The sequence below is a fragment of the Frigoribacterium sp. Leaf164 genome (assembly GCF_001423665.1).
GTDB lineage: Bacteria > Actinomycetota > Actinomycetes > Actinomycetales > Microbacteriaceae > Frigoribacterium > Frigoribacterium endophyticum.
Window position 1 is genome coordinate 125,875 of sequence record NZ_LMOX01000003.1, and the last position, 103,187, is coordinate 229,061.

Sequence of the window (103,187 nt, forward strand, 5' to 3'; positions counted from 1 at the left end):
ACCACCGACGACCAGGAGTCAGCATGAACATCGAACCCGTCGCCCCCACGACCAAGAACCCGCCCGAGCAGTTCGCCGGCGACGTCTGGCTCGACCCGATCGCGATGCCGCACGAGGACGGCCAGCACATGGTCGTCGCCACCGTGCGGTTCGCACCCGGCGCCCGCACCGCCTGGCACTCGCACGAGAAGGGCCAGTACCTCCGCGTCACCGCCGGCGTCGGCCGCTTCGGCACCCGCGACGGGCACGTCATCGACGTCCACCCCGGGCAGACGATCTACACCCCGCCCGGCCAGGAGCACTTCCACGCCGCCGCCCCCGGGGTCTTCATGGAGCACCTCGCCATGCTCGAGAACGGCGACGACCCCTCCGCCACCACCACGTGGCTCGAGCACGTCACCGACGCCCAGTTCGCCGGCAGCTAGGACGAGCGGTCTGCCGGCGAGCAGCCGCCGGCGACGGCGATCGGGGCGGGGCACGGGGCCCGTGCCGACGAGTGCCCTGTCCTGTGGGCGTCGAAGGTGACACGACCTTGTGATGATCTTTCCTCATGCGTGCGGATGACCTTCGACAACGAACGGGCAACGGCGTGCACTCGGACCCGGTGTGCCTCCTACGGTGGGGTTCACGGGCTCACGACGACATGGTCACCCCGGCTCGCGGGGTGAGCGGAGAAGCCGCCCCGACAACATCTCCGAGGGGAAGAACATGAAGAGATCCGTGCTCACCGCACTGGTTCTGCCGTCCGTGATCGCCGTGACGCTGGGCGGGACGGCGTTGTCGGCGCCGACGGCCTCCGCCGCACCCGCTGCGACCTCCACCGCCGCCGCGGCGACCGCCGACGAGAGCGTGGCGAGCGACCCGGCGGAGGCGCCCGACGCCGACGCGGGAGGCCCCTCGGCCGGACCCCCGTCGGTGGGGTCGGCACCTGTGGGGCCGGCAGTCGAGGCAGGGCCCACGGAGACCTCCGCGACCGAGGCCGAGGCCGAGGTCCCTGCTGCGGACGAGGCGTCCGAGCCGGGACCCGGGACGGACGAGGGCACGACGGCCCCGGCCCCCACCGACGAGACCGGGACCGGGACCGGGACCGGGACCGGGACCGAGGCCGACACGGGCGGGGAGGTGGGCACCGCGGCGGCCACCGAGCCCGGCACGGTGACCGTCTCCGGGGAGACTCGGCTCTCCGACACCCAGCGCGCCGTCACGGACGGCTGGCCCGCCGGCACCACGTTCACCTACCAGTGGACCCGCGACGGTGCTGACATCGACGGCGCCGTCGGTGAGACCTACGTCCTGGTGGGCGCCGACATGGGCCGCGTCGTCGAGGTGGCCGTCACCGGCACCGGGCCCGAGCCGGACGACGAACCGGCCACCGTCGTGAGCGACCGGCGCGTCGCGGCTGGCGTCGCCCCCACGTTCACCGCTCAGCCGGGCACCGACCTCACGGTCGTCGCCGGCGAGCCCTACTCCTTCACGTGGAAGGCCGCCGGGGACCCTACGCCCATGGTCGTCAGCGTCGCTGACCCTCGCACCCTGGTCTCTACGCTCCCCGCCGGAGCGACCGTCACCGAGACCCCTGGCGCCCTCACGATCTCCGGGACAAGCACCTACGCCGGCTCGTACTCGTTCGGCGTCTCGACCCTGAACATGGTCGGCATCGGAGAGCTCCTCGTCGTCGACCTCGAGGTGCAGGCCGCAGCGCCCGCGAGCATCTTCGCGACGGTGTACACCACCTCCGCCACGGGCCCCTGGGCCTTCGCCGGAGCCGTCGGCTCGTCCCCCGACGACGACGTCCTCGCCGTGAGCGTCGACGACGGACAGAGCGTCGTGCTCGCCGCCTACGCCGGAGACGAGTTCGGGAACGCCGTGCCGCGCGAGGCCCTCCCCGAGGGCTCGGACGAGCCCGTCTACAGGAGCAGCGGCCCAGGCGACGAGGCAGTCGTCCTGGACACCGGGTACCAGGGCTTCACGGTCCACGGAGCGGGAACGCGCGTCATGAGCGCTTCGCTCGCTGGTTTCACGCTCTCGTTCCCGGTCGAGGTGCGCAGCACCGCGGTCGTCGTCCCTGCCGGGTCCGGTGCGGCGCCCATCTCCAGCACTGGCAGCCTCGCGTACACGGGCAGCGAGCCCGCCCAGGGTCTCGTCGCGCTCGCCGCCGGCCTCCTCGCCGCCGGCACCGTCCTGACCGTCGTGCGCCTCCGCCGACGCGCCACGAGCTGACCCGCGGACGTCCCCGCCGCCCTCCTGTGGGGGCGGCGGGGACCTCCAGGTGGAGTGCTCCCCGTCCGCGATCGAGCCGCCGCGGACGAGGGACGAGGGTCTCCGGCTGCGAGGATGGACACCTCCTCGACCGTCACGGAAGGACGACCATGGGCTGGACCATCACGCGGACACCCTTCGACCACCCGGACGCCGAAGGACTCCGTCGAGCCCAGCGGGTCGAGCTCGACGCCCGCTACGGCAGCGACGACCACGAACCCGGCACGCCGCCGTCGGCGACCGACGTCCCGGTGTTCCTCGTCGCGCGGGCGGACGACGGTCGCCCGATCGCCTGCGGTGGGCTGCGGCCCCTGGCCGACACGGTGGTGGGACCAGCCACCGTCGAGGTGAAACGGATGTACGTCGTGCCCGACGCGCGGGGGTCGGGGGTGGCCTCCGGGCTCTTGCGGGCCCTCGAGGACGCCGCGCGCGAGCTGGGCACGCGACAGGTCGCACTCGAGACGGGCACGCTCCAGCCGGACGCGATCCGCTTCTACGAGCGAGAGGGATACTCGCGCATCCCCCTGTTCGGTCCCTACGTCGGATCACCCGAGTCCGTCTGCTTCGCGCGGGACCTCTGAACCGTCCACCGGGCCAGGTCAGGCCGGGGTCGACCTCAGCAGCCGGGTCACCGCGATCATCGCTCCGCCCACCACGGCGGGGATGCCGCCGCCGGGGTGCACCGACGCGCCGACCCGCCACAGCCAGGGCCGCCACGGGTCGTTGTACGACGGGCGGTGGAACGGACCGCTCAGCCACGGCGGGCGCGCGGCTCCGTAGAGCGCGCCGTGCGGCTCGCCGCCTGCGCCGTAGTACTGCGGGTCGAGCACCAGCTGCTCGTCGAGGAGGTCGGTGAGGGGCCCGTGGAGCCCCATCGCCGCGGAGACCCGGTCGACCTCGCGCCGCACGAAGGGGTGCTCGGCCGTGTAGCGACCGCCGTCGGCGGGCGCGGTGAGCAGGATGCCGACGGTGCTGCGCGGGTTCGGGTAGACCTCACCGGCGCGGTACTGGTTGACGAACACCATGGTGTCGGCGGGCTCGTCGCCCGCCTCGAGGCTGCGGTGGAGCGCCGCGGGCTTCGTCGGCAGCACCACGCCGTGCGTCGGGAAGTCCGCCGGCAGCTCCTCCCGCAGCACGCCGTACACCGCGACGGCGGAGCAGGAGAGGGCACGGGGGCGCAGACGGGGCAGCGTCGGCAGGCGGGACGGGCCGGTCAGCGTCGCGAGCCTGTCGGCGTCCAGGGCACTGACGACGAGGTCTGCCGCGTGGTGCCCGAGCTCGGTGGTGACGGATCCGCGCTCGATGCGGGTGACGGCCTCGCCGGTGCGCACCTCGACCCCGGCCGCCTCCGCCAGCCGGCCCAGCGCCAGGACGACCTCGTAGACGCCGCCTCGCGGCACCCAGGCCCCGGTCTCGGCCATGATCGCCGGCATGCTCGCGTACAGGGCGGGGGTGCGCGAGGGCGAGACGCCCGCGTTGAGGGTGTGGATCGCGATGATCTCGCGCAGCCCGTCCGGCAGCCACGGCAGGCCGTCGAGGTAGGCGCGGGTGGTGAGGCGCGAGCCGTAGACGGCCAGCAGCCGGCGCAGGGCCGGCAGGGCAGCCCGGTCGAGCGGGTCGGAGAGCAGCAGCTCGGTCACGTCGTCGGCGAGGGGCGCGTGCAGGTCCGAGAAGCGTCGCCAGGCGGGGTACCAGGGGTGCCCCGGCGCGACCGGCAACGAGGTCTCCTCGCCGTCGTAGTAGTAGCGCCCCACCTCGGGCATGCGCACGAGGTCGAGGTGCCCGTCGTCACGAGCACTGTCGGGAGCACGCCCGCCGTCGCCGAGCCGCCGCAGCAGCTCGTCCCACACGGCGGGGAAGGTCACCAGCGACGGGCCGGTGTCGATGCGGTCCTCCCCCAGCTGGATGCGACGGCTCTTGCCGCCGAGCTCGGCCGAGGCCTCGAGCAGGGTGACGCGGTGCCCCGCGTGGGCGAGCAGCGCGGCCGCGGTGAGCCCGCCGATCCCGCCGCCGACGACGACCACGCGGCTCACGGCCGGCCCACCAGCACGATGGAGACCAGCAGCAGCACCCCGGCGAACGACCCCGCGATGTACGGGAAGGCCACCGACAACCGGTAGAGGCGGTGGCCGGTCTCCGGCGACGGGTCGCGCAGCAGGCGCCCGACGAGGACGCCGGCGATCAGGAGGTTCAGGGCAGCCACCGGCACGCTCACCACGGCGAAGAGCGCCGTGGAGACGAGCCACCAGGCCCCGCTCCACAGGGCCGTCCCGCGGGCACCGAGCCGCACCGCGGTCGTGGTGATGCCGGCGTCGCGGTCCTCCACGATGTCCTGGACGGCGTCGAAGGCGTGCTTGGCCACGCTCCAGGCCATCAGGCCGAGGGCGGCGGGCCAGACCGGCGTCACCGAGAGGGCCGCGGGCACGATGACGAGCGGCAGCGCGTAGGCCGCGTTGCTCAGCGAGTCGACGAAGGGCCGCGCCTTGAAGCGCAGCGGCGGTGCGGAGTAGAAGACGAACACGCCGACGTACAGCAGGATCGCGGCGATCGCGAGCGGCGGCAGCGTGACGGCGAACAAGACGAGGAAGGGCACGTTGGTGACCGCGACGGCCCAGGCGATGAGCCGCACCTCGGACTGCTCGATCCTCGCGCCCTCGATCGAGCCCTTGCGGGGGTTGGCCGCGTCGGTGTCCTGGTCGTAGATGTCGTTGACGCCGTAGATGAGCAGGTTGAACGGCAGGGTGAGCCACAGGATGACCGGCAGCGCCCGCAGGTCGAAGAGCGCACCGGTGAGCCACACGGCGACGAGACCCGACCCGACGGTGTTGATCCACAGCACCGGGCGTGAGATCAGCACGAGGCGGCGCACGGTCGCAGCCCTCTCCGACGGCGCGACGCGCGACATCCGCTCAGCACCGTCAGTCACGAGACCGACCGTACGCCGCCCGCCGCGCTGCGGGCCCACGGCTCGCGGGCCCAGACTGGGCGGATGCGCATCATGCTGCTCACCGCCGGCACCCGGGGCGACGTCGAGCCCTTCGTCGCGCTGGCCCGACACGCCACGAGTCGCGGCCACGACGTCCGGCTGGCCCTGCCCGACGACGCGGGCGCGCCCGAGGGAGTGAGCACCGTGCCCCTCGGCCTGGACGCGCGGCGCGTGCTCTCCCCCGCCGGTCGTGCCCCGTGGGCCCTCCCGCGTCACGCCCTCGCCGAGGTGCGGCCCGCGATGCGGCGCATGCTCGCGGCCGCGGTGCGCGAGACGGTCGCGTTCGACCCCGACGTGGTGGTGCACCACCCACTCGTCCTGACCGCGCCGATGGTGGCGGACGCGCTGGGCGTGCCGCGCGTGCTCGTGGAGTTCGCGCCGGTGGCCACCCCCAGCGCGCGCTTCCCCGCCGCCGGCGGACCCACCGCCACCCGCGACCTCGGCGCCCACAACCGGTCCACCTACGCCGTGCCGCGCGCCGCCGCCCGCCTCTTCGACGGCGACGTGGCGCGCGCCGCCGCCGAGCTGCCGGGCGGGCGGCGCCCGTCCTGGCGCTCCCCGTCGCGCGCGACGCTGATGGCCGTGAGCCCGGTGCTGCTCCCGCGGCCGGACGACTGGCCGGAGCAGGTGCACCAGACGGGGGCCTGGCACGAGGAGGCGCCAGCCGCGTCGTGCGGACCGGTCGTCACCGACTTCCTGGCCGCCGGGCCCGTCGTCGTCGCCTCGTTCGGCTCCATGGCGACGGGCGACGCCTCGGCCCGCGGCGCGGCGGTCGTCGCGGCCGCCCGCTCCCACGGCCTGCGGGTGCTGCTCGTCACCGGGTGGGGCGGGCTCGCGCTGCCGCCGGAGCACCGCGGCCCCGACGTGCTGGCGGTGCCGTCGGTGCCCTTCGACGCCGTGCTGCCCCACGCCGTGCTCGCGGTGCACCACGGCGGGGCCGGCACCTCCCACGCCGTCGCGCGGGCCGGAGTGCCCGCCGTGGTCGTGCCGGTCACGGCCGACCAGCCGTTCTGGGCAGCCCAGCTGCACCGACAGGGGGTGGCGGCCGCGGCGGTCCCGCTGCGCCGACTGACGGCCGGTGCCCTCGCGCCCGCGATGGGCGACGCCCTGACCCGTCGGGGGCGGGCCGCCGAGGTGGGCCGCCTCATGCGTCGGGAGCACGGCGTGCAGCGGGCGCTCGACGTGCTCGAGTCCCTCTGACGCGAAGATCATCCGCCAGGAGGAATCGCCGTCCCCTCGTCGCTGGGAGAGTTCAGGCGGACTCCCGGGTCCGCTGCCGAGAGGAGACGTCGTCGTGACGACACTGAGACGAACGCCGGCCCCACGGTCGTGGGCACTGCCGCTCGGCGGGCTGAGCGTCTCCGGCCCGCTCGTGGTGGCCGCCGGCAACGCCCCGGCCTTGATCGGCGCACCGCTGCTGCCCTGGGTGAGCGACCTCCTGGACCTCTGGGCCGTCGCGTCGGTCGCTCTCGGCGTCGCCGCGATCGTCGTCGCGCGCGACGACCTGGCGTCGCCCCGCGACCTCCGGCCGCGCTCCGCCGCTGTCGGCCTGACGCTCGGCACCGTCGGACTCGTGCTCAGCGGGTGCCTGTTCGTCCTCTGGCTGCTGACTCCCCTGCCCTTCTGACACCGCGCCTCCCTGGACAGCGTCGCGGGACGCTCTCGCTGCGACCTCTGCGACCATGACGGTGTGAAGACCGCTGCTCCGATGAGCGTCCGCGTCGCGTCACTGGGGGTGGTCGTCGTCGGGCTGACGAGCCTCTCCGGGTGCTCGACGAACGACACCGACACGCAGCGGACGACTCAGGGCATGGTGGCGACCGCGGAGGTGCTGGACCGCTTCGACGGCTACCTCAGCGTCGGGCTCAGGGTCGAGAACAGCGACGAGGCCGTCCTCACGGTCACCTCGATCAACGGCGGCTCGGTCACCTTCTCGACGAGGTGAGGCCCCTCACGTCGGTCAGCCGATCCGCCGCCGTATGGTCATGCGCGGAGGCTCAGAGAACTCGCCCGCACTCGCTCGGCCGAGCACGGCTGGCCGTGACGGCGGGCCCCGCGGCGGCGATCGCTGCCACCATCGCGAGCAGACTCGTCAGGTACAGCGGGCGAGCCCACGGTGAGTGGTCGTAGCCGCTGATGCCGAAGCCGTCGGCGAGCTGCATGCCCGGCGCGAAGGCGACGAGAAGCAGCGACGGCGCTCCCCCGACCAGGACGAGCGCCTGTGCCAGGACGACCTGACCGAGGGTGAGGCGCGAGCGGCGGATCGTCGACACCGCCACGACGACCGCGGCGCCCACGCCGAGCACAGCCCAGGCGATCACCGGTGCGGGTGAGAACGACTGGCCCACGCGGTCGAGCTCGCTGTGGATCTCCGGCAGCGACAGGCGCGGGACCGCGGCGAGCGGGTTCCAGACGAGGACCTGGAGGGCACCCACCACGGCGTACGCCACGACGAGACCTGTTCCGACCGAGGCGGCGACGGCAGGAGGATCCGGACGGCTCATGCCGTCACCGTAGGAGAGGCCCGCCCGCGGGTCGTCCGCCCCGAGGAGGATCTCCAGCCGTCGAGGCCCCCCTGCCGGGCGAACGGTGGTGCAGGACGCTGGTGCGCCTTGCCACGCTGCTCCCGTGGACGTGATCGATGACGTGGAGCGTGGCAACTGGCTCGCCGGACGAGTGCACGGCCGGACGAGCGTGGGCTCCGTCGCGGGGCACGGTGCCGACGCCTACGTCCGGATCCTCCACCCCCGGGAGAGCGGGCACGTCGACGACCGTCGGGCGTGGGGCGTGCCGCCGTCCGACGACTGGACGGCTCGGCGCTGGTCCGACGTCGCAGCCGCCTCCGGGCGGACCATGCACTCCCTCGTCCAGTGGGGCCGCCTCCTCGGCGACCAGGACCCGAACGCACCGGGGACGTCCCTCGGTTCCCTGGACCCCGTCGTCCTCGCGGCGCTCGTCCCCCTCCTCGCCAGTGCGACGAGCACGCCGGACGACGTCTTCGCCGGCTTCTGGACCGGGCACGGAGGGATCGAGCTCACCAGCCGGAGACAGCTGGACTTGCCGGGCCGAAAGTACGTCCTGGCCAGCACGGCCCTCGACGAGCTCGCCGACCCCGACTGGGGGTTCTCCCTCGGACTCGGGTGGTTCTCCCACGTCAGGTCTCCGTCCCTCCAGCTGCTGTGGCCCGACGACCACGCCTGGGTCCTGGCGACCGAGATCGACTGGGACTCGACGATCGTCGGCGGCACTCGGGCTCTCGTCGACAGCATCGTCCTCGACGGCCGCTTCGAGGCGTTCGACGTCGGCCCCGACGACGACCTCTCCTGGGACGGGGACACCCTCAACGGCCCGGGCGGCGAGTCGACCGCGTGACGGCGTCCTGACTGTTGCTCGGCACGGCCGAACTGGGCTCAGCCGTCGGCGTCGGTCGATCAGCGAGCGCGACCAGCTCGACGACTCACCAGGACCAGGACGAGAGCGCCGAGGCCCAGGACGACGGTGCCCGCTGCGGCGATCCTGCCGACCAGCTGGGTGACGAGCACCGACTCGTACTGCTCCTTCGTCGTGACGATCTCCGTGCCCTCCGGCACGAACCAGAAGAAGACCGGGGCCAGCGCACCGGCACTGACCGTGCTGACCACGCAGACGACGAGGGCCACGACGGCCAGGCCGCAGAGGACGAACGTCCATCGGTCCACGAGCGATCGATCGGTCATGGGGTAACGGTAGCGGTGCCGGCGGGCCTTGCCGGTCGTCAGCGCGTCTCGACCGAGCGATTCCTGAAGCTCGGCGCCCAGAGCCTTCGACGTGGCTACGAGATCAGGGACATCCAGGACCGGAGCAACGAGCCCCCATCGTGCAGCTCCTGGGTCACTACGGTGAGTCAGTGCTCTCAACTCTCCTGGTGCAGGTGCCGTGGCTCCCCGTCGCCGTCCTGCTCCTCGCAGTCCTGACCGGCCCGTTCATCGCGGCCGCGATCGTGCCGCGGCCGCGACTGCTCCGGGCTCTCTTCATCGCCTCCCTCGTGATCCTCGCCGGCCTGACCCTCTACCCGGAGGGCGGGGTCGACCGAGACGTGACCTGCACCGTCGGGCTTCCCTACTTCGGGCTCCGAGCCGTCGAGACGGTGGCGAACGTGCTGCTGTTCATCCCCCCGGTCCTGCTCGCGGGCCTGCTCGTCCGGCGCCCCGTCCTGGCCGTCATGGGCGGCACTGCCACGTCAGCACTCATCGAGCTCGTCCAGGCGATCGTCCCGGCCATCGGACGCGCCTGCGACACCGGCGACTGGATCACGAACACCATCGGCGCCGTCCTCGGCGGACTCATCGCCCTCGCTGCGCTGAGCCTCGACCGTCGAGCCACAGCAGCACCGTAGGCCGATCGGCTAGCGGGCGGAGCTCGAGGCGACGGCCCGCCGGAAGTAGGCGTCGGTCGTGGCCCGGACCTCATCGGGGTGCTTCACGGCGGGATCCGTCTCGAAGTGGCTGGCACGCTGCAGCTCCACCTCGACGAACCGCGCGAGCTGCGGTGGCGGAGCCTGCGTGCCCATCTCCCGTGTTCGAGCCTTCGTGGCGATCAGCGTGTCAGCCGCGAGACGGACGTCGTTCGACACCTCGGCCTCGGCGAGCAGCGTCGGCAGGTCCATCGGGGGAACGGTCTCGTTCGGGTGGACGTGCAGCCACCGCAACGCAGTCGTCGTCCGGAGGACGTAGAAGAAGCGCTTGAGGGTGGGCTTGCCCGCCTGCTGTTTGTGAGCGACGTGGAGGTAGTGCCGCCCGACGGCCGCCCGCTCGACGACGTCGTCGGCCAGGGCGAGGAGCTCGTCCCGGAAGGACTCGTCGCCCGTGTAGACGATGGGCGAGCGCAGCCACTCGATCACGACGGCGTTGCCCTTGACGAGGAGGCGAACGGCTTTGGCGAGGTCCCACCCGTTCACGTCGAGGACGCTGTCGAGGGGAGTCTCGATGACGTCGCGCCCCGGCCACAGCGACAGGTAGGCCTCCGGCGCACGAACGTAGATGAACCGGCAGTCGTAGTCGCTGTCCGGCGACGGGAAACCCCACGCTCGACTGCCGCTCTCGATCGCCCAGGGCACACGGACGTCGTGGTCAGCCGCGACGCCCGCCAGACGACTGTCGATCTGTGTCACGACCGACGGATCGAGGCCATCCGGGAGTACGCGCATGTCCAGACCCTATCCAGCTACTCGATGCACCCAGACGAGACATCGGGTCAGTCTCGTCGTCGATCCTTCAGCGGGACGGTTGTGCCCTTCTCTCCCCGCAGCGACTCAGCGCGAGCCTCCTCTTCCTCCTCGTCACGGCCTCCCCGGCATGGCAGGGTCACGATCATGGAGATCACCGACGATGTGGAACGCTCGGCCTGGCTGGGGCGACGGATGTACCGGCAGGGCGGCTGGGCACGGGTCGGCTCGATCGCCGGGTACGACTTCGAGGCCTACGCGCGCATCCTGCATCCACGCCCCACCGGCAGCGGCGTCTGGGAACACCGCCGCTGGGCGGATGTCGCGGCCACCGCCGGGAAGGTGATGCACCCCCTCGTGCAGTGGGAGCGACTCCTCGACCACGACGAGCCACAGGGAGGAACGAGCGACGTCGGGCACCTCGACCCCCAGGTGCTCGCCGCCCTCGCACCACTGCTCGGCGACGCGACCACGACACCCGACGACGCCCTCGCGGCGTACTGGGTCGGCGGCAGCGGCCAAGACCTCATCGGCCGCTCTGCGACCGTCGATCGATACGACTACGTGCTCGCCCGGACCACCACCACGGAACTCGCCGAGCCAGGCTGGGGCGTCGACATCGGCTTCCGGACGGACGAGTCACCCCAGCTGCTCTGGCCCGAGGACCACGCCTGGGGGCTCGCCACCGAGATCGACTGGGACTCCACGATCGTCGCCAGCTCACAGGCGCTCATCCACGCGATCGTCACCGACGGCCGCTTCGAGGCTTTCCCCGTCGACGAGGACTCCGACCTCTCCTGGGACGGCGACACGATCAACCGGCCCGCGACCTGACGGCCTGGAGCGCGATCCCCTCCCGGGACGTCATCACTCGGCTGCGTCGAGCTCGGCGCACCTGCCCGCGTGTCGGGCCGCCAGGACGTAGCCACCGAGAGGCACCGGGCCCTCGGGCTCGGTCCCGTCCCAAGGAAGGACTCCGGCTGAGCGACGGGCCGCGGCGACCGCACGGTCTCGGTCAACACGCAGGTGAACGATCGGCTGAAGAGACGCCCCTAGTGTGTGGCCACCATTCAGAACTGCGCGGAGAAACCGCCGTCGGCACGTAGGAGCTGCCCGCTGATCCAACGTCCTTCCTCCGACAGCAGGAACGCAGTGATGCCAGCGATATCGCGGGGTGTCCCTGGCCGTCCCGATGGGTTGTACGTCGTCATCGCGTCCCGTGCTTCGTCATCCATCCATCCCGTGTCGATCGGTCCTGGGTTCACGACGTTCGCGGAGATGCCCTTCGGGCCGAGCTCGCGGGCGGCAGAGATGACGATGCGGTCGAGAGCGCCCTTGGAGGCGCCGTAGGCCAGGTTGCCGGTGGTGTGGTCGCTCGTGAACGCGACGACAGCTCCACCGCCGGCGTCGACGTGACGGGCGAACGCGGCGATCAGGAGCAGCGATGCGCGGGCGTTGACCGCGACGTGCTGGTCGAAGGCCTCCGCGGTGGTGTCCAGCACGCCGGACTCGACGCCGTGCGCATGGCTGAGAACGAGTCCGCCGATCGTTCCGCGCTCGCTCGTAACTTGCTCTATGAGAGCGATCGGGGCGGTCGGGCTCGAGAGGTCGCAGGGGTAATCACCCGTGTCGAGGTCGCTGGTGACGACCTCCCACCCATCGGCTTCGAGCCGAGGGACGATGCCCGCAGCGATGCTGTTCGAACGCGCGGCTCCGGTGACGAGAGCAAGAGGCATGCCCCGACCCTAGGGCAGCGGTCGATTCGTTGAGCAAAAGCCAGTCTGGATAGGACCCTCGACTCGCGTAGGCGTGTCCTACAGATGATCGGTCACCGATCAACGGTGGAGGCCAGCCACCTTCCCGCAGCTACCGGGCGCCAGCTGTCCCGATGGGTCAGTCCGAAACTGATCTCGGTGAACGATCCCCTATCGGGCGCTCCAAGCACGCGCTTCTACAGGGCTGAGCGTCGGCGCATGCTCGTGGTTGCATCAGGTTCGCGACCGCTTCGTGCAGCCGCATCAGTCGGCGGCCGCCGACTCCCTTTTCCGTTTCGACGAACGAGTGAGCAGGAGAAAGCATCATGAGCAACACCGTCATCCATGACTTGGTTTCCGAGATGCTGAGTCAGCTTCCGTCCGGTGGAGGCATCGTGGCTGTGGATGGCGATGCTGGCGAGCATCTCTCGGACATGGGCAGTCAGTTAGCTCGGGAGATCAGCGCGAGAGGCCTCACGTCGTCGGTCCGATCATTCACGGGCGCAGACTTCGAGTCTTCACCCGCCGGCACGGACGTGCTGTTGGTCGTCGGCGAAGGCGCGTTGCAGCCTGGCGTCCGGACGCGGTGGAACTGGACTCTGTGGGTCGAAGCCTCCGGGGTGCGTGATCCGGCGAGCAACGACCGCAGTGCGGTGGCGTTCGAGAGCTACCGGTCGCGTGACGAGCCCAAGGGCGCCGCCTCGGCCATCGTCGACGTCAGTGACCCCGAGGCCTATCGCCGTGACTGGAACGACGCCTGTTCGATCTGAGCCACTCCCCCACGCACCCTCGTCGTCCGCGGTCAGGGCAGGGGACGGGGAGGCGCGAGGAGCGTTCCGCGTATGACGCTGCCGTGGAAGGTGCGCACGGCGACCGTGACCCAGGCCCCGACGAGCCCGATGTAGAACACGACCGCCAGTACCTGCAGCGCGACGAGTCCCGTGTGCAGGGCCAGACCGTTCAGGCCTGTCACGCAGGTGCCGACGGGGAAGGTGAACGACCACCAGGTGAGTGAGAACGGGAGCCCCTGGCGGATGGTGCGGCGGGTGATGGCCGATGCCAGTGCCGCCCACATCAGGGCGAATCCCAGAGTGGGCACACCGTAGACGAGCCCGAAGACGAACAGGGCGTGCGAGGTTCCCTGGTCGACGGCGAGGTGGGCGTTGCCACCGAGCAGGTTGGCCGCGGTGATCGACTGCCCCAGGGGGCCGAGGACGATCCAGAGGGTCGGGACCATGCCGGCCGGGCCGATCTTGTGCTGGGCCAGGCGTGACCAGATCAGCGTGATGATCACGATCGACGCCAGCAACGACAACCCGAACATCGCGTAGCACCCCCAGAGCATGTTCTGCCTGGCCTGCCCCGCGGGCAGGAAGGGCAGCAGCAGCGCACCGGTCGAGGCAGACACCATCGGGGGAACCACGGGCATGAGCCAGCCGCCGAACGCACTGTCGGGGGCCGTGTCGTGCCGGGTGAACGTCAGGTACGGGACCGCGATCGCGCTGACGAGGCCGAGCACCGTACCGATGGTCCACAACACCCAGTCGATGCCGACCGCCAGGGGCGTACCGAGGACGTCTTTGCCCAAGAGCAGGGTGCCCGCGCCGACGGTCAGCAGCGCCATGGGCGGTGCCCCGTAGAAGTGCGCCATCACCGGATTGAGATGATGCCCCCGCGCGGTGGCTCGGTAACGCACCCAGTGCATGACGGTCGCTGTGCTGAGAGCGACCAACAACACGCTGGCCAGTGCCCAGACGATGGTCGCGGCAGGGCGCAGCCCCGGGAACTGCAACGGCAGGGTCGCCGCGGCGTTGGCGACGATGCCGGTCCCCATGATCGACGCGAACCAGTTCGGGGTCAGGTTCGACACGATCTGCCCGCGGTGCTCGAGCTGGCGGAACAGACCGTGCGTGCGGGGAGGGGCGACAGTCGGTGTGATCGCGGCAGGCATGCTTCGATCTTCGTACGTGCGTCCGGCTGCCGATACGGGCGGATGCTTGTGGTGTCACAATCGATCCTTGTGACCGGACTCCCTGTTGATCTCGAGACGCTCCGACTGCTGGAGGCGATCTCGAGATCGGGCAGTCTGGGCCGGGCCGCGACATCGGTGGGCATCAGCCAGCAGGCGGCGTCGTCTCGCATCACGGGCGCCGAGCGGCGGCTGGGTCGTACGTTGCTCGTCCGCTCTCGGGCGGGCTCGGCGCTGACCGAGCACGGACTCCTGGTGTGCGAGTGGGGCCGACCTGTGCTCGAGGCGGCGACCACCTTCGAACGATCGCTGCACACCCTGATGGCCGGCACCTCCGACGCTCTCCTCGTCGCGGCGAGTCAGACGGTGTCAGAGGCGCTGATGCCACGCTGGATGACAGCGGCAGCGGATCGTGTCCGGGTACGCCTGGAATCGGGCAACAGCGACTGGGTCGTCGACGAGGTCCGTTCGGGGCGCGCGCACCTCGGGTTCACGGAGACCCCTGATGAGGCCGACGGGCTCGCCACGACCGTCCTGGGTGTCGACGAACTGCTCGTCGTCGTCTCGCCGAGGCACGCATGGGCATCGAAGTCCGAACCCGTGACGGCAGCGGATCTCGCATCCACACCGCTCGTGTCTCGGGAGTCGGGCTCGGGCACCCGCCGGACCCTCGAGCTCGCCCTGGGGATCGACCCTGCCCTGATGGCAGAACCCGCTGCGCAGTTGTCGTCGACGGGCGCCATCCGGGCGGCCATCGCCGGCGGTGTGGGTCCGGGAGTCATCAGCTCGTTGCTGGTCGAGGACGACCTCCGTGCCGGGCGCCTCGTCACCGTCCCGGCAGCCGTCGACCTGAGGCGCCCGTTCCGCGCCGTGTGGTCGGCCGGTCTGAGCGCCGGGGCGCAGGATCTCCTGGCCGTGATCGCCGCGTCGCAGCACAGCCCCGACTCCTCGCCGAGATGATCAGAGAAGCGAAGCGTGCCGTAGGGCCGTGACGGCCCGCAGGTGCTTCTCGCCGGCGCGGGTGGCGTTCGCCGGCGACAGATGGGGTGCCGCGAGCACGGGCACGACCCTCGCACGCGGTTCCAGGGTGAAGTACCTCATCACGCCCGTCAGGGCCGGAGTGCCGAAGGTCACGATCGCCCGCAGCTGCGGCAGAGAAACGAGCAGCTGAGCCAGGGCAGGGCGTGCCTCGTCGAGATCGGTGACGGTCGGCGCCCGACCAAGGGCCCACGGGACGATGTTCCATCGCAGGTAGACGTTCCTGCCCAGACCCGACTCGATCCGTGCTCGCCTGAACGCAGACGCCGTCGGCCCCGGGTTGTCCTCACTGCTGATCGCGTCCTCGCCCTGCTTGATCGTGGCAGGACCGGGTGATTCCATCAGCACGAGAACTGTCGCCGCTGCTCCTCCACCTGATGGGTCGAAGCCCGGCACGAAGCGCGCACGTCCTGGTCCGGAGCTCCGCCATTCCGATACGAGCTGATCGAGGCCCCTGGGCTGCTGCATCCCTAGACGCTACGACGTTAGGGACCGTTTCCGCCCACGCTCACCGACGACACGGAACGACCACGACGGCGTCCTCTCCGAGTGCGCTCGCCCCACAGCAAGTGATCCAGTGGGGGATCCCCTATCGGGCACCGTCCACGAGTGCGTTCAAGCGATCAACCAGTTGCGCCATTCGGGGCGGTCCGAGTCGAAGGACGAGCGACTCCGAGAACCAGCGCATCCACACCGCCTCGACATCAAGGATCGTGACGGCATCGGCCCTGAGGAGAATGCGAACCAGGTCGACCGCCTCCATCTCGCACTCATCTGACGGAGCACCGTCCGGCTGACCAGGCTCGAGACCATACGGATCGACATCGCTGAGAACAGCCAAGACACCAGCGAGGGTCTTCCCGTAGGTCGCTGTCCCCGCTCTCATGCCCCTCATGATGCCTGGGGCTGCCTCAACCGGTGACCGATTGCTAGGCGGACGTTTTCAGCACGGGTCACATCCTCACCAGCAGGACTGCGGGAGCGACGTCGACCACGAGGCCGGCGACCGGTATCGCTGCCACCCCAGGTGGCGACCAAAATTCCGCTGCTTGTGGCTCCCCGAGCCATCCCGGGACTGCATTACCAAGACCGAGATTCTGGTGACCGTCTTGGGGCACGCTGGCCTGCGACGAGGACGGCTACTTGATTACCGCGAGGAGGTCTTCCATCGTGTCGATCTGGTCAGTCTGAGAGGAGACGATCGCTGTCGCCAGCTGGACCGCGTCCGGGTTCTGCCCACCCTCGATCTCGGTCTGCGCCATCTCGACAGCCCCCTCGTGGTGTGTCGTCATCTGTTCCAGGAACAGCCGCGCCGCGTCGGTTCCGTCAGCATTCTCGAGGGCGTCCATGTCGGAGTCGCTCATCATGCCGTCCATGGAGTGATCCATGGACGCCTCAGTGTCCTGCCCCCAAGCCTTGAGCCATGTCGTGAGCTGATCAATCTCCGGGGCCTGCTCGGCCTTGATCGTCTCGGCAAGGGTGATCACGTCCCCGTCGATACCGTCTTTCGCGAGGAGCATGTCGCTCATCTCGACGGCCTGGGTGTGGTGCGGGAGCATCATCTGGGCGAACATGACGTCTTGATCGTTGAAGGCAGCAGCCTGGGACGACGACGCGGACGACGTGTCGCCTGCGGACGACGACGCCTCGGCGCACCCCGCGAGGGCGAGGGCAGCAATGGTCGCAGTTGCGCTGATGAAGATGGTGGCGGTGCGGTTCATGGTCGTTCTTCCAGGATCAGAATCGAAAAAAAGATACCCCCCGGAGGTATCGTGCCGCGTACGGCTGATGAGAGCCTCTGAGCCGGCACCGGTGGTATCGGTGTAACGGTGAACGCGTCGAGGTTGCCGAGCGCAGCGCGCAGATGCGCCTCGGCCTGGTCGGCGGTCTGGGACGCCGTCAGGAGGTCTTCGGCGTCGACCTCGATGGTTGCGGAGCCGGTGAGACGGTGCCCGATCCACCGGAGATAAAGATCGTGGACGCCCCGCACGCCCAGGGCGTGTTCCAGGGCGTGTTCGGCTCGCTTGTGGAGGTCGGGGTCGATGCCGTCCATCAGCCGTCGGCCGATGGATTTCACCGTCCCCCAGGGCAGGACCATGATCGAGGCTGCGATGAGCAGGCCGATGATGGGGTCCCCGAGCGGGAACCCGGCGAGGACCCCGATGGCGCCCAGCACGACAGACAGGGACGTGAAGCCGTCCAGGCGGGCGTGGACCCCGTCAGCGACGAGGGCTGCCGATCCGATCCGTCGCCCGACGCGGATGCGGTAGATCGCGACGAGTTCGTTGTCTGCAAAGCCGATGAGCCCAGCGGCGACCAGCAGCCAGGGATTCGCGATCGGCCTGGGGTCGATGAGGCGGTTGATCGATTCCCAGCCCGCGACGGCTGCCGACGAGTGCAAGGCGCCTGGACCGGCCGGGGGCCGCCGGCATCCGTCTCGACGATCGCCCCGCGTCGAGAGGCGCACCCCGAGGAGTTGCATAGCACGCATGGACACCCTTCCCCTCTGGCTGTTAGCCGCCATCTTCGTCGCCGGCGCCGCCGTCATCTGGGTCGCCGGCATCCAGCTGTCGAAAAACGACCGACGTCCTCGACTCCCGACTCCACCTCGGTAGCGCGCTCGGCGGACTCATCGTCCTCGCGGTGGCGACCAACCTGCCCGAGATCGCCATCACGGTCAGCGCCGCCCTCTCGGGCTCGCTCGAGGTGGCCGCGGGCAACATCCTCGGCGGCATCGCCCTTCAGACGGTCGTCCTCGTCGTCCTGGACGCCCTCGGGAAACGCGGCAAGGGTGTCCACCCCCTCACCTATCGCGCGGCCTCCCTAGGGCTGCTGCTCGAGGCACTGGTCGTGGTGGCGGTCCTCGCCGTCGTCATCGCCGGAACCCAGCTGCCGTCCTCGCTCACAGTGGCGCGCCTGACGCCGGACGTCGTCCTCATCGCCGTCATCTGGCTCGTGGGCCTGTTCCTCGTCCGGCGTGCCGGCAAGGGCCTGCCGTGGCACGAGGCCGGAGCGGCACCTGACACGTCGACGCCGCGACCGCGCGGACACCGGACGCGCTCGAACCCGTCGCCGACGACCATGAGCACGAAGAAGGCCGCGGTCGTCTTCGGCCTGTCGGCCCTCGCCACGCTCGTCGCCGGCGTCGTGCTCGAACGCGCGGGCGACGCGGCCGCGTCGCAGATCGGCTTGTCGGGTGTGCTGTTCGGCGCGACAGTCCTGGCCCTGGCGACGAGCCTGCCCGAGATCTCGACCGGGTTGCAGGCCGTCAAGCAGGGCGACGACAACCTGGCCATGAGCGATATCTTCGGCGGCAACGCCTTCCTGCCCGTGCTCTTCCTCGTCGCCACGGTCATCTCCGGGCAGGCGATCCTGCCCCAGTCGAACACCAGCGACGTCTACCTGACCGCCCTCGCCGCGCTCCTCACGCTCGTCTACGCCGTCGGCCTGCTCTTTCGGCCGCGACGACGCATCGCGGGCATGGGCGTGGACTCGTTCGTCGTGCTCGTGCTCTACGCGGTCGGCATCGGTGGCCTCGTCGCCATCACGCTCGGCTGACAGGACCAGCCCGGCGACACTGGCGACCGTCAAGCCCAATGAGCCGTGGAAGTTGACCAAGGCGCCCATGCTGCTGTAGCCGCGGGCGTCCTTGTACTCGACCTGGCCGACGTCTGAGATCGCCGTAATCCGGTCCCGGGGGATGTTTCGAGACCAGATCACGTCGTGAACATGGATAGTCACGTCGTCCAGCAGGGCGTGACGCCGCAGCTGCGAACAGTGGCCCAGAGTGATGATGTGTGACAGCGGTGCCCTCGGTGCAGGGTTGCCACTCGCGTCTGCCACCCGTTTCGCCGGGAGTGAGGACGGCTGCCTGCGACCGCCAATCTTTTTCGGCCACGGATGAACTTCTGGATGAGCTGCATCGTGTTCGTAGTAAGCGGGCTACCTGGGCCGGCGTACCAGCAGGAGGAATCATGCACAAGCGAATGACCATCACCCTCACGACGGCCGTTTTGGCGGCGGCCGCTCTCTCCGGGTGCACCACATCTGCCGAATCATCCACGACGACCGACTCCACCGAGCCGGCCCCCGCCGAGACCACCGCGGCAGCGGCAGTCCTCGGCACCGCAACGTCTCCCCTGGGCGAGATCATCACCGACGACGCCGGGTACACGATCTACACGTTCAAGATGGACGAGCAGGACTCGGGCACCAGCAACTGCTACGACGAATGCGCCACGACCTGGCCGGCAGTTGAAGCCTCCGACACGTCCTCCCCAGAAGGCATCACGGGCGAGATCGGTTCCCTCACCCGCACGGACGGGACAACCCAGCTGACCGTCGACGGCTGGCCGGTGTACCGGTTCGCGAAGGACACCGAACCTGGACAGGTCAACGGACAGGGCGTGAAGGATGCCTGGTACGTCCTCCAGCCGGACGGCACGATCAACATGGAAGCAGCCACTGAGGGCGCAGCGACCCCAGCCTCCTGATCGCGCGCGTGCCTGCCGGACAGAACTCTCCGGGTTGCAGGCCCTCGCAGCTCCACAACCCCACCCGAGCAAAGGAGCCACAAGGCAGTGCTCATCGACATCAAGGCAGAGACAGTGGGTGCGAATACGTCGACTGCTTCCGCTCAGACGGTGAACCCATGTCCTGGCCTGGTCGATGGCATGAGGTTCGATCACTGGTGCGCATCGGCGTTCCTCGGTGCGCTCGATACAGGCACGACAAGAGGCGGTCCTGGATCAGGCACTAGCCGGACTTCACTGGCGCGAGGCGGTGAAGGTCATGGCCCGAGCCAGTGACGAGCTTTTGTCGACATTGTTCGAGTGCCACGGCGGGGCGCTTCGCCGTTACACACACAGCCTCACTCGGAACGCGGCGCTGACCGAGGACATCGTTCAAGAGACGATGCTGAGAGCATGGCAGCGTCCTAAGGTGCTGGAGCTCGACAAGGATGCGGCTCAAGCGTGGCTGTTCACGGTCGCTCGGCGCCTCGTCATCGACGACGCACGATCTGCCCGGAGTCGACGAGAAGTGGCAGCCCTTGGCGAGGTAGAAGGCACTGCTCTCGATCGCACTGATGCCGTCCTGGACAGCATCATCGTTGCGGACGCGCTGGCGTCGCTCTCCGACCACCACCGTCAGATCGTCATCGATGCGTACTTCGCTGGTCAGAGCATTCCTGAAATTTCGAGACGGCTTGGCATCCCAGAAGGAACCGCGAAATCGCGGCTCCACTACGGGTTACGCGGGCTGAGGCTAGCCCTCCAAGAAAGGGGCGTCACACGATGACTGAGCATCCCGATCTTCAAGCTAACGAGGACCGTTACCAAGACTGGGACGCGTCCTACGTCCTCGGAGCGCTCCCCACCGATGAACGTCGCGAATACGAGCAGCACCTCAGTACCTGCGCCAACTGCCGTGAAGCGGTGACGGAACTTGCGGGTCTCCCAGGCATCCTGAGCCGAATCTCGCCGGAAGAGGCCCTTGCCATCCATTCACCTCTGGGTATGGATGAAACTCAGGCGCCATCAGAAACGTTGTCGCTGATGGCCCACCGCTTCCGCAAGAGTCAACGCCGCCGCCGAGGAGTCATGGCTCTCGCAGTTGCCGCTGCTGTTGCTGCCGCCGTCTTCGGGGGGCTCGCCGTGGGCGCAAGAAACGACGTCGGCCCAGCGACGGCCCAAATGACGTTCCAGCCCATGGACCCCGGAACTGACTCCACCACCCTTACTGCCGGTCTGCAGATCGAGGAGAAATCTTGGGGCACGAGGCTCGATTGGAACTGCGACTACGGCGCGGATGCGCCAGACAACTCCCGATACGAGCTCGTGGTCACACAAACGGACAACACCACGCTTACCGTCGCGACGTGGGACGCAGCTGGCTCGCGTGCCGCAGATCTGTCTGCGTCGACGGCTATTCCCAGCCTGAAGATCACGAGTGTAGAAATCCGCTTGCAGGGATCCACGGTCGCGTTGGCTCGGCTAGACACCTGAGCACCTCCCGAACAAGCCGCCCGTTAGACGATCGATCACCGACCACCGACGGACGCTAGCCACTCCCCCGCAGCTACGGGGCGCCAGCTGTCTCGATAGGTCAGTCCGAAACTGATCTCGGTGAACGATCCCCTACCGGGCGCCGGCCCGACGTCGTCGATCAGTCTCTGGGACATGAGGTGGCGCTCTGCAGTTGTTCTACTGGGCGAATCCACCGCCGTCAGCCCAGGCTGCAATGTCAGCCGGGATGGCGCGACGCTGACGGCGATAGTAAGTCCGAAGGCTGTTGAGCCCGTTCTCGTTATCGATCCATCGGCCGTCGGCCAGATCAACGTATCCACTCCACGCGTTCCAACCGCGCCCGTCGCGGTAGCCGGCGTCCTTAGAAAACTGAATGTACTCATCTCGGCTCGCTCCTCGGTGCTCACGAGCATTCAGGGCTGCGAGCTTGGACCACAACAAAATCGAGACCCAGTCGCGTTGAGTTCGATCACCGTTGATGTCAGGACGTACGTCCGGCTCATCTTTTTCAGGATCGAAGACCGGCCACGACGACTCGTCATCGAGATTCTCCGTCCAGTCGCCCTTCTCCAGCAGGCGTTCCAGTCGATCCGCGAGGGCTCGGTGGTCAGCGACAACCTGTCTGAGGTCTTCTTGAGTGGACACAATGGCCTTTCATCTGCATAAGCAAGTGTTCGCTTAAGAATACACACAGATACGCAAATAGATCCACTGCGGTGCACACGACCTCTCAAGGAATCGACCATGAAGGTGTCTGAGTGGGGACTCTCTTGCGAAATTTCGATAGCCCCGCAATAGCTAGACACAGGAACCGACTTAGGTAGAGTTAGACCTATGAAGGTCACACATTCGCTTGCCCTGGTGGCGCTGGCCATGATTCAGATGAATCAAGAGGGGGATGGATATATCTGGGGGTACCAGCTGACAAAGCGATCAGGAGTCCGCTCAGGCGTTCTTTATCCCCAGCTCGATCGCATGCTCGCGGAGGGGTGGCTGGAGGACCATTGGGAGGAGCGAGCTGCAGATCAGAAGCGACCGGCGCGGCGCTACTACACCTTGACTGACGAGGGAAGAATTGAGCTCGGGGCCGTAGCTCATCGCGTGAACACAGAGCCGCGCTTTGCGTCGATGAAGGGGGTGTTCGCATGATTGCGGATCTCCTGACAGGACCTGGTGCTCTCAGCGCCTTCGGTGTCGCAGTGCTCCTCTTCGGCTTCGCGCCAGGGTTGGTCTTGGCTGCCATCGTCCGCCTCATCCCGGACATCGATCGCCGACAGGAGCTGCAGGCAGAACTCTATGAAGTGCCTCGATGGGAGCGCCCCTTCTGGGTTGCGCAGCAGTTCGAGGTGGCACTCCGGCTTGGGCTCTCGCCCAGAATTTCTTGGACCTGGGGCAGGTACGTGTGGCACCGGTCCAAGCTTGAGTCGGGGCTCAAACGCCATCAACAGTCCCCCGACACTTTCGAAATACCGGACGACGAATCTAAGGAACTCGTTGAGCCCGGCGACCTGGTAAAGCTGATGTGGTCAGTTGCGCGGCTCCCAGGTGAGCGAATGTGGGTTCGAGTGACTAGCCGCAATGGTCGAGAACTCGAGGGCGATCTCGACAACTGGCCCCTGTTCGTACACATGCACCCCGGCGAGCGAGTTCGCTTCGACATCGACGACATCATCGACTGCGAGCTGGTTGATGAAGAGCAGGACCGCGCGGCACTGTCTAGCTGATTGGTCGCAATGCCGCCCCAACCGATGACAATCAGCCTGGCATCGCACGTCGCCCCTGCGATCTAAACCTGGTCCGCTCTCTGAATGGCTCGGTAGACCGTCGATCGCGCCACGTCGAACAGCTCGGCAATCTCGCTCGTGGTGTGCTCGCCGGTGCGGTGCAGCTGCACGAGGTGCTTCTCCTGCGAGGCAGTGAGCTTGGGCTTGCGGCCGCGGAGCTTGCCGGCGGCCTTGGCGATCGCCATGCCTTCGCGAGTGCGGGCTCGGATGAGGTCGGCCTCGAACTCGGCAACCATGCCGAGGACGTTGAAGAGGAGCCGGCCGACGGGGTCGGTGGGGTCGTAGACCGCTCCCCCGAGGTTCAGGGCGACGCCCTTCTTCGTCAGCTCGTCCGCGATGTCCGTCGCGTCGCGCAAAGACCGGGCGAGACGGTCGAGCTTCGTCACTACGAGGACGTCGCCGGCGCGGCACGCAGCGAGAGCTTCGCGAAGGCCCGGCCGGGCTCGAGTCGTCCCCGACAAGCCGTGGTCAACATGCACGTGTTGATCGTCAACACCGAGCGCTGCAAGACCGTCGCGCTGTGCTGCAAGATCCTGCCCCGAGGTCGAGACGCGGGCGTATCCGATGAGCATTCAAGAACTGTAGCGTTTATACCCCGGTCACCGGGCATTTTTGCGGGACAGGCATACGCGAATCCACAGGCCAGACGCCACTTGACCTCCGTCGACCAGAACGGTCACCAGAAGGTGTCCCGATGAACGACCGCTCACCGCACACCCCGGCACGCCCCGCCAGCCTGCGATCATGACGACGTGCCCCACTCCGTCCCCGCCGCCCACCACGGCGTCGACGTCTGGCTGATGCGCCTCGACGACACGGCGGCGGGGCTCGCCCGGGCGCACGGGCTGACGCTGCCCGCCGGCTCGTCCGCGGCCGCGTGGCTCGACGCCGACGAGCGGGCCCGGGCTGCCCGGCTGCACGACGCGACCGACCGGCACCGCTGGCTGCTCTCGCACGTCGCCACGCGCCTCCTCGTGGGCCTCGCGCTCGACCGCCACCCGGCCGACGTGACCTGGCGCCGCGAGCCCTGCCGGCGCTGCGGCGGGCCGCACGGGCGCCCCGTCGTCGTCGACGGCGACGACCTGCACGTCAGCCTCAGCCGCTCCGGCGACACCGCCCTGCTGGCGCTGCGCCGCGGCCTCCCCGTCGGCGTCGACGTCGAACAGGTCACGACCGGCCCCGCGGCCACCCCGCACGACGACCTGCACCGCTGGGTCCGGGCGGAGGCGGTGCTCAAGTCCACCGGGGAGGGCCTGACCCGAGACCCCGCCGCGGTCGACGTGGGCGACCCGGCACGGGCGCGGTGGTCCGGCGAGGCCGAGGGGCTCGACCTCGACCTCGCCGCAGCCGCCGGCACGGCCCCCGGCACCGGGGACGACCCGCGCCTCCTCGCGGCCCTCGCGGGGCCCGCCCTGCACGGCTCGTCGCTCCGCGTTCACCTGCCGGTCACCGCGTCGACCTAGGTTCCGACCGACCCTGCGAGACCCTCGACGCCGAGGCCTCCCCCGCGCGCCCGCCGCGCGCCCGACCCGCGGAGACCCCATGCCCGACGCCGGCACGCCCCTCGACCCCTTCCTCCGCTCCGGCCGCGCCGCCGCCCCGCGCACCCTCGTCGACGTGCTCGAGGCGACCACCGCCGCCCACCCCGAGGCCTCCGCCCTCGAGGACGAGCGCGGCGCCCTCAGCTACCGCGAGCTGTCGGCCCAGGTCGCGGTCGCCGCGAGCGCCCTCGCCGCCGCCGGCGTCGGCCGCGGCGACCGGGTCGGCGTCCGCATGCCGTCGGGCGACCGGCGGCTCTACGTCGCGATCCTCGCCGTGCTGACCGCCGGCGCCGCCTACGTGCCGGTCGACGCCGACGACCCGGAGGAGCGCGCCGACCTCGTCTTCGGCGAGGCGCAGGTCGCGGGCGTCGTCGGCGCCGGCGGGGTGTTCCGCACCGCGGGGCAGGACGAGACCCAGGGGGTGCCGCTCTTCGGCGCCCGGGCCCCGCACGCCAGCACCGCCGACCGCCGCGGCCCCGGCGCCCCGGCCCGGCCGCCGCGCCCCGAGCCCGCCGACGACGCCTGGGTCATCTTCACCTCGGGGTCGACCGGGACCCCGAAGGGAGTCGCGGCGAGCCACCGCGCGGCCGCCGCATTCGCCGACGCGGAGGCCGCGCTCTTCCTCGCCGACGACCCGCTGGGCCCGCTCGGGCCGGGCGACCGCGTGCTCGCGGGCCTCTCGGTCGCCTTCGACGCCTCCTGCGAGGAGATGTGGCTGGCCTGGCGGAGCGGTGCCTGCCTCGTGCCCGCCCCGCGCAGCCTCGTGCGCACCGGCGCCGACCTCGGCCCCTGGCTCGTCACCCACGGCATCACCGTCGTCTCGACCGTGCCGACGCTCGCCGCCCTCTGGCCGGCCGAGGCGCTCGAGTCGGTGCGCCTGCTCGTCTTCGGCGGCGAGGCCTTCCCGCCCGAGCTGGTCGACCGCGTCTGCGGCGATGGCCGCGAGGTCTGGAACACCTACGGCCCGACCGAGTCGACGGTCGTCGCGACCGGGGCCCTCGTCGTGCCCGGCGAGACCGTCCGCATCGGCCTGCCCCTGCTCGGCTGGGACGTCGCCGTCGTCGACCCCTCGGGCGACCCGGTCGCCGAGGGCGAGGTCGGCGAGCTCATCATCGGCGGCGTCGGCCTCGCCCGGTACCTCGACCCCGCCAAGGACGCCGAGAAGTACGCCCCGCACCCGCAGCTCGGCTGGTCACGGGCGTACCGCAGCGGAGACCTCGTCGTGCTCGAGCGGGAGGGCCTCGTCTTCCGCGGCCGGGCCGACGACCAGGTGAAGGTCGGCGGGCGCCGCATCGAGCTCGGCGAGATCGAGTCGGCGCTCCAGGCGCTGCCCGGCGTCGCGGGGGCGGCGGCCGCCGTCCGCGAGACGTCGGCCGGCAACCGGGTCATCGTCGGCTACCTCGCCCTGCACGGCGGCGGCGCAGGTGCTGGCGCAGCCGCAGCTGCCGCCCCGACGCTCGACCGCGCCGCCGCCCTCGCCCGCCTCCGCGAGGCGCTGCCCGCCGCCCTCGTCCCCCTCCTCACCGTCGTCGACGGCGACCTCCCCACCAAGACCTCCGGCAAGATCGACCGCGACGCCCTCCCTTGGCCCCTCGCCGACCAGGCCATCGACGACGGCTCGGCGGGCACGGGCACGGGCAGCGGCGCGGGCCCGGGCGCCCTCGGGCCCGACGAGGCCGTGCTCGCGGCCGACTGGCAGGCCGTCCTGGGCCTCCCGGTCGGCGACGCCTCCGCCGACTTCTTCGACCTCGGCGGCGGCTCGCTCGCCGCGGCCCAGCTGGTGGCACGCATCCGCGAGCGCGACCCCGAGTACACCGTCGCCGACGTCTACTCGCACCCGCGCCTCGGCGCGATGGCCGACGACCTCGCCCAGCGACGGGCCGGAGTCGCGGGAGACCCGGCAGGTCCCTCCCGCACCGAGCACCACCGGTCGCTGCCCGTCCCCGCCCGCACCCAGTGGGTGCAGACGCTGCTCGGCCTGCCGCTGCACCTCCTCGCCGGCCTCCGCTGGCTGACGATCGCGCTCACCGCCTCCACCGTGCTGCGAGCAGCGGGCGGCTTCGACGTGCTGCCGCGGGTCGACGCCTGGCTGCTCGTCGTGGGGCTCGTCGTGTTCGTGACGCCGCCGGGGCGGATGGCGATCTCGGTGGCCGCGGCGCGACTCCTGCTGTCCGGGGTCGCCGCGGGCGACCACCCGCGCGGCGGCGGCGTCCACCTGCGGCTGTGGCTCGCCGAGCAGGTGCAGCTGCAGACCGCGGCGACCGGCCTCGCCGGGGCCCCGTGGATCAGCTACTACGCCCGCGCCCTCGGCGCGCGCATCGCCCCCGACGTCGACCTGCACACGCTGCCGCCCGTGACGGGCATGCTGCGCGTCGGCCGGGGCGCGTCGATCGAGCCCGAGGTCGACCTGTCGGGCTGGTGGGTCGACGGCGACGTGCTGCGCCTCGGCGCCGTCCGGATCGGGGCGGGCAGCACCGTCGGCATGCGCAGCACCCTGTTGCCCGGCACCCGCATCGGCAAGCACGCCACGGTCGCTCCGGGCTCCGCCGTCTTCGGCCGGGTGCCGGCGGGCCAGGCCTGGTCGGGCTCCCCCGCCGCCCGGGTCGGCAAGGCGCGCACCTGGTGGCCGGCCGAGCGGCCCGACCGTGCCCGACGGTGGCTGTGGGCCTACGGCGTCTCGTCGCTGCTGATCAGCCTGCTGCCGGTCGCCTCGCTCTCCGCCGGCGGCGCCGTCGTCGCCGCGGGCGTGCGGGGCTCGGCCACGCTCGGCGACGCCTGGTGGCGGGCCGTCGTCTGGGCGGTGCCCGGCACCCTGCTGGCCGGCGTCGTGGCGGCGCTCGTCGTCGTCGGGGCCGTCCGGCTGCTCGCCCTCGGCGTCCGCGAGGGCACCTGGGCCGTGCGCAGCCGCGTCGGCTGGCAGATCTGGAGCACCGAGCGCCTGCTCGACCTCGCCCGCACCTACCTCTTCCCGCTGTACTCGAGCCTCGCGACCCCGGTCTGGCTCCGCCTACTCGGGGCCCGCGTCGGCCGCGACGTCGAGGCCTCGACCGTGCTGCTGCTGCCGTGCATGACGACGATCCGCGACGGGGCCTTCCTCGCCGACGACACCCTCGTCGCCTCGTACGAGCTCGGCGGCGGCTGGCTGCGCGTCGCCCGGGCCGAGATCGGCCGCCGGGCCTTCCTCGGCAACTCGGGCATGGCCGGCCCCGGTCACAAGGTGCCGAAGGACGGCCTCGTCGCCGTGCTCTCGGCGGCCCCGCGCTCGTCGAAGGCCGGCTCGTCGTGGCTCGGCTCGCCGCCCGTCCGGCTGCGACGCACGGTCGCGGTCGCCGACGAGTCGCGCACCTTCCGCCCGCCGGCCCGGCTGCGCGCCGCCCGCGTCGCCTGGGAGCTCAGCCGGGTCGTGCCCGTCGTCGTCACCGTGCTGATCGGCCTCGGCCTCGTCTTCGGCCTGTGGGCGGTGACCGACGCGCTCGGCCTGCTCGCCGCCTCCCTGCTCAGCGCCGTGCTGCTGCTCGCCGCGGGGGCCGTCGCCGCGGCCGTCAGCACCGCCGCGAAGTGGCTGCTGATCGGCCGGGTGCGCGCCTCCGAGCAGCCGCTCTGGTCGTCGTTCGTCTGGCGCAGCGAGACCGCCGACGTGTTCGTCGAGATGTGCGCCGCGCCGTGGTTCGCCCGCGCCGCGAGCGGCACGCCTGCCCTGGTCTGGTGGCTGCGCAGCCTCGGCGCGCGGATCGGCCGCGGCGTCTGGACCGAGAGCTACTGGCTGCCCGAGGCCGACCTCGTCACGCTCGGCGACGGCAGCACGGTCAACCGGGGCTGCGTCGTGCAGACCCACCTGTTCCATGATCGAATCATGTCCATGGACTCCGTCACGCTCCGCGCCGGGGCGACCCTCGGGCCGCACGGCGTCGTGCTGCCCGCCGCCGTGCTCGGCGAGCACGCGACCGTCGGCCCCGCCTCGCTCGTGATGCGCGGCGAGGGCGTGCCCGCCGGCAGCCGCTGGAGCGGCAACCCGATCGGCCCGTGGCGCGAGGTCACGTTCGCCGACTACCACGCCGTCACCTCGTGACCTCGTACGCCCCCGGCAGCGGCGACGAGACCTGGTCGGCCGAGTCGTACGACCTCGAGCTGGCCTACCGCGTGGCCACCAACCGGCTCGACGGCACGGCGACCGTGACCGCGGTGGCCGCCACGCGCCTCCGGAGCCTGCAGCTCGACCTCGTCGGCCTGCGCGTCGAGAAGGTCAGGGTCGACGGGGCCCGCGCCCGCTCGCGCCACACGGCCGGCAAGCTCACGGTCACCCTGCCCGAGCCGGTGGAGGCGGGGGCCCGGCTGGTCGTGCGGGTGGACTACTCGGGCACGCCGGCGCCCCGGCAGAGCCCCTGGGGCGAGCTCGGCTGGGAGGAGCTCGACGACGGCGTCATCGTGGCCGCCCAGCCGACGGGCGCGCCGACCTGGTTCCCGTGCAACGACCGCCCGGCCGACAAGGCGAGCTACCGCATCAGCGTCTCGGCCGAGCACGGCTACACCGTCGTCTGCAACGGCGAGCTGACCGACCGCCGCACGACCGCCGGCAAGGTCACCTGGACGTACGTGCAGCCCGAGCCGACCTCGACCTACCTCGCGACCGTGCAGATCGGCCGCTACGAGACCGTGCCCGTCGCCCTCGGCACCGAGGCCGCCCCGGTCGCCGGCCTGATCGTCGCCCCGCCCGAGCTGCACGACCGCGCCGCGCACGACTTCGCGCCCCTCGACCGCATGGTGGGCTGCTTCGTCGACGCCTTCGGCCCCTACCCCTTCCCCGGGTACACCGTCGTCGTCACGGCCGACGAGCTGGAGATCCCGTTGGAGGCGCAGGGGGCCGCGGTCTTCGGCGCCAACCACGTCGACGGGAGGTCGGGCACCGAGCGGCTCATCGCGCACGAGCTCGCGCACCAGTGGTTCGGCAACAGCGTCGGCCTCGCCGACTGGCGCGACATCTGGCTCAACGAGGGCTTCGCCTGCTACGCCGAGTGGCTCTGGTCGGAGCACGACGGCGGCACCACCGCGCACGCGCACGCCCAGCGCACGCGGCTGCGGCTCGCCCTGCCGCCGCACGACATCGTCGTGGGCGACCCCGGGCCCGACGCGATGTTCGACGACCGCGTCTACAAGCGCGGAGCCCTCACGCTCCACGCGCTGCGGCTCACGATCGGCGACGACGCCTTCTTCACCGTGCTGCGCGAGTGGACGGCCCGCCACCGCCACGGCGTCGTCAGCACCGACGACTTCGTCGAGCTCTGCGACGAGGTCACCGACACGACCGACGACTCGCTGGCGCTGCTGTTCGCGGGCTGGCTCGACCAGACGGCGCTGCCGACGCTGCCGCGGCGGGGCGCCGGGGGCTGAGCCTCCTGGGCTGACCGTCGCGAGCTCGGCCTCCCGGGCCGGCCCCTCGGGGGGCTCGGGGTCCGGGCGGGGCGGTGCCCGCGGGAGGCGCGGGTCGGCTCAGCCCGCGGAGGCCCCGTCGTCGAGCCGGTCGCCCTCGGCCGCGGCGATCAGCCTCGTCATCGTGCGGTGCAGCACGACCAGCTCGTCACGCGTCACGCCCAGGCGACGCATCATGCGGCCCGGGATCGCCTCGGCCTCGCCCCGGAGCGCCTGCCCCGGCCCGGTCAGCTCGATGGCCAGCGTGCGCTCGTCGTCGACGTGACGGCGCCTCGTGAGCAGGCCCTGCGCCTCCAGCCGCTTCACCAGCGGGGAGAGGGTTCCGGGGTCGAGCCGGAGGAGGCGCGCGAGGTCGCGGATGGACAGCGGGCGGTCGTCCGGGCCGGGCGTGCCCCCCGGGCCCTCACCGCGCCTCCCCCGGTGCTCCCAGAGGGCGAGCATGACGAGGTACTGCGGGTGCGTGAGGCCGAGGGGCTCGAGCACGGGGCGGTAGGCGGCGACGACGCTGCGGGACGCGACCGAGAGGGCGAAGCAGATCTGGCTCTCGAGGGCGAGCGGGTCGACGGCGGTGGTGCCGGGTGCGCTCACGAGCCCGCGCCGGCCCGGGCGGCTCGGGGGGTGCCGGGGCAGTGCACCATCGTGCGGGGGCCGGAGCGGTCGACGACGTGCTCGTCCATGGGCGCGCCGCAGAGCGGGCAGGCCCCGCCGTGCGCCGGCGCCACCGGGGGCGCCTCGTTCTTGAGGCCGAGCTGCGCGCCGCCGATGTAGGGGCGCAGCCGGGCGTTCATCGCCTCGACGAGGTCGCCGAAGCGACTGCCGTGCGCGTGGGGGTCGCGGTCGCGGGGTGCTCGGGGTGCTCGGGCCATGACGTCGAGTGTACAGATCATTGGGGCACCAATGGAATTCCCGGACTGTGCAGGGGGCAGCCGTCACGGGCCGTCGAGCTCGACGTCGACCAGCGTCACGAGGTAGCCGCAGAACCACGCGGCACGCCCCCGGTCGTCCCAGTCGGCGGTGCCCAGCACCGAGGTGACGTTCCACGCCGCGGGTGCCGACGCCCGTCCCCCGGGGCGCTGCAGCACGACGGCGACGGGCGCCGACGCCCGTCCGATCGCCGCGACGGTGCCCGTGACCGTGCTGACCCGGTGCGTGGCGCCGTAGTGCTCGACGAGCAGATCCGGGTCGGCAGGGGCGTGCAGCCCGGCCAGCCGGTCGGCGCCGGGGGCGGGCACCGTGACGGGCCAGCTCACCACGTCGGCGACCCGGAAGACGTCGTGCCCCTGCACCAGCTGCCACGCGTCGACCCACACCGTCACGCTCGTCGCCACCCGCGCCTCCTCGCCGTCGCCCCGGCCTGCCTCGTCGTGCCCGCCCCGTCGCCTCCACCCTCGCCGCCCTCGACGCCCCGTGGTGCCCCCTTGACAGCCCCGTCGAGCACGTGGTGCGGAGGGGTACGGCACGGCGTCCCGGCAGGTGCGGGGCGTACGACGGAGGCATGACCAGCGACCAGTACACGTTCGACGACCCCCGCCACCGCTACCCCGTGATCAGCCCCGAGGTGCAGCAGCAGCCGGAGCCCGGCCTGCAGTCGGCCATGACCCCGGTGCCCGACCTCGGCGAGGCGACCTACCGCGGCACCGGCCGCCTCACGGGGCGGAAGGCCCTCATCACCGGGGCCGACTCCGGCATCGGCGCCGCGGTCGCGATCGCCTTCGCGCGGGAGGGCGCCGACGTGACCCTGTCGTACCTGCCCGAGGAGGAGGAGGACGCCCGGCACGTCGTGGAGCAGGTGGAGGCGGCGGGCCGGAAGGCCGTGGCCGTCCCCGGCGACCTGACCAGCGCCTCCTTCTGCCGGGAGCTCGTGGCGCGCGCCGTCGAGGGCATGGGCGGCCTCGACGCGATCGTCAACGTGGCGGGCAAGCAGGTCTGGCAGCCGACCATCGAGGAGATCAGCGACGAGCAGTTCGAGGAGACCTTCCGCACGAACGTCTTCGCGCCGTTCTTCATCGTCAAGGCCGCGCTGCCGCACCTCGCCCCCGGCTCGACCATCGTCAACACGGCGTCGCTCGAGGCGTACGTGCCCGCACCCGACCGTCTCGACTACGCGACCACGAAGGGCGCGATCAACAACTTCTCGAAGGGGCTCGCGCAGCAGCTCATCACGCGCGGCATCCGCGTCAACGTCGTCGCGCCCGGGCCCACCTGGACGGCCCTGCAGGTCACGCGCGGCGTCGACCCCGAGACGCTGCCCGAGTTCGGCTCGAGCGAGTCGCCGATGGGGCGGGCCGCGCAGCCGGCCGAGCAGGCTCCGGCGTACGTGTTCCTCACCAGCGCCGAGTCGAGCTTCGTCGCGGGCGAGACGCTGAACGTCAACGGCGGGATGGTCACGCCGTAGGGGCGTCTCGCGCAGACGACGGCGCCCGGCCCCTCGCGGGGTCGGGCGCCGTCGTGTCTGGTGCGGGTGCCCGTCTGGCTACGCGACCTTGCGTCCGGTCGCGAGCACCTGGTGCGCACGGGCGGCGAGCTCGCCGCGCACGAGCACCTCGTAGCGCCCCGCCTCCATCGTCTTCACGGAGGAGAAGTCGCGGCGGCCGCGCGTCGCCGCGTGGCCGATGGCGCCCCACAGGGCACCCCAGAGGGCTCCGGCGCCGACGGCCATGAGCAGGACGCCGATCAGGGCCACGTTGCTCGCGAAGAGGCCGAAGAGGAGGCCGAGCAGGAGGCCGAACCACGCGCCGCCGCCGGCGCCGCGCACGGCGGCCTTGCCGGTGGTGAGGCGGCCGGCGACGTTCTCGACGGTGCGGATGTCGTGGCCGACGATCGAGACGCTCTCGACGGGGAAGCCCTCGTCGCTGAGCAGGTCGACGGCGGCCTGCGCGTCTTCGTACTTCGTGAAGGTGGCGAGGGTCTGCGGGTGCCCGCCTCCGGCGAAGGCGCCGATGCCGGGGAGGCCCGGCGTCGCCTGGGGCGAGCTGCCGGCCGGGGCCTGGTAGCCCGGCTGCGGGGGCACGACGCCCGGGGCGGGTGCGGGAGCGGGGGCGCCCTGGGGAGCCTGGCCCTGCCCCGCGTCGGGGGCGGCGCCGCCCGCGGGGGTCGGGGCGTACTCGCCGTAGGCGGGGCGCGGTCGCGACTCGGGGGCGGGACCGCCGGAGGCGCGGGTCGCGTCGTCGTCGGGGGTCGGGCTCGGGACGGGCTGCTGGTCGGTCATGCCTGATGTCTACCCCGTCACGTCCCCGCATGGAGCCGATGCACAGCCCTCCCCCAGCAGCCCCCCGGCCCGCGCACGGGCACGCGCGCTCGCGCCGCGCCGCGCGTGGCAGCGCCACGACGAGGCGACCCGTCCTGGGCCCACACCCTCGCCCGGGCCCCACAACGCGTCACCTCGATGAGCGCCGCGTGAGCCGCGACGGCCACACCACGACGAGATGACCCGTCCTGGGCCCTCACCACGGGCCATCCCCCAGAACGCGACACCTCGATGAGCGCAGCGCCCGCGCAGCCTGCGCGGGGCCGACGAACCCCCGCCCGCCCCACGTCGCGCGCCGAGGCCACGTGAGGCTCCTGGGGTGGAGAGAGGACGGCGCGCAGCGCCGGGCCATCCATGGCCCCACCACGACGAGGTGACCCGTCCTGGGCCCACCCCCTCGCCCAGCCCCCAGAACGCGCCGCCTCGATGAGCGCGGCGCCCGGCCGCGACGGCCACACCACGACGAAGCGACCCGTCGTGGGCTCTCATCGACGCCAGGGCCCCAGGACGCGACACCTCGAGGGAGGCGCGCCCGGCCCCCCGCGGCGGGGCACACGCACCCCCAGAAACGAGAAGAGGCCCTCCCAGCGGGAGAGCCTCTTCGTACGGGTGGATCTGAGGGGACTCGAACCCCTGACCCCCTGCATGCCATGCAGGTGCGCTACCAGCTGCGCCACAGACCCATGTTCGGTTGTCGTTCCGTTGCCCCTTCCGAAGCAACTCGTCAACCTTACTACAGATTTCGAGGGCTCGAGTACACCCTGCCCCGACGGCCTCCCGGACGCACGGAGACCCGGCCGCAGCCGGGTCTCTGTCAGGTCGAACACCCCGCAGGGCGAGACGGGCTACGCCTCGGCAGGAGCCTCGGCCGGCTCAGCGGCCGCAGCCTCGGTCACGACGTCGAGCGGGATGGTCGGGCAGTCGCTCCACAGCCGCTCGAGCGAGTAGTACTGGCGGTCCTCGTCGTGGAAGACGTGGACGACGAGGTCGCCGAAGTCGAGCAGGACCCAGCGGCCCTCGGCCCGGCCCTCGCGGCGCAGCGTCTTGACGCCGTGCTCGAGCAGCTTGTCTTCGATCTCGCCGGCGATGGCGACGACGTTGCGCTCGCTGCGCCCGGAGGCGAGGAGGAACACGTCGGTGAGGGGCAGCGGCTCGGTGACGTCGAGCGCGACGAGGTCGTCGGCCTGCTTGTCGTCTGCGGCGCGGGCGGCGATCTGCAGGAGCTCGATGGCGCGAGGGGTGGCTGTCAAGGGATCCTCTGGGTAGGGACGGACGTGGTGGAGGCGGCCGTCAGGGACGGCCAGTGTGTTCAGGAGGCGGTGGTCGGGTCGAGCCCGCCACCACGCCGACCCGGTGGGGGTCGGAGGTCAGCCGCCCAGGACTCCGGTCGAGAAGCCGTAGACGATGACACCGATGATACCAAGGCCCACGCCGCCCCCGACGATCCCGAGCACGAGCGGCAACCGGTTGGCCGCCGGCTGGGCCGCGGCGAGCACGACCGAGCGGGTGGAGGTGTGCGTGCTGATCGCCTTGCTGGCCCGGACGGGCGCCGAGTCGGTGTCGGCCGACTCGGCGTCGCCGGCCTCCATCAGGCGGTCGATCTCGGAGTTGTCGATGCGGGCTTGCGACCCCGTGGCGCCGAGGCTGCGGGGCAGGTCGATGGAGCCGGTGATGATGATCTCGCCGGTGGCGTTCAGCGCCCCGGTGACGTCGGCGACCTGCTGGTCGGTGAGGATGAGCGCGTTCGTCTGGCCCGTGTGCGTGCCGAGCGCGCGACCGGGGGCGCTCTCGTCGTCGGGGGCGTCGACCTGCGTCGTCCAGTGCCCCACCGGCGGCACGAAGCCGGTCGGCTCGGGCACCGAGGCCGGGGCGGCCTCCACCACCGGGGTCGGGGCGACGGGGTCGAGCCCCGCCGGCCGGAGGGACGCGACGGGCTCGGACGGCGCCGACGACGGCCGCTCGCCGCTGAGGTCGAGCGGGAAGACCGTCGGGGTCGACGTGGGCGCGGGCGACGAGGCCGGGCGCACCTCGCCCGTGCGACGCGGCCCGGGGGCCGCACCGTCGTCGGCCGTCGAGTCGTCGTCGCGGGTCGGCAGCACCGACGGCGCGGAAGACACCAGCGGTCGCACCGACGCCGGGAGGTCGTCACCGGCGGGCGGAGCCGAGGCGGGCGCGGCAGAGGCCGGAGCGCCAGAGGCCGGAGCGGACGAAGCCGGACGTGAGCCCGTGGCCGCGCTCGTGCCCGCCGCGGAGCCCTCGCCGCCCTCGATCGGGGAGACGATCTGGTCGACCGTGTCGAGAGCCTCGGAGAGCGTGCGTCGCGGCTCGGGGCCGGGGGCCTGCAGCGGCACGGGGCCACGGGCTGCCTCGGCGTCGCGCAGGGCGCGCAGCTGGCGACGGGTCAGCTGGCCCGGCTCGGCGACGGAGGCGGGCGGGCCCGAGACCGACGACGGAGCCGAGAGGGAGGAGGGGGCAGGAGCGGACGCGGGGGTCGGTGCGGACGCGGCGACGGCCGGGCTCGACACCGGGGCCACCAGCGACGACGGAACGGGCCGCACGACCTCCTCGGTCACGGGCGCGGCCGAGACGGGCGAAGGGGCCGAGCCGGTCGGGGCCTCGGCGGCGGGCTGCTCGCCCGTGAGGGCGGCGGAGCCCTGTCGGGCTCGCTCGAGGTCGCGGACCTGTCGCCTGGTGAGCGGCGGCTGGCCGTCGGTCGAACTCATGAGTGGCTCCTGTACAGGTGGTGCTTGGAGATGTACTGGACGACTCCGTCGGGGACCAGGTACCACACCGGGTGATCGCGACCGACCCGGGCGCGGCAATCGGTCGACGAGATCGCCAAGGCGGGGACTTCGAGCAAGCTTACGTCGCTCTCCGGCAATCCACCAACGCTCAGGTCGTGCCCGGGCCGGGTCACGGCGACGAAGTGCGCGAGGGCCCAGAGCTCCTCGACGTCCTTCCAGTCGATGATCTGGGCGACGGCGTCGGCGCCCGTGATGAAGAAGAGCTCGGCGTCGGGGTGCTGCGAACGGATGTCGCGGAGGGTGTCGATCGTGTAGGTGGGGCCGCCGCGGTCGATGTCGACCCGGCTGACCGTGAACATCGGGTTGGAGGCGGTCGCGATGACCGTCATGAGGTAGCGGTGCTCGCTGTCGCTGGGCGCCGCCTTCATGTAGGGCTGGCCGGTCGGCACGAAGACGACCTCGTCGAGCGCGAACGACTGGGCTACCTCGCTGGCCGCGACCAGGTGACCGTGGTGGATCGGGTCGAACGTGCCGCCCATGATCCCGATGCGGGGTCGGCGGTGCTGCTCGTCGACGCCCTCGAGGGTCGCCGCCGGGGCGACCGCCACCACGCTCTCAGCCCGCCCGGTCAGTGCTGCTCGGGGTGGCCGAACTCGTCGACGGGGGCCTCGTGGTGCGCCTGCGTGGACGCCTTGCGCGGCGAGCGGTTGGCGACGTCGCGGTAGCTCCACACGACGTAGCCGAGGAACAGGAAGAACACGCCGAAGACCGCGGAGATGGCAGCGGGCGGCGCGATGAGCGGCGCCAGGTCTTCGTGGGCAGCGGCGAGGAGGGCGACGTCGAGCATGGGTTCTCCGTTCCGAGGGGTGATCCGGGCCAGTCTAGCCGCGCACCTGGCCGGTGCCGCGCACGAGCCACTTCGTGCTGGTCAGCTCGGGCAGCCCCATCGGCCCCCTCGCGTGCAGCTTCTGCGTCGAGATGCCCACCTCGGCCCCGAAGCCGAACTCGCCCCCGTCGGTGAACCGGGTCGACGCGTTGACCATGACGACGGCGCTGTCGACCTCGGCGAGGAACCTCTCCGCCGTCGCGTGGTCGGCCGTGACGATCGACTCGGTGTGCCGCGTCGACCAGCGCTCGATGTGCTCCATCGCCGCGTCGACGTCGGCGACGACGCGCACCGCCAGGTCGAGGCTCATGTACTCCGTCGCCCAGTCGTCGTCGGTGGCCGGCACCACGTCGGCGTCGACGGCGCGCACGCGCTCGTCGCCGTGGACGGTCACGCCGGAGGCGCGGAGGGCACCCAGCACCGCCGGCAGCAGGCGGTCGGCGGCCCGCTCGTGCACCAGGAGGGTCTCGAGGGCGTTGCAGACGCTCGGCCGCTGCACCTTGCTGTTCACGACCACGTCGACGGCGGTCGCCTCGTCGGCGCTCTCGTCGAGGAAGACGTGGACGACGCCCGCGCCCGTCTCGATCACCGGCACGGTCGACTCGCGGACGACGGTCTCGATGAAGGCGGCGCTCCCCCGCGGCACGAGCACGTCGACGAGGCCGCGCGCGCGCATCAGCTCGGCGGCGCCCTCGCGGCCGTGCTGGTCGATGGTCACGACGGCGTCGGCGGGCAGGCCGGAGGCGACCAGCGCCTCCCTGATGACGGCCACCAGGGCCGTGTTCGACCGACGGGCCGCGCTGCCGCCGCGGAGCACGGCCGCGTTGCCGCTCTTGAGCGCGAGGGCGGCGATGTCGACCGTGACGTTGGGCCGCGCCTCGTAGATGGCGCCGACCACGCCGAACGGCACGCGCACCTGGTCGAGGCGCAGCCCGTTGGGCAGCACCCGGCCGCGCACGTTCTCGCCGACGGGGTCGACGAGGGCGGCGACGAGCCGGGTGGCGGCCGCGAGCCCCTCGAGGCGCGCGAGGTCGAGGCGCAGGCGGTCGCGCAGGCCCGGGGCGACCCCGTCGCGCTCGGCCTGCTCGAGGTCGAGCGCGTTGGCGGCGAGCACGCGGTCGGCCTGGGCCACGACCGCGTCGGCGATCGCGTGCAGCGCGGCGTCCTTGCGGTCGCTGGTGAGCTGCGCCAGCACGCGCGACGCCGCCCGCGCCGCGACCAGCGAGTCGTGCACCGACGGCGAGCCGGCCGCGGGCGCGGGGCCGGCGGCCGACGAGGAGGCAGGGTCGACGGGCGTGGGCACGAGGGTCGTCATGCCGAGATCTTAAGCCCGCGGGCAGCCCTCAGGAGGCGCGGGGCACGGCCTCGAAGAAGGTCCCGACCGCGGCCCCCGACAGCGCGAGCGCCACGTTCGCCGTCGACGTGACGAGCACCGGCGTGCCCGCCGCGGCGGCGTGGCGGGCCGCGGCCACCTTGGTGCCGGCGCCGCCCGTGCCGACCCCGGCCGCGCCCGCGTCGCCGAACGTGACGCCGGCGAGGTCGTCGCCGACCGGGACGTCGACGAGCGCGACCGCGCCGGGCTCGTGCGGCGGCCGGGTGTAGAGAGCGTCCACGTCGCTGAGCAGCACGAGGGCGTCGGCGCCGATCAGCTCGGCGACCAGGGCGGCGAGCCTGTCGTTGTCGCCGAAGCGGATCTCGTGGGTCGCGACGGTGTCGTTCTCGTTGACGATCGGCAGGATCCGCAGCTCGAGCAGGCGGTCCATCGCGCGCTGGGCGTTGCTGCGCGGCGTCGGGTCGCGCATGTCGCCCGCCGTGAGCAGCACCTGCCCGGCGACGATGCCGTGCCGGCGGAGGCTCTGCTGGTAGCGGTAGATCAGGACGTTCTGGCCGACCGCCGCCGCCGCCTGCTGGGTCGCGAGATCGGTCGGGCGGGAGTCGAGCCGCAGGTGCGGCAGCCCGGTCGCGATGGCGCCCGAGGAGACGAGCACGACCTCGGCGCCGCGCGCGTAGGCGTCGGCGAGCGCGTCGACCAGGGGCTCGATCTGGCCGACGTTCTCCCCGCTGATCGACGACGAGCCGACCTTGACCACGATGCGGCGGGCCCGGGCGATGCCGGCCCGGTCGACCACGGGGCCGCCGTCGGGGCGCGCCGGGGTCACGAGGGGGCCCTCGGTGCTCATTCCCGCTCGTCGCCCTCCGTGACGAGGAAGCCCTCGTCATCGGTCCAGAGGCCGGCCGCGCGCTCGCGCTGGAGCTCGGCCCGCGCCTCCGCCTTCGCGTCCATGCGCTCGAAGTAGTCCTCGCGGCGCTGGTTGCGGGTGGGGCGGTCGTTCTTGATCAGGCGCGGGTCGGTGCCGCGGGCCGAGGTCATCAGCTCGGCGGTCGAGGTGAGCGTGGGCTCCCAGTCGAAGACGATGCCGCCCTCGGGGCCGATCAGGACGGTCGAGCCGGCCTGCGCGCCCGCCTTGAACAGGGCGTCCTCGATGCCGATCGCGTTGAGGCGGTCGGCGAGGTAGCCCACGGCCTCCTCGTTGTTGAAGTCGGTCTGCACGACCCAGCGCTCGGGCTTCTGGCCGAGGATGCGGTACACGTTGCCGTACGTGCCGCCCTCGACCCTGATGACGAACGGCTTCTCGTTGACGGCGCGGGGGCGCATGACGAGGCGGGGAGGCGCGGGTCGGCTGGCGATCTCGGCGCGGCTGGCCTCGACGACCTCGGCCAGGGCGAACGAGAGGTTGCGGAGGCCCTCGTGGCTGACGGCCGAGATCTCGAAGACGCGGTAGCCGCGGGCCTCGAGCTCGGGCGTGACGAAGTCGGCGAGCTCGCGGCCGTCAGGCACGTCGACCTTGTTGAGGGCGATCATCTGCGGGCGCTCGAGCAGCGGCAGCTGCCCCTCGGGCACCGGGTAGGCCTCGAGCTCGCGGAGGATGACGTCGAGGTCGGTCAGCGGGTCGCGGCCGGGCTCGAGCGTGGCGCAGTCGAGCACGTGCAGCAGGGCCGAGCAGCGCTCGACGTGGCGGAGGAACTCGAGCCCGAGGCCCTTGCCCTCGCTGGCGCCCTCGATCAGGCCGGGCACGTCGGCGACCGTGTAGCGGGTGTCGCCCGACTCGACGACGCCGAGGTTCGGGTGGAGGGTGGTGAAGGGGTAGTCGGCGATCTTCGGCTTGGCCGCGGAGAGCGCGGCGACGAGGCTCGACTTGCCGGCCGACGGGTAGCCGACGAGCGCGACGTCGGCGACGACCTTCAGCTCGAGCAGGACGTCGCCCTGCCAGCCCGGGGTGCCGAGCAGCGCGAAGCCGGGGGCCTTGCGCTTCGTCGACGACAGGGCCGCGTTGCCCAGGCCGCCGATGCCGGCCTCGGCCACGACGTAGCGCGTGCCGTGCTCGGTCATGTCGATCAGCTCGGTGCCGTCGGTCGACTTCACGACGGTGCCGAGCGGCACGGCGAGCTCGAGCTCGGTGCCCTGGGTGCCGCTGCGGTGGTCGCCCATGCCCGGGCCGCCGTTCTCGCTGGAGCGGTGGGGAGCGCGGTGGAACCCGAGCAGCGTGGTGACGCCGGCGTCGGCGACGAGCACGATGTCGCCGCCGTTGCCGCCGTTGCCGCCGTCGGGGCCGGCGAGGGGCTTGAACTTCTCGCGCTTGACGGAGACGCAGCCGTTGCCCCCGTTGCCTGCTCGGAGGTGGAGGGTCACGTGGTCGACGAAGGTGGCCATGGGTGTTCAGTCTCTTCTGGATCTGTGTGCCGGGGAAAGGTGCCCCGGGTCGAGCACGAGGGAGCGGGCTGTGCCCGCCGCTCGGTCGCGTCGCCGGACCGTCTGGACGGGCGACGCTGGTGCGGTGCGAGAGGACGTCGTGGGGCGGACGAGATCACGCCCGGGGATGCCGACACGACCGTGGGCCTGCGCGCACCGACCCTCCACGATACAGGGGGCCCTCGGCGGGCGTCAACGCGCGGGTAGCATCGGCGGCGTGACCATCCTGATCGACGAGGCCATCTGGCCCGCCCACGACACCCTCTGGGCGCACCTGGTCAGCGACGAGTCGTACGCCGAGCTGCACGCCTTCGCGGCGGCCCACGACGTGCCCCGCCGGGGCTTCGACCACGACCACTACGACGTGCCCGAGTCACGCCTCGCCGACCTCGTCGCGGCCGGCGCCGTGCCCGTCTCGGGCCTCGAGCTCGCCCGCCGCCTCGAGCGCAGCGGCCTGCGCGTCTCGCAGCGGGTCAAGCGCGGGCTGCCGGCCCGCCCGCGCCCCTAGCGCCACGGGCGCAGCGGTGCCGGGTCGACCGCCGCGCGGGTCGACCGCCGCCCGGGCGGCCGCCGGCCCCTCACCAGGAGGCGGCGTGGCCGAGGAAGCTCGCCACGACCGCGCCCGAGGCGAGGTCGACGACGGTGGTCGTCACCTCGGCCGGCGTCGGGTCGATCGTGTAGGTGTAGTCGGTCGGGCTCGTGGCCGTGGCGGTCTCGACCGCGAGGAACTGCCCGTTCGGCGACACGGAGAAGCCCTCGATCTCGCTGGAGCCGCTCGGCGGGCGGAAGACGACCCGCGCCTCCTGCTCGTCGTCCAGCACGATGAGGCTGCTGAAGCTCGTGCCGCCGTCGGTCGGCAGCGCCACCTGCTGCACGTACTCCGTCGCGCCGACGGCGACGAGCTCGCCGCGGAACGGCGTCTGCCCCTCCACCGCCGAGAACGGGATGGGGGTCTGCTCCCCCGTCGACAGGTCGACCCGGAAGGCCTGCAGCGCCGTCGCCGCGACGATGCCCCGCCCGTCGAGCGAGACCCCCTGCAGCGCGACGAAGGTGCCGAGGGGCCGGGGAGGCGCGGCGCCGCTGAGGTCGAAGAGGGTCACCTGCTCGTCGGTCGCCTGGGCCACCACGCTGTCGAGCCCGGGGACGAACTGCCAGTCGAGCACCGTGAGGGGCTCCCCCGCGATCGACGTCACGGGGGCGACGGCCCGCTGGCCCTGGAGCGGCAGCGTGTAGAGGGTCTCCTGTTCGGAGCCTTCGGGCTGCCACGAGAACGCCAGCGTGGTGGTCGCCCGGTCGGCGCCGAGCTGCGTGACGAGACCGGGCCCGTCGGGCAGGGGCAGGGTCTCGGCGGCGACCCCGTCGAGCGAGACGAGGCTGAGGGTCGACTGCTCGCCGTCGTCGGTGAGCACGGCGACCGCGCTGTCGAAGACCTCGTACGCCTGGATCCGCGGCGCGCTCCAGACCGTGCGCCGCTCGGCCCCGCCCTTCAGGTCGGCCTGCTCGAGGGAGTCCTCCGCACCGTCACGACCGTGCACGATGCGCCAGGTGACGGCCTGCTCGGTGCTGAACCGCGCCTCCAGGTCGGAGGTCTGCCGCTGGTAGATGCTCGACACCCCCGACACGCTCACCCGGTAGTCGGTGTCGTAGCGCAGCCGGTCGGTGAACTGCACCGAGACCACGTCGCCCGAGGTCTGCACGGTGAAGGGCGCCGCCGGGCTGACGACGACCTGGTCGGGGTCGACGTGCGCCAGGGCCTGGTTCGAGAACAGCCGCAGCTGCTGGCCCGATCGCTCGACGACGGCGCTCGCGTCGACCTGCACGTCGGTGAGCTTGGGCCCCTGCAGGTGGGTGAGCACGCCGAAGAGCCCGCAGACGACGGCGAGCACGGCGACGACCGCGACGAAGCGGCGACGTTGACGCAGGCGCAGGTCGGCCTCGTCGAGCGGGTCGCCGTCGCGCCCGCCCTCCGCCGACCACCGGTCAGTAGAGGTACGGGTCACTCGGCTGGCCGACCTTCTCGAGGCTGTCGGGGACGAGCGCGACCGGATCGGTCGACGCGCTGCTCTGGTTGGCCCGGAAGCCGCCGGAGACGTCGACCCACTCGTCGGGCTGGAGCTGGCTCTGCCAGTCGTCGAGCTGCACGGGCACGCCGACGGGCTGGGCGTCGACGGCGCAGCAGGTCACGACGAAGCGCGAGACGTAGAAGGTGTCGGGGTCGTCGCCGGCCGGCACCACGAAGCCGACGACGTCGGCGGTCTTGCCCTCGAAGAACGCGAGGTCGCTGGTCTGGCGCAGCAGCCCGGCCCAGTCGAGCACGCTGAACGACTTGTACGCGTCGGCGTCGCCCGCCTCGGCGTCGGCCACCGTGGTGCCGTTGAGCGAGGCCGTGGACGAGTTGACGTCGCGCTGCCCGGCCGTCGCGCTGGTCAGCGTGGCGGGCGGGAGCACGACGAGGGCGACGGCGATGCCGACCGTGACGAGGGCGCCGACCGAGACGGCGGCCCCGCGGAGGCCGGCCCGGCCCCGTCGGCGACGACGCGGCCTGCGGGAGCCGGCGGGCGCCTCCCCGGCGGCCTCGTGCTCGTGGTCGTGGTCGTCGCGGGCCGGCACGAGGGCGAGCACGCCGAGCGAGAGCACCATGCCGATCGCGATCATGATCACCGTGAACACGACGTAGCGCGGGTGGATGTAGAGGATGAGCTGGCCGGTCGCGGCGAGCCAGAGGGTCGAGACGCCCACGACGAGCGTGAGCAGCACCCCCTGCCACCGATCTGCGAGCGTGCTAAGCAAAGAAGTTCACCACCAGTCCGATCGCGGCGCTGGTCAGCGCCACCACGAGGGTCAGCTGCGCGAGCACCTTCGGCCGGTACGTCGTGCGCAGCAGGGCGAGCATCTTGACGTCGATGATCGGCCCGAAGACGAGGAAGGCGGCGATGCCGCCGGGCATGAAGGTCGTCGCGAACGGCAGCACGAAGAACGCGTCGACGTTCGAGCAGAGCGAGATGACGAACGCGAGCACCATCATCGCGAGCACCGACCAGACCGGGTTGCTGCCGAGCGTCACGAGCACCGAGCGCGGCACGGCCGTCTGGATGCCGCCGGCGATCGCGGCGCCGATGAACAGCGCGGGCATCATGGTCGACATCTCGCGGCGGAACAGCTCGACGCTCTCGCGGACGCGCCCGCCGCCGTGGGCGTGGTCGGTCGGCAGCGCGCACTCCGCGGCGAACGACTTCGTCAGCAGGCTCTCGGGGTCGGGGTGGCGGCTGTAGAGCCAGCCGATCAGGTTCGCGATCAGGAACCCGCCGAGGAGGCGCGCGACCAGGATCCCGTCGCTCCAGCCGAACGCCTGGTGCGTCGTGATGATCGTGATCGGGTTGAGGATCGGCGCGGCGAGGAGGAACGTCATCGACTCGGAGACCGTGAAGCCCTTGAGCACCAGGCCGCGGGCCAGCGGCACGTTGCCGCACTCGCAGACCGGCAGGAACATGCCGAGGAAGGAGATGACCGCGCGGCGCAGCAGCGGCTGGCGCGGCAGCCACGACGTGAAGAAGGCCTGCGGCAGCCACACCTGCACGATGATCGACAGCACGATGCCGAGGAGCACGAAGGGCATCGACTCGACGATGACGCTGATCGTCAGGGTGACGAAGTCCTGGGCCACGTCGGGCAGCAGGCCGGGGCCGAGGGCGGGCGACGCCAGGCGCACCACGAGCAGCAGGAGCGCCACCGCGCCGCCGACGACGAGCAGGGGCGTGCGGGAGGCGCGGCGCGGGCCTCGCCCGGGGCCCCGACCGGGCGCGACGACGCCGTGGTCGTGGTGGTCGTGCGACGGGTCGCGGTGCAGCAGGGGCGCGCTCACCGCTCGCCCTCACCGCGGTCGGCGGGCGGCGCGAAGCGCGACCAGTCGTCGCGCGCGGGGTCGGCGGCGCGACGGGAGCGTCGGGGGGCGTCGGGTGCGCGCGTCGCCTCGGGCTCGACGGCGGGCCGTGCGGGGGCGTCGTCGGCGTCGACGGGCGCGACGGCGGCCGGCCGGAAGGACGCGTGGTCGGCGGGGCCGGAGCGGGGCGCGCGCGACGGTCCGGAGACCCGGGCCGGTGCACCGGTCGCGTCGGCGTCGGCGTCCGCCTCGGCCTCGGCGTCCGACGACGTCGGTGTGGGGGGCACGACGACGGCCTCGGGCCGGGCGTCGGCCTCGGGGTCGGCCCCTGCCGGGTCGTCGCCCTCGCGACGCGCCCAGAGCCAGGCCAGGACGGCGCCCACCACGAGCAGGGCCGTGTCGACGACTCCCGCCGCCAGCGGGATGGTCGTGACGTAGAGGACGAGGTTGGCCCAGGTGCCGCCGCTCTGCGAGAGCAGCACGCCCGGCACGACGCCGACGACGGCGAGGGCCAGGGTGCCCGCGGCGCCGGCCACGAGGGCCCGGCGCAGCACGGTGGCGAGGGGGGCGGCCGTCTCGAGCGGCCGCACCACCAGCAGCACGACGAAGGCCACGACGTAGAACGGGAACGGGTAGAAGACGAAGCTGCCGAGGAACTGGCCGACCGGCGTCGCCGCGAACCCGCTCGGGAAGGCGGTGACGCTGAACCCGACGGCGGCCCCGACCATGGCGAGCAGGCCCAGCGCGAAGCGGGCCAGGAGCACGACGCCGACGGCCGTGGCGGCGGCGACCAGACGGTCGCGCCCCGAGGTGCCGCGCAGCGAGACGACGGCAGCCCGGACGGTCGACCCTGGGGTCGGCTGTCCGGGCTGCGTCGAGGTCACGCAGTCACCCTAGACGAGTCACAGTTCGTCGGAGCTGACGCCCACGCCCAGGATGAACGGACCCGCGTCGCCCTCGGTCGAGCGGCCCTCGGTCGACTCCGCGGCCGCGGGGGCGACCGGTGCGGAGGTCGTGCCCGAGCTCGAGGCACGGCGCGAGCGGCTGCGGCCCTGGCCGGGCTGCTTGGGCTCGGGCAGTGCCCCGAGGACGGAGTCGAGCAGCTGCTCGGCATCGTCCCGGCTGATCTTGCGGGGCTCGCGACGGGTCGTGGTGACCGGGATGTCGAGGATCGCCACGCTGGCCTCGGGGGTCGTCACGGTGACGCGCGACCGGCGGGACTCCGTGCTGCGCTCCGCGCGGGCGGGCACCGCCTCGGCCGCGGCGGCGGGAGCCGTCGGGGCCTGGACGGGCTCGGCCACGGCCTGCTCCGCGGGGGCGGTCGTCGGCACCGTCACGACGGCGGCCTCGGCCGCCGGCGCGTCGGCCTGGTCGGCCTCGGCGCGGCCCTGGCCCGTCTCGGTCGAGCTGTCATCGGTCGACGAGCCCTCGGTCGAGTCGGCGTCACGGCCGCCGCGCGAGCGACGGCTCTTGCGGGCGCCACGGCCCCGGCGGGGCTCGTCGCCCTGCTGCTCGGTCGGCGCCTCGGCCGAGCCGCCGACCGACGCCGCGGCGGCGTCGATGGCCGCCTCGACGGCGGCGGCGGCCTCGACGGCGGAGTCGGTGCTCCGGTCGCCGTCCTCGGCGTGCGCGATCGTCGACGCTGCGATCCGCGACAGGGCGTTCTTGACGTCCTCGGTGATCGCGTGGGTGCCCGTGGTGGGGTGCGCGGCCGAGGCGGGCTGCTGGCCCCCGCGACCGGCGCCCGCGGCACCGGACTGGCCCGCGCCTCCGGACTTGGCGGCCGCGCCGCCGCGGCGACGCTGCTCCTGGCCCTGGCCGTTCTGGCCGCCCTGGCCGTTCTGGCCGTTCTGGCCGCGACGCGGCTGCTGCTCCTGCACGCGGGCGGCGCTGCCGGCCTCGGCGAACGACTCGGCGAGCCCCAGGCCCAGCTTCTTGCGGGTCATCTGCACGAGGCCGAGCGAGGTGACCTCGGCGACCTGGTGCTTGGTGCGGTCGCGGCTGAGGCACTCGACGAGACGGCGCAGCACGAGGTCGCGGTTCGACTCGAGCACCATGTCGATGAAGTCGACGACGATGATGCCGCCGATGTCACGGAGGCGCAGCTGGCGGACGATCTCCTCCGCGGCCTCGAGGTTGTTCTTCGTGACGGTCTCCTCGAGGTTGCCGCCGGAGCCGACGAACTTGCCCGTGTTGACGTCGACGACCGTCATGGCCTCGGTGCGGTCGATGACGAGCGAGCCGCCCGAGGGCAGCCAGACCTTGCGGTCGAGGGCCTTCTCGATCTGCTCGTTGAGGCGGTACTCGTCGAACGCGTCGCGCTCGCCCTCGTAGCGCACGATGCGGTCGATGAGGTCGGGAGCGACGGCCGAGAGGTACGACTGCAGGGTCTCGTAGGCGTCCTCGCCGTCGACGACCATCTCGTGGAAGTCCTCGTTGAAGACGTCGCGCACGATCTTGATCAGCAGGTCGGGCTCGGAGTGCAGCTGGGCCGGGGCGGCGCCCGTCTCGACCTTGGCGCTGATGTCGGCCCACTGGTTCGTCAGGCGCTTGATGTCGAGGGTCAGCTGCTCCTCCGTCGCGCCCTCGGCCGCGGTGCGGACGATGACCCCGGCGTTCTCGGGCAGCGCCTCCTTCAGGATCTTCTTCAGGCGGGCGCGCTCGGTGTCGGGCAGCTTGCGGCTGATGCCGTTCATCGAGCCGTTGGGCACGTAGACGAGGTAGCGGCCGGGCAGCGAGATCTGGCTCGTCAGGCGGGCGCCCTTGTGGCCCACGGGGTCTTTCGTGACCTGCACGAGGACGCGGTCGCCGGGCTTGAGGGCCAGCTCGATGCGACGGGGCTGGTTGCCGTTCGACAGGCTGTCCCAGTCGACCTCGCCGGAGTAGAGCACGGCGTTGCGGCCGCGCCCGATGTCGACGAAGGCGGCCTCCATGCTCGGCAGCACGTTCTGCACGCGGCCGAGGTAGACGTTGCCGATCAACGAGACGTTCTGTGCCTTGGCGACGTAGTGCTCGGCGAGCGTGCCGTCCTCCATGACGCCGATCTCGATGCGGTCGCCCGACGAGCGGACGACCATCTTGCGGTCGACGCTCTCGCGGCGCGCGAGGAACTCGGCCTCCGTGATGACGGTGCGGCGGCGGCCGGCGTCACGGCCGTCGCGGCGGCGCTGCTTCTTGGCCTCGAGACGGGTCGAGCCCTTGATGCGCTGCGGCTCGGTGATCAGCTCGACCTGGCGCTGCGGGCGCTCGCGCGGGCCGCGGTCGCCCTGGCGGGCCTCGGAGTCGCGCTCCTCGCGGTCCTGCGAGCGGCCGCGCGAGCGGCGGCGCGAGGCGGGGCGCTGGGGCTCGTCGTCCCAGCCGCCGTCGTCGTAGCCCTCGTCGTCGCGCTCGTCGAGGTCGTCGCGCTGGTCGCGGTGGTCGTCGCGGTCGTCACGGCGACGGCCGGGGCGGGCCGGGAGCGGCGTGATGACCGGGGCGTGGAAGATCAGGCTCGTCGTCGTCAGGTGCGCCGGGATGGGCGACGCGGACGGGTCGGCGGCCGGCTCCGAGCCGGTCGCGGGCGCCTCGGCGGCGGGCTCGCCGTCGGCGATGTCGGCCTCGACGGCCTCGACGTCGACCGCGGGGGCGACGTCGGACGCGGCGGCCCGACCAGCGTCGGGCGTGGCCTGGGCCGGGGCGGCGCTGTCGTCGGCGGGGGTGCTCGGGGCCTGGCCCGCGGAGTCGGTGTCGTGGGTCACGGTCTGTGCCTCCTGGGCGTCGTCGATGGGATCGGTCGGAGAAGAGGGGCGCTGTGCGCCGCTGGTGCGCGCCGCGGGCGGTGCCGCCTGGCGGGCGAGCAGGGCCCCGAACAGGCCCCGCTTCTTCTTCGGTCGACCGTCGGTCGTGTCGTCGTTGTTGTCCAGCACTGCTGGTGTGCTCCTCGCCCTGCCGAGGACGTGCCGTCGGCAGGTGGTCTCGTGTCGTGGCCGAGCGGTGCCGTGCACCTGCCCCCGGACCACCGTGCCCTCTCACGGCACGCCATGTCGGTCACGCGGCGTTCGGTCACGAGGTGAGCCGGACCGTCTCTGCGGTCGTCGCCACCCCGTGTCGTTCGTCGACGTGCGGTTCTTCGTTGCTGTCGGAACTGGCCATCCGACCTGGAGCGCCTGCGCCCCGTGCCCGGCTTCACCTGCACCCGCGCGACGCCCCTCGGGGCCGGTGCCACGCGGGCCAGCACGGCCCGGAAAGTCATGATCTCGGGGCTCTCACCCCTCGACTGGGTCGATTATCGCACGCATCGCAGCCGACCACGATCCGACGGGTGCGATGATCGGGGGGTGACGCTCACCGACACCGCCCCGAGCACGACGCCCGTCGGCCCCTCCGCGGGCCTGCCCCGGGGCCGCACCCCGGTGGTCGCCGCCGTGCTGCTGATCGTGGTCGGGCTCGTGGGGCTGCTGGGGTCGTTCGCCCTCACCGTCGACAAGTTCCGCCTGCTCGAGAACCCGACCGAGTCGCTCGGCTGCGACGTGAACCCGTTCGTCGGCTGCTCGCCCGTCATCAACAGCTGGCAGGCGTCGCTCTTCGGGTTCCCGAACCCGATCATCGGCCTGGTCGGCTTCGCGGCGCCGGTCGCCGTGGGGCTCGGCCTGCTCGCCGGCGCCCGCTTCGCCCGGTGGTTCTGGGTCGCGTTCGCCTCGGGCGTGTCGCTGGCCTGGGTCTTCATCACGTGGCTCTTCACCCAGACGGTCTTCGTCATCGGCGCCCTCTGCCCCTGGTGCATGCTCGTGTGGTCGGTCACCATCCCGCTCTTCTGGGTCTTCCTGACCTGGGGCACGGCGCGCGGGGTCCTCGTGCGGCCCGGCCGGCTGCAGCGGGCCGCGGCGGCCTTCCTGCCGTACTCGTGGGTGCTGCCCGTGCTCAACTACATCGTCGTCGCGACGGTCATCGTGGTGCAGTTCCCGCTGCTGCTGCCGACGCTCCTCGGCTGACGGCACCGCGCCTCCCCCGCCCACACCGCGCCTCCCCGCAGCCTCGCGGTCCCAGGTTGTTCTTGGCCGGCGGCGCGACGCTGGCCGAGAGCGCCCGTCGGCGCCCCCCGACCCAGCGAGGACCGATGACCCCACCAGCCGTGCCCGGAGACACCAAGCGAGAGCGCCGCGAGGCCGCCCGCGAGAAGGCCCGCGTCGCCCGCGAGGCCGCCGCGAAGCGCCGTCGTCGCAAGAAGTGGGCGCTGCAGGGCGGCCTCGTGCTCGGCGTGCTGGCCGTCGCCGCCGTCGTCGTGCTCGTCGTGACGCGGTCGATGGCCCCGGGCGGCCCCGGGCCGCTGAACATGGCGAGCGACGGCATCGTGCTCTCGGGCGACGGCACCACGGTCTCGGCGACGACGACCGACGCGGTGCCGGCCGACGGCGAGCCGACGGCCTCGGCTCCCGGCACGGCCGAGAAGCCGAGCATCGTCGTCTACCTCGACTACATGTGCCCGTACTGCGGCCAGTTCGACACGGCCAACGCGGAGCAGCTGCAGACGTGGGTGAGCCAGGGGTCGGTCGACCTCGAGATCCACCCCCTGGGGTTCCTCGACAACGCCTCGCTCGGCACCAAGTACTCGACCCGCTCGGCGAACGCCCTGGCCTGCGTCGCGAACTACCAGCCGGACGCGGCCCTCGACGTCAACACGGCCCTCTTCGCGCAGCAGCCGGAGGAGAACACCAGCGGGCTGACGAACGACGAGCTGGTCAGCCTGGTGCAGGGAGCGGGCGCCGACGACGAACAGATCCCCGGGTGCGTCACGGGGGGCGAGTTCGACGACTGGGTGGCCTCGGCCACCGAGCGGGCGCTGAACGACCCGCTGCCGAACAGCGACCTCGAGAAGGTCACGGGCACCCCGACGGTGCTGGTCAACGGCCAGCAGTACCAGGGCTCGCTCACCGACCCGACGGTCTTCGCCCAGTTCGTCGCGGAGGTCGCGGGCGGAGCCCCCACCTCCGACACGAGCACGGGCACCGCCCCCGAGTCGTCCGCCACCCCCGCCCCCTAGGGCCGCCGGCGCAGAGCGCACCCCGGGGCAAGTCACGACCCCGGGGTGCGCCCCGGCCAGTCAGCCGCAGGGGCGGCGGCTGGCCCCCCGATGTCGGCGAAGGCGGCTGCGAAGCCGGCGCCTGGAGCGCCCCCCGGGGCCAGAACTCGACCCCGAGCTGCACGCCCCGGCCGTCAGCCGCAGGGGCGGCGGCTGGCACCCCGATGTCGGCGAAGGCGGCTGCGGAGCCGGCGCCTGGAGCGCCCCCCGGGGCCAGAACTCGACCCCGAGCGACAAACCCCGGCCAGTCAGCCGCAGGGGCGGCGGCTGGCCAGAAGACTCAGAACCAGAGAGCGAGCTCGCGCGCGGCGGACTCGGGGCTGTCGCTGCCGTGGACGAGGTTCTGCTGCACCTTGAGGCCCCAGTCGCGGCCGAGGTCGCCGCGGATGGTGCCGGGGGCGGCGGTGGTCGGGTCGGTGGTGCCGGCCAGCGAGCGGAAGCCCGCGACGACGCCGTTGCCGGCGATGCGGAGGGCGACGGTGGGGCCGCTCTCCATGAACTCGACGAGCGGCTCGTAGAACGGCTTGCCCACGTGCTCCTCGTAGTGCTTCGACAGGAGGTCACGGTCGGCCTGCAGCATGCGCAGGTCGACGAGCTCGTAGCCCTTGGCCTCGATGCGGCGCAGGATCTCGCCGGTGAGGCCGCGGGCGACGCCGTCGGGCTTGACGAGGACGAGGGTCTCTTGGAGGTCGGTCACTGTGGTGCTCCTTCTGGTGTGGTGGCGGGAGGGTCGGTGTGGTCGGGTCGGCCGGGCCGGCTCACGCCGCGTCGCCGGGCCCACCGTAGCGGGCGGCGTTGAGGCGGTCGAGCTGGGTGCCCTTGATCAGGCAGTAGGTCCAGATGGCGACGAAGAGAGCCGCGACGACGTACATGACGGGGTCGAGCAGCCCGCAGGCCACGAGGCCCGCCTGCACGACCCAGCCGAGCGCGATGCCCCAGGGCCAGCGCGTCGTGCGCGAGACGAGCATGACGACGACGATGGCGGCGAACCCGCCGCCGAACGCCACGGCCGTCGGCAGCAGGTCGCGGCCGTTGACGACGAGCATCACGAAGAACAGCGACAGCGCCTCGAGCACGAGCACGATCGAGAGCAGGCTCTCGGCCGCGCCGCGTCGGCGCCCGGGGCGTCGACCGCCCGGGCGGATGCCCGCCGGGGGGCCCTCGGGAGGCGGCGCCGCGGTCACGAGAGACCGCCCGGGGCCTGCGCCAGCGCGAGCACGTCGCCGACCAGCGTGATCGACCCGGTGACGACGACGCCGCCGGGCTCGTCGCCCTCGGTCTCCTCCGCGAGGTCGCGGGCCGTGCGGAGCGCCGCGACGAGGTCGGTCTCGACCACGACGCGGTCGGCGCCGACGACGCCCACCGCGATCGCGGCGAGCTCGTCGGCGTCGACGGCGCGCTCGGAGTCGCTGCTCGTCACGACGAACTGCTGCACCGTGCCGGAGAGCGCCCGGACGATGCCGGCGGCGTCCTTGTCGGCGAGCACCCCGAGCACGGCCACGACGCGCCCGAACTGGAAGTAGTCGTCGAGCGCCTTCGCGAGGGCCCGAGCCCCGTGGGGGTTGTGGGCCGCGTCGACGAGGATGGTCGGCTCGTTCGCCACGATCTGGAGGCGTCCGGGCGACGTCACCGCGGCCAGCCCCTCGGCCAGCACGTCGTGGTCGAGCGCCTGCGAGCCGCTGCCGAGGAACGACTCGACGGCGGCGATCGCGACCGCCGCGTTCTGCGCCTGGTGGTCGCCGAACAGGGGCAGCAGGAGGTCGTCGTAGCGGCCGGCGAGGCCGCGGACGGTGATCAGCTGCCCGCCGACCGCGACCGTGGTCGACTCGACGCCGAACGCGGTGCCCTCGACCGCGAGCGTGGACTCGGTGAGGTCGGTCGCCCGCTGCAGCTCGGCCAGCGCCTCCGGCTGCTGGGAGGCGCTGACGACCGAGGCCGACGGCTTGACGATGCCGGCCTTCGTCCGGGCGATCGCGTCGACCGTCGAGCCGAGCCGCTGGGTGTGGTCGAGGGCGATCGGCGTGAAGACGGCGACCTGGCCGTCGGCGACGTTCGTGCTGTCCCACTCGCCGCCCATGCCGACCTCGAGCACGACGACATCGGCGGGGGCGTCGGCGAAGCAGGCGAAGGCCAGCACGGTGAGCGCCTCGAAGAAGGTCAGGGGCTGCTCCCCCGCCGCCGTGAGCTCGCCGTCGGTCATCTGGAGGTAGGGCTGGATGTCGTCCCAGTTCGCCACGAGCAGCTCGTCGCTGATCGGTTCGCCGTCGACGACGATGCGCTCGTTGACGCGCGTCAGGTGCGGGCTCGTCATGAGGCCGGTGCGCAGGCCGTACGAGCGCAGCACGCTCTCGATCATGCGGCTCGTCGAGGTCTTGCCGTTCGTGCCCGTCACGTGGATCACCGGGTAGGCGCGCTGCGGGTCGCCGAGCAGCTCGGCGGCCCGACGCGTCGCCGCGAGCCGCGGCTGCGGGGCCTGCTCGCCGACGCGCGCGAGCAGCTCGTCGTAGACGCGGCGGGCGCCCTCGGCGAACTCGCCGCCGTCGGCCGCGCCCCCGCCCGTGCCCTCGGCGTCGCTCTTCTTCTTCTTCGGGCTCATGCTCGTCGGACCTCCACCGTCACGGCCGCGCCGGAACCGACGGCGACCCTCTCGTCGCGCGTCGCGACGTCGTCCTGCACGTCGACGACCAGCTCGGTCGTCAGGGTCTCGCCCGCGATCAGCGCGCGGTGCGCCTCGATCGCGGCGGCCGAGCCGGGCTCGACGACGAGGGTCGTGACGACCCGGTCGCCGACGTCGAGGCCGGCCGCCTTGCGGGCCTGCTGCACGGCCCGGACGACGTCGCGCGCGAGGCCCTCGGCCTCGAGCTCGGGCGTGGTCGCGGTGTCGAGCAGCACGAAGCCGCCGTCGCCGACGAACGCGATCGCCGCCGACGGGTCGGCGACGGCCAGCTCGAGCGTGAACTCGCCGGGCAGCAGCTCGACGCCGCCCACCACGACCGTCTCGCCCCGCGCCTCCCAGTTGCCCTTCTTCGCGGCGGGGATGACCTGCTGCACCTGCTTGCCGATGCGGGGGCCGGCCGCGCGGGCGTTGACCGTCAGCTTGCGGGTGACGCCCCACTCGCCGAGGCTCTCCTCCGTCAGCGCGGTGAGGACGACGTCCTTGACGTTGAGCTCGTCGCGGAGGATGGCGCGGAACGGCTCGAGGCCCGCGGTGTCGGGCGCGACCACCGTGAGGCGCGCGAGCGGCAGGCGGACCCGCAGGCCGGTCGCCTTGCGCAGCGCGAGACCGGACGACGCGATGGCGCGCACGGCGTCCATCGCATCGACGAGCGCGTCGTCGGCCGGGAAGGCGGAGGCGTCGGGCCAGTCGGCGAGGTGCACGCTGCGGCCGCCGGTGAGGCCCTTCCAGATCTCCTCCGTGACGAGCGGGGCGAGGGGCGCCGCGACGCGGGTGAGCGTCTCGAGCACCGTGAACAGGGTGTCGAAGGCGTCGTGGTCGGTGCCGGCCCAGAATCGGTCACGCGACCGGCGGACGTACCAGTTCGTCAGCACGTCGGCGAAGTCGCGGAGGGCCGCGGCCGCCAGGGGCGAGTCGAGCGCGTCGAGGTGGCCCTCGACCTCGGTGACGAGGCGGCGGGTCTTCGCGAGCAGGTAGCGGTCGAGCACGTCGGTCGAGTCGGTGCGCCACTGCGCGACGTAGCCGTCCGCGACGTGCCGACCCGCGCCTCCCGACCCGTCGGCCTCGGCCGCGTTCGCGTAGAGGGTGAAGAAGTAGTACGTGCTCCAGAGCGGCAGCAGGAACTGCCGGACGCCCTCGCGGATGCCCTCCTCGGTGACGACGAGGTTGCCGCCGCGGATCACCGAGCTCGACATCAGGAACCAGCGCATCGCGTCGGCCCCGTCACGGTCGAAGACCTCGCTCACGTCGGGGTAGTTGCGGAGGCTCTTCGACATCTTCTGCCCGTCGGAGCCGAGCACGATGCCGTGGCTGATGACGTTCGAGAACGCCGGGCGGTCGAACAGCGCGGTCGAGAGCGCGTGCATGACGTAGAACCAGCCGCGCGTCTGCCCGATGTACTCGACGATGAAGTCGGCAGGCGCGTGCGTCTCGAACCAGTCGCGGTTCTCGAACGGGAAGTGCACCTGCGCGAAGGGCATCGAGCCCGAGTCGAACCAGACGTCGAAGACGTCCTCGATGCGGCGCATCGTGCTCTGCCCGGTCGGGTCGTCGGGGTTCGGCCGCGTGAGGTCGTCGATGTACGGGCGGTGCAGGTCGGGCTCGCCCTGCTCGTTGAGCGGCAGGCGCCCGAAGTCGGCCTCGAGCTCGGCGAGCGAGCCGTAGACGTCCGTCCGCGGGTAGGCGGGGTCGTCGCTGCGCCACACGGGGATGGGCGAGCCCCAGTAGCGGTTGCGTGAGATCGACCAGTCGCGGGCGCCGGCGACCCACTTGCCGAACTGCCCCTCCTTGACGTTCTCGGGCACCCAGGTGATCTCCTGATTGAGCTCGCCCATCCGGTCGCGGAACTCCGTGACGCGGACGAACCAGCTCGAGACGGCCTTGTAGATGAGCGGGTTGCGGCAGCGCCAGCAGTGCGGGTAGCTGTGCTCGTAGCTCGCCAGGCGCACCAGGCGCCCGTCGGCGCGCAGGCGCTGCACCAGCGCCTTGTTGGCCTCGAACACCTGGAGGCCGGCGACGCCCAGCTCGTCGAACATCGGCAGGAAGCGCCCGGCCTCGTCGACGGACACGATCACGGGGATGCCCGCGGCGGCGCAGACCAGCTGGTCGTCCTCGCCGTAGGCGGGGGCCTGGTGCACGATGCCGGTGCCCTCGCCGGTGGCGACGTAGTCGGCGACGAGGAGGCGCCAGGCGTTCTCGGTGCCCCAGGTCTCGGTGTCGGCGTAGACGTCCCAGATGCGGTCGTACTCGACGTCCGCGAGCTCGGCGCCGGCGAAGTGCGCCGTGACGGCGGCCTCCGCCGCCTCGGCGGACTCGTAGCCGAGGTCGCGGGCGTAGGCGGCGAGGGTGTCGGCGGCGAGCAGGAAGACGCTGCCGGTCAGCAGCTCCTGGTCGCCGGTGCGCTCGCCCGGCAGCAGGGCGTGGGGCACGGTCACGTAGTCGATGGCCGGCCCCACGGCGAGCGCCATGTTCGTGGGCAGGGTCCAGGGCGTGGTCGTCCAGGCGAGGGCCTCGACGCCGGTGAGGCCGAGCGACTCGGCCTTGGCGCCGACGAGCGGGAAGGCGACCGTGACGGTCTGGTCCTGGCGCATCTTGTAGACGTCGTCGTCCATGCGCAGCTCGTGGTTCGACAGGGGGGTCTGGTCGTGCCAGCAGTAGGGCAGCACGCGGAAGCCCTCGTAGGCGAGCGACTTGTCGTGCAGCTGCTTGAACGCCCAGAGCACGCTCTCCATGTAGCTGACGTCGAGGGTCTTGTAGTCGTCCTCGAAGTCGACCCAGCGCGCCTGGCGCGTGACGTACTGCCGCCACTCGTCGGTGTAGCGCAGGACCGAGCCACGGGCCGCGGCGTTGAACTCGCCGATGCCCATCTCGTCGATCTGGTGCTTCTCGGTGATGCCGAGCTGGCGCATCGCCTCGAGCTCGGCGGGCAGCCCGTGGGTGTCCCAGCCGAAGCGGCGGTGCACCTGCTTGCCGCGCATCGTCTGGTACCGCGGGAAGACGTCCTTCGCGTAGCCCGTCAGCAGGTGGCCGTAGTGCGGCAGGCCGTTGGCGAACGGCGGGCCGTCGTAGAAGACCCACTCGTCGCGGCCCTCCCGGGCACGGATCGACTCGCGGAAGGTGTCGTCGCCCTTCCAGAAGGCGAGGACGCCCTGCTCGACGTCGGGGAACCGGGGTGACGCGGGTACCGGCTGGTAGGCCATGGGAACTCCAGGTGGTGCGGATGTCCGTCCACGGGGACGACCGCCGAGGGGCCTCGGAGGTCGCGGTACCACCCCGCTTGCCGGCCCTCACGGGCCGACCACTCGCTCTGCGGCTGTGACGGGCCTGCCCCGCTCGGTTCTACCGGCGGCTGCCGGCCCCGAGGGGCAGGTCTCCGCGTTCTTCCGAGTGCTCCCCGGTGATGGCCGGATCGATGCACGTCACATCGTACGCGTCGAGGAGGCGCGGCGCGATCGGTGCAGGGCGTGCATCATCGAGTCCATGACGACAGCACCCCCGACCACCGACCCGTCGCCGGGCCCCGGCTCCGCCCCGAAGCCGGAGAGCTCGCTCACGGTGGTCGTCGCGTTCCTCGCGAACCTGCTCGTGGCGGTCGCGAAGACGGTCGCGGCGTTCCTGACCGGGTCGGCCTCGATGGTGGCGGAGTCGGCGCACTCCTGGGCCGACACGGGCAACGAGGTCTTCCTCTTCGTCGCCGACAAGCGCGGCGAGAAGCAGAGGGACGCCGACCACCCCCTCGGCTACGGCAAGGAGACCTACGTCTGGTCGATGTTCGCCGCGTTCGGCCTCTTCACCGTCGGCGCGGTGGTCTCGATCCAGCACGGCATCTCGCAGCTCGGCGCCGCGGAGGAGGCCGAGGACTACCTCGTCAACTACGTCGTGCTGGCGGTCGCGTTCGTGCTCGAGGGCATCTCGTTCACCCAGGCCCTCCGCCAGGCCCGGGGCAGCGCCCGCGAGCGGCAGCTGCCGACCCTGCGCTTCGTGCTGCGCAGCTCGAACTCGACCCTGCGTGCGGTCTTCGCGGAGGACGCCGCGGCCCTGGTCGGCCTCGTCATCGCCTTCCTCGGCATCCTGCTGCACCAGCTGACCGGCTCGGCCGTCTACGACGCCGTCGGGTCCATCCTCGTCGGCGTGCTGCTCGGCGTCGTGGCCCTCGTGCTCGTCGACCGCAACCGGCGCTTCCTGGTCGGCGAGAGCCCGAGCGACGAGCTGGAGTCGACGGTGCTCGCCCGGCTGCTGGCCCGGCCCGAGATCGACCGCGTGACCTACCTGCACACGGAGTTCGTCGGGCCGGGCCGGCTCTACCTCGTCGCCGCCGTCGACATGCGCGGCGACGACACCGAGGAGCACGTCGCCGTCGCCCTCCGCCGCGTCGAGCGCGAGCTCGAGCAGCACGACGCGGTGGAGGAGGCGGTGCTGACGCTGGCTACGCCCGACGAGCCGAGCCTGCAGCCGCGTCGCTGACCGGAGCGGTCGAGGCCGGTGCTCCGGCGGACCCGCGACGGCGCCGGGTCAGCACCACCACAGCGGCTCCCGCCGCGGAGAGCAGCAGGCCCGCGGCGACGAGGGCACGGGCGGAGTCGTCGCCCGTGTGCGCGAGGCGGCGGTCACGACCGGCCGCCGAGGGCGCGGAGCCACGCCCCGTCGGGGCGCTCAGGGTCGGCGCCACCGACACGGCGGGCACGACGGCGGTCGGCACGGCCGGCGGCGCCGGGGCTGCCGGTGCCACCAGGGTGAAGGACCGCGCGACGGCGGGAGACAGCCTGGACAGCGGAGGGGCTCCGTCGCCCGGGGCGACGGGCGTGGGGTCGCCGGGGACGTACTGGGCGACGCTCGCGCTCCATCTCCCGGAGGGGAGCACGGTCCGCCAGGTCCAGGTGCCGTCGGCCCCGACCCGGCCGGGCTGGTCGTCCGAGCCCCATCCCTGCTGGTCGTCGAGCGCCTCGAACCGCACCGCGGGCTGCGAGCCGACGACGCCTCGGCCCGTCATCACGAACTCGACGGCACCACCGAGGTAGGGCGAGGCCGCGCCCACGACGACCTCCCCCTCCGCCGGCGCGACGACGGAGGGCGCAGGAGAGACCGGCACGTCGACCGTGAAGTCGACGGTCCGGCGCCCGACCTCGGCGCCACCGGCGTCGCTCAGCACGACGGTCGCCGACTGCTCGGCGACGGCGTCGTCGGCCAGGGTCACGCGGAGGCTGACCACGGGCCCCGAGACCCCGGACACGCCGTGGACCTCGACGCCGTCCCGGTCGAGGACCGCGAGCGACCCGCCGACGACGTCGGTCTCCACCACGACCTCGTACCCGAGGGAGGTCGTCGTGCTCCCCGACACGGGGCTGACGAGGCGGAAGGTGGTCGTCGGCGCCGCCGCGACGGAGGGTGCCGGGGCGACGATCGGCGCCGGGGCGACAGGCGCGGTCGTGCTCGCCTCCGCCTCGGCGTCCGGTGCCGGGGGCGCGGCGGTCTCGTCGACCGGCACCGCGCCTCCCACGATCTGCTCGACCTGCTCGACCTGCTCGACCTGCTCGACCTGCTCGATCTGCTCGATCTGCTCGACCTGCTCGACCTGCTCGATCTGCTCGACCGCAGCCGGTGCGGCGGACGCCGCCGGTGCTGCCGTCAGGAGCCCCCCCAGGGCGATGGCGACGAGAGTCGGCAGCGCCACGGCGGCCGACACGTTCTTCTTCATGGTCTTCTCTCTCGTGTGGGCCGAGCTCGACGCGGCACCCCCGACCCACCCCGGGCAGCGCGCTCCGGCCCCGCACGGGCCGCTCGACACGACCGTACCCATCAGAGACGAGCCGACCTCACCCCGTGACCGTTCCGTGGCCGGATGTCATCCGCTCGGCGGACGGGGGTCATCACGCCGGGCGAGCTCGTGCCTGCCCGGGGCGCCGTCGGGAGGACGTCCCTGCGCCTCCGGTCGCGACCCCCGCGCCAGGGGGACAGTCCCGGCTCGCTCTTAGCCCGAGCGGGTACCGTGCCCCTCGTGCACTCGTTGATCCGGCTCGTGAAGGCCAACCCCTCCGTCCTCCGCTTCCTGGTGGTCGGGGGCATCGGCTTCGTCATCACGATGGTCATCAACTACGGCCTCAAGCTCTTCGTGATCCCCCAGCACCCGGTCACCGCGCTCGCGGTGGGGACGATCGTCGCGACCGTCGTCTCGTACGTGCTGAACAAGAAGTGGTCGTTCGACGACCGCGGCGACCGCCACACCGCCTACGAGATGCTCCTGTTCGTCATCGTCAGCGTCATCGGCATCGGCCTCAACTCGGCGCCCCTCTACCTCTCCCGCTACGGGCTCGACCTGGAGGTGCCGAACGTGACGCGGACCCACCAGGAGATCGCCGACTTCGTCAGCGGCCCCGTGATCGGCACCATGATCGCGATGGTCTTCCGCTACTGGGCCATGAACAAGTTCGTCTTCCCGAAGCGCGCCGAGCTCGACGATGTCCTGTCGCCGACGTCGCCCTCCACGGCGTCCACCCCGACCCCCGCCCGCTAGCCCGCGCGACCGGCACCCGGTCAGGCCCCGCCGGTCGGCGGCAGACGGTCGTCCAGGCCGTCCGCGACGGGGCTGAGCGCCCGCTCCACGACGTCGCCGAGGGCCGGCCTGCCGACGCCGGAGCCCGCCCACGTCACGACCGAGGTGGCCGCCGCCGCGATCAGCACCGACGCGGCCACCTCGACGTCGAGGTCGTCCCGGGGGCGCCCGGCCGCCTCCGCCAGGTACGCCGCGACGACGGCCCTCAGCCGCACGCCCCGGACCGCCGCCGACGCCACCACCTCGTCGCCGAGGCCCATCGCGTCGGCCTGGGTCAGCGCCCAGGGCACCCGGTCGGCCGGGTGCTGCCGGGCGACGGCCACCAGCGCCGCCGCCACGGCCCGGACGGGAGAGAGCCCCGAGGAGGCGCGGAGCAGGTCGCCGAGACCGGCCGTGCTCGCGTCGAGGTCGACCCAGAAGAGGTCGGACTTCGCGTCGAACCAGTTGAAGAACGTGCCCCGGCTGACCCCGGCCCGCCGCGCGATCTGGTCGACGGTCGTGCCCGACCACCCGGCCTCGAGGAAGAGCTCGGCCGCGGCGTCGGCGAGCATCTCGGCCGACGACCGACGCGGGCGACCGAGGGGCCGTGCCGGGGCGTCGTCGGGGCGGCGGAGGGCGTCGTCGGACATGGCCCCATCATGCCGGTACACTCGGTGGCGGCCCGGTTGTACTGAGTACAACAATGCCGCCCCTCCCCCGGCCACCCGTGATCCTCCGGAGCACCATGCGCACGCGCCCCCTCCCCTTGCTCGCCCTCGCGACCGTCGGCGCCCTGGCGCTGGCCGGGTGCACCGCCGGGGCGGACGACGCCGGCGACTCCGCGACTCCCGTCGAGGGCGGCACCCTCACCTACGCGACCGGCGACGCCGAGCCCACGTGCCTCGACCCGCACGTCGGCGGCAACTACCCGCAGGCCCTCATCTCGACCCAGTACGCCGAGTCGCTCGTGTCGAAGGACGCCGACGGCGAGATCGTGCCCTGGCTCGCCGAGTCGTGGACGGAGGCGAGCGACGGCCTGAGCTGGACCTTCACCCTGAAGCCCGACGTGACGTTCACCGACGGCACCCCCTTCGACGCCGCCGCGGTCGCCGCGAACGTGGCCCACGTGCAGGACCCTTCCACGCTGTCGTCGACGGGCTACCTCGCCCTCGCGAAGGTGACCGGCGTCGAGGCCGTCGACGACCTGACGGCCCGCATCGACCTGAGCACGCCCGACAGCGCCCTGCTCGAGTCGCTCACGCAGCCGTGGCTCGCGATGGAGTCGCCCGAGGCGCTCCAGCGGCCCCAGGAGGTCAACTGCGAGTCGCCCGTCGGCACCGGCCCCTTCGTCGTCGACTCGTGGACGAAGCAGGAGCAGGTCGAGCTGTCGCGCAACGACGACTACTCGTCGCCGCCCGCCGACGCCGACCACACCGGCCCCGCCCACCTCGAGAGCGTCGTCTGGCGGTTCATCCCCGACTCCGCGGCGCGCTACGCGGCCCTCCAGGCCGGCCAGGTCGACGTGATCGACAACGCCCAGCCCGACACCCTCGTCGCCGCGGAGAAGGACGACGCGATCAGCGAGATCGACGCCCCGCGGCCCGGCGCCTCCAACCGTCTCGAGCTGAACTCGGGCAAGGCTCCCTTCGACGACGAGCGGGTGCGCGAGGCGTTCATCACGGGCGTCGACGTCGACGACGCGATCGACTCGCTCTTCTTCGGCACCGCCGAGCGCTCGTACAGCGCCCTGTCGAGCGTCGAGCCGCTCGCGTACTCCGACCCGTCGCTGTTCGAGGTCGATGCCGACGCCGCTGGCGACCTGCTCGACGAGGCCGGCTGGACGGGGCGCGACAGCGAGGGCTACCGCACCAAGGACGGCACGCGCCTGTCGCTGACCTTCCCGGTCAGCACGAACCAGTCGATCCCCGCCGAGCAGTCGCTCTTCGAGCAGATCCAGGCCGGGGCCAAGTCGCTCGGGTTCGAGGTCGTGCTGCAGCCCCTCGACCTCTCGAGCTGGTACGGCGCCCTCGCGACCGACGACTACGACCTGGTCAGCGCGCCGTACACGAAGGTCGGCCCCGACGTACTCCGCATCCTGTTCGACACGTCGGGCATCACCCCGGCACCGAGCGGCTACTTCGCCAACCACGCCCAGCTCTCCGACCCGGCCCTCGACGACCTGCTGACCCGCGCCTCCCAGACCTCCGACGCCGACGAGCGCGCCGACCTCTACCAGCAGGCCCAGCAGATCGTGCTCGAGAGCCGCACCGTGCTGCCCCTCTACGACCAGCAGAACCACTACCTCGTCCGCTCGTCGGTCACCGGCGTCCGCGCGCTGCCCCCGGTGCAGGCGGTCACCCTGTATGACGCCTCCGTCACCGGCTGAGGCCGGGGCCGGGGCCGGGGCCGGGGCCGGGGCCGGGGCCGGGGCCGGGGCCGGCTCGGTCGTCGCCCCTCCGTCGCCCCGACGGAGCGCGGTCGGCGGCCGGTCGGGCAGGAGTCGCGGGTCGGCCGAGCGGGCCCTGCGGTGGGTCGTCGGTCGCCTGGCCGGCGCGGTGCTGGTGCTCTGGGCCGTGGCGACCCTCATCTTCTTCGCGGTGCGGCTCGTGCCGGGCGACCCGGCCGAGGCGATCCTCGGCGGGCCGGGCTCGCAGGCGTCGGCCGAGGCCCTCGCCCTCGTGCGCGAGCAGTACGGCCTCGACCAGCCCCTCGTCGTGCAGTACCTCCAGCAGCTGGGGCGCCTCGTCACCGGCGACCTCGGCACGTCGTGGTCGCTCCGGGCCGACGTGGCCGGGCTGCTGCTCGAGCAGCTGCCCGGCACGCTCGCCCTCGCGCTCGCGTCGCTCGTCGTCGCCTGGCTGATCGCCCTCGGCACGGCCTGGTGGGCGACCCTCGGCGGGCGGGCGGCGTCCGCCGTCTCGTCGGCGCTCGAGGTCGTCGCCGCCGCGGTGCCGCACTTCTGGCTCGCGAGCGTGCTCGTCCTCGTCTTCAGCACGCAGCTCGGCCTGCTGCCCCCGGTCAGCACGGGCACGCCCGTCGGCCTCGTGCTGCCGGTGGTGACCCTGGCCATCCCGGTGGCGGGGTTCCTCGGGCAGGTGACCCGCGACTCCCTGCTCGACGCGGCGTCCGCCCCGTTCGCCGTGACGGCGCGGGCCCGGGGCGAGTCGACCTCGGGGCTCTTCCGTCGGCACCTGCTGCGGCACGCCGCGCTGCCGGGGCTGGCCCTCTCGGGGTGGGCGTTCGGCTCGCTGCTCAGCGGCGCCGTCGTCGTCGAGTCGGTCTTCGCCCGGCCGGGCCTCGGGCGCACCCTGCTCGGTGCGGTGACGCTCCGCGACGTGCCCCTCGTCACCGGCGTGGCCCTGGCCTCCGCCCTCGCCTACGTCGTGGTCGTCGCTCTCGGCGACCTCGCGGAGCGCGCCGTCGACCCACGGGAGCGGGCCTCGTGACGGTGCTGCCCGTGCTGCCGGGGGCGCCGGGGCCGTCGGAGCCGTCGGCGCCGCCCGCGCCGCCGCGGTCGGGCTCCGGCCGCCGGAGACCCCGGAGGCGCGTGCGGCCCGTCGAGGCCGTGGCCGCCGTCGTGCTCGCGGTGATCGTCGTGGCCGCGGTCGCGCCGGGGCTCCTGGCGCCCGGCGACCCCCTCGCCGTGTCGCCGGCCGACGCCTTCGGCGCACCGTCGCTCGCGCACCCCCTCGGCACCGACGAGTCGGGGCGCGGCATCTGGACGCGGATCGTGCACGGCGCCGGCGCGTCGCTGACGATCGGCGCCGTCGCGACCCTCATCGGCACCGGCCTCGGCGTGCTGCTGGGCGTGGCCGCCGGCTTCGGCGACGGGCGCTGGCCCGGGCGCGTCGCCGACGCGGGCGTCAGCCGCCTGCTCGAGGTGCTCTTCGCCCTGCCGGGCCTGCTGCTGGCGCTGGTCGTGATCGCCTTCACCGGGCCCGGCGCCGTGCCCGCGACGCTCGCCGTCGGCCTCGCCACCGCGCCCGGCTACGCGCGCATCGTGCGGACCCAGGTGCGCCGCGTACGGCGCTCGGCCATGGTCGAGGCCGCCGTCGTGCTCGGCCGCCGGCCGTCGACGGTGCTGCTGCGGCACGTGCTGCCCAACGCCCTCGCGCCCGTGGTCGTGCTGGCGACGCTCGGCCTGGGGCAGGCCGTCGTCTGGGCCTCCTCGCTGAGCTACCTCGGCCTGGGCTCGCCCCCGCCGGCGCCGGAGTGGGGCGCGATGCTCTCGGCCGGCCGCACCTACGTGCAGGTCGCCTGGTGGATGACCGTCTTCCCCGGCCTCGCGGTCGTCGTCACGGCGGCGGCGTCGACGATCGTCGGCCGCGGCCTCGCCCGACGCGGGGGCACCTCGTGAGCGGCTCGGCGCTGCTCCAGGTCGACGGGCTCTCCGTCGCCTTCGGCGGGCGGCCGGTCGTCGACGACGTCTCGTTCTCGGTGTCGGCCGGCGAGTGCGTCGCGATCGTGGGCGAGTCGGGCTCGGGAAAGAGCGTCACCGCACGGTCGCTCCTCGGCCTGAGCGGCGGCCGGGCCACGGCCCGGGGCCTCCGCCTCGGCGACACCGACCTCACGGCCCTCGGCGAGCGCGGCTGGCGTGCCGTCCGCGGGCCGCGCATCGGGCTGGTGCTGCAGGACGCGCTCGTGTCGCTCGATCCGCTGCGACCGATCGGCCGCGAGATCGACGACGCCCTCCGCCTCCACACGTCCCTCGGGCCGCGGGGCCGCCGGGAGCGCGCGCTGGAGGCGCTGGTCGAGGTGGGCATGCCCGAGCCGGAGGCGCGGCTCGGCCAGCGGTCGGGAGAGCTGTCGGGCGGGCTGCGTCAGCGGGCCCTGATCGCCGCGGCGCTCGTGCTGCGCCCCGAGCTCGTCGTCGCCGACGAGCCGACGACGGCCCTCGACGCCGAGGTGCAGGGGCTGGTCGTCGACCGCCTGGCGGCGCTCCGCGACGGCGGCACCGCGGTGCTCGCGATCAGCCACGACCTCGGCGTCGTGCGTCGGCTCGCCGACCGGGTGGTGGTGATGCGCGCCGGCGTCGTCGTCGAGACGGGGCCGACCGAGCAGGTGCTCGGCGACCCTCGGCACGACTACACGCGGCTGCTGCTCGCGGCCCTGCCGCGCGGCGTGGCCCGCGGCGCCCGGCTGTCGCCCGCGCCCTCCGCACCTGCCCGCCCCGCGCCTCCCGCGCCCGTGCCCTCCGCGCCTGCCCGCCCCGCGCCTCCCGCGCCGGTGCCCTCCGCCGAGGACCGCGTTCCGTTCCATGAACTGCGCTCCACCGCGGTTCATGGAACGGAACGCGGTTCATCGCGGGTCGGAGCCGGGCCGGCGCCGGAGGTGGTGCTCGCCGCGAGCGGGCTGCGCCGGGCGTTCCCGGTGCGGGGCAGCACGCCCCGCGTCGCCGTCGACGACGTCTCGTTCGAGCTGCGCACCGGCGAGACGCTCGGCCTGGTGGGCGCGTCCGGGAGCGGCAAGACCACGACCGCGCGCCTCCTGCTGGGCCTCGACGACCCCGACGACGGGGCGGTGACGCTGCTCGGCGAGCCGTGGGCACCGCTGCGCGAGCGGGAGCGCCGGGGGCGGCGGGCCCTGCTCGGGGCGGTCTACCAGGACCCGGCGAGCTCGTTCGACCCCCGCTGGACGGTGGGCCAGCTGCTCGCCGACGCCGTGACGAGCGGGCGCGTCACCCGGCCGGGGCGGGTGTCGACCGAGGTCGAGGGGCTGCTCGACCGCGTGGGCCTCGCCGCCGACGTCGCCGAGCGGCGCCCCGGCACGCTCTCCGGCGGTCAGCGCCAGCGGGTCGCCGTCGCCCGTGCCCTGGCCCCCCAGCCCCGCGTCGTCGTGTGCGACGAACCGGTGTCGGCCCTCGACGTCTCGGTGCAGGCGCAGGTGCTCGACCTGCTCGACGAGCTCCAGCGCGAGGAGGGGCTGGCGTACCTGTTCATCTCGCACGACCTCGACGTGGTCGCCCACATGAGCGACCACGTCGCGGTGATGCAGCACGGCCGGGTCGTCGAGCACGGCCCCACGGCCCCGCTGTTCGCCGCGCCGCAGCACCCGTACACGCGGGCGCTGCTGGCCGCGCGGCCCTGAGCCCGTCGCCTACGAGCGCGTCGGCTCCGCGGCGGCGGGCCGCCCGCCGAGCTCGCCCTCGCCCGTGCCGCTGCCCTCGCCGCCCTGGCCCTCCGGGCGGATCACCGCGATGGGCCCGGAGTCCGCGAACGCGAGGCCCCAGTCCGACTGCGCCACGTCGCTGGTCTCGTCGCGGTACGCCTCGATCAGCTCGTGGGCCTCGGCCTCGGTCGCCACGGTCGGCCCCGAGCCGAGCAGCGGCTCGTTCGCGGTCTCCTTCGTGAACCACACGGCGACGAGGCCGATCACGGCGGCCGCCATCAGGTAGAAGGCGGGGATGTCGTGGGCCCAGCCGAAGCCGCGGCCCTCGGCCCAGACGACGAGCGCCTCGGTCGCGAGCGGGGTCGTGCCGCCGAAGAGCGACACCGACACGTTGAAGGCGATCGCGAGGGCGCCGTAGCGGATGATCGTGGGGAAGAGCGCGGGCAGCGTCGACGGCATGGTCGACGTGAACGTGACGAGCACGAGGCCGAGCACGAGCAGGCCCGCGAACGACAGCACGCCGTTCTCGCTCTGCACCATGCGGAGCGCCGGGAACGACAGCACCAGGAAGCCGATGCAGCCCGCGAAGAGCACGGGGCGCCGGCCGAAGCGGTCGCTGAGCCGCCCGCCGAAGGTGATGACGAGCATCATCAGCACCATCACGACGATGATGAAGAGCAGCCCGCTGGTCGCGTCGCGCCCGAGGGTGTTCGACAGGTAGGTCGGCATGTACGACAGCAGCATGTAGTCGGTGACGTTGAAGACGAGCACGAGGCCGACGCAGACGAGCAGGGCGCGCCAGTTCTCGCGGAACAGCGACAGGAGCGGCGTCTTCTGGTGTTCGCGCTCGGAGGCCTCGGCCTGCTGCTTCTGGAAGGCCGGGGTCTCCTCCAGCTTGAGCCGCAGGTACAGCCCGATCAGGCCGAGCGGGCCCGCGACGATGAACGGGATGCGCCAGCCCCAGCCGAGCAGGGCCTCCTCGCTCAGGCCGAGCTGCAGCGCGGTCACGAGGGAGGCGCCCAGCACGTAGCCGCCCAGGGTGCCGAACTCGAGCCACGAGCCCATGAAGCCGCGTCGCTTGTCGGGCGAGTACTCGGCGATGAAGGTGGCGGCGCCGCCGTACTCGCCTCCGGTCGAGAAGCCCTGCAGGAGTCGCGCCAGCAGCAGCAGGATCGGTGCCCACACCCCGATGGTCGCGTAGGAGGGGATCAGGCCGATCGCGAGCGTGCCCGCGGCCATCAGGATCATCGTCATGGCGAGCACCTTCTGCCGACCGATGCGGTCGCCGAGCGGGCCGAAGAAGGCGCCGCCGATCGGCCGGACGACGAAGGCGGCCGTGAAGGTGCCGAAGGTGAAGAGGATGTTCAGGGCGTCGTTCCCGGGCGGGAAGAAGACCTGGGCGATGGTGGTGGTGATGTACGCGTAGACGCCGAAGTCGAACCACTCCATGGCGTTGCCGAGGGCGGCCGCGCTGACGGCGCGCTTGAGCATCGACTCCTCGACGACGGTGACGTCGTCGGTGGTGAGTTCTCGACGACGGGGCGTCGGGGCGTTCTTCCTGGCTGACATGGTGCGAGTACCTCCGGATCGGGGGACGGAGCGCGACCGCGGTGTCGGGCAAAAACCCACGAAACCTAGCAGCGCTGCGCCGGAGCCGCCAGTGCGGTGACTGCAACCCTGCGCTGACCGCACGTTTCCCTGGCGGCCGTGTCGGCCCGCGTACACTGACCTGGTCCACATCCAGGCGTCTCACCACCGACACGGCGCCGCCCACAGAACCGGAGTCAGCCCATGACGTCACCGATGCCCGACAAGCCCGCCCTCGAGGGCCTCGAGTCCCGCTGGGGCCAGGTCTGGGAGACCGACGGCACCTACCGGTTCTCGCGCACCGAGGCTACCCGCGACTCCGTGTTCTCCGTCGACACGCCCCCGCCGACCGCCTCGGGCAGCCTGCACATCGGCCACGTCTTCAGCTACACGCACACCGACGTCAAGGCGCGCTTCGAGCGCATGCGCGGCAAGAGCGTCTTCTACCCCATGGGCTGGGACGACAACGGGCTGCCGACCGAGCGCCGCGTGCAGAACTTCTACGGCGTGCGCTGCGACCCGTCGCTGCCCTACGACGCCGACTTCACGCCGCCTTTCGAGGGCGGCGACGGCAAGTCGTCGAAGGCCGCCGACCAGGTGCCGATCTCGCGCCGCAACTTCGTCGAGCTCTGTGAGCGCCTGACGGTCGAGGACGAGAAGCAGTTCGAGGACGTCTGGCGCAAGCTCGGCCTCTCGGTCGACTGGACCCAGAGCTACCGCACCATCGACGACCGCTCGCAGGCCATGGCGCAGAAGGCCTTCCTGCGCAACCTCGCCCGGGGCGAGGCGTACCAGGCCGACGCGCCCACCCTGTGGGACGTCACCTTCCGCACCGCCGTCGCCCAGGCCGAGCTGGAGGACAAGGAGATGCCGGGGGCGTACCACAAGCTCGCCTTCCACCGCACCGACGGCCAGGGCGACGTGCTCATCGACACGACGCGCCCGGAGCTGCTGCCCGCCTGCGTCGCCCTCGTCGCGCACCCCGACGACGAGCGCTACCAGGCCCTCTTCGGCACCACCGTGCGCTCCCCCCTCTTCGACGTCGAGGTCCCCGTGGTGGCGCACCACCTCGCGCAGCCCGACAAGGGCTCCGGCATCGCGATGGTCTGCACCTTCGGCGACACGAACGACGTCGTCTGGTGGCGTGAGCTGCAGCTGCCGAACCGCGCGGTGATCGGCTTCGACGGCCGCTTCGTCAGCGAGGCCCCGGCCGCGATCGAGTCCGAGGCGGGCCGCGACGCGTACGCCCAGCTGGCCGGCAAGACGGTCTTCAGCGCCAAGCAGTCGGTGGTCGAGCAGCTGACGGCCTCGGGCGAGCTCGTCGGCGAGATCCGGAAGATCACGCACCCCGTCAAGTTCTTCGAGAAGGGCGACAAGCCCCTCGAGATCGTGTCGACGCGCCAGTGGTACATCGTCAACGGCGCCCGCGACGAGCAGCTGCAGCAGTCGCTGCTCGAGCGGGGTCGCGAGGTGTCGTTCCACCCCGACTTCATGCGCGTGCGGTACGACAACTGGGTCAACGGCCTCAACGGCGACTGGCTCATCTCGCGTCAGCGCTTCTTCGGGGTGCCCCTGCCCGTCTGGTACCCGCTCGACGTCGACGGCAACCCCGTCTTCGACGACGTGATCGTGCCCGACGAGGCGTCGCTGCCCGTCGACCCGTCGAGCGACGCGGCCCCCGGCTACGACGAGTCGCAGCGCGGCGTGCCCGGCGGCTTCCAGGGCGAGCTCGACGTGATGGACACCTGGGCGACCTCGTCGCTGACCCCGCAGCTCGCCGGCGGCTGGGAGACCGACCCGGAGCTGTTCGACCTCGTCTTCCCGTACTCGCTCCGCCCGCAGGGCCAGGACATCATCCGCACCTGGCTGTTCTCCACCGCCCTGCGGTCGCAGCTCGAGCACGGCACGGTGCCGTGGACGAACGCCTCCATCTCGGGCTTCATCGTCGACCCCGACCGCAAGAAGATGTCGAAGTCGAAGGGCAACGTCGTCACCCCGGCGGCCATGCTCGACGACCACGGCTCCGACGCGGTCCGCTACTGGGCGGCCTCGAGCCGCCTCGGCACCGACGCGGCCTTCGACCCGCAGAACCCGAAGCAGATCAAGATCGGCCGTCGCCTCGCGATCAAGGTGCTCAACGCCGCGAAGTTCGTGTACTCGTTCGAGCTGCCCTCGGGCGAGCACCGCGTCACCGAGCCGCTCGACCGCGACCTGCTCGCCGAGTTCGCCACGGTGATCGGCGCCGCGACGGACGCGCTGGAGGGCTACGACCACGCCCGTGCGCTCGAGATCACGGAGAAGTTCTTCTGGACCTTCTGCGACGACTACCTCGAGCTCGTCAAGGAGCGCGCGTACGGCGCGACGACGCCGGCCGAGCAGGCCTCGGCCGTGCTCGCCCTGCAGACCACGATCGACGGCCTGCTGCGCCTGCTCGCCCCGTACCTCCCGTTCGCGACGGAGGAGGTCTGGTCGTGGACCCACGACGGCTCGGTGCACCGCGCCTCCTGGCCCACGGCGGCCGAGCTCGGCGAGGTCGAGCAGCCCACGGGCCTGCTCGCGCTCGTCGGCGAGGCCCTGATCGGCGTGCGACGCGCCAAGTCGGACGCGAAGGCGTCGCAGAAGACCCCCGTGGTCTCGGCGACGATCGCGGCCCCGGCCGCCCAGCTCGCCGTGCTCCGCGGGGCGGCCTCCGACCTCGCGGCGGTCGGCAAGATCCAGTCGCTCGAGTTCGTCGAGGGCGAGGCGCTTGCCGTCGCGGCCATCGAGCTCGGCGAGCTGCCCGAAGCTCCGGCCCCGGCGGCGGGCGCCTGATGCAGCTCGGCACGCGGTGGAGCGTGGGAGGCGCGGCGCCGGCCGCCCTCCCCGCACCGGTCGTCGGGGCGGTCGCCCAGGTCGAGCGCGAGCTCGCCGAGCAGGGCGTCGACGCCACGACCTGGCGCTGGACCCTGACCTACCTCGAGCACCGCCCGGTGGTCGAGCTCGACGACGGCACGACCATCCGCGTCGACGCCGTCACGGGCGAGGCCCGCATCCACGAGGCCGACGACGAGGGCACCGACCCCGACACCTGAGCGACGACCGGCCCTGAGCCCGGGGCGGGCGCCGGTCAGGCGTCAGGCGTCAGGCGTCAGGCGGCAGGCGTCAGGCGCGAGCGATCATCTCGCCGTGCGGCATCATGAGCACGCCGTCCGGGGCGTCGCGCCAGGCCCGCCAGGCGTCGGCGATCGCGTCGAGCTCGGCGGCGGTCGCGACGCCCCGCGCGACGGCGTCGGCCGCGAAGGCCGACTCCGTCGCCCGCGCCGCCCAGCTGTCGCCCCACCAGGTGCGCTCGTCGTCGGTCGAGAAGCACCACGAGGAGGCGGTGCACGAGACGTCGGTGAAGCCCGCCTCGAGCGCCCAGCCCCGCAGGGCCCGCCCCGCGTCGGGCTCGCCGCCGTTGCCGCGGTGGACCTGCTGGTAGACGTCCATCCACCGGTCGAGGCCCTCCGACGCCGGCGCCCAGACCGTGCCGTGGTAGTCGACCTCGCGGGCCGCGACCACTCCCTCGGGCACGGTCACCCGGCGCATCTCGCGGAGGGCCGCGACGGGGTCGCCGACGTGCTGCAGCACCTGGTGGGCGTGCACGACGTCGAACGAGTCGTCGTCGAAGGGCAGCGCGAAGAGGTCGGCGACGACGAACTCGACGGTGTCGAGACCCCGCTCGGCGGCGAGCGCCCGGGCCTGCTCGACGACGACCTCGGCCGCGTCGACGCCGACCACGCGGCCCGGCGCGACGCGCTCCGCGATGTCGACCGTGATCGTTCCGGGCCCCGACCCCACGTCGAGCACCCGGCGGCCCGGCACGAGCTCGGCCTGGAGGTAGGCAGCACTGTTCGCCACGGTGCGCCACGCGTGGCTCCGCAGCACGCTCTCGTGGTGGCCGTGGGTGTACGTGGCGGGGGCACCGGGGCGTGAGCTCATGCGGGGACTGTAGCGCGCCTCCTCGGGGCTTGCCCTCCCCCGTGACGCCCCGCGGCCCGCCCCGGCGGGCGGCGCGCTCGTAGGGTGGGCGCATGACGAACCCGTTCCTCGAGCCGAGCCCGCTGCCGTACTCGCTGCCGCCCTACGCGACCATCACCGACGACGACTTCGCACCGGCCTTCGAGGCGGGCCTCGCCGAGCACCGCGCCGAGGTCGAGGCCGTCGCCTCCGACCCGGCGCCCGCGACGTTCGAGAACACGATCGCGGCGCTCGAGCGCGGCGGGGCCGTGCTGACCCGCGTCGGGCACGTCTTCTTCGACCGGGCCTCGAGCGACTCGAACGCGACGACCGACGCCCTCGAGCTCGAGCTCGCGCCGAAGCTGGCGGCCCACGACGACGCGATCCGCCTCGACCCGCGCCTGTACGCCCGCGTGCGCGCCGTGGCCGACGCCGTCGAGCGCGGCGACGACGACGTGGCCGGCCTCGACGACGAACAGCGCTACCTCGTGCGCCGCACGCTGCGGTCGTTCGAGCGGGCGGGAGCGGGCCTGGGCGACGCGGAGAAGGCTCGCCTGCGCGACCTCAACGGCCGCCTGTCGACCCTCACCACGCAGTTCGAGAAGCACCTCCTCGCCGACACGAACGACCTCGCCGTGGTCGTCGACGACGTCCGCCAGCTCGACGGGCTCAGCGACGGCCAGGTCTCCGCCGCGGCCGAGGCCGCCCGCGACCGCGGCCTCGACGGGCGCTGGGTGATCACCCTCGTGCTGCCGACCGGGCACCCGTGGCTGGCCGACCTCACCGACCGCGACCTCCGCGACCGGGTGATGCGCGCCTCCCTGGCCCGGGGCCGACGCGGCGGCGAGCACGACACCCGAGCCCTCCTGCTCGAGATCGTGCGGCTCCGGGCCGAGAGGGCCGAGCTGCTCGGCCACCGTGACCACGCGTCGTGGGTCACCGCCGGCGAGACGGCCGGCAGCCCGCTGGCCGTCGCCGACCTGCTCGGCCGGCTCGCACCGCCCGCGGCCGCGAACGCCCGGGCCGAGTTCGTCGAGCTGCGGGCCGCCGCGGGCCGGCAGGAGGTCGCCGCGGCCGACTGGGCCTTCTGGGCCGACCGCCTCCGGGCCGAGCGCTACGACGTCGACACGACCGCGATGCGCGACTACTTCGAGGCCGAGCGCGTGCTGCACGACGGCGTGTTCTTCGCGGCGTCGCAGCTCTACGGCCTCGAGTTCGCCGAGCGCCCCGACCTGGTCGGCCCGCACCCGGACGCACGGGTCTTCGAGGTGACCGAGGGGGGCGGCCGTCCCGTGGGCCTGTACGTCCTCGACCTGTACACGCGCGACGTCAAGCGGGGCGGGGCGTGGATGAACCCGCTCGTCTCGCAGTCGGCGCTGCTCGGGCTGCCGCCGGTCGTGGTCAACAACCTCAACGTGCCGAAGCCCGCGGCGGGCTCGCCGACCCTGCTGACCCTCGACGAGGTCACCACGCTCTTCCACGAGTTCGGGCACGCCCTGCACGGCCTGCTCGCCCGCGTGACGTACCCGACGTTCTCGGGCACGAACGTCTTCCGTGACTTCGTCGAGTTCCCGAGCCAGGTCAACGAGATGTGGATGCTCTGGCCCGAGGTGCTCGAGAACTACGCCGTGCACCACGAGACGGGCGAGCGCATGCCGCAGGAACTCGTCGACCGGCTCGTCGCGTCGCGGGCCTTCAACGAGGGCTTCGCCACGAGCGAGTACCTCGCGAGCGCCCTGCTCGACCAGGCGTGGCACACGCTCACCGCCGCAGAGGCCGCCGCCGTCGCCGACGTCGAGGCCTTCGAGCGGGAGGCGCTGGCCGCGGCGGGCCTGGACCTCGCGCCGGTGCCCCCGCGCTACTCGAGCACCTACTTCGCCCACACCTTCTCGGGCGGGTACGACGCCGGCTACTACTCGTACATCTGGAGCGAGGTGCTCGACGCCGACACCGTGGAGTGGTTCGAGGAGAACGGCGGGCTCAGCCGGGCGGGCGGCGACCGGTTCCGCGCCCGGCTGCTCGGCGTCGGCGGCTCCCGCGACCCGCTGGAGGCCTACCGCGACTTCCGCGGCCGCGACGCGCGGGTCGAGCCCCTGCTGGAGCGCCGCGGCCTCGCCTGACGCGCCGCGGCGCCGCCGGGCGCCCCGCGGCGTCGCCGGGTATCTCGCGGCGCTCAGGCCCCGTCGTGCAGCCGCGCCAGGGTGTTCTCGACGCTGCAGTAGACGGCGCGCGCCGTGGCCGTCCAGTCGTTGTCGACGAGGTCGAGCGTGCTGCCGCCGACCGCGGCGTAGAGCCCCACCGCGTCGGCACGGCTGCCGGGCGTCGCCACGTACCGGGTGCGGACGATGAGCGCCGAGTTGTCGTGGTGGCGGACGTCGATCACGCTCGGCCGCTGCGTCGTGCGGCTCGTCAGCCCGGTGACGAGGGTGTCGACGACGGTCAGGTCGTGGTTGCCCGTGTAGATGTTGAGCGCCCGGGCGATCGACCCGTTCAGCACCGAGCGGGCGACGACGAGCCCCGAGGTGAAGTAGACGCAGACCGCCGCGTCGAGGGTGTCTCCCCCGTAGCCCGTGACGGTGTTGTCGAGGATCGCCCCGGTGCCCTCCTCGACGGCCGTGCCCGAGCCGAACCCCGCGCCCTTGAAGACGATGCCGTTGCGCGGCACGGCGAGCGTGCCCGCGTCGACGGTGTTCGACGCGACCACGCAGTCGAGCGGCGCGTAGGTGGTGGCACCGTCGGGGCTCTTGCAGGGCACGACGGCGATCCCCACCGCACAGCCCGTCAGGCGGTTGCCGACGATCGTGACCTCCCGCCCGCCGTGCGTGTCGATGCCCTCCCAGAGCGGCACGTCCGAGACGACGTTGTCGGCCACCGTGATCCGCTCCGAGCGCGGCGCGACGTCGATCGACTGGTTCCAGTACCGGTTCACGGCGATGCCGTACGAGTTCGGGAACGACCCCGACTGGTGCACGCCCGTGACCTCGTTGCCCCGCACCGTGCCGTCGAGGCAGGAGAACAGCATCACGCCCGCGTACGCGAGGTCGGTGAGCACGTTGCCGTCGACCGTGAAGTCGCGCACGTGCTCGAGGTACACGGCGCCGTACGAGAAGCGCGAGATCGAGCAGCCCGACACGCGCAGCCGTCGCACGGGAGCCCCGACCGTCGCGACCACCTCGACCCCGCGGGCCTTCCCGCTCGTCGCGGAGCCGGACCCGACCACGGTGGCTCCCCGCAGCGTGACGTCGTCGGCCCGGACGATGAGGGCGCTGACGTCCCGGGTCGTCCGCAGCTCCACGCCGGCCTCGAAGAGCAGGGTCATCGGGCGGTCCACCACGACCGGCACCGCGGTCGTCTCGGACCGGTCGACGACGAGGGTGCCGTGAGCCTCCGTGCCCGCGATCGCCGCCGCGAGCGTCGCGGAGGCCGACGAGCGACGCACCCCCGACGGGGCCCCGGGAGTCGCGGTGCCCGCTGCGCCGGGAGCCCCGGTCGCCGGGGCGGTCGGCTCCCCCGCCGCGTGGGCCGCGTCGCCGCGACCGACCGGGCTGCTCGCCAGCACCCCGGCCCCGAGCGTGCCGAGCGCGGCGGCCAGCATCGCCCTCCGGCCGAGCCGGCCTCCCGTGTCGGCGCTGCCCCGCAGGTCGACCGGCCCCGAGGACGGCCCCGACATGTCGTCGGGTGCCGTGTCGGGGGTGACCCCGTGACCACGCCGCACATCGTCGACTCTTACATCACTCACGCTTTCATGCACGATCCACGCTAACACTGACCGTCGCGGCGGCGGAAGAGCCCCGAAGGGGGCAGGACGACGAAGAGCCCGACCTCGTCGGTCGGGCTCTCCGGGTGACGTCGGCCCGCAGGGCGGTCGACGTCGAGGGCTGCGCGCTAGGCGGACTTCTCCGTGCGCTGCTCGACGAGGCGCGGAACGATGGTCGGCGCCGCGTTCTCCATGACGGAGGCGCGAGTGACGACGACCTTGCCGACCGTGTCGTCGGAGGGCACGTCGAACATGATCGGCCCGAGGACCTCTTCCAGGATGGCCCGGAGCCCGCGGGCCCCCGTCTGGCGGAGGACGGCGAGGTCGGCGATCGCCTCGAGGGCGGCGCTGTCGAACTCGAGCTCGACGCCGTCGATCTCGAACATGCGCTGGTACTGGCGCACGAGGGCGTTCTTCGGCTCGGTCAGGATCTGCATCAGGGCTGCCTGGTCGAGCTGCGTGACCGTCGTCACCACCGGGAGGCGGCCGATGAACTCGGGGATCAGGCCGAACTTGTGCAGGTCTTCGGGGAGGACCTCGCTGAACAGGGCCGCCTCGTCCTCCTTGCTGTGGAGGGGAGCCCCGAAGCCGATGCCGCGCTTGCCGGCCCGGTTGCTGATGATGTCCTCCAGGCCAGCGAACGCTCCGGCGACGATGAAGAGGACGTTGGTGGTGTCGACCTGGATGAACTCCTGGTGCGGGTGCTTGCGACCGCCCTGCGGCGGGACGGACGCGACGGTGCCCTCGAGGATCTTCAGCAGGGCCTGCTGGACGCCCTCGCCCGACACGTCACGGGTGATCGACGGGTTCTCGGCCTTGCGGGCGATCTTGTCGATCTCGTCGATGTAGATGATGCCGGTCTCGGCGCGCTTGACGTCGTAGTCCGCCGCCTGGATGAGCTTGAGGAGGATGTTCTCGACGTCCTCGCCGACGTAGCCCGCCTCGGTCAGGGCCGTCGCGTCGGCCACCGCGAACGGGACGTTGAGGCGCTTGGCGAGGGTCTGGGCGAGGTACGTCTTGCCGCAGCCCGTCGGGCCGATCAGCAGGATGTTCGACTTCGAGATCTCGACCTCGTCGGCGAGCGACTCGGCCGCCGTCAGCGTCGACGCGGCACGGATGCGCTTGTAGTGGTTGTAGACGGCCACCGATAGGGCGCGCTTCGCGGCGTCCTGCCCGATGACGTACTCCTCCAGGAACGAGTAGATCTCGCGGGGCTTCGGCAGGTCGAACTCGCTCGTGGGCTCTTCACCGGCCTCGGCCAGGCGCTCCTCGATGATCTCGTTGCACAGCTCGACGCACTCGTCGCAGATGTAGACCCCGGGGCCCGCGATGAGCTGCTGCACCTGCTTCTGGCTCTTGCCGCAGAAGGAGCACTTGAGCAGATCTGCGCTCTCACCGATCCGTGCCATGCCCGGCCTCCCTGTCAGCTGGTCGTCGACCCATGTCGGCCGTCGTCCCCCGAGCCTAACCCGATCGTCCGACACTCCCGCACCCGCACCGCCCTCCGGGCCGGATCGACCCGCGCCGGGCGCACCGGGGAGGACGACGAAGGACCCCGGGCGCGTGCCCGGGGTCCTCCGACGTCGCACCTGACCGGCGGTGGCCGGTCGGTGCAGGGGTCAGCGCGTGAGCGCCGGCTGGTTCTTGCGCGAGGTGAGAACCTGGTCGACGAGGCCGTAGGCCAGCGCCTCCTCGGCACCCAGGATGTTGTCGCGCTCGATGTCGCGGTTGACCTCTTCCGGCGACTTGTTCGAGTGCTTCGAGAGGGTCTCCTCCAGCCAGGTGCGCATGCGGAGCACTTCCTTCGCCTGGATCTCGATGTCGGACGCCTGGCCGCCGCTGCTGCCGCCGGTCGCGGGCTGGTGGATCAGCACGCGGGCGTTGGGCAGGGCGAGGCGCTTGCCGGGCTGGCCGGCCGCGAGCAGCACGGCCGCGGCGGACGCCGCCTGGCCGAGGCACACCGTCTGGATCTCGGGGCGGATGTACTGCATCGTGTCGTAGATGGCCGTCATGGCCGTGAACGAGCCACCGGGCGAGTTGATGTAGAGAGTGATGTCGCGGTCGGGGTCCATGCTCTCGAGCACGAGCAGCTGGGCCATGATGTCGTCGGCCGAGGCGTCGTCGACCTGCACGCCGAGGAAGACGATGCGGTCCTCGAAGAGCTTCGCGTACGGGTCCTGGCGCTTGTAGCCGTAGGCCGTGCGCTCCTCGAAGCTCGGCAGGATGTACCGGGAGCTGGGGGCCTGCAGTCGACCCGCGCCACCCATCATCGGGAGTTCCATGAGTTCTTCTCTTTCTGTGCTGATGATCGGGTGGGGGCTAGTCCTGGTCGGTGCCGGCGCCGCCGATGACGTCGGTTGCCGAACCGCGGATGTGGTCGACGAAGCCGTACTCGAGGGCCTCCTCGGCGGTGAACCAGCGGTCGCGGTCGCCGTCCTCGTTGATCTGCTCGACGGTCTTGCCCGTCTGCGCCGCCGTGATCTCGGCCAGGCGCTGCTTCATCGAGAGGATGAGCTGGGCCTGGGTCTGGATGTCGGAGCTGGTGCCGCCGAAGCCGCCGTGGGGCTGGTGCAGCAGGACGCGGGCGTTCGGCGTGATGTAGCGCTTGCCCTTGGTGCCCGCGGTGAGCAGCAGCTGGCCCATGGAGGCGGCCATGCCGATGCCGACGGTCACGATGTCGTTCGGCACGAACTCCATCGCGTCGTAGATGGCCATGCCCGCCGTGATCGACCCGCCGGGCGAGTTGATGTACAGGTAGATGTCCTTCTCGCTGTCCTCAGCGGCGAGGAGGAGGAGTTTCGCGGCGATCTCGTTGGCGTTCTCGTCGCGCACCTCGGACCCGAGCCAGATGATGCGGTCTTTGAGCAGTCGGTCAAAAACACTGTTGGGCAGTGTCACGTCGGCCATGGTGGAGCTCCCATTCGTTGTCGCTTGCTGTTGAACCTATCGGGTGCAACGCGGCACTTCCGGGCTGTTCGCCCACGGCAATAACTGACTGCCGGCCGCGCCCCGGAGACGACGGAGGGCCGGGTGCAGATGCACCCGGCCCTCCGGTCGTCACGCCCGATCAGGCGTGGTCGTGACCCTCGTGGTCGTCGTCGCCGCCGACGCCCGCCGTGGCGGTGAAGGCGGACAAGTCGACCTCGGCGCCCTCGCCGTCGACGACCTTCGCCTTCGACAGCACGACCGCCAGGGCCTTGCTGCGGGCGACCTCGCCGACCATGGCCGGGATCTGGCCGTTCTGGTCGAGCACCTTGATGAACTCGCCGGGCTCCATGCCGTACTGCGCGGCGCCCTGGATCAGGTACTGGGTGAGCTCGTCCTGCTCGACCTTGACCTCTTCCTTCTCGGCGATCGCGTCGAGGAGGATCTGGTTGCGGAAGGCCTTCTCGCTGCTCTCCTTCACCTCGGCACGGTGCTCCTCGTCCTCGAGGCGGTTCTCCTGCTCGAGGTGACGGTGCACCTCGTCCTCGACGAGCTTCTCCGGGACGGGGATCTCGACGGCCTCGAGCAGCTTCTCGACGACCTGGTCACGCGCCTGGGCGCCCTGACCGAAGGTCTTCGACTTGGCCAGCTGCTCCTTGAGGTCGCCCTTGAGCTCGTCGATGGTGTCGAACTGGCTGGCGATCTGCGCGAAGTCGTCGTCGGCCTCGGGCAGCTCGCGCTCCTTGACGGCGGTGACGGTGACGGCGATCTGAGCCGTCTCGCCCTCGCGGTCGCCGCCGAGCAGCTTCGACTCGAAGGTGGTGCTCTCACCGGCGGTCAGCGACTCGAGGGCCTCGTCGATGCCCTCGATGAGCTCGCCGGAGCCGATCTCGTACGAGATGCCCTTGGCCGAGTCGACCTCGTCGTCGCCGATGGTGGCGGTGAGGTCGATCTGGGCGAAGTCGCCCGTCGTCGCGGGACGGTCGACCGTGACGAGCGTGCCGAAGCGCGTGCGCAGGTTCGACAGCTCTTCGTCGACCTCCTCGTCGGAGATCTCGACGCTGTCGACCGTGAGCTCGAGGCCCTCGTAGTCGGGCAGGTCGAAGTCGGGGCGCACGTCGACCTCGACGGCGATCGTCAGGTCGCCCGAGAAGTCCTTGACGTCGGGCCAGGCCACGACGTCCGCCTCGGGGCGGCCGAGGACGCGGATCTCGGTCTCGGCGACGGCCTCGCGGTAGAACTTGTCGAGGCTCTCGCTGACCGCGTGGTTCAGGACCTCTTCGCGACCGACGCGCTGGTCGATGATGGGCGGCGGCACCTTGCCCTTGCGGAAGCCGGGGATGTTGATCGACTCGGCGATGTGACCGTAGGCGTGCGTGACGCTGGGCTTCAGCTCGTCGGGGGTGACGACGATGTTGAGCTTGACGCGCGTGGGGCTGAGCTTCTCAACCGTGGTCTGGACCAATGTAGGGCTTCTCCTGTGTTGGTGGCGCTGAACTCACGACCGAGACAGCGGGGGTAGACGACTGTCGGGGCGACAGGACTCGAACCTGCGATCTTCCGCCCCCAAAACGGACGCGCTAGCCACTACGCTACGCCCCGTGCATCACCTGACTCGGCCCGCCCCCGGTCACCCCGTTGAGGTCGGGTGGGAACAGGCCTCGGTGAGTCTAGCCGACCCACGGCCGCCCGTGACTGAGCGGGCCGAGCCCATGGTTTATAGTTGGTGCCACCGCTGCGGCACGGCCGCTCCGGGGATGTAGCTCAATGGTAGAGCCTCAGTCTTCCAAACTGATGGCGCGGGTTCGATTCCCGTCATCCCCTCGTATGGGTTCGACGCCTCCGGCGTCCGTCGCCTTCGGCGACGTGAATGAATCCTCCTCCGGGCGTTGTTCTGCCTCGTCCGTCGCGGTGCTCGTTCGACGCCTCCGGCGTCCGTCGCCTACGGCGACGTGGATGTCGTGCTCGGTCGGCGCCTCCGGTGCAGGTCGCGTTCGCGCGACCCTGCGGGCCCTCGGTCAGTGGTCGAGGGGGGCGAAGTAGGCGTCGAGGGGGGAGGCGCGGAGGGCGTCGCCGAAGAGGGTCGCGCCGGCGCGGGTGAAGTGGACGCGGTCGGGTGACAGCAGGGCGCCCGCGTCGTCCGTGATCGGCGTGTGCCCGTCCCGCCACAGGGGGCTCCACGACACGTAGTGCTCGGCCGGCACGAGGGCCGACGAGCTCGCCTCGCGCTCGGCCACCCACCCCGGCAGCCGGTTCGTCAGGCCCGCACGGTCGTCGCCGCGGCGCTGCACCACCCAGTTGAGGTTGTCGCCGAAGTTCTTCGGCCCGCCGTAGAAGACCGCCTTGCCCTCCGCCGTCATGCTCGCGAGCTCGCCTCGCAGGCAGGGCTCGTACTCGTCGCCGATCGACACCAGCACCACGTCGGCGCCCGCCCAGAGCGCCGACCCCTCGAGCTCGGGGTTCGCGGCGAGGAAGCAGACCCCCGCGTCGAAGGACGGGCCGTGCAGGTGCCGCAGCTCGAGGTCGGCCCGCGGGTACGTCTCGAGCACGCTGTTCGCCAGGTCGCGCGACCAGCTGTCGCCCACCACGAGCACGTTCGTCGCGCCGGGCCGGTCGAAGGGCTCGCGGCCCGTCTCGCTGATCCGCCGGTTGTAGTCGATCGAGGCCTCGGCCGGGTCCTCGCCGAGCCGTGCGGGCAGGCCGCCCGACCCGGCGAGCACGGCTCCGGCGACGACGACCACCGCGACTCCCCCGCCCACCACCGGCACGAACCGGCGGAGCGACATCCGCGCGGGGCGGCGGAAGGGCTCCTCCACGAACCGCCACGACAGCCAGCCCACGCCCAGCGCGACGGCCATGAGCACGACGAAGAGCCAGGCCGGCGGGGCCTCGGGCGTCAGCACGCGGGCGAACACGAAGAGGGGCTGGTGCCACAGGTAGACGCTGAAGGTGACGACCCCCACCGCGACGAGCGGCCGGGCCGAGAGGAGGCGCGTCACCGGCGACCCGGAGCGCGCGAACGCGATGACGAGCGCCACGCCCGCCACGGCCGCCGCCACGACCGGCAGGCGGAACCCCTCCTCGGCCGGGGCGCCGACCAGCGAGGCCACGACGAGACCCAGGCCGAGCAGCGCGAGCCAGCGCGCCCGGCCGTCGGACACGGCGACGAGCCAGCGCCACCCCCGACGAGCACCCACCGCGAGCAGACAGCCGACGAGGATCTCCCACGCCCGCGCGGGCAGGAGGTAGTAGGCCGAGTCGACGTCGACGAGCCCCTGGTGCAGGGCCAGGGCGAGGCTGGCGAGCGTCGCCGCGACCAGCGCGATCGTCCGCACCCGGGCGGGCACCCGCGGAGCGACGACGAGCACGAGGGGGAAGAGCAGGTAGAACTGCTCCTCGACGCCGAGGCTCCAGGTGTGCAGGAAGGGCTTGAAGTCGGAGGCGAGGTCCCAGTAGCCGGAGGTCAGCCAGAGCAGCACGTTGTTGCCCGAGGCCAGCGTCGCCACGAGCGACTGCCCGTAGTTCTCGAGCTCGTCGGGCAGCATCACGAGCACGGCCACGGGGAGGGTCGCCAGCATGACGACGACGAGGGCGGGGAGGATGCGGCGGGCCCGGCGGACGAGGTAGCGACCGACCCCGAAGCGCCCGAGGTCGCGGTCGCGCAGCGCGATGCTCGTGGCGAGGTAGCCGCTGATCACGAAGAAGAAGTCGATGCCCGAGCCGCTCAGCCCCCGGAACCCCGCGTGCGACCACATCGTCGTGAGGATCGCGACGGCCCGGAGCCCGTCGAGCTCGGCACGGTAGCGGAAGGGGACCATGGCGGGCTCTCCGTTCGTCGAGGAGCCCGACCGGGCCCACAGACCGGACAGTCTAATATGTCTCATGACGGCCGTGATGACCACGATCCGGAGAGTCATCCCTGCGGCGTACGTGGGGGCCGCCGCGATGCGGCACGATCGACCCATGGACCGCGCGACCCCCGCCCGCGTCGCGCTCGTGGGCGCGGCGCTGGCCCTGCTGACGACCGGCTGCTCCGCGGGGGCCGTGACCACCGCCTCCCCCGCTCGGGTATCCGCGGCCGCGCCGGGCGCGGCCAGCACGCCCGTGCCCGTCGCGGCGGGCGACGGCCACGGCGTCCGGGTCGCGATCGTGGGCGACTCGCTCACGGCCGGCGGCGGTCGCCTGCTCAGCGACGGGCTCGACGCCGACACGTGGATGACGTACGCGCAGGGCGACGGCGTCGAGTACGTCGGCGGCTGGGCGCGGGGCGGCAGCACGGTCGAGCAGCAGGCCGCCGCCGTGCAGCCCGTCGCCGACGTCGACGTCCTCGTGCTGATGTCGGGCACGAACGACGTGCGCACGGGAGTCGCGTTCTCGGCGGCCCGGGCGTCGTACGAGTCGATCATCGACACCGTCGGCGCGCGCGAGGTCGTCGTGGCCGCCATCCCCCCGTACGACCGCGACCCCTCGGCCGCAGCCCGCTACGAGCGCGACCTCGAGCGCTGGGTCGCGACGACCGACCACGTCTTCGTCGACCCGTGGCGCACCGTGCGCTCGGGCGAGGCCTGGGTGCCCGGGGCCAGCGTCGACGGCATCCACCCGACCACGGCCGGCTACGAGCGGCTCGGCCGGTCGCTCCGCGAGACCATCCTCGACGTCGGCGCCGCCCCCGAGGTGCTCCGGGCCGACGAGGGGCCCGTCGAGGGCACGCCCGACGGCGTCGCGCCGGGGAGCGTCGACGGCGGCAGCTGACCCCCGGGGAGGCGCGGTGCGGGTCGCGCCCCGCCCGCCCCTAGTGCTGCAGGTAGGCCAGCACCGCCAGCACGCGGCGGTGGTCCGTCCCGCTGTCCTCCAGCAGGAGCTTCTGGAAGATCGACGTGACGTTCTTCTCGACGGCGCCCGTGCCGATCACGAGCTGTGCGGCGATCGCCGCGTTCGTGCGGCCCTCGGCCATGAGGGTCAGCACCTCGCGCTCGCGGGGCGTGAGGGCCGAGAGCGGGTCGCTGCGGCGCCCGAGCAGCTGCGAGACGACCTGCGGGTCGAGCACGGTACCGCCGGCGGCGACGCGCTCGAGGGCGTCGCGGAACTCGTCGATCGACGCGATGCGGTCCTTCAGCAGGTAGCCGACGCCGCCCGAGCCCGACTCGAGGAGGTCGCGGGCGTAGGCGACCTCGACGTACTGCGAGAGCAGCAGGATGCAGGTCTGCGGGCGCCGGCGACGGATCTCGATCGCCGCCCGCACCCCCTCGTCGGTGTGGGTCGGCGGCATGCGGACGTCGAGCACGGCGACGTCCGGGGCGACGGCGTCGAGGTCGGCGAGCAGCGAGTCCGCGTCGCCGAAGGCCCCCACGACCGCCACCCCCAGCTCGTCGAGCAGCCGCACCAGGCCCTCGCGCAGCAGCACGGAGTCGTCGGCGACCGCGACGCGGAGGGCGGGGTCGAGGGGGCCGTCGGTCATCCCGGCAGTCTAGGGAGCCGTCGACCCGCCCGTCGCGCCTCGCCCTCGACCACGGCCCGCACCGCGGGGCAGCGGCTCGGTGACGGCCGTCGGCGACACGTCGGGCAGCGGCTCGGTCACGGCGGCGTACGGGGGCAGCGGCAGGGTGGGCGACGTGCCCGGCGTCGCCGCGGTCGGCGTCGGTTCCGCCGTCGTCGGGGAATCCGCCGAGGGAGGCGCGACCGAGCTGCCGAGGTCGGTCACCAGCGGGATGCTCACGGTCACGATGGTCGGGCCGCCCTGCGGGCTGGAGATGTCGAGGAAGCCGCCGAGCCCCACGAGGCGCTCCTGGACCCCGGCGAGGCCGTGCCCGTCGCGGAGGCCCGCGCCGCCGCGGCCGTCGTCGGTGACGACGAGCTCGAGCAGGGTGCCGACGCCGTCGGGGGCGGTGCGGGTGCGGAGCGCGAGGTCGGCCGAGCTGGCCTCCGAGTGCTTGCCGATGTTCGTCACGAGCTCCGACGCGATGAAGTAGGCGTTGCGCTCGATGTCGGCGGGCACCACCACGTGGGCGGGCACCCGGTTCACCAGCGTCGTCGAGATGACGGCGCGGTCGACGAGCGACTCGAGCGCGGCGACGAGGCCTCGGTCGAGCAGCAGCGGCGGGGCGAACCCGCGGGAGAGGGCGCGCAGCTCCTCGAGGGCCTCGCGGGACTGCACCCGCGCCTCCTCGATCAGGGCCTTGCTCTTCTCCGGGTCGACGTCGACGGCGCGGGCGGCGGCGGCGAGGTCCATCTGGAGGCGCACCAGCCGCTGCTGCGGCCCGTCGTGGATGTCGCGCTCGAGGCGACGGAGCGCCGTGCCCTCGGCGGAGAGCGCCGCGGTGCGCGAGATCTCGCGGTCGGCCAGCTCGACCTCGAGCTGCTCGGAGCGGAACCCGCCGAGCACGGCGGCGGCGATCGCCTGGTGCACCACGACCGCGGCGTGCACCACGTACGGGTAGACGAGCACCACGCCGGCGAAGACGGCGAGGGCCACGATCACCAGGGCGGCGGCGCCGCCGGCGCCGATCGCCGACGGCCAGTCGCCGAGCGGGAACGGGGTGACGGCGCCGAAGAACAGCACGATGCCGAGCACGAGCAGGAGGGGGCCGCCGAGCAGCAGGGCGAGCACGAACGTCGTCACGCCCGCGACGGTCGGGAACACGATGAGGGCGTAGAGGAGGTAGAGCCAGTAGTGCGGGTTCGCGAAGACCGACACGGCGCGGACGAAGCGCGAGCTCGACCGGCCCCAGGCCGTGTTCGGGGTCCAGTCCACGGGGCGGATCGGGCGGTCGCTCGCCCAGCGCAGCCGGAGCACCTCGAACGTGCCGAACCAGCGGGCCAGCCAGAGGGCGCCGAAGACGACCACGGCGAGGAAGAGGAGGGTGACGAGCGAGTCGCTGGAGCCGCTCAGCACGTGGAAGAACAGCGCGGCGCCCAGCGACACGATCACGACCAGCACCGCCGAGAGGGCCACGTAGCCGAGCTCGCGGGGCAGCTCGCGCCAGCGGCGACGGTAGCCGCCCGGGCGGGCGGGCGGTGACAGGTAGGGGTTCTGGACGGTGATGGGGCGCTCCTGGGTCATGGGACGAGCCTCGCGGGTCCGGGCCTCGCTCCCCATGGTGCCAGCGCCCGGACGCCCGGTGGGGTTATCCCCCGCTGCGACCCGGACGAGCGGCTCAGACGGGACGCAGGTCGGCGCCGGTGAGGGCAGGCGACCCTCACGAAGTGCAGCCTCAGCTTGCTTGCGGAATCCCCTCAGCCGAATAGCGTTGCACCCATCGTCTAGGAAAGGACTCGTCATGACCGATCTCCGCATCACCGTTCCCCAGGGCTCCGTCGACCCGGACGTCGCCGCCGGCGTCGCCCAGTTCCTCAGCCCGATCGTCACCGACCTGACCGCCCTCTCCGTCAACGGCAAGCAGGCGCACTGGCACGTCCGGGGCATCGCCTTCGTCGCCGTGCACGAGCTGATCGACGTCGTCGTCGACCACGCCCGCGAGTGGGCCGACCTGGCCGCCGAGCGCGTCGTCGCCCTCGGCCTCCCCGTCGACGCGCGCATCGAGACCGTCGCCGCGAAGACCTCGATCCCCACGACGTCGCCCGGCTTCAACCAGATCGACCGCACGATCGCCGAGCTGGTCGCCCAGATCGACGCCGCCCTGGTCGGCGTCCGCACCGCCATCGACGAGCTCGGCGAGCTCGACGCCTCCAGCCAGGACGTCGCGATCGAGATCTCGCGCGGCCTCGAGAAGGACCGCTGGTTCCTCGCGGCGCACGTCGCCGGCTGAGCCGACGTCGGCTGACCCCGGCACCTGCCTGACGAGAGGCCGCCGCCCCCACCGGGGCGGCGGCCTCCGTCGTCAGGGCGTGCGGTGCGTGAACCGGCCGCCGACGAGGGTCGCGGCGACCGGGAACCCGCGGAGGTCGTCGGCCGCGAGCGGGTCGGCCTCCGTGACGACGAGGTCGGCGACACGGCCCGCACGGACGAGCCCCTCCCCGTCGACCGAGGCGAGCAGCGCGGCCCGTGCCCCGATCCGCTGCTCGGGGTGCCAGGCGGCACGGCCGTCGCGCGACCGCGAGACGGCGGCCGCCATCGTCACCCACGGGTCGAGCGGAGCCACCGGGGCGTCCGACCCGAGGCGCAGCTCGACGCCGGCCGCGACGAGCGACGCCAGCGCGAAGGCACGATCGGTGCGGCCGACCCAGAGGGCGTCCGCGACGTCGCGGTCGTCCATCGCGTGCTCGGGCTGCACGCTGGCGACGACGCCGAGGCCGGCGAACCGCGCGACGTCGGACGCGTCCAGCAGCTGCGCGTGCTCGACGCTGCCGCGGCAGCCCACGGCCTCGAACGCGTCGAGGGCCCGCTCGTTCGCCCGGTCGCCGATCGCGTGCACGGCCGGCACGAGGCCCGCCGAGGAGGCGCGGCGCATCCACGCGACGAGGTCGCCCTGGTCGTAGCTCGCGACCCCGGTAGCGCCCGGACCGCTCAGCCCCGGGTACGGGTCGTGGCACCACGCGGTGCGCGTGTTGAGCGACCCGTCGGTGATGATCTTCGCCGGCCCCACCGAGACGAGCCCGCGGGTGCCCGGCACCACGTCGCCCGTGCGGAGCCCCCGCTCGACGGCCGCCTCGAGGTCGTGGGGGTAGACGCCGCAGCGCACCCGCAGCTGGTCGACGCCGCCCCGGACGCGACGGGCCCAGCGGTCGAGCGAGAACGACATCTCGAGGTCGACGACGCCGACCACGCCCCGCGCGGCGGCGGCGGCGACGGCGTCGCCCACCCAGCCGTCGAGGACGGCGTCGCTGACCGCGCTGACGGCGGTCGAGACGGCGAAGGCGTCCTGCTCGCGCAGCAGGCCCGTCTCGTGGCCGGCTCGCCCGTGCGCGGCCAGCGCCGCGCTGTCGAGCCACGCCGCGTGCAGGTCGGCGCTGACCAGCACGACCGGCACGTCGCCGCTGACGGCGTCGAGGAGCGCCCGGTGCGGCTGGTCGGGCCAGAGCGCGTCGCGGAAGCCGTAGCCGACGAGGGGCTCCCCGGGCGCAGGCGGCGCCTCGCGGAGGCGCGCCCCGACGAGGGCCGCGGCCTCCGCCGCGCTGGCCGCCCCGCCGACGTCGAGGCGGCGGCGCACGAGCGCCCACTGGTCGAGGTGCGCGTGGGAGTCCCAGAGGCCGGGGCCGAGCCACCGGCCCTCGAGGTCGACGACCTCGGCGCCGACGGGCGACGCGAGCTCGCCCCGGGGCGCGAGCTCGACGACGACCCCGCCGTCGAGGAGGGCGTCGACGGGAGCGGAGCCGTCGGTGCCGACGAGGCGGGCGTTCGTCAGGAGGACGGCCCGCGCCTCCTCGGGCTCTGGGCTCATCGGGGGTGCACCCGGCGCATCTCGGCCGCGAGCGCCGGCTGCGCGTAGTGCTCGCCGTGCTCGAGCTCGGCGACGATGCGGTCGACGACCTCGGGCGGCTTGTTCTGGCTGAGCTTCAGGCGGGCGTCGAACCGGGTCACGCGCAGGCGGATGCCCACGGTGCCGCGGGCCACGCGCCGAGCGCCCTCCTCGTCGAGCTGCAGGGAGCTCGGCTCGGGCATCACGCGCTCGAAGTGGTCGACGAGCTCGCCGAGCACCCGGAAGTTCTCCTCGTCGGAGAGGATCTCAGGGGTGGCCCACAGATGGGCGGTGACGTGGTTCCAGGTCGGGATGATCTGCTCCGCCGGGTACCAGCCGGGCGAGACGTAGCCGTGCGGGCCCTGGACGATGATCATCACCTCGCCCTGGCCCAGCTCGAGGCTGCGCTCGTCGGGGCGACCGACGTGGCTGACCAGCGACAGCGAACCGTCGTCGGTCTCTTCCAGCACGACCGGGTAGTGCGACGCGACCAGGCCCTCCTGCGTGTGGGCGACGATCGTGGCCCAGGGGTTCTCGCGCACGAGGCGGGCGACCTCGGCGACGTCGGACAGCACGAAGTGCGGGGTGTGCCTCATGCGACCGAGCCTGTCAGACCTGGTCGACCGGGCACCAGTAGAGCTTCCGCCCCGCGGCCATCTCCATCACGACGTTCGTGCCGCAGACCCGGCAGGGCAGGCCCTCGCGGTGGTAGACCCAGTGGCGGTCGGCCCGGCTGCGCAGCGCCTTCGCGTGCTGCGCCTTCGTCAGGCCGTCCATCGTCATCATCTGGCCCAGCTCGACACCGCTCTTCAGCAGCTTCGTCCAGTCCTTGTAGAGCGCCTTGAGGACGTCCTCGGGCACCTGGTTGCCGGGGGTGTGCGGGTCGAGACGGGCGCGGAAGAGCAGCTCGGCCCGGTAGATGTTGCCGATGCCGCTCACGACGCTCTGGTCCATCAGCAGCAGGCCGATCGGCGTGCGCTTCTTCCGCACCGTCGTGACGAACCGGTCGCTGCCCTTCTTCGGGGAGTCGACCAACGGGTCGGGGCCGAGCTTCGCGACGGCGGCGTCGACGCCCGCGTCGTCGAGGACCTCGCACTTGGTCGGGCCTCGCAGGTCGCCGACCGCCGTCTCGCTCAGCAGGCGCACCCGCACCTGGCCGACGGGCTCGGGCGGGAACGACTCGATGTCGTCCTCCGCCTTCTCCTGCTCGGCCATGCGCACGCGGCTGCGGCGCGGCGCCCCGATGCTCGCCATCGAGTGCTCGCCGTCGTCGTCGGGGGCGTTCTCGGCCTTGCGGGTGGCGGAACGCCTCGTGCGCGACTCCGCCATGGAGGCGCCGGTCGCGATGTCGCCCGCGAAGTCCCAGGCACCGTAGAGCCCGAGGTGCACGTGCAGCCAGAGCCCGTTGTCGAACTCGAGGAACATCTGCTTGCCGACCGCCTTCGCGTCGACCATGGTCGCGCCGTCGAGCTTCTCCGCACCGGCGGTGAAGCGGCCCTGGGGCGAGCTCACCGCGACGCGGTGGCCGACGAAGGTCTGGGCGAACTGGTTGGCGATGCGGTGGACGGAGTGGCCCTCGGGCACGCGTCGCCCCTAGTCGACCGGGTGGCCGGCGATGGCCCCGGTCGTCTCGTACTCCGCGAGCTGCGCGATGCGGCGGACGTGGCGCTCGTCGTGCGTGAACGGCTCGGCCACGAAGGCGTCGATGAAGGCCAGGGCCTCCTCCTCGGTGTGCTGGCGCGCACCGATGGCGATGACGTTGGCGTCGTTGTGCTGACGCGCCAGCTTCGCCGTGGAGTCGTTCCAGACCAGCGCGGCCCGGACCCCCTCGACCTTGTTCGCGGCGATCTGCTCGCCGTTGCCCGACCCGCCGAAGACGACGCCGAGGGCCTCGTGCCCCGCCCGCTGGTCGCGAACGACGGCGCGGGCCGCGGCGATGCAGAAGGAGGGGTAGTCGTCGAGGGGCTCGTAGCTCGTCGGCCCGTGGTCGGTGACGTCGTGGCCGGCCCGGCTCAGGTGCTCGATGACCGTGGTGCTGAACTCGAGACCGGCGTGATCGGTCGCGACGTGGATGCGCATGCCCTCGATCCTAGGACGGCGTCAGTCGAAGATCGGACCGACGGTGCGGGTCCGCTTGATCTCGAAGAAGCCGGGGTACGAGGCCGCCGCGACGACGCCGTCCCACAGGGTCAGCGCGACCTCGCCCTTCGGGGCGGGCGAGATGACCGGGCCGAAGAACGCCGTGCCGTTCACCGCGATGACGGGCGTGCCGACGTCCTGCCCGACGCGGCCGATGCCGTCGAAGTGGCTGGCGCGCATCTGCTCGTCGAACTCGTCGGTGTCGGCGTGCCGGGCGAGGTCGGCGGGGAGGCCCACCTCGGCGAGCGCCGCGGGGATGACGACGTCGGCGTCGGTCTCGCCGCCCGGGTGGATGCGCGTGCCGAGCGCGTCGTAGAGGGGCTTGACCACCTGCTGGCCGTGGAGCTCGCCGGCCGCCGTCACGAGGCGCGTGTAGCGGAGCATCCGGGCGAACATCGAGCGGTACTCGTCGCTCACATCGGCGTCCTCGTTCAGCACCGCGAGGCTCATGACGTGGAAGGTGACGTCCAGGTCGCGGTGCGCGGCGACCTCGTCGACCCAGCGGCTCGTCATCCAGGCCCAGGGGCAGGAGGGGTCGAACCAGAAGTCGACGGTGGTGTGGGGGGCAGGGGCGACGGTGTCGGTCATGCACCCAGTCAACACCTGTGCCGGAGGGCGCACCTCCGGGGGCCGGCGGCGCCCGCCGGGCCGCGGGCCCCAGGTCTAGGCTCGTCGGCGGACCACGAGTCCGCCATGGACACCTGAAGACGGATGGAGCAAGCGTGCCCGGAGAGAACCTGACCCGAGTCGAGGCGCAGGAGCGCAGGAGCGTCGTCGACGTTCAGTCGTACGAGATCGAGCTCGACCTCACGCGGGGTGCCGAGGTCTTCGGCAGCTCGACGACCGTGCGCTTCACCGCGACGCCCGGTGCCTCGACCTTCATCGACGCGCTGACGCGCACCGTCCACTCGGTCACGCTCAACGGCGCGGCGCTCGACGTGGCCGCGGTGAACGACGGCGTGCGGATCCAGCTCGCCGACCTCGCGGCCGAGAACGAGCTCGTCGTCGTCGCCGACGCCGAGTACACGAACACGGGCGAGGGCCTGCACCGCTTCGTCGACCCCGTCGACGGCGAGGTCTACCTGTACTCGCAGTTCGAGGTGCCCGACAGCCGCCGCGTCTTCGCGGTGTTCGAGCAGCCCGACCTCAAGGCGACGTTCCAGTTCACCGTCACCGCGCCGGCCCGCTGGGAGGTCGTGAGCAACCAGCCGACCCCCGAGCCCGCCGTCGACGGCGACGTCGCGACCTGGACCTTCTCCCCCACCCCGGTGCTCTCGAGCTACATCACCGCCGTCATCGCGGGCCCCTACGACGTCGTGCGCAGCGAGCTCACCAGCTCCGACGGCCGGACCATCCCGCTCGGCATCTTCACGCGCCGGTCGCTCACCGAGCACCTCGACGCGGACTACATCTTCGAGAAGACGCGCCAGGGCTTCGCCTACTACGAGGAGAAGTTCCGGTACGCCTACCCGTTCGAGAAGTACGACCAGCTCTTCGTGCCGGAGTTCAACGCCGGCGCGATGGAGAACGCGGGCGCCGTGACGTTCGTCGAGACCTACGTCTTCCGCAGCAAGGTGACCGACGCGATCAAGGAGCGCCGGGTCGTCACGATCCTGCACGAGCTCGCCCACATGTGGTTCGGCGACCTCGTCACGATGAAGTGGTGGAACGACCTCTGGCTGAACGAGTCGTTCGCCGAGTGGGCCTCCACGATCTCGACGGCCGAGGCCACCGAGTGGACCGAGGCCTGGACCACCTTCCAGGCGATGGAGAAGAGCTGGGCCTACCGCCAGGACCAGCTCCCGTCCACCCACCCCGTCGTCGCGACCATCAACGACCTCGAGGACGTCCAGGTCAACTTCGACGGCATCACCTACGCCAAGGGCGGCTCGGTGCTGAAGCAGCTCGTCGCCTGGGTCGGCATCGACGCGTTCTACGCCGGCGTCGCCGCGTACTTCCAGAAGCACCACCACTCGAACACCGAGCTGAGCGACCTGCTCGTCGAGCTCGAGGCGACCTCGGGCCGCGAGCTCACGAGCTGGAGCGAGAAGTGGCTCGAGACGGCGGGCGTCAACACCCTCCGCCCCGAGATCGAGACGGACGCCGACGGCGTCGTCACGGCGTTCGCCGTCCTGCAGGAGGCGCCCGCCGACTACCCGACGATCCGCCCGCACCGTCTGGCGATCGGCCTCTACGACCTCGACGGCGGCGCCCTCGTGCGTCGGCACCGGGTCGAGATCGACGTCGACGGGACCCGCACCGAGGTCCCCGAGCTCGTCGGCCAGCACCGCGGCGCGCTGGTGCTCGTGAACGACGACGACCTGGCCTACGCCAAGATCCGCCTCGACGAGGCCTCGCTGGCCACGGCCCTGGAGCACCTCGCGAAGATCAGCGACCCCCTGGCCCGCGCCCTCGTCTGGGGCTCCGTCTGGGACGCCACGCGCGACGCCGAGACCGCGCCGCGCGACTACGTGCGCCTGGTGCTCGACAACATCGCGACCGAGACCGAGTCGACGACCATCCGCACGACGCTCGCGCAGCTGGCGCAGACGGCCCGCGCGTACGTCGACCCCTCGACCCGCGCCTCCACCGTCACGGAGGTCGGCGACGGCCTCTGGGCGCTGGCGCAGCGGGCCGAGGCCGGCTCGGACGCGCAGTTCCAGTTCGTCAAGGCGTTCGCCGGCATCGCGTCGACCCCCGAGCACGCGGCGACGCTGCAGGGCCTGACGGACGGCTCCGTGGCGCTCGACGGCCTGACCGTCGACACGGACCTCCGCTGGGAGCTGCTCGAGGGCCTCGTGCTCGTCGGCGCCGCGGGCACGGCCGAGATCGACGCCGCGCTCGAGGCCGACAACACGGCCAACGGTGCGCAGGCAGCGGCCCGTGCCCGGGCGACCATCCCCACCACCGAGGGCAAGCTGGCCGCCTTCCGGTCGATCGTCGAGAGCTCGGAGCAGCCGAACGCCATCGTGCGCGCGACCGCCCAGGGCTTCGTCCACACGAACGACCCCGCGATCCTGCAGCCGCTCGTCGAGCCGTACTTCGCCGCGCTGACGACGATCTGGGAGTCGCGGAGCTACCACATCGCCGACACGCTGGTCTCGGGGCTGTACCCGTCGCCCCTGGCCGATCAGGCGCTGGTCGACAGCAGCCGTGCCTGGCTCGAGGCGAACCCGGGCGTGCCGGCCCTGCGTCGCATCGTGAGCGAGAGCGTCTCCGGCGTCGAGCGTGCCCTGCGCGCCCAGGCGGCCGACGCCTCCTAGCCGCGCCGGCCGCTCGCGGCCACCCGTCGGACGGCGGACCCTGCTCACAGGGTCCGCCGTTCGTCCGTCCAGGCCGCACACGGCCGACGTCGGACGGGCGTGCTTAGATCGTCGGCGATGATGCAGACTCTCCTCCTCGCCGCAGCCACCGCCCCCGACGCCCCCGTCGACTTCGACTGGGACGCCTTCTGGGCGATGTGGGGCGTGCCGATCCGCATCGCCGCCATCCTGCTGATCGCCGTGCTGCTGCGGATCGTGCTGCACTTCGCGATCCGACGGGTGGTCGACCAGGTCGTCTCGGGCATCAAGCGGAAGCAGAACGTCGACGACACGCAGGCGCTCGTCGCCTCGCCCCTCGCGGCGGTGCGGGTGGTGCAGCGCACGCGCACGCTCGGCAGCGTGCTGAACAACGTCGTGACCGTCGTCATCTCGGCGGTCGCCCTCGTGCTCGTGCTCGGAGAGCTCGACTTCGACGTCGTGGCGATCGTCGGCGCGGCCAGCGTCGTCGGCGCCGGTCTCGCGTTCGGCGCCCAGAACATCGTGAAGGACCTGCTCAACGGCATCTTCATGGTCGCGGAGGACCAGCTCGGCGTCGGCGACGTCGTCGACGTCGGCCCGGCCGTCGGCGTGGTCGAGGCCGTGGGCATCCGCGTCACCCAGGTGCGCGACGTGAACGGCGTGCTCTGGTTCGTCCGCAACGGCGAGATCCTGCGGGTGGGCAACATGTCGCAGGGGTGGAGCCGCGTCGTCATCGACCTCGCCGTCCCCTACGACGCCGACGTCGACGCCGTGCAGGACGCCATGCTCGCGAGCGCGAACGAGCTCGCGGCGACCCCGAAGTGGAAGCGCTCGGTGATCGACGTGCCCGAGGTGTGGGGCATCCAGTCGATCTCCGACGAGCACGTGGTCATCCGGGTCGTCGTGAAGACGCGCTCGGCCGACCGTGACACCGTCGACCGCGAGCTGCGGGCACGGCTCAAGAGGGCCACCGACGCCATGGGCATCACGCTGCCGTCGCTGACGAGCGTCGTCCTGACCGGCTTCGACAGCGCCTCCTCGGTGCAGGGCTCCAAGCCGCCGCACACCGTCCCGACGCCGCACCAGCCGACTCCCCGGGGGCGTCGGCGATGAGCGGCGGCATCCCCCTCACGCCGCGCCCTGCCGGTGACGGTGACGGTGCGGCGCCGGGGGCCGGCGGCCCGGCTCAGCCCGCCGACTCGGCACAACCGGTCACGCTGCGCCGGGGGCTCGGCGACGACGCCGCGCAGGGCGTCTTCTGGGAGCAGATCGGCGGCAGGGCCACCTTCGAGCGGCTCGTGCGCCACTTCTACGAGGGCGTCCGCACCGACGAGCTGCTCTGGCCGATGTACCCGGAGCACGACCTCGAGGGCGCGATCCAGCGCCTCACCGGCTTCCTCGAGCAGTACTGGGGCGGCCCGACGACGTACAGCGACGAGCGCGGCCATCCCCGGCTGCGGATGCGGCACATGCCGTTCACGATCACGCCGGAGGCGCGTGACCGGTGGCTGCACCACATGCGCGCCGCGGTCGACGAGCTCCAGCTCTCGCCCCTCCACGACGCGACCCTGTGGGCGTACCTCGACCGGGCCGCCCACGCCATGGTGAACGCGATGCCGGCGCCCGGCGACCGCTGACGACCGGCGTCGGGCCGACCGGACCTGCGCCGGCCCCGGCGCCGATGCCGTGCTCTGCCCGCGGCTGCGGGTGAGGGTGCGGCTAGAGCAGGCCGCCGCGGCGCTTGACGAGCACGTGGCCCCGGCTCGTCGTGACGCGGGTCCACGGGCCGGTCTCGAGCACGGAGACGGGCTCGTCGTCGCCGAGGAACCCCAGGCTGAGCGCGGCGAACGCGGCCGCGGCGGGGAGGTGCTCCGCGCCGGGGACGGGGCGCGACCACACCTCCGAGCGCACGCGGGTGACGATCTGCTCGCCCGTCTCCGACCCGAGGGCCGTCGCGACCTCGTCGATGCCGGCCGTCGCGGTCTCGCGCAGCTGCGTCTCGTCGGCGGGCGCCAGCCGGCTCCAGCCGCCGCGCGGCGGTGAGATGGCAGCCCAGGTCACCGTGTTCACCTCGACGGGGAGCGTCGCCGTCACCGCGGCCGTGGGGTCGACGACGTCGTTCTGGAGTCGCACGAGGCGCTCGGTCAGCGACCGCACCGGCACCACGGCGTCGAAGCTCGGCCGGTCGACGAGCTGGAAGGTGCGCAGCCCCAGCACGGTCGGGCTCTGGTCGAGCAGCCCCGAGGGGTAGAAGACCGCGACGTACACGGCGAGCACGCCGTCGCCGGCGATCAGCCGGACCGAGCCGTCCTCGACGCGGGCGGCACGCCCCAGGAAGGTCGCGAGGTCGCTCAGGGACAGGGAGTCTGGGAGGGTGAATGTACGGCTCATCGGCCCCCTAAACTACATCGGATGACCGCCTCTCCCCTGCAGAGCCTCCTCTCGACCCTCGACCTCGCGCCGGCCGGCTCGGTCGACGGCCAGGACGTCTTCACGGGCACGTCGCAGCCCGAGCCCCTGGGCCGGGTCTTCGGCGGTCAGGTCATGGCCCAGTCGCTCGTCGCGGCCCAGCGCACCATCGGGCCGGAGCGCCCCGTGCACTCGCTGCACGCGTACTTCCTCCGCCCGGGCGACCTCACCGTCCCCATCACGTTCTCGGTCGACCGCATCCACGACGGTCGGTCGTTCGCGACCCGGCGCACCCAGGCGAGCCAGGACGGCGTGCCCATCCTGTCGATGATCGCGTCGTTCCAGACCCCCGACGACGGTCTCGACCACCAGGTCGACATGCCGGAGGGGCTGCCGGGCCCCGACGACGTGCCCAGCGACTCCGAGCTGCTCTCCGTCGTCGACCACCCCATCGCCCAGGCCTGGGCGAACGACCGCCCGTTCGACATGCGGCACGTGCCCTCGCCGGTGTACTTCCGCGTCGACGGCGCCCGGGTGGCGCACCAGGCCGTGTGGCTGCGCGCCACGGCGCCGATGCCCGACGACGCCGACCTGCACCGCGCGGCCCTGCTCTATGCGAGCGATTACTCCATCCTCGAGTCCATCTACCGGCGCCACGGCGTCGCCATGGTCACTCCGGGCCTCAAGGCCGCGAGCCTCGACCACGCGATGTGGTGGCACCGCGAGGCGCGCATCGACGAGTGGCTGCTGTACGTGCAGGAGTCGCCGAACGCGATCGGCGGCCGGGGGCTCGCCCTGGGTCGCATCTACGACCGTGCCGGGCGGCTCGTCGCGAGCGTGGCCCAGGAGGGCATGGTCCGGGTGCCGCGCCGTCAGGTGGCGCCGGAGGCGTGACCTCGGGGTCAGGAACGACCCAGGGCTCAGCGCCCGCCGGTGATCAGCGTCGCCGGAAGCTCAGGGGCTCCTCCAGGTACGGCGACCAGGCCTCACGCTCGACGTCGGAGATGCGCCTCGGCCGGTTCGTCGCCGAGTCGACGAGCACGATGGTGGTGGCCGCCCGAGTGAAGAGCTGCGCAGGCTCGACGCCGACGGGCGACCAGACCTCGTAGCAGACCTCGAGGCTGGCGCCCCCGAGACGGCCGACCCAGAGCTGGACGTCGAGCGGCGCCCGCAGGTACGGGATCGGCACGAGGTACTCGAGCTCCTGACGGGCGATGAGCGTCATCGTCGCCGCGTCGGGACGGCCGTCGAGCACGGCGGCGCTCGACAGCTCGTCGATGGTGCCGTCGGGAGACCAGAACGCGTCGATGCGCGCCTCCTCCAGGAGGCGCAGCATCGACGCGTTGTTCACGTGCCGGTACCCGTCGAGGTCGCTCCAGCGGACCCGGGTCGGCACGTGCAGGCGGGTCATCTCAGTCGCGCGTCAGCTTGCGGTACGTGGCGGAGCTGGGCTTCGCCGCGTCGGCGCCGAGACGCTCGATCTTGTTCTCCTCGTACGACTCGAAGTTGCCCTCGAACCAGTACCAGTTGGGGGTGCCGTCGTCGTTCAGGCCCTCCCACGCGAGGATGTGCGTGGCGATCCGGTCGAGGAACCACCGGTCGTGGGTGATGACCACGGCGCAGCCGGGGAACTCGAGCAGGGCGTTCTCGAGGCTGCCGAGCGTCTCGACGTCCAGGTCGTTGGTGGGCTCGTCGAGCAGCAGCAGGTTGCCGCCCTGCTTGAGGGTCAGCGCCAGGTTGAGGCGGTTGCGCTCACCACCGGAGAGGACGCCGGCCTTCTTCTGCTGGTCGGGCCCCTTGAAGCCGAACTGCGAGACGTAGGCCCGCGAGGGGATCTCCGTCTTGCCGACCTGGATGTAGTCGTGCCCCTCGGAGACGACCTCCCAGAGGTTCTTGTTCGGGTCGATGCCGCCGCGGCTCTGGTCGACGTACGAGATGTCGACCGTCTCGCCGACGCGCAGGTCGCCGCCGTCGAGCGGCTCGAGGCCGACGATCGTCTTGAACAGGGTCGTCTTGCCGACGCCGTTCGGGCCGATCACGCCGACGATGCCGTTGCGGGGCAGCGTGAAGGTGAGGTCGTCGATCAGCACGCGCTCGCCGAACTGCTTGTGCAGCTTCTTCGCGTCGATGACCTGCGAGCCGAGGCGCGGCCCGACGGGGATGACGATCTCCTCGAAGTCGAGGACCCTCGTGCGCTCGGCCTCGCTCGCCATCTCCTCGTAGCGGGCCAGACGGGCCTTGGACTTCGCCTGGCGGCCCTTGGCGTTGCTGCGCACCCACTCGAGCTCGGACGCGAGGCGCTTGGCCAGCTTGGCGTCCTTCTTGCCCTGGACCTGGAGGCGCTCGCCCTTCTTCTCGAGGTACGTCGAGTAGTTGCCCTCGTAGGGGTAGAGGCGACCACGGTCGACCTCGGCGATCCACTCGGCGACGTGGTCGAGGAAGTACCGGTCGTGGGTCACGGCGAGCACGGCGCCGGGGTACTTGCTGAGGTGCTGCTCGAGCCAGAGCACGCTCTCGGCGTCGAGGTGGTTGGTGGGCTCGTCGAGGAGGAGCAGGTCGGGCTTCTGCAGCAGGAGCTTGCAGAGGGCGACGCGGCGCTTCTCACCGCCGGAGAGGTTCGCGACCTCGGCGTCGCCCGGGGGCGTGCGGAGGGCCGACATCGCCTGCTCGAGCTGGGAGTCGAGATCCCACGCGTCGGCGGCGTCGATGTCCTCCTGGAGGGAGCCCATCTCGGCGAGCAGGGCGTCGAAGTCGGCGTCGGGCTCGGCCATCGCGGCCGAGACCTCGTTGAACCGGTCGAGCTTCTGCTTGATCGGGCCGACGCCCTCCTGCACGTTCTCGAGGACGGTCTTGGTCTCGTCGAGCTCGGGCTCCTGCATGAGGATGCCGACGGTGTAGCCGGGCGAGAGCTTGGCCTCGCCGTTGCTGGGGGTGTCGAGCCCCGCCATGATCTTGAGGATCGTCGACTTGCCGGCTCCGTTGGGGCCGACGACGCCGATCTTGGCGCCCGGGATGAAGGACATCGTGACGTCGTCGAGGATCAGCTTGTCGCCGACCGCCTTGCGGGCACGGACCATCGAGTAAATGTATTCGGCCATGGTGTCCAGTCTATGGGTCGAGCCGTGAGGCGCCGGGGGCGGGATGGGAGAGGTTCGGGGGCCGGCCCCCTGGGGGCCGGAGCGAGGAGGAGCGGGTGGTCACCAGTCGATGGCGCGGGTGGTGCCGACGAGGCAGCTGCCGTTGCCGAGCACCGGGGCGAGCTGGCTGCTGTAGCCCGCGCCGCTGGTCTGGCCGATGAGGCAGTCGCTGCCCCAGAGCACGGAGAACTGCACGGAGTCGGCGGCCCGGCCGATGGACGTGGAGTCGGGGGTGACCTCCATCGCCGCCTTGTCGAAGCCGGCGGCCACGAGGGTGTCGACCATCGAGCGCCCGTCCTTCGCGCCGTTCGCGTCGACGTGCCCGCGAGCCACGAGGTCGAAGTACGCGTAGGCCTCGTCGCTCGTCGAGTCGGGCGTGATCGTCGGGTCGGCGGAGGGCTCGGCGGTCGCGGCGGCGGAGGTCGACGGCGCGGGGGCCGGTGCCTCCGTGGTGCAGCCGGTGAGGGCCGCTGCCAGCAGGGCCACGACGCCCAGTCGGAGGGCGACGGGTCGCGATCGGCTCACGGGGCACCTTCCTCGCCGCGGACCCGGGCCGGGTCGCTCTCGACCGATCGTAGCGGTCACCGGTGGCGCGGGCCCCGGCGGCACGGTGCGGGGTCGCCCGCGGCCGGAGCTAGAAGGGCGGCTCGTCGCCGCCCTCGGCGGGGTCGGAGGAGCCCGCACCTCCCCCGGCCCCGGCCGGGACGAGGGGCCCGTCCTCGCCGACGGCGCCCCCGCCGGCCGACGACTCGTCGGGGCGCGCGGCGGCGACGGACGCCCAGCCCGGGGCCGCGGTGCCCCCGGCGACCGCCTCGGGGTCGGCGGGGGCCGGCGCGTCCCCCGCCGCGACTCCCGCCGGCGTCGCGGAGGCGAGGGCCCTGCTCCAGGACGACCGGCCCCAGCGCAGGTCGTGGCCGACCGCGTCGGCGTCGACCTCGACGGTCGTGCCCGACTTGTCGCTCGTCTCCCAGGGGCGGATGCGGAGGCGGCCCGTGACGACGAGCCGCTCGCCCTTGTGGACGGAGGCGCCCACGTTGGCGGCGAGCGCCCGGAAGGCCGTGACGGTGTACCAGTTCGTGTCGCCGTCGACCCAGGCGTCACGGGCCCGGTCGAAGCGGCGCTGCGTGCACGCCAGGCGGAAGCTCGTGATGTCGAGCCCGGCCTCGGTCGTGACGAGTCGGGGGTCGGTGGCGACGATGCCGGTGAGGGTGATGGTGTCTGTCATGCCGGGAGTCTCGCGAGGGCGGGCGGGCCCCACGGCCGGGCCCGCGCCTCCCTGGGGACGGCGCGGGCCCGGGCCGCCCCGGGGAGGGACGGTCAGTGGGGTTCCCCCCGCCGGCTAGTGCTCGCGGAACTCGGGGTACTCGGCGCCCGGCCCGAGCGCGGCGAACAGGGCGCTCTTCGCGACGGCGAGGGTCGGGTACTCCCCGCTGAACTCGTCGCGGCCGGCGAGGCGCACGGTGAAGCCGTGGCTCGTGCGGTGGACGGAGCCGACGGCTCCGGCGGGCCCGAGGGCCAGCCAGGACTGCCCGGTCAGCTCGACCCGGTCGGTGGTCATGTGGTCGCTCATCGTCGAGCACCCTTCTCTCGGTGGCGCCCCGCACGGCGTGCGGGGCGGGTCAGGTGGCCAGGGCGTACCGGGCGTAGGCGCGGCGGACGGCGATGACCTTCGGCCGCGCCACCGCCACGCAGTACCCCTGGCCGGGGTTCTTCTCCGCGAAGTCCTGGTGCTCCTCCTCGGCGGGCCAGAAGCGGCCGAGCGGCTCGACGGTCGTGACGACCCCGCCGCCCCAGGTCGCGTCGGCACGCTCGCGGGCGCGCTCGAGGACCTCGCGCTGGGAGTCGTCGGCCGCGAAGGTCGCCGACCGGTACTGCGACCCGACGTCGGCGCCCTGGCGGTCGAGCTGCCGAGGGTCGTGCACCGTGTAGAACACGTCGAGCACGACGTCGGCCGGCAGCACGGCGGGGTCGAAGGTGACGCGCACGGACTCCGCGTGCCCCGTCGAGCCCGTCACGACCTCGTCGTACGTGGGGTCGGGCGACGAGCCGCCCGTGTAGCCGGAGACGACCTCCGTGACCCCGTCCAGCGCGCGGTACACCGCGTCGAGGCACCAGAAGCAGCCACCGGCCAGGACGAACGTCGTCATGGGGCGCACGGTACTCCGCCGACCCGCGATCGACCAGGGGGCGCCGTCCCCCGATCGCTCGGGCCCCCGGGCGGGGCCCGGCCCTAGGGTGAGGTCATGAGATCTCCCTTCACCCCCTACGTCGCCGACGACGAGCGGTACTCGAAGCTGGACTACGTCCGCACCGGTCGCAGCGGGCTCAAACTGCCCCGCATCTCGCTCGGGCTCTGGAACAACTTCGGCACCGACCGTGCCCTCGAGACGCAGCGCGACATCGTCCTCCGCGCGTTCGACCGCGGCGTCACCCACTTCGACCTGGCCAACAACTACGGCCCGCCCTACGGCTCGGCCGAGGAGCAGTTCGGCCGCATCGTGGCCGCGAACCTGGTGCCCTACCGCGACGAGCTCGTCGTCTCGTCGAAGGCGGGCTACGACATGCGCCCCGGCCCCTACGGCGACGGCGGATCGCGCAAGTACCTGCTGAACTCGCTCGAGGCCAGCCTGGAGCGCACGGGCCTCGACTACGTCGACGTCTTCTACTCTCACCGCCCCGACCCCGAGACGCCGATCGAGGAGACGATGGGGGCCCTCGCGACCGCCGTGCACCAGGGCAAGGCGCTCTACGCCGGCATCTCGAACTACGGCCCGGAGCAGACGCAGGCGGCGATCGACGCCCTCGCCGACGAGGGCGTGCCCCTGCTGATCCACCAGCCGCGCTACAACATGTTCGACCGGAAGCCCGAGCAGGGGCTCTTCGAGACGCTGCTCGACAACGGCGTGGGCTCGATCGTGTTCTCGCCGCTCGCCGGCGGCCTGCTCACCAACCGGTACCTCTCGGGCAAGGCGCCGGCCGGGTCGCGGGCGGCCGAGGGCCGCTGGTTCACGGAGGACGCCCTGAGCGAGACCTACCTCGAGCGCGTGCGGGGCCTGAACGACATCGCGGAGGCGCGGGGCCAGTCGCTCGCCCAGCTCGCGCTGACCTGGGTGCTCCGTCAGCCCGCCGTCACGAGCGCCCTGATCGGTGCGTCGTCGGTCGCCCAGCTCGACGACAGCCTCGACGCCCTGCACGGAGCCGAGCTGACCGACGACGAGGTCGCGGCCATCGAGCCGTTCGCCGTCGACGGGACGGGTCGCTGACGGAGCGGACACGGGCCTGACGGGCTCGGCGTCGGAGGAGGGGCGGGCCCGGTCGGGTCCGCCCCTCCTGCCGTCCCCGGCGCCGTCGTCGGGCTCCCGTCCCCGGGTCGAGGCGATGTCGGTGGCAGCTCGTAGCGTCAGCCGTGTTCTCGACAGCATCGGCCGGATGACCTCAGGAGCACCTCATGACCAGCACCTCCGCGACCACCCTCCTCACGCCCCCGGCGACGCGTCCGGCGACGCAGCACCTCCCGCTCGCCGAGACCCGCGGGGGCCTGCGCCTCGTCCAGGTGCGCGACGACCTCTCCCGCGTCACGACGGCCTCGGGCGAGGTGCTCGGCTACGTCGAGAGGCACGACGACCCGCAGGGCGACCGGTGGCGGGCGAAGAGGTTCCTGGCCCGTCAGCGGCGCTTCGTCGAGATCGGCGACTTCTGGAGCCGCAGCGACGCGACCGACTGCTTCCGGTTCGCCTGAGCCGCGGCTCGCCCGCGACCGGGCCCCGGCAACCTTCGACCTCGGCTGTAGAGTTCGCGCATGCAGTGGTGGAACAGTCTCGTCCGGTGGGTCCAGAGCGATGACGGGTGGCGCGTCGTCTCCGAGGCGGTGGTGCCGTTCGTGGCGATCCTCGTCGCCGGCGTCGTCGCCGCCCTGATCGGGAGGGCCGCCCTGAAGCGCGTCGTCCGTCTGCACGACGACGAGGCGAAGGCCTCCGCGATCGCAGGCATCGTCGCGGCGTCGCGCAAGGCGGCGACGTGGAGCTCGCTCGGGGCGGAGGAGCGCACCTTCACGGACCACCTCGCCCAGGAGGCGGAGGTCCGTCTGCGCCTCCTGCCCGTGACCGGCTCGGGCCTCGCCGCCTCGTGGGCCGAGCACCAGCTCGGCGAGATCAAGCGTGACTCCGCCAGCTACGGCCACCAGCCCGAGCAGTCGCTGGCGGAGTTCCGCGACCGCCTGCTCGACTGGCAGAGCCGCCCGTCGCGGGCCAAGAAGCTCTTCCGGGCGGACCTGGAGCGGTGGCGCTACGAGGACGCCGAGCAGGCGACCGAGGCCGAGCAGCGTCAGCGCGACTGGAAGGCCGAGCGCGACGGGCAGAGAGCGGCACCGGCCTCCGGCTCAGGCCCCGCCGCCCCCGCCCGTCGGGCAGACGAGCCCGTCGAGGTCACGCCGTTCGTGCCGGAGCGACGGACGCCGACGGCGCCCACGCCGCTGACCGACGAGCACGCCGCCTTCCGCCCGACGTCGCCGGCCCGTCACGAGCCCGTGCGGCCCCGGGGGTCGGCCCCCACGGAGGCGATGCCCGCTCAGCGCGACTCGTCCGACGACGGAGACGACGACACCGACCGCTACGGCGACCCGGTCAGCGCGACGCAGGTCCGCGACCGGACGACACCCGACGCGTAGCGGGTGCCCTCGGCAGGGCCGCTGTTCACGGTGCCCTCGGCAGGGATCGAACCTGCGACCGGGAGATGAGAAGCACCACGAAGATCTC

General features: G+C 72.5%; 98 protein-coding genes and 3 tRNA genes. 43 read left to right on the plus strand and 58 right to left on the minus strand.

The window, feature by feature from the left end; genetic code table 11:
• The first annotated feature begins 23 nt into the window (after positions 1-23).
• From ASF82_RS08610 to ASF82_RS08625, 3 genes are all read left to right on the plus strand, one after another.
• Positions 24-425, plus strand: coding sequence for a cupin domain-containing protein (locus tag ASF82_RS08610; RefSeq protein WP_056056361.1), 402 nt, complete (start codon positions 24-26; stop codon positions 423-425).
• 283 nt (positions 426-708) lie between these two features.
• Complete coding sequence (locus tag ASF82_RS08620; protein ID WP_156370016.1) at positions 709-2,220, plus strand: hypothetical protein; 1,512 nt, start codon at positions 709-711, stop codon at positions 2,218-2,220.
• Between the two features lie 149 nt (positions 2,221-2,369).
• The gene (locus ASF82_RS08625; protein ID WP_056056367.1) at positions 2,370-2,840 is read left to right on the plus strand and encodes a GNAT family N-acetyltransferase; all 471 of its coding nucleotides are present in this window, start codon (positions 2,370-2,372) and stop codon (positions 2,838-2,840) included.
• Between the two features lie 18 nt (positions 2,841-2,858).
• Here ASF82_RS08625 and ASF82_RS08630 read toward each other — a convergent pair whose 3' ends face one another.
• Together ASF82_RS08630 and ASF82_RS08635 are read right to left on the minus strand one after the other, a co-directional pair.
• Positions 2,859-4,292: an NAD(P)/FAD-dependent oxidoreductase gene (locus ASF82_RS08630; protein WP_056056369.1), complete on the minus strand. Its 1,434-nt coding sequence runs from the start codon at positions 4,290-4,292 to the stop codon at positions 2,859-2,861.
• Complete coding sequence (locus tag ASF82_RS08635) at positions 4,289-5,185, minus strand: UbiA family prenyltransferase (protein WP_235491239.1); 897 nt, start codon at positions 5,183-5,185, stop codon at positions 4,289-4,291. The genes ASF82_RS08630 and ASF82_RS08635 overlap by 4 nt, the downstream gene beginning before the upstream one ends.
• A 63-nt stretch (positions 5,186-5,248) precedes the next feature.
• Here ASF82_RS08635 and ASF82_RS08640 point away from each other — a divergent pair, with 63 nt between their 5' ends.
• The 3 genes from ASF82_RS08640 (at position 5,249) to ASF82_RS08650 (ending at position 7,190) form a co-directional block, all read left to right on the plus strand.
• On the plus strand, positions 5,249-6,445 hold the full coding sequence (locus ASF82_RS08640) for a glycosyltransferase (protein ID WP_056056374.1): 1,197 nt from the start codon (positions 5,249-5,251) through the stop codon (positions 6,443-6,445).
• Positions 6,446-6,539: 94 nt separating this feature from the next.
• Positions 6,540-6,872, plus strand: a complete 333-nt coding sequence (locus tag ASF82_RS08645; RefSeq protein ID WP_156370018.1) for a hypothetical protein — start codon at positions 6,540-6,542, stop codon at positions 6,870-6,872.
• A 63-nt stretch (positions 6,873-6,935) separates the two neighbouring features.
• The gene (locus tag ASF82_RS08650) at positions 6,936-7,190 is read left to right on the plus strand and encodes a hypothetical protein (protein WP_156370020.1); all 255 of its coding nucleotides are present in this window, start codon (positions 6,936-6,938) and stop codon (positions 7,188-7,190) included.
• 52 nt (positions 7,191-7,242) lie between these two features.
• Here the strand turns inward: ASF82_RS08650 and ASF82_RS08655 are convergent, their stop codons facing one another.
• On the minus strand, positions 7,243-7,749 hold the full coding sequence (locus tag ASF82_RS08655) for a hypothetical protein (RefSeq protein WP_156370022.1): 507 nt from the start codon (positions 7,747-7,749) through the stop codon (positions 7,243-7,245).
• Positions 7,750-7,873: 124 nt separating this feature from the next.
• Between ASF82_RS08655 and ASF82_RS08660 the strand changes: the two genes are divergently transcribed.
• Positions 7,874-8,617: a hypothetical protein gene (locus ASF82_RS08660; RefSeq protein ID WP_056056387.1), complete on the plus strand. Its 744-nt coding sequence runs from the start codon at positions 7,874-7,876 to the stop codon at positions 8,615-8,617.
• A 59-nt stretch (positions 8,618-8,676) separates the two neighbouring features.
• Here the strand turns inward: ASF82_RS08660 and ASF82_RS08665 are convergent, their stop codons facing one another.
• On the minus strand, positions 8,677-8,961 hold the full coding sequence (locus ASF82_RS08665; RefSeq protein ID WP_056056389.1) for a hypothetical protein: 285 nt from the start codon (positions 8,959-8,961) through the stop codon (positions 8,677-8,679).
• Positions 8,962-9,131: 170 nt separating this feature from the next.
• Between ASF82_RS08665 and ASF82_RS08670 the strand changes: the two genes are divergently transcribed.
• Positions 9,132-9,620 carry a VanZ family protein gene (locus ASF82_RS08670; protein ID WP_156370024.1) on the plus strand — a complete coding sequence of 163 codons (489 nt, stop codon included), beginning with the start codon at positions 9,132-9,134 and terminating at the stop codon, positions 9,618-9,620.
• Positions 9,621-9,629: 9 nt separating this feature from the next.
• Here ASF82_RS08670 and ASF82_RS08675 read toward each other — a convergent pair whose 3' ends face one another.
• A complete protein-coding gene (locus ASF82_RS08675) occupies positions 9,630-10,430 on the minus strand; it encodes a nucleotidyltransferase domain-containing protein (protein WP_156370026.1) in 801 nt (266 codons plus the stop codon).
• Positions 10,431-10,595: 165 nt separating this feature from the next.
• Between ASF82_RS08675 and ASF82_RS08680 the strand changes: the two genes are divergently transcribed.
• Positions 10,596-11,282 carry a hypothetical protein gene (locus ASF82_RS08680; RefSeq protein ID WP_156370028.1) on the plus strand — a complete coding sequence of 229 codons (687 nt, stop codon included), beginning with the start codon at positions 10,596-10,598 and terminating at the stop codon, positions 11,280-11,282.
• Positions 11,283-11,518: 236 nt separating this feature from the next.
• Here the strand turns inward: ASF82_RS08680 and ASF82_RS08685 are convergent, their stop codons facing one another.
• Positions 11,519-12,184, minus strand: coding sequence for an SDR family oxidoreductase (locus ASF82_RS08685; RefSeq protein WP_056056398.1), 666 nt, complete (start codon positions 12,182-12,184; stop codon positions 11,519-11,521).
• A 344-nt stretch (positions 12,185-12,528) separates the two neighbouring features.
• On the opposite strand from ASF82_RS08685, the gene ASF82_RS08690 reads away from it, so the two are divergent.
• Positions 12,529-12,972 (plus strand): hypothetical protein, encoded by a 444-nt coding sequence (locus tag ASF82_RS08690; RefSeq protein ID WP_054145818.1) that lies wholly within the window; start codon positions 12,529-12,531, stop codon positions 12,970-12,972.
• Positions 12,973-13,004: 32 nt separating this feature from the next.
• Here ASF82_RS08690 and ASF82_RS08695 read toward each other — a convergent pair whose 3' ends face one another.
• Positions 13,005-14,153 carry a TDT family transporter gene (locus ASF82_RS08695; RefSeq protein ID WP_056056400.1) on the minus strand — a complete coding sequence of 383 codons (1,149 nt, stop codon included), beginning with the start codon at positions 14,151-14,153 and terminating at the stop codon, positions 13,005-13,007.
• A gap of 51 nt (positions 14,154-14,204) precedes the next feature.
• On the opposite strand from ASF82_RS08695, the gene ASF82_RS08700 reads away from it, so the two are divergent.
• Complete coding sequence (locus tag ASF82_RS08700; RefSeq protein WP_162240270.1) at positions 14,205-15,131, plus strand: LysR family transcriptional regulator; 927 nt, start codon at positions 14,205-14,207, stop codon at positions 15,129-15,131.
• Here the strand turns inward: ASF82_RS08700 and ASF82_RS08705 are convergent, their stop codons facing one another.
• The 3 genes from ASF82_RS08705 to ASF82_RS08715 all read right to left on the minus strand — a co-directional run bounded on the left by ASF82_RS08705 (position 15,132) and on the right by ASF82_RS08715 (position 17,691).
• Positions 15,132-15,677, minus strand: coding sequence for a uracil-DNA glycosylase (locus ASF82_RS08705; RefSeq protein ID WP_043594580.1), 546 nt, complete (start codon positions 15,675-15,677; stop codon positions 15,132-15,134). It abuts the gene before it with no gap.
• 671 nt (positions 15,678-16,348) lie between these two features.
• Entirely contained in the window at positions 16,349-16,930 is a 582-nt protein-coding gene (locus ASF82_RS08710; protein WP_055801328.1) for a DUF305 domain-containing protein, read from the minus strand.
• On the minus strand, positions 16,927-17,691 hold the full coding sequence (locus ASF82_RS08715) for a cation diffusion facilitator family transporter (protein ID WP_369814268.1): 765 nt from the start codon (positions 17,689-17,691) through the stop codon (positions 16,927-16,929). The genes ASF82_RS08710 and ASF82_RS08715 overlap by 4 nt, the downstream gene beginning before the upstream one ends.
• Positions 17,692-17,840: 149 nt before the next feature.
• On the opposite strand from ASF82_RS08715, the gene ASF82_RS08720 reads away from it, so the two are divergent.
• From ASF82_RS08720 to ASF82_RS15245, 4 genes are all read left to right on the plus strand, one after another.
• On the plus strand, positions 17,841-18,767 hold the full coding sequence (locus ASF82_RS08720; protein ID WP_223269510.1) for a sodium:calcium antiporter: 927 nt from the start codon (positions 17,841-17,843) through the stop codon (positions 18,765-18,767).
• 428 nt (positions 18,768-19,195) lie between these two features.
• Positions 19,196-19,702 carry a hypothetical protein gene (locus ASF82_RS08725; protein WP_158612599.1) on the plus strand — a complete coding sequence of 169 codons (507 nt, stop codon included), beginning with the start codon at positions 19,196-19,198 and terminating at the stop codon, positions 19,700-19,702.
• A 298-nt stretch (positions 19,703-20,000) separates the two neighbouring features.
• Positions 20,001-20,507: a sigma-70 family RNA polymerase sigma factor gene (locus ASF82_RS08730; protein ID WP_055801561.1), complete on the plus strand. Its 507-nt coding sequence runs from the start codon at positions 20,001-20,003 to the stop codon at positions 20,505-20,507.
• Positions 20,504-21,214 (plus strand): zf-HC2 domain-containing protein, encoded by a 711-nt coding sequence (locus tag ASF82_RS15245; RefSeq protein WP_082452595.1) that lies wholly within the window; start codon positions 20,504-20,506, stop codon positions 21,212-21,214. Before ASF82_RS08730 ends, ASF82_RS15245 begins: the two co-directional genes overlap by 4 nt.
• A gap of 198 nt (positions 21,215-21,412) precedes the next feature.
• Here the strand turns inward: ASF82_RS15245 and ASF82_RS15545 are convergent, their stop codons facing one another.
• Positions 21,413-21,880, minus strand: a complete 468-nt coding sequence (locus ASF82_RS15545) for a hypothetical protein (RefSeq protein WP_156370030.1) — start codon at positions 21,878-21,880, stop codon at positions 21,413-21,415.
• A 189-nt stretch (positions 21,881-22,069) separates the two neighbouring features.
• On the opposite strand from ASF82_RS15545, the gene ASF82_RS08745 reads away from it, so the two are divergent.
• Both ASF82_RS08745 and ASF82_RS16120 read left to right on the plus strand, forming a co-directional pair.
• Entirely contained in the window at positions 22,070-22,384 is a 315-nt protein-coding gene (locus tag ASF82_RS08745; protein ID WP_056056408.1) for a PadR family transcriptional regulator, read from the plus strand.
• On the plus strand, positions 22,381-22,959 hold the full coding sequence (locus ASF82_RS16120) for a DUF2314 domain-containing protein (RefSeq protein ID WP_235491240.1): 579 nt from the start codon (positions 22,381-22,383) through the stop codon (positions 22,957-22,959). The genes ASF82_RS08745 and ASF82_RS16120 overlap by 4 nt, the downstream gene beginning before the upstream one ends.
• A gap of 62 nt (positions 22,960-23,021) precedes the next feature.
• On the opposite strand, the gene ASF82_RS08755 is transcribed toward ASF82_RS16120, so the two are convergent.
• Positions 23,022-23,591: a recombinase family protein gene (locus ASF82_RS08755; RefSeq protein ID WP_056056412.1), complete on the minus strand. Its 570-nt coding sequence runs from the start codon at positions 23,589-23,591 to the stop codon at positions 23,022-23,024.
• Positions 23,592-23,771: 180 nt separating this feature from the next.
• On the opposite strand from ASF82_RS08755, the gene ASF82_RS08760 reads away from it, so the two are divergent.
• The 3 genes from ASF82_RS08760 to ASF82_RS08770 all read left to right on the plus strand — a co-directional run bounded on the left by ASF82_RS08760 (position 23,772) and on the right by ASF82_RS08770 (position 29,948).
• Complete coding sequence (locus ASF82_RS08760) at positions 23,772-24,482, plus strand: 4'-phosphopantetheinyl transferase superfamily protein (RefSeq protein WP_056056414.1); 711 nt, start codon at positions 23,772-23,774, stop codon at positions 24,480-24,482.
• Positions 24,483-24,561: 79 nt separating this feature from the next.
• A complete protein-coding gene (locus ASF82_RS08765; protein WP_056056415.1) occupies positions 24,562-28,629 on the plus strand; it encodes a Pls/PosA family non-ribosomal peptide synthetase in 4,068 nt (1,355 codons plus the stop codon).
• A complete protein-coding gene (locus tag ASF82_RS08770; protein ID WP_056056417.1) occupies positions 28,626-29,948 on the plus strand; it encodes a M1 family metallopeptidase in 1,323 nt (440 codons plus the stop codon). Before ASF82_RS08765 ends, ASF82_RS08770 begins: the two co-directional genes overlap by 4 nt.
• Positions 29,949-30,047: 99 nt before the next feature.
• Here ASF82_RS08770 and ASF82_RS08775 read toward each other — a convergent pair whose 3' ends face one another.
• The 3 genes from ASF82_RS08775 to ASF82_RS08785 all read right to left on the minus strand — a co-directional run bounded on the left by ASF82_RS08775 (position 30,048) and on the right by ASF82_RS08785 (position 31,315).
• Complete coding sequence (locus tag ASF82_RS08775; RefSeq protein WP_056056419.1) at positions 30,048-30,575, minus strand: MarR family winged helix-turn-helix transcriptional regulator; 528 nt, start codon at positions 30,573-30,575, stop codon at positions 30,048-30,050.
• Positions 30,572-30,853: a hypothetical protein gene (locus ASF82_RS08780; protein ID WP_056056421.1), complete on the minus strand. Its 282-nt coding sequence runs from the start codon at positions 30,851-30,853 to the stop codon at positions 30,572-30,574. The genes ASF82_RS08775 and ASF82_RS08780 overlap by 4 nt, the downstream gene beginning before the upstream one ends.
• A 63-nt stretch (positions 30,854-30,916) precedes the next feature.
• The gene (locus ASF82_RS08785) at positions 30,917-31,315 is read right to left on the minus strand and encodes a DUF6578 domain-containing protein (protein ID WP_056056422.1); all 399 of its coding nucleotides are present in this window, start codon (positions 31,313-31,315) and stop codon (positions 30,917-30,919) included.
• A 167-nt stretch (positions 31,316-31,482) separates the two neighbouring features.
• On the opposite strand from ASF82_RS08785, the gene ASF82_RS08790 reads away from it, so the two are divergent.
• Positions 31,483-32,382 carry an SDR family oxidoreductase gene (locus ASF82_RS08790; RefSeq protein ID WP_056056423.1) on the plus strand — a complete coding sequence of 300 codons (900 nt, stop codon included), beginning with the start codon at positions 31,483-31,485 and terminating at the stop codon, positions 32,380-32,382.
• Between the two features lie 78 nt (positions 32,383-32,460).
• Here ASF82_RS08790 and ASF82_RS16125 read toward each other — a convergent pair whose 3' ends face one another.
• From ASF82_RS16125 to obgE, 9 genes are all read right to left on the minus strand, one after another.
• Entirely contained in the window at positions 32,461-33,195 is a 735-nt protein-coding gene (locus tag ASF82_RS16125) for a general stress protein (protein WP_235491241.1), read from the minus strand.
• 649 nt (positions 33,196-33,844) lie between these two features.
• Positions 33,845-33,917 (minus strand) — tRNA-Ala (locus tag ASF82_RS08800).
• Positions 33,918-34,079: 162 nt separating this feature from the next.
• Positions 34,080-34,484, minus strand: a complete 405-nt coding sequence (gene rsfS, locus ASF82_RS08805) for a ribosome silencing factor (protein ID WP_056056424.1) — start codon at positions 34,482-34,484, stop codon at positions 34,080-34,082.
• 117 nt (positions 34,485-34,601) lie between these two features.
• Positions 34,602-35,957, minus strand: a complete 1,356-nt coding sequence (locus tag ASF82_RS08810) for a hypothetical protein (RefSeq protein WP_056056425.1) — start codon at positions 35,955-35,957, stop codon at positions 34,602-34,604.
• Positions 35,954-36,586, minus strand: coding sequence for a nicotinate-nucleotide adenylyltransferase (nadD, locus tag ASF82_RS08815; RefSeq protein ID WP_255354173.1), 633 nt, complete (start codon positions 36,584-36,586; stop codon positions 35,954-35,956). The genes ASF82_RS08810 and nadD overlap by 4 nt, the downstream gene beginning before the upstream one ends.
• 20 nt (positions 36,587-36,606) lie before the next feature.
• Entirely contained in the window at positions 36,607-36,825 is a 219-nt protein-coding gene (locus tag ASF82_RS08820) for a hypothetical protein (RefSeq protein WP_056056426.1), read from the minus strand.
• A 34-nt stretch (positions 36,826-36,859) separates the two neighbouring features.
• Entirely contained in the window at positions 36,860-38,179 is a 1,320-nt protein-coding gene (locus tag ASF82_RS08825) for a glutamate-5-semialdehyde dehydrogenase (protein WP_056056427.1), read from the minus strand.
• Between the two features lie 28 nt (positions 38,180-38,207).
• Positions 38,208-39,044: a glutamate 5-kinase gene (gene proB / locus ASF82_RS08830; protein ID WP_056056428.1), complete on the minus strand. Its 837-nt coding sequence runs from the start codon at positions 39,042-39,044 to the stop codon at positions 38,208-38,210.
• Positions 39,041-40,576 (minus strand): GTPase ObgE, encoded by a 1,536-nt coding sequence (gene obgE / locus ASF82_RS08835; RefSeq protein ID WP_056056429.1) that lies wholly within the window; start codon positions 40,574-40,576, stop codon positions 39,041-39,043. The genes proB and obgE overlap by 4 nt, the downstream gene beginning before the upstream one ends.
• Before the next feature lie 256 nt (positions 40,577-40,832).
• Here obgE and ASF82_RS08840 point away from each other — a divergent pair, with 256 nt between their 5' ends.
• A complete protein-coding gene (locus ASF82_RS08840; protein ID WP_056056430.1) occupies positions 40,833-41,123 on the plus strand; it encodes a DUF4031 domain-containing protein in 291 nt (96 codons plus the stop codon).
• A 70-nt stretch (positions 41,124-41,193) separates the two neighbouring features.
• On the opposite strand, the gene ASF82_RS08845 is transcribed toward ASF82_RS08840, so the two are convergent.
• Genes ASF82_RS08845 through ASF82_RS08865 form a run of 5 tightly spaced genes read right to left on the minus strand, consistent with a single transcriptional unit; the run spans position 41,194 to position 48,400 of the window.
• A complete protein-coding gene (locus tag ASF82_RS08845; RefSeq protein WP_056056431.1) occupies positions 41,194-42,615 on the minus strand; it encodes a hypothetical protein in 1,422 nt (473 codons plus the stop codon).
• Positions 42,596-43,372 carry a TIGR03943 family protein gene (locus ASF82_RS08850; RefSeq protein WP_056056432.1) on the minus strand — a complete coding sequence of 259 codons (777 nt, stop codon included), beginning with the start codon at positions 43,370-43,372 and terminating at the stop codon, positions 42,596-42,598. The genes ASF82_RS08845 and ASF82_RS08850 overlap by 20 nt, the downstream gene beginning before the upstream one ends.
• Before the next feature lie 25 nt (positions 43,373-43,397).
• Complete coding sequence (locus tag ASF82_RS08855) at positions 43,398-44,477, minus strand: permease (protein WP_369814269.1); 1,080 nt, start codon at positions 44,475-44,477, stop codon at positions 43,398-43,400.
• Positions 44,474-45,379, minus strand: coding sequence for a hypothetical protein (locus ASF82_RS08860; RefSeq protein WP_056056433.1), 906 nt, complete (start codon positions 45,377-45,379; stop codon positions 44,474-44,476). The genes ASF82_RS08855 and ASF82_RS08860 overlap by 4 nt, the downstream gene beginning before the upstream one ends.
• 18 nt (positions 45,380-45,397) lie before the next feature.
• A complete protein-coding gene (locus ASF82_RS08865) occupies positions 45,398-48,400 on the minus strand; it encodes an Rne/Rng family ribonuclease (protein WP_082514509.1) in 3,003 nt (1,000 codons plus the stop codon).
• 411 nt (positions 48,401-48,811) lie between these two features.
• Between ASF82_RS08865 and ASF82_RS08870 the strand changes: the two genes are divergently transcribed.
• Together ASF82_RS08870 and ASF82_RS08875 are read left to right on the plus strand one after the other, a co-directional pair.
• Positions 48,812-49,465 (plus strand): vitamin K epoxide reductase family protein, encoded by a 654-nt coding sequence (locus ASF82_RS08870; protein ID WP_235491242.1) that lies wholly within the window; start codon positions 48,812-48,814, stop codon positions 49,463-49,465.
• A gap of 125 nt (positions 49,466-49,590) precedes the next feature.
• On the plus strand, positions 49,591-50,514 hold the full coding sequence (locus tag ASF82_RS08875; RefSeq protein ID WP_156370034.1) for a thioredoxin domain-containing protein: 924 nt from the start codon (positions 49,591-49,593) through the stop codon (positions 50,512-50,514).
• A 319-nt stretch (positions 50,515-50,833) separates the two neighbouring features.
• Here ASF82_RS08875 and ndk read toward each other — a convergent pair whose 3' ends face one another.
• The 4 genes from ndk to ileS form a co-directional block, all read right to left on the minus strand.
• Positions 50,834-51,250, minus strand: coding sequence for a nucleoside-diphosphate kinase (ndk, locus tag ASF82_RS08880; protein WP_056056435.1), 417 nt, complete (start codon positions 51,248-51,250; stop codon positions 50,834-50,836).
• 61 nt (positions 51,251-51,311) lie between these two features.
• On the minus strand, positions 51,312-51,737 hold the full coding sequence (locus ASF82_RS08885; protein ID WP_056056436.1) for a DUF4233 domain-containing protein: 426 nt from the start codon (positions 51,735-51,737) through the stop codon (positions 51,312-51,314).
• Positions 51,734-53,149 carry a folylpolyglutamate synthase/dihydrofolate synthase family protein gene (locus ASF82_RS08890; RefSeq protein WP_082514510.1) on the minus strand — a complete coding sequence of 472 codons (1,416 nt, stop codon included), beginning with the start codon at positions 53,147-53,149 and terminating at the stop codon, positions 51,734-51,736. The genes ASF82_RS08885 and ASF82_RS08890 overlap by 4 nt, the downstream gene beginning before the upstream one ends.
• Positions 53,146-56,427 (minus strand): isoleucine--tRNA ligase, encoded by a 3,282-nt coding sequence (gene ileS, locus ASF82_RS08895; protein ID WP_056056437.1) that lies wholly within the window; start codon positions 56,425-56,427, stop codon positions 53,146-53,148. Before ileS ends, ASF82_RS08890 begins: the two co-directional genes overlap by 4 nt.
• Before the next feature lie 280 nt (positions 56,428-56,707).
• On the opposite strand from ileS, the gene ASF82_RS08900 reads away from it, so the two are divergent.
• A complete protein-coding gene (locus tag ASF82_RS08900; protein ID WP_056056438.1) occupies positions 56,708-57,691 on the plus strand; it encodes a cation diffusion facilitator family transporter in 984 nt (327 codons plus the stop codon).
• Here ASF82_RS08900 and ASF82_RS08905 read toward each other — a convergent pair.
• Entirely contained in the window at positions 57,654-58,922 is a 1,269-nt protein-coding gene (locus tag ASF82_RS08905) for an LPXTG cell wall anchor domain-containing protein (protein WP_056056439.1), read from the minus strand. The two genes, ASF82_RS08900 and ASF82_RS08905, sit on opposite strands and share 38 nt — an antisense overlap.
• Positions 58,923-59,222: 300 nt before the next feature.
• On the opposite strand from ASF82_RS08905, the gene ASF82_RS08910 reads away from it, so the two are divergent.
• A complete protein-coding gene (locus ASF82_RS08910; protein ID WP_197981312.1) occupies positions 59,223-59,738 on the plus strand; it encodes a GtrA family protein in 516 nt (171 codons plus the stop codon).
• 20 nt (positions 59,739-59,758) lie between these two features.
• On the opposite strand, the gene ASF82_RS08915 is transcribed toward ASF82_RS08910, so the two are convergent.
• Positions 59,759-60,406 (minus strand): TetR/AcrR family transcriptional regulator, encoded by a 648-nt coding sequence (locus ASF82_RS08915; protein ID WP_056056441.1) that lies wholly within the window; start codon positions 60,404-60,406, stop codon positions 59,759-59,761.
• 95 nt (positions 60,407-60,501) lie between these two features.
• Here ASF82_RS08915 and ASF82_RS08920 point away from each other — a divergent pair, with 95 nt between their 5' ends.
• The 4 genes from ASF82_RS08920 (at position 60,502) to ASF82_RS08935 (ending at position 65,843) form a co-directional block, all read left to right on the plus strand.
• On the plus strand, positions 60,502-62,142 hold the full coding sequence (locus ASF82_RS08920; RefSeq protein ID WP_056058802.1) for an ABC transporter substrate-binding protein: 1,641 nt from the start codon (positions 60,502-60,504) through the stop codon (positions 62,140-62,142).
• The gene (locus ASF82_RS08925) at positions 62,120-63,202 is read left to right on the plus strand and encodes an ABC transporter permease (RefSeq protein WP_082514511.1); all 1,083 of its coding nucleotides are present in this window, start codon (positions 62,120-62,122) and stop codon (positions 63,200-63,202) included. The genes ASF82_RS08920 and ASF82_RS08925 overlap by 23 nt, the downstream gene beginning before the upstream one ends.
• Before the next feature lie 101 nt (positions 63,203-63,303).
• Entirely contained in the window at positions 63,304-64,113 is an 810-nt protein-coding gene (locus tag ASF82_RS08930) for an ABC transporter permease (RefSeq protein WP_056056442.1), read from the plus strand.
• A complete protein-coding gene (locus ASF82_RS08935) occupies positions 64,110-65,843 on the plus strand; it encodes an ABC transporter ATP-binding protein (protein WP_056056443.1) in 1,734 nt (577 codons plus the stop codon). Before ASF82_RS08930 ends, ASF82_RS08935 begins: the two co-directional genes overlap by 4 nt.
• Positions 65,844-65,852: 9 nt before the next feature.
• On the opposite strand, the gene proP is transcribed toward ASF82_RS08935, so the two are convergent.
• Entirely contained in the window at positions 65,853-67,433 is a 1,581-nt protein-coding gene (gene proP, locus ASF82_RS08940) for a glycine betaine/L-proline transporter ProP (RefSeq protein ID WP_056056444.1), read from the minus strand.
• Between the two features lie 222 nt (positions 67,434-67,655).
• Between proP and valS the strand changes: the two genes are divergently transcribed.
• Positions 67,656-70,262 (plus strand): valine--tRNA ligase, encoded by a 2,607-nt coding sequence (gene valS, locus ASF82_RS08945; protein WP_056056445.1) that lies wholly within the window; start codon positions 67,656-67,658, stop codon positions 70,260-70,262.
• Positions 70,262-70,522 carry a hypothetical protein gene (locus ASF82_RS08950; protein ID WP_056056446.1) on the plus strand — a complete coding sequence of 87 codons (261 nt, stop codon included), beginning with the start codon at positions 70,262-70,264 and terminating at the stop codon, positions 70,520-70,522. The genes valS and ASF82_RS08950 overlap by 1 nt, the downstream gene beginning before the upstream one ends.
• Before the next feature lie 70 nt (positions 70,523-70,592).
• Here the strand turns inward: ASF82_RS08950 and ASF82_RS08955 are convergent, their stop codons facing one another.
• Positions 70,593-71,411, minus strand: coding sequence for a methyltransferase domain-containing protein (locus ASF82_RS08955; RefSeq protein WP_056056447.1), 819 nt, complete (start codon positions 71,409-71,411; stop codon positions 70,593-70,595).
• Positions 71,412-71,503: 92 nt separating this feature from the next.
• Between ASF82_RS08955 and ASF82_RS08960 the strand changes: the two genes are divergently transcribed.
• Positions 71,504-73,549, plus strand: coding sequence for a M3 family metallopeptidase (locus tag ASF82_RS08960; RefSeq protein WP_056056448.1), 2,046 nt, complete (start codon positions 71,504-71,506; stop codon positions 73,547-73,549).
• A gap of 53 nt (positions 73,550-73,602) precedes the next feature.
• On the opposite strand, the gene ASF82_RS08965 is transcribed toward ASF82_RS08960, so the two are convergent.
• The 6 genes from ASF82_RS08965 to ASF82_RS08995 all read right to left on the minus strand — a co-directional run bounded on the left by ASF82_RS08965 (position 73,603) and on the right by ASF82_RS08995 (position 79,713).
• The gene (locus ASF82_RS08965; protein ID WP_156370038.1) at positions 73,603-75,168 is read right to left on the minus strand and encodes a right-handed parallel beta-helix repeat-containing protein; all 1,566 of its coding nucleotides are present in this window, start codon (positions 75,166-75,168) and stop codon (positions 73,603-73,605) included.
• Between the two features lie 146 nt (positions 75,169-75,314).
• Positions 75,315-76,595, minus strand: coding sequence for an ATP-dependent Clp protease ATP-binding subunit ClpX (clpX, locus tag ASF82_RS08975; RefSeq protein WP_056056451.1), 1,281 nt, complete (start codon positions 76,593-76,595; stop codon positions 75,315-75,317).
• A 210-nt stretch (positions 76,596-76,805) separates the two neighbouring features.
• Positions 76,806-77,468 (minus strand): ATP-dependent Clp protease proteolytic subunit, encoded by a 663-nt coding sequence (locus ASF82_RS08980; protein ID WP_056056452.1) that lies wholly within the window; start codon positions 77,466-77,468, stop codon positions 76,806-76,808.
• Between the two features lie 37 nt (positions 77,469-77,505).
• Positions 77,506-78,093 carry an ATP-dependent Clp protease proteolytic subunit gene (locus tag ASF82_RS08985; protein ID WP_056056453.1) on the minus strand — a complete coding sequence of 196 codons (588 nt, stop codon included), beginning with the start codon at positions 78,091-78,093 and terminating at the stop codon, positions 77,506-77,508.
• Between the two features lie 160 nt (positions 78,094-78,253).
• The gene (tig, locus tag ASF82_RS08990; protein ID WP_056056454.1) at positions 78,254-79,576 is read right to left on the minus strand and encodes a trigger factor; all 1,323 of its coding nucleotides are present in this window, start codon (positions 79,574-79,576) and stop codon (positions 78,254-78,256) included.
• A 64-nt stretch (positions 79,577-79,640) separates the two neighbouring features.
• Positions 79,641-79,713: transfer RNA gene (locus ASF82_RS08995), tRNA-Pro, on the minus strand.
• A 151-nt stretch (positions 79,714-79,864) separates the two neighbouring features.
• On the opposite strand from ASF82_RS08995, the gene ASF82_RS09000 reads away from it, so the two are divergent.
• Positions 79,865-79,935 (plus strand) — tRNA-Gly (locus ASF82_RS09000).
• A 194-nt stretch (positions 79,936-80,129) separates the two neighbouring features.
• On the opposite strand, the gene ASF82_RS09005 is transcribed toward ASF82_RS09000, so the two are convergent.
• A complete protein-coding gene (locus tag ASF82_RS09005; RefSeq protein WP_162240271.1) occupies positions 80,130-82,028 on the minus strand; it encodes an acyltransferase in 1,899 nt (632 codons plus the stop codon).
• Between the two features lie 46 nt (positions 82,029-82,074).
• Between ASF82_RS09005 and ASF82_RS09010 the strand changes: the two genes are divergently transcribed.
• Positions 82,075-82,863, plus strand: a complete 789-nt coding sequence (locus tag ASF82_RS09010) for an SGNH/GDSL hydrolase family protein (RefSeq protein ID WP_056056456.1) — start codon at positions 82,075-82,077, stop codon at positions 82,861-82,863.
• Between the two features lie 40 nt (positions 82,864-82,903).
• Here ASF82_RS09010 and ASF82_RS09015 read toward each other — a convergent pair whose 3' ends face one another.
• Positions 82,904-83,569: a response regulator transcription factor gene (locus tag ASF82_RS09015; RefSeq protein ID WP_056056457.1), complete on the minus strand. Its 666-nt coding sequence runs from the start codon at positions 83,567-83,569 to the stop codon at positions 82,904-82,906.
• A 9-nt stretch (positions 83,570-83,578) separates the two neighbouring features.
• A complete protein-coding gene (locus tag ASF82_RS09020) occupies positions 83,579-85,171 on the minus strand; it encodes a sensor histidine kinase (RefSeq protein ID WP_056056458.1) in 1,593 nt (530 codons plus the stop codon).
• Between the two features lie 217 nt (positions 85,172-85,388).
• Between ASF82_RS09020 and ASF82_RS09025 the strand changes: the two genes are divergently transcribed.
• Complete coding sequence (locus ASF82_RS09025) at positions 85,389-85,877, plus strand: Dps family protein (protein ID WP_056056459.1); 489 nt, start codon at positions 85,389-85,391, stop codon at positions 85,875-85,877.
• Positions 85,878-85,949: 72 nt separating this feature from the next.
• Here ASF82_RS09025 and ASF82_RS09030 read toward each other — a convergent pair whose 3' ends face one another.
• Genes ASF82_RS09030 through ASF82_RS09050 form a run of 5 tightly spaced genes read right to left on the minus strand, consistent with a single transcriptional unit; the run spans position 85,950 to position 90,194 of the window.
• Positions 85,950-87,449, minus strand: coding sequence for an amidohydrolase (locus ASF82_RS09030; protein ID WP_056056460.1), 1,500 nt, complete (start codon positions 87,447-87,449; stop codon positions 85,950-85,952).
• Positions 87,446-88,063 (minus strand): FMN-binding negative transcriptional regulator, encoded by a 618-nt coding sequence (locus ASF82_RS09035; protein ID WP_056056461.1) that lies wholly within the window; start codon positions 88,061-88,063, stop codon positions 87,446-87,448. Before ASF82_RS09035 ends, ASF82_RS09030 begins: the two co-directional genes overlap by 4 nt.
• Positions 88,064-88,076: 13 nt before the next feature.
• Positions 88,077-89,051, minus strand: coding sequence for an Fpg/Nei family DNA glycosylase (locus tag ASF82_RS09040; protein WP_056056462.1), 975 nt, complete (start codon positions 89,049-89,051; stop codon positions 88,077-88,079).
• A gap of 9 nt (positions 89,052-89,060) precedes the next feature.
• Positions 89,061-89,546 (minus strand): ribose-5-phosphate isomerase, encoded by a 486-nt coding sequence (locus tag ASF82_RS09045; protein ID WP_056056463.1) that lies wholly within the window; start codon positions 89,544-89,546, stop codon positions 89,061-89,063.
• Between the two features lie 21 nt (positions 89,547-89,567).
• Positions 89,568-90,194, minus strand: coding sequence for a DsbA family protein (locus ASF82_RS09050; protein WP_056056464.1), 627 nt, complete (start codon positions 90,192-90,194; stop codon positions 89,568-89,570).
• Positions 90,195-90,328: 134 nt separating this feature from the next.
• On the opposite strand from ASF82_RS09050, the gene pepN reads away from it, so the two are divergent.
• The 3 genes from pepN to ASF82_RS09065 all read left to right on the plus strand — a co-directional run bounded on the left by pepN (position 90,329) and on the right by ASF82_RS09065 (position 94,524).
• The gene (pepN, locus tag ASF82_RS09055; protein ID WP_056056465.1) at positions 90,329-92,869 is read left to right on the plus strand and encodes an aminopeptidase N; all 2,541 of its coding nucleotides are present in this window, start codon (positions 90,329-90,331) and stop codon (positions 92,867-92,869) included.
• 117 nt (positions 92,870-92,986) lie between these two features.
• Positions 92,987-94,000, plus strand: a complete 1,014-nt coding sequence (locus ASF82_RS09060; protein WP_056056466.1) for a mechanosensitive ion channel family protein — start codon at positions 92,987-92,989, stop codon at positions 93,998-94,000.
• Positions 93,997-94,524 (plus strand): globin, encoded by a 528-nt coding sequence (locus ASF82_RS09065; protein ID WP_082514515.1) that lies wholly within the window; start codon positions 93,997-93,999, stop codon positions 94,522-94,524. The genes ASF82_RS09060 and ASF82_RS09065 overlap by 4 nt, the downstream gene beginning before the upstream one ends.
• 82 nt (positions 94,525-94,606) lie before the next feature.
• Here ASF82_RS09065 and ASF82_RS09070 read toward each other — a convergent pair whose 3' ends face one another.
• Complete coding sequence (locus ASF82_RS09070) at positions 94,607-95,278, minus strand: hypothetical protein (RefSeq protein WP_056056467.1); 672 nt, start codon at positions 95,276-95,278, stop codon at positions 94,607-94,609.
• A gap of 21 nt (positions 95,279-95,299) precedes the next feature.
• Between ASF82_RS09070 and ASF82_RS09075 the strand changes: the two genes are divergently transcribed.
• Complete coding sequence (locus ASF82_RS09075) at positions 95,300-96,190, plus strand: acyl-CoA thioesterase II (protein ID WP_056056468.1); 891 nt, start codon at positions 95,300-95,302, stop codon at positions 96,188-96,190.
• 43 nt (positions 96,191-96,233) lie between these two features.
• Here ASF82_RS09075 and ASF82_RS09080 read toward each other — a convergent pair whose 3' ends face one another.
• From ASF82_RS09080 to msrA, 6 genes are all read right to left on the minus strand, one after another.
• Positions 96,234-96,707: a thioesterase family protein gene (locus ASF82_RS09080; protein WP_056056469.1), complete on the minus strand. Its 474-nt coding sequence runs from the start codon at positions 96,705-96,707 to the stop codon at positions 96,234-96,236.
• A 1-nt stretch (position 96,708) separates the two neighbouring features.
• A complete protein-coding gene (gene ettA, locus ASF82_RS09085; protein WP_056056470.1) occupies positions 96,709-98,394 on the minus strand; it encodes an energy-dependent translational throttle protein EttA in 1,686 nt (561 codons plus the stop codon).
• 99 nt (positions 98,395-98,493) lie between these two features.
• On the minus strand, positions 98,494-98,958 hold the full coding sequence (locus ASF82_RS09090) for a hypothetical protein (protein WP_056056471.1): 465 nt from the start codon (positions 98,956-98,958) through the stop codon (positions 98,494-98,496).
• Between the two features lie 109 nt (positions 98,959-99,067).
• Positions 99,068-99,658 carry a single-stranded DNA-binding protein gene (locus tag ASF82_RS09095; protein ID WP_056056472.1) on the minus strand — a complete coding sequence of 197 codons (591 nt, stop codon included), beginning with the start codon at positions 99,656-99,658 and terminating at the stop codon, positions 99,068-99,070.
• A gap of 114 nt (positions 99,659-99,772) precedes the next feature.
• A complete protein-coding gene (locus ASF82_RS09100) occupies positions 99,773-100,003 on the minus strand; it encodes a hypothetical protein (RefSeq protein ID WP_056056473.1) in 231 nt (76 codons plus the stop codon).
• A gap of 49 nt (positions 100,004-100,052) precedes the next feature.
• The gene (msrA, locus tag ASF82_RS09105) at positions 100,053-100,580 is read right to left on the minus strand and encodes a peptide-methionine (S)-S-oxide reductase MsrA (protein WP_056056474.1); all 528 of its coding nucleotides are present in this window, start codon (positions 100,578-100,580) and stop codon (positions 100,053-100,055) included.
• 96 nt (positions 100,581-100,676) lie between these two features.
• Between msrA and ASF82_RS09110 the strand changes: the two genes are divergently transcribed.
• The 3 genes from ASF82_RS09110 to ASF82_RS09120 all read left to right on the plus strand — a co-directional run bounded on the left by ASF82_RS09110 (position 100,677) and on the right by ASF82_RS09120 (position 103,099).
• Positions 100,677-101,696, plus strand: coding sequence for an aldo/keto reductase (locus ASF82_RS09110; protein ID WP_056056475.1), 1,020 nt, complete (start codon positions 100,677-100,679; stop codon positions 101,694-101,696).
• A gap of 185 nt (positions 101,697-101,881) precedes the next feature.
• Positions 101,882-102,172, plus strand: a complete 291-nt coding sequence (locus ASF82_RS09115; protein ID WP_082514516.1) for a hypothetical protein — start codon at positions 101,882-101,884, stop codon at positions 102,170-102,172.
• Between the two features lie 60 nt (positions 102,173-102,232).
• On the plus strand, positions 102,233-103,099 hold the full coding sequence (locus ASF82_RS09120) for a hypothetical protein (protein ID WP_056056476.1): 867 nt from the start codon (positions 102,233-102,235) through the stop codon (positions 103,097-103,099).
• Positions 103,100-103,187 lie beyond the last annotated feature (88 nt).

What these genes read in the sequence shown, in the direction of transcription:
- ASF82_RS08755 (WP_056056412.1), bottom strand. Translation starts at nt 23,591, where the DNA reads ATGCTCATCGGATACGCCCGCGTCTCGACCTCGGGGCAGGATCTTGCA.
- ASF82_RS16125 (WP_235491241.1), bottom strand. Translation starts at nt 33,195, where the DNA reads ATGACCGACCAGCAGCCCGTCCCGAGCCCGACCCCCGACGACGACGCG.
- ASF82_RS08655 (WP_156370022.1), bottom strand. Translation starts at nt 7,749, where the DNA reads ATGAGCCGTCCGGATCCTCCTGCCGTCGCCGCCTCGGTCGGAACAGGT.
- ASF82_RS09015 (WP_056056457.1), bottom strand. Translation starts at nt 83,569, where the DNA reads ATGACCGACGGCCCCCTCGACCCCGCCCTCCGCGTCGCGGTCGCCGAC.
- ASF82_RS08640 (WP_056056374.1), top strand. Translation starts at nt 5,249, where the DNA reads ATGCGCATCATGCTGCTCACCGCCGGCACCCGGGGCGACGTCGAGCCC.
- ASF82_RS08780 (WP_056056421.1), bottom strand. Translation starts at nt 30,853, where the DNA reads ATGGCCCGAGCACCCCGAGCACCCCGCGACCGCGACCCCCACGCGCAC.
- ASF82_RS09115 (WP_082514516.1), top strand. Translation starts at nt 101,882, where the DNA reads ATGACCAGCACCTCCGCGACCACCCTCCTCACGCCCCCGGCGACGCGT.
- ASF82_RS09065 (WP_082514515.1), top strand. Translation starts at nt 93,997, where the DNA reads ATGAGCGGCGGCATCCCCCTCACGCCGCGCCCTGCCGGTGACGGTGAC.
- ASF82_RS09080 (WP_056056469.1), bottom strand. Translation starts at nt 96,707, where the DNA reads ATGACCCGCCTGCACGTGCCGACCCGGGTCCGCTGGAGCGACCTCGAC.
- ASF82_RS09050 (WP_056056464.1), bottom strand. Translation starts at nt 90,194, where the DNA reads ATGACCGACACCGTCGCCCCTGCCCCCCACACCACCGTCGACTTCTGG.
- ASF82_RS09035 (WP_056056461.1), bottom strand. Translation starts at nt 88,063, where the DNA reads ATGAGGCACACCCCGCACTTCGTGCTGTCCGACGTCGCCGAGGTCGCC.
- ASF82_RS08680 (WP_156370028.1), top strand. Translation starts at nt 10,596, where the DNA reads ATGGAGATCACCGACGATGTGGAACGCTCGGCCTGGCTGGGGCGACGG.
- ASF82_RS08925 (WP_082514511.1), top strand. Translation starts at nt 62,120, where the DNA reads ATGACGCCTCCGTCACCGGCTGAGGCCGGGGCCGGGGCCGGGGCCGGG.
- ASF82_RS09095 (WP_056056472.1), bottom strand. Translation starts at nt 99,658, where the DNA reads ATGACAGACACCATCACCCTCACCGGCATCGTCGCCACCGACCCCCGA.
- obgE (WP_056056429.1), bottom strand. Translation starts at nt 40,576, where the DNA reads ATGGCCACCTTCGTCGACCACGTGACCCTCCACCTCCGAGCAGGCAAC.
- ASF82_RS08985 (WP_056056453.1), bottom strand. Translation starts at nt 78,093, where the DNA reads ATGGCCGACGTGACACTGCCCAACAGTGTTTTTGACCGACTGCTCAAA.
- ASF82_RS08790 (WP_056056423.1), top strand. Translation starts at nt 31,483, where the DNA reads ATGACCAGCGACCAGTACACGTTCGACGACCCCCGCCACCGCTACCCC.
- ASF82_RS09030 (WP_056056460.1), bottom strand. Translation starts at nt 87,449, where the DNA reads ATGAGCCCAGAGCCCGAGGAGGCGCGGGCCGTCCTCCTGACGAACGCC.
- ASF82_RS09120 (WP_056056476.1), top strand. Translation starts at nt 102,233, where the DNA reads ATGCAGTGGTGGAACAGTCTCGTCCGGTGGGTCCAGAGCGATGACGGG.
- ASF82_RS08705 (WP_043594580.1), bottom strand. Translation starts at nt 15,677, where the DNA reads ATGCAGCAGCCCAGGGGCCTCGATCAGCTCGTATCGGAATGGCGGAGC.
- ASF82_RS08890 (WP_082514510.1), bottom strand. Translation starts at nt 53,149, where the DNA reads ATGAGCCCGAAGAAGAAGAAGAGCGACGCCGAGGGCACGGGCGGGGGC.
- ASF82_RS08905 (WP_056056439.1), bottom strand. Translation starts at nt 58,922, where the DNA reads ATGAAGAAGAACGTGTCGGCCGCCGTGGCGCTGCCGACTCTCGTCGCC.
- ASF82_RS08950 (WP_056056446.1), top strand. Translation starts at nt 70,262, where the DNA reads ATGCAGCTCGGCACGCGGTGGAGCGTGGGAGGCGCGGCGCCGGCCGCC.
- ASF82_RS08610 (WP_056056361.1), top strand. Translation starts at nt 24, where the DNA reads ATGAACATCGAACCCGTCGCCCCCACGACCAAGAACCCGCCCGAGCAG.
- proB (WP_056056428.1), bottom strand. Translation starts at nt 39,044, where the DNA reads ATGAGCACCGAGGGCCCCCTCGTGACCCCGGCGCGCCCCGACGGCGGC.
- ASF82_RS08980 (WP_056056452.1), bottom strand. Translation starts at nt 77,468, where the DNA reads ATGGAACTCCCGATGATGGGTGGCGCGGGTCGACTGCAGGCCCCCAGC.
- ettA (WP_056056470.1), bottom strand. Translation starts at nt 98,394, where the DNA reads ATGGCCGAATACATTTACTCGATGGTCCGTGCCCGCAAGGCGGTCGGC.
- ASF82_RS08715 (WP_369814268.1), bottom strand. Translation starts at nt 17,691, where the DNA reads ATGCAACTCCTCGGGGTGCGCCTCTCGACGCGGGGCGATCGTCGAGAC.
- valS (WP_056056445.1), top strand. Translation starts at nt 67,656, where the DNA reads ATGACGTCACCGATGCCCGACAAGCCCGCCCTCGAGGGCCTCGAGTCC.
- ASF82_RS09100 (WP_056056473.1), bottom strand. Translation starts at nt 100,003, where the DNA reads ATGAGCGACCACATGACCACCGACCGGGTCGAGCTGACCGGGCAGTCC.
- ASF82_RS08955 (WP_056056447.1), bottom strand. Translation starts at nt 71,411, where the DNA reads ATGAGCTCACGCCCCGGTGCCCCCGCCACGTACACCCACGGCCACCAC.
- ASF82_RS15245 (WP_082452595.1), top strand. Translation starts at nt 20,504, where the DNA reads ATGACTGAGCATCCCGATCTTCAAGCTAACGAGGACCGTTACCAAGAC.
- ASF82_RS08685 (WP_056056398.1), bottom strand. Translation starts at nt 12,184, where the DNA reads ATGCCTCTTGCTCTCGTCACCGGAGCCGCGCGTTCGAACAGCATCGCT.
- ASF82_RS09025 (WP_056056459.1), top strand. Translation starts at nt 85,389, where the DNA reads ATGACCGATCTCCGCATCACCGTTCCCCAGGGCTCCGTCGACCCGGAC.
- ASF82_RS09060 (WP_056056466.1), top strand. Translation starts at nt 92,987, where the DNA reads ATGATGCAGACTCTCCTCCTCGCCGCAGCCACCGCCCCCGACGCCCCC.
- ASF82_RS08620 (WP_156370016.1), top strand. Translation starts at nt 709, where the DNA reads ATGAAGAGATCCGTGCTCACCGCACTGGTTCTGCCGTCCGTGATCGCC.
- ASF82_RS08875 (WP_156370034.1), top strand. Translation starts at nt 49,591, where the DNA reads ATGACCCCACCAGCCGTGCCCGGAGACACCAAGCGAGAGCGCCGCGAG.
- ASF82_RS08820 (WP_056056426.1), bottom strand. Translation starts at nt 36,825, where the DNA reads ATGCTCGACGTCGCCCTCCTCGCCGCTGCCCACGAAGACCTGGCGCCG.
- ASF82_RS09075 (WP_056056468.1), top strand. Translation starts at nt 95,300, where the DNA reads ATGACCGCCTCTCCCCTGCAGAGCCTCCTCTCGACCCTCGACCTCGCG.
- ASF82_RS09110 (WP_056056475.1), top strand. Translation starts at nt 100,677, where the DNA reads ATGAGATCTCCCTTCACCCCCTACGTCGCCGACGACGAGCGGTACTCG.
- ASF82_RS08810 (WP_056056425.1), bottom strand. Translation starts at nt 35,957, where the DNA reads ATGAGTTCGACCGACGGCCAGCCGCCGCTCACCAGGCGACAGGTCCGC.
- ASF82_RS08675 (WP_156370026.1), bottom strand. Translation starts at nt 10,430, where the DNA reads ATGCGCGTACTCCCGGATGGCCTCGATCCGTCGGTCGTGACACAGATC.
- ASF82_RS08725 (WP_158612599.1), top strand. Translation starts at nt 19,196, where the DNA reads ATGACCATCACCCTCACGACGGCCGTTTTGGCGGCGGCCGCTCTCTCC.
- ASF82_RS08625 (WP_056056367.1), top strand. Translation starts at nt 2,370, where the DNA reads ATGGGCTGGACCATCACGCGGACACCCTTCGACCACCCGGACGCCGAA.
- ASF82_RS09010 (WP_056056456.1), top strand. Translation starts at nt 82,075, where the DNA reads ATGGACCGCGCGACCCCCGCCCGCGTCGCGCTCGTGGGCGCGGCGCTG.
- ASF82_RS08695 (WP_056056400.1), bottom strand. Translation starts at nt 14,153, where the DNA reads ATGCCTGCCGCGATCACACCGACTGTCGCCCCTCCCCGCACGCACGGT.
- ASF82_RS08710 (WP_055801328.1), bottom strand. Translation starts at nt 16,930, where the DNA reads ATGAACCGCACCGCCACCATCTTCATCAGCGCAACTGCGACCATTGCT.
- ASF82_RS08745 (WP_056056408.1), top strand. Translation starts at nt 22,070, where the DNA reads ATGAAGGTCACACATTCGCTTGCCCTGGTGGCGCTGGCCATGATTCAG.
- ASF82_RS08960 (WP_056056448.1), top strand. Translation starts at nt 71,504, where the DNA reads ATGACGAACCCGTTCCTCGAGCCGAGCCCGCTGCCGTACTCGCTGCCG.
- ASF82_RS09005 (WP_162240271.1), bottom strand. Translation starts at nt 82,028, where the DNA reads ATGACTCTCCGGATCGTGGTCATCACGGCCGTCATGAGACATATTAGA.
- ASF82_RS08825 (WP_056056427.1), bottom strand. Translation starts at nt 38,179, where the DNA reads ATGACGACCCTCGTGCCCACGCCCGTCGACCCTGCCTCCTCGTCGGCC.
- ASF82_RS09020 (WP_056056458.1), bottom strand. Translation starts at nt 85,171, where the DNA reads ATGACCCAGGAGCGCCCCATCACCGTCCAGAACCCCTACCTGTCACCG.
- proP (WP_056056444.1), bottom strand. Translation starts at nt 67,433, where the DNA reads ATGTCAGCCAGGAAGAACGCCCCGACGCCCCGTCGTCGAGAACTCACC.
- clpX (WP_056056451.1), bottom strand. Translation starts at nt 76,595, where the DNA reads ATGGCACGGATCGGTGAGAGCGCAGATCTGCTCAAGTGCTCCTTCTGC.
- ASF82_RS08690 (WP_054145818.1), top strand. Translation starts at nt 12,529, where the DNA reads ATGAGCAACACCGTCATCCATGACTTGGTTTCCGAGATGCTGAGTCAG.
- ASF82_RS08915 (WP_056056441.1), bottom strand. Translation starts at nt 60,406, where the DNA reads ATGTCCGACGACGCCCTCCGCCGCCCCGACGACGCCCCGGCACGGCCC.
- msrA (WP_056056474.1), bottom strand. Translation starts at nt 100,580, where the DNA reads ATGACGACGTTCGTCCTGGCCGGTGGCTGCTTCTGGTGCCTCGACGCG.
- ASF82_RS09070 (WP_056056467.1), bottom strand. Translation starts at nt 95,278, where the DNA reads ATGAGCCGTACATTCACCCTCCCAGACTCCCTGTCCCTGAGCGACCTC.
- ASF82_RS08730 (WP_055801561.1), top strand. Translation starts at nt 20,001, where the DNA reads ATGGCCCGAGCCAGTGACGAGCTTTTGTCGACATTGTTCGAGTGCCAC.
- ASF82_RS08900 (WP_056056438.1), top strand. Translation starts at nt 56,708, where the DNA reads ATGACGACAGCACCCCCGACCACCGACCCGTCGCCGGGCCCCGGCTCC.
- ileS (WP_056056437.1), bottom strand. Translation starts at nt 56,427, where the DNA reads ATGGCCTACCAGCCGGTACCCGCGTCACCCCGGTTCCCCGACGTCGAG.
- ASF82_RS08765 (WP_056056415.1), top strand. Translation starts at nt 24,562, where the DNA reads ATGCCCGACGCCGGCACGCCCCTCGACCCCTTCCTCCGCTCCGGCCGC.
- ASF82_RS08665 (WP_056056389.1), bottom strand. Translation starts at nt 8,961, where the DNA reads ATGACCGATCGATCGCTCGTGGACCGATGGACGTTCGTCCTCTGCGGC.
- ASF82_RS08920 (WP_056058802.1), top strand. Translation starts at nt 60,502, where the DNA reads ATGCGCACGCGCCCCCTCCCCTTGCTCGCCCTCGCGACCGTCGGCGCC.
- ASF82_RS16120 (WP_235491240.1), top strand. Translation starts at nt 22,381, where the DNA reads ATGATTGCGGATCTCCTGACAGGACCTGGTGCTCTCAGCGCCTTCGGT.
- ASF82_RS09045 (WP_056056463.1), bottom strand. Translation starts at nt 89,546, where the DNA reads ATGCGCATCCACGTCGCGACCGATCACGCCGGTCTCGAGTTCAGCACC.